The organism is Vibrio sp. CCUG 15886, from assembly GCF_028570825.1.
GTDB lineage: Bacteria > Pseudomonadota > Gammaproteobacteria > Enterobacterales > Vibrionaceae > Vibrio > Vibrio vulnificus_B.
In genome coordinates, this window is the sequence record NZ_JAQQBT010000002.1 from 115,343 (window position 1) to 230,685 (window position 115,343).

Annotated in this window: 95 protein-coding genes (1 of these 95 cut by a window edge); 60 read left to right on the forward strand and 35 right to left on the reverse strand. The window is 47.7% G+C overall.

Annotation, left to right across the window (positions count from 1 at the left end):
* The 8 genes from PQQ36_RS07270 to PQQ36_RS07305 all read left to right on the forward strand — a co-directional run.
* Positions 1–1,505: the final stretch of a toxin VasX gene (locus PQQ36_RS07270; RefSeq protein ID WP_238814362.1), read on the forward strand. The gene continues 1,933 nt to the left of window position 1, outside the view; only the last 1,505 of its 3,438 coding nucleotides appear in the window; its start codon lies off the left edge, out of view; it ends in the stop codon at positions 1,503–1,505.
* Positions 1,505–2,248, forward strand: a complete 744-nt coding sequence (locus PQQ36_RS07275) for a hypothetical protein (protein ID WP_039554555.1) — start codon at positions 1,505–1,507, stop codon at positions 2,246–2,248. Before PQQ36_RS07270 ends, PQQ36_RS07275 begins: the two co-directional genes overlap by 1 nt.
* Before the next feature lie 27 nt (positions 2,249–2,275).
* The gene (locus tag PQQ36_RS07280) at positions 2,276–2,992 is read left to right on the forward strand and encodes a hypothetical protein (protein ID WP_225470440.1); all 717 of its coding nucleotides are present in this window, start codon (positions 2,276–2,278) and stop codon (positions 2,990–2,992) included.
* Positions 2,993–3,053: 61 nt separating this feature from the next.
* Positions 3,054–3,758, forward strand: coding sequence for a hypothetical protein (locus PQQ36_RS07285; protein WP_225470441.1), 705 nt, complete (start codon positions 3,054–3,056; stop codon positions 3,756–3,758).
* Between the two features lie 362 nt (positions 3,759–4,120).
* Positions 4,121–6,247, forward strand: coding sequence for a polyribonucleotide nucleotidyltransferase (gene pnp / locus PQQ36_RS07290; RefSeq protein WP_011079626.1), 2,127 nt, complete (start codon positions 4,121–4,123; stop codon positions 6,245–6,247).
* A gap of 120 nt (positions 6,248–6,367) precedes the next feature.
* Positions 6,368–7,276: a lipoprotein NlpI gene (gene nlpI, locus PQQ36_RS07295; RefSeq protein ID WP_065090120.1), complete on the forward strand. Its 909-nt coding sequence runs from the start codon at positions 6,368–6,370 to the stop codon at positions 7,274–7,276.
* A gap of 175 nt (positions 7,277–7,451) precedes the next feature.
* Entirely contained in the window at positions 7,452–7,865 is a 414-nt protein-coding gene (locus PQQ36_RS07300) for a MarR family winged helix-turn-helix transcriptional regulator (RefSeq protein WP_011079628.1), read from the forward strand.
* A 30-nt stretch (positions 7,866–7,895) separates the two neighbouring features.
* On the forward strand, positions 7,896–9,227 hold the full coding sequence (locus tag PQQ36_RS07305) for an MATE family efflux transporter (RefSeq protein ID WP_225470442.1): 1,332 nt from the start codon (positions 7,896–7,898) through the stop codon (positions 9,225–9,227).
* Positions 9,228–9,317: 90 nt separating this feature from the next.
* Here the strand turns inward: PQQ36_RS07305 and PQQ36_RS07310 are convergent, their stop codons facing one another.
* From PQQ36_RS07310 to PQQ36_RS07320, 3 genes are all read right to left on the reverse strand, one after another.
* A complete protein-coding gene (locus tag PQQ36_RS07310; protein WP_419836164.1) occupies positions 9,318–10,196 on the reverse strand; it encodes a U32 family peptidase in 879 nt (292 codons plus the stop codon).
* A 17-nt stretch (positions 10,197–10,213) separates the two neighbouring features.
* Positions 10,214–11,227 carry a ubiquinone anaerobic biosynthesis protein UbiU gene (gene ubiU, locus PQQ36_RS07315; RefSeq protein ID WP_011151067.1) on the reverse strand — a complete coding sequence of 338 codons (1,014 nt, stop codon included), beginning with the start codon at positions 11,225–11,227 and terminating at the stop codon, positions 10,214–10,216.
* Positions 11,228–11,353: 126 nt separating this feature from the next.
* Entirely contained in the window at positions 11,354–13,393 is a 2,040-nt protein-coding gene (locus PQQ36_RS07320; protein ID WP_011079632.1) for an EAL domain-containing protein, read from the reverse strand.
* A 267-nt stretch (positions 13,394–13,660) separates the two neighbouring features.
* Here PQQ36_RS07320 and ubiT point away from each other — a divergent pair, with 267 nt between their 5' ends.
* From ubiT to rimI, 4 genes are all read left to right on the forward strand, one after another.
* Positions 13,661–14,188: a ubiquinone anaerobic biosynthesis accessory factor UbiT gene (gene ubiT / locus PQQ36_RS07325; RefSeq protein WP_011079633.1), complete on the forward strand. Its 528-nt coding sequence runs from the start codon at positions 13,661–13,663 to the stop codon at positions 14,186–14,188.
* Positions 14,172–14,675 (forward strand): GNAT family N-acetyltransferase, encoded by a 504-nt coding sequence (locus PQQ36_RS07330; RefSeq protein WP_011079634.1) that lies wholly within the window; start codon positions 14,172–14,174, stop codon positions 14,673–14,675. Before ubiT ends, PQQ36_RS07330 begins: the two co-directional genes overlap by 17 nt.
* A gap of 141 nt (positions 14,676–14,816) precedes the next feature.
* Positions 14,817–15,218: a DNA polymerase III subunit psi gene (locus PQQ36_RS07335; RefSeq protein ID WP_011079635.1), complete on the forward strand. Its 402-nt coding sequence runs from the start codon at positions 14,817–14,819 to the stop codon at positions 15,216–15,218.
* 6 nt (positions 15,219–15,224) lie between these two features.
* On the forward strand, positions 15,225–15,677 hold the full coding sequence (gene rimI / locus PQQ36_RS07340; protein WP_039554550.1) for a ribosomal protein S18-alanine N-acetyltransferase: 453 nt from the start codon (positions 15,225–15,227) through the stop codon (positions 15,675–15,677).
* Here the strand turns inward: rimI and PQQ36_RS07345 are convergent.
* Positions 15,649–17,712, reverse strand: coding sequence for a putative bifunctional diguanylate cyclase/phosphodiesterase (locus tag PQQ36_RS07345; RefSeq protein ID WP_011079637.1), 2,064 nt, complete (start codon positions 17,710–17,712; stop codon positions 15,649–15,651). The two genes, rimI and PQQ36_RS07345, sit on opposite strands and share 29 nt — an antisense overlap.
* 286 nt (positions 17,713–17,998) lie before the next feature.
* Here PQQ36_RS07345 and PQQ36_RS07350 point away from each other — a divergent pair, with 286 nt between their 5' ends.
* The 9 genes from PQQ36_RS07350 (at position 17,999) to deoD (ending at position 28,156) form a co-directional block, all read left to right on the forward strand.
* Positions 17,999–19,087: a GGDEF domain-containing protein gene (locus tag PQQ36_RS07350; protein ID WP_039554549.1), complete on the forward strand. Its 1,089-nt coding sequence runs from the start codon at positions 17,999–18,001 to the stop codon at positions 19,085–19,087.
* A 132-nt stretch (positions 19,088–19,219) separates the two neighbouring features.
* Positions 19,220–20,809, forward strand: coding sequence for a peptide chain release factor 3 (prfC, locus tag PQQ36_RS07355; protein ID WP_011079639.1), 1,590 nt, complete (start codon positions 19,220–19,222; stop codon positions 20,807–20,809).
* Between the two features lie 130 nt (positions 20,810–20,939).
* The gene (locus PQQ36_RS07360) at positions 20,940–21,077 is read left to right on the forward strand and encodes a DUF5363 family protein (protein ID WP_013571192.1); all 138 of its coding nucleotides are present in this window, start codon (positions 20,940–20,942) and stop codon (positions 21,075–21,077) included.
* Positions 21,064–21,861 carry a TatD family hydrolase gene (locus PQQ36_RS07365; RefSeq protein ID WP_039554548.1) on the forward strand — a complete coding sequence of 266 codons (798 nt, stop codon included), beginning with the start codon at positions 21,064–21,066 and terminating at the stop codon, positions 21,859–21,861. The genes PQQ36_RS07360 and PQQ36_RS07365 overlap by 14 nt, the downstream gene beginning before the upstream one ends.
* 205 nt (positions 21,862–22,066) lie before the next feature.
* Positions 22,067–23,329: a NupC/NupG family nucleoside CNT transporter gene (locus PQQ36_RS07370; RefSeq protein ID WP_039554547.1), complete on the forward strand. Its 1,263-nt coding sequence runs from the start codon at positions 22,067–22,069 to the stop codon at positions 23,327–23,329.
* Between the two features lie 558 nt (positions 23,330–23,887).
* Entirely contained in the window at positions 23,888–24,664 is a 777-nt protein-coding gene (gene deoC, locus PQQ36_RS07375; protein ID WP_011151059.1) for a deoxyribose-phosphate aldolase, read from the forward strand.
* A gap of 88 nt (positions 24,665–24,752) precedes the next feature.
* Positions 24,753–26,081: a thymidine phosphorylase gene (deoA, locus tag PQQ36_RS07380; protein ID WP_011079643.1), complete on the forward strand. Its 1,329-nt coding sequence runs from the start codon at positions 24,753–24,755 to the stop codon at positions 26,079–26,081.
* 54 nt (positions 26,082–26,135) lie between these two features.
* Complete coding sequence (locus PQQ36_RS07385) at positions 26,136–27,356, forward strand: phosphopentomutase (RefSeq protein ID WP_011079644.1); 1,221 nt, start codon at positions 26,136–26,138, stop codon at positions 27,354–27,356.
* An 80-nt stretch (positions 27,357–27,436) separates the two neighbouring features.
* On the forward strand, positions 27,437–28,156 hold the full coding sequence (gene deoD, locus PQQ36_RS07390) for a purine-nucleoside phosphorylase (protein ID WP_011079645.1): 720 nt from the start codon (positions 27,437–27,439) through the stop codon (positions 28,154–28,156).
* A 104-nt stretch (positions 28,157–28,260) separates the two neighbouring features.
* Here deoD and PQQ36_RS07395 read toward each other — a convergent pair whose 3' ends face one another.
* Positions 28,261–28,872: a YtjB family periplasmic protein gene (locus tag PQQ36_RS07395; RefSeq protein WP_011079646.1), complete on the reverse strand. Its 612-nt coding sequence runs from the start codon at positions 28,870–28,872 to the stop codon at positions 28,261–28,263.
* 106 nt (positions 28,873–28,978) lie between these two features.
* On the opposite strand from PQQ36_RS07395, the gene serB reads away from it, so the two are divergent.
* Complete coding sequence (gene serB, locus PQQ36_RS07400) at positions 28,979–29,959, forward strand: phosphoserine phosphatase (RefSeq protein WP_039554546.1); 981 nt, start codon at positions 28,979–28,981, stop codon at positions 29,957–29,959.
* Between the two features lie 92 nt (positions 29,960–30,051).
* On the opposite strand, the gene PQQ36_RS07405 is transcribed toward serB, so the two are convergent.
* The gene (locus PQQ36_RS07405; protein ID WP_011079648.1) at positions 30,052–32,400 is read right to left on the reverse strand and encodes a PilZ domain-containing protein; all 2,349 of its coding nucleotides are present in this window, start codon (positions 32,398–32,400) and stop codon (positions 30,052–30,054) included.
* A gap of 134 nt (positions 32,401–32,534) precedes the next feature.
* On the opposite strand from PQQ36_RS07405, the gene radA reads away from it, so the two are divergent.
* The 5 genes from radA (at position 32,535) to fusA (ending at position 39,964) form a co-directional block, all read left to right on the forward strand.
* Positions 32,535–33,914, forward strand: coding sequence for a DNA repair protein RadA (radA, locus tag PQQ36_RS07410; protein WP_072611336.1), 1,380 nt, complete (start codon positions 32,535–32,537; stop codon positions 33,912–33,914).
* 177 nt (positions 33,915–34,091) lie between these two features.
* A complete protein-coding gene (locus tag PQQ36_RS07415) occupies positions 34,092–35,627 on the forward strand; it encodes a diguanylate cyclase (RefSeq protein ID WP_206623800.1) in 1,536 nt (511 codons plus the stop codon).
* Positions 35,617–36,828: a mechanosensitive ion channel protein MscS gene (locus PQQ36_RS07420; protein WP_225470445.1), complete on the forward strand. Its 1,212-nt coding sequence runs from the start codon at positions 35,617–35,619 to the stop codon at positions 36,826–36,828. The genes PQQ36_RS07415 and PQQ36_RS07420 overlap by 11 nt, the downstream gene beginning before the upstream one ends.
* Complete coding sequence (locus PQQ36_RS07425) at positions 36,829–37,752, forward strand: haloacid dehalogenase-like hydrolase (protein ID WP_225463666.1); 924 nt, start codon at positions 36,829–36,831, stop codon at positions 37,750–37,752.
* A 124-nt stretch (positions 37,753–37,876) separates the two neighbouring features.
* Positions 37,877–39,964, forward strand: a complete 2,088-nt coding sequence (gene fusA, locus PQQ36_RS07430) for an elongation factor G (RefSeq protein ID WP_225454424.1) — start codon at positions 37,877–37,879, stop codon at positions 39,962–39,964.
* A 154-nt stretch (positions 39,965–40,118) separates the two neighbouring features.
* On the opposite strand, the gene PQQ36_RS07435 is transcribed toward fusA, so the two are convergent.
* Entirely contained in the window at positions 40,119–41,042 is a 924-nt protein-coding gene (locus PQQ36_RS07435; protein ID WP_172571905.1) for a LysR substrate-binding domain-containing protein, read from the reverse strand.
* A 99-nt stretch (positions 41,043–41,141) separates the two neighbouring features.
* Here PQQ36_RS07435 and PQQ36_RS07440 point away from each other — a divergent pair, with 99 nt between their 5' ends.
* The gene (locus tag PQQ36_RS07440; protein WP_172571904.1) at positions 41,142–41,345 is read left to right on the forward strand and encodes a DUF1127 domain-containing protein; all 204 of its coding nucleotides are present in this window, start codon (positions 41,142–41,144) and stop codon (positions 41,343–41,345) included.
* 76 nt (positions 41,346–41,421) lie between these two features.
* Here PQQ36_RS07440 and PQQ36_RS07445 read toward each other — a convergent pair whose 3' ends face one another.
* The gene (locus tag PQQ36_RS07445) at positions 41,422–43,107 is read right to left on the reverse strand and encodes an AMP-binding protein (RefSeq protein ID WP_011151051.1); all 1,686 of its coding nucleotides are present in this window, start codon (positions 43,105–43,107) and stop codon (positions 41,422–41,424) included.
* Between the two features lie 119 nt (positions 43,108–43,226).
* Positions 43,227–43,955, reverse strand: a complete 729-nt coding sequence (locus PQQ36_RS07450; RefSeq protein WP_038969688.1) for a helix-turn-helix transcriptional regulator — start codon at positions 43,953–43,955, stop codon at positions 43,227–43,229.
* A 444-nt stretch (positions 43,956–44,399) separates the two neighbouring features.
* Between PQQ36_RS07450 and PQQ36_RS07455 the strand changes: the two genes are divergently transcribed.
* Genes PQQ36_RS07455 through PQQ36_RS07525 form a run of 15 tightly spaced genes read left to right on the forward strand, consistent with a single transcriptional unit; the run spans position 44,400 to position 57,084 of the window.
* On the forward strand, positions 44,400–44,573 hold the full coding sequence (locus PQQ36_RS07455) for a Flp family type IVb pilin (protein WP_011151050.1): 174 nt from the start codon (positions 44,400–44,402) through the stop codon (positions 44,571–44,573).
* 11 nt (positions 44,574–44,584) lie between these two features.
* The gene (locus tag PQQ36_RS07460; RefSeq protein WP_011151049.1) at positions 44,585–44,752 is read left to right on the forward strand and encodes a Flp family type IVb pilin; all 168 of its coding nucleotides are present in this window, start codon (positions 44,585–44,587) and stop codon (positions 44,750–44,752) included.
* Between the two features lie 34 nt (positions 44,753–44,786).
* Positions 44,787–45,305, forward strand: a complete 519-nt coding sequence (locus PQQ36_RS07465; RefSeq protein ID WP_273660619.1) for a prepilin peptidase — start codon at positions 44,787–44,789, stop codon at positions 45,303–45,305.
* A 27-nt stretch (positions 45,306–45,332) separates the two neighbouring features.
* Positions 45,333–46,679 (forward strand): AAA family ATPase, encoded by a 1,347-nt coding sequence (locus PQQ36_RS07470; RefSeq protein ID WP_273660620.1) that lies wholly within the window; start codon positions 45,333–45,335, stop codon positions 46,677–46,679.
* Positions 46,676–47,422, forward strand: a complete 747-nt coding sequence (gene cpaB, locus PQQ36_RS07475; RefSeq protein WP_273660621.1) for a Flp pilus assembly protein CpaB — start codon at positions 46,676–46,678, stop codon at positions 47,420–47,422. Before PQQ36_RS07470 ends, cpaB begins: the two co-directional genes overlap by 4 nt.
* A gap of 10 nt (positions 47,423–47,432) precedes the next feature.
* The gene (locus PQQ36_RS07480) at positions 47,433–48,899 is read left to right on the forward strand and encodes a type II and III secretion system protein family protein (RefSeq protein ID WP_047108736.1); all 1,467 of its coding nucleotides are present in this window, start codon (positions 47,433–47,435) and stop codon (positions 48,897–48,899) included.
* 10 nt (positions 48,900–48,909) lie between these two features.
* Complete coding sequence (locus PQQ36_RS07485) at positions 48,910–49,164, forward strand: hypothetical protein (RefSeq protein ID WP_011151044.1); 255 nt, start codon at positions 48,910–48,912, stop codon at positions 49,162–49,164.
* A 19-nt stretch (positions 49,165–49,183) separates the two neighbouring features.
* Entirely contained in the window at positions 49,184–50,404 is a 1,221-nt protein-coding gene (locus PQQ36_RS07490; protein WP_013571203.1) for a pilus assembly protein TadG-related protein, read from the forward strand.
* The gene (locus PQQ36_RS07495) at positions 50,391–50,843 is read left to right on the forward strand and encodes a TadE/TadG family type IV pilus assembly protein (RefSeq protein WP_337249689.1); all 453 of its coding nucleotides are present in this window, start codon (positions 50,391–50,393) and stop codon (positions 50,841–50,843) included. Before PQQ36_RS07490 ends, PQQ36_RS07495 begins: the two co-directional genes overlap by 14 nt.
* Positions 50,843–51,358, forward strand: a complete 516-nt coding sequence (locus tag PQQ36_RS07500) for a TadE family protein (protein ID WP_013571205.1) — start codon at positions 50,843–50,845, stop codon at positions 51,356–51,358. The genes PQQ36_RS07495 and PQQ36_RS07500 overlap by 1 nt, the downstream gene beginning before the upstream one ends.
* The gene (locus PQQ36_RS07505; protein ID WP_011079666.1) at positions 51,336–52,586 is read left to right on the forward strand and encodes an AAA family ATPase; all 1,251 of its coding nucleotides are present in this window, start codon (positions 51,336–51,338) and stop codon (positions 52,584–52,586) included. The genes PQQ36_RS07500 and PQQ36_RS07505 overlap by 23 nt, the downstream gene beginning before the upstream one ends.
* Before the next feature lie 35 nt (positions 52,587–52,621).
* The gene (locus PQQ36_RS07510) at positions 52,622–54,109 is read left to right on the forward strand and encodes a CpaF family protein (protein ID WP_011079667.1); all 1,488 of its coding nucleotides are present in this window, start codon (positions 52,622–52,624) and stop codon (positions 54,107–54,109) included.
* A 12-nt stretch (positions 54,110–54,121) separates the two neighbouring features.
* On the forward strand, positions 54,122–55,087 hold the full coding sequence (locus PQQ36_RS07515; protein ID WP_011079668.1) for a type II secretion system F family protein: 966 nt from the start codon (positions 54,122–54,124) through the stop codon (positions 55,085–55,087).
* 1 nt (position 55,088) lies between these two features.
* Complete coding sequence (locus PQQ36_RS07520) at positions 55,089–56,033, forward strand: type II secretion system F family protein (protein WP_165386672.1); 945 nt, start codon at positions 55,089–55,091, stop codon at positions 56,031–56,033.
* Between the two features lie 10 nt (positions 56,034–56,043).
* Entirely contained in the window at positions 56,044–57,084 is a 1,041-nt protein-coding gene (locus PQQ36_RS07525; RefSeq protein ID WP_072615507.1) for a tetratricopeptide repeat protein, read from the forward strand.
* Between the two features lie 164 nt (positions 57,085–57,248).
* Here PQQ36_RS07525 and chrA read toward each other — a convergent pair whose 3' ends face one another.
* Positions 57,249–58,391 (reverse strand): chromate efflux transporter, encoded by a 1,143-nt coding sequence (gene chrA, locus PQQ36_RS07530; RefSeq protein ID WP_144243221.1) that lies wholly within the window; start codon positions 58,389–58,391, stop codon positions 57,249–57,251.
* A 101-nt stretch (positions 58,392–58,492) separates the two neighbouring features.
* Between chrA and PQQ36_RS07535 the strand changes: the two genes are divergently transcribed.
* On the forward strand, positions 58,493–59,398 hold the full coding sequence (locus tag PQQ36_RS07535; protein ID WP_130349401.1) for a LysR family transcriptional regulator: 906 nt from the start codon (positions 58,493–58,495) through the stop codon (positions 59,396–59,398).
* On the opposite strand, the gene PQQ36_RS07540 is transcribed toward PQQ36_RS07535, so the two are convergent.
* The 8 genes from PQQ36_RS07540 to ebgR form a co-directional block, all read right to left on the reverse strand.
* The gene (locus tag PQQ36_RS07540) at positions 59,395–60,726 is read right to left on the reverse strand and encodes an O-antigen ligase family protein (RefSeq protein WP_224638580.1); all 1,332 of its coding nucleotides are present in this window, start codon (positions 60,724–60,726) and stop codon (positions 59,395–59,397) included. The two genes, PQQ36_RS07535 and PQQ36_RS07540, sit on opposite strands and share 4 nt — an antisense overlap.
* A gap of 202 nt (positions 60,727–60,928) precedes the next feature.
* Positions 60,929–63,295 carry an alpha-glucosidase gene (gene ygjK, locus PQQ36_RS07545; protein ID WP_101957297.1) on the reverse strand — a complete coding sequence of 789 codons (2,367 nt, stop codon included), beginning with the start codon at positions 63,293–63,295 and terminating at the stop codon, positions 60,929–60,931.
* A 65-nt stretch (positions 63,296–63,360) separates the two neighbouring features.
* Positions 63,361–64,797: an amino acid permease gene (locus PQQ36_RS07550; RefSeq protein WP_011079675.1), complete on the reverse strand. Its 1,437-nt coding sequence runs from the start codon at positions 64,795–64,797 to the stop codon at positions 63,361–63,363.
* Positions 64,798–64,957: 160 nt separating this feature from the next.
* Positions 64,958–66,391, reverse strand: a complete 1,434-nt coding sequence (locus PQQ36_RS07555; RefSeq protein ID WP_011079676.1) for an amino acid permease — start codon at positions 66,389–66,391, stop codon at positions 64,958–64,960.
* Positions 66,392–66,498: 107 nt separating this feature from the next.
* Positions 66,499–66,951 (reverse strand): beta-galactosidase subunit beta, encoded by a 453-nt coding sequence (locus PQQ36_RS07560; RefSeq protein ID WP_101957296.1) that lies wholly within the window; start codon positions 66,949–66,951, stop codon positions 66,499–66,501.
* Positions 66,952–66,954: 3 nt separating this feature from the next.
* Positions 66,955–70,053: a beta-galactosidase subunit alpha gene (ebgA, locus tag PQQ36_RS07565; RefSeq protein ID WP_101957295.1), complete on the reverse strand. Its 3,099-nt coding sequence runs from the start codon at positions 70,051–70,053 to the stop codon at positions 66,955–66,957.
* Positions 70,054–70,400: 347 nt separating this feature from the next.
* Positions 70,401–71,276, reverse strand: a complete 876-nt coding sequence (locus PQQ36_RS07570; RefSeq protein WP_273660626.1) for an SGNH/GDSL hydrolase family protein — start codon at positions 71,274–71,276, stop codon at positions 70,401–70,403.
* Positions 71,273–72,271 carry a transcriptional regulator EbgR gene (gene ebgR / locus PQQ36_RS07575; RefSeq protein WP_273660627.1) on the reverse strand — a complete coding sequence of 333 codons (999 nt, stop codon included), beginning with the start codon at positions 72,269–72,271 and terminating at the stop codon, positions 71,273–71,275. The genes PQQ36_RS07570 and ebgR overlap by 4 nt, the downstream gene beginning before the upstream one ends.
* A 306-nt stretch (positions 72,272–72,577) precedes the next feature.
* On the opposite strand from ebgR, the gene galE reads away from it, so the two are divergent.
* From galE to PQQ36_RS07600, 5 genes are all read left to right on the forward strand, one after another.
* Positions 72,578–73,597, forward strand: a complete 1,020-nt coding sequence (gene galE / locus PQQ36_RS07580; protein WP_011079681.1) for a UDP-glucose 4-epimerase GalE — start codon at positions 72,578–72,580, stop codon at positions 73,595–73,597.
* Between the two features lie 83 nt (positions 73,598–73,680).
* Entirely contained in the window at positions 73,681–74,733 is a 1,053-nt protein-coding gene (locus PQQ36_RS07585) for a UDP-glucose--hexose-1-phosphate uridylyltransferase (RefSeq protein WP_108677475.1), read from the forward strand.
* A 110-nt stretch (positions 74,734–74,843) separates the two neighbouring features.
* Positions 74,844–76,004, forward strand: a complete 1,161-nt coding sequence (gene galK / locus PQQ36_RS07590; protein ID WP_045611132.1) for a galactokinase — start codon at positions 74,844–74,846, stop codon at positions 76,002–76,004.
* A 9-nt stretch (positions 76,005–76,013) separates the two neighbouring features.
* Complete coding sequence (gene galM, locus PQQ36_RS07595) at positions 76,014–77,072, forward strand: galactose-1-epimerase (protein WP_101957290.1); 1,059 nt, start codon at positions 76,014–76,016, stop codon at positions 77,070–77,072.
* A gap of 222 nt (positions 77,073–77,294) precedes the next feature.
* Positions 77,295–78,896 carry a methyl-accepting chemotaxis protein gene (locus PQQ36_RS07600; RefSeq protein ID WP_011079685.1) on the forward strand — a complete coding sequence of 534 codons (1,602 nt, stop codon included), beginning with the start codon at positions 77,295–77,297 and terminating at the stop codon, positions 78,894–78,896.
* A gap of 13 nt (positions 78,897–78,909) precedes the next feature.
* Here PQQ36_RS07600 and PQQ36_RS07605 read toward each other — a convergent pair whose 3' ends face one another.
* A complete protein-coding gene (locus tag PQQ36_RS07605) occupies positions 78,910–79,911 on the reverse strand; it encodes a substrate-binding domain-containing protein (RefSeq protein WP_011151022.1) in 1,002 nt (333 codons plus the stop codon).
* A gap of 167 nt (positions 79,912–80,078) precedes the next feature.
* Between PQQ36_RS07605 and PQQ36_RS07610 the strand changes: the two genes are divergently transcribed.
* Positions 80,079–80,411, forward strand: a complete 333-nt coding sequence (locus PQQ36_RS07610) for a tRNA-binding protein (protein ID WP_011151020.1) — start codon at positions 80,079–80,081, stop codon at positions 80,409–80,411.
* A gap of 14 nt (positions 80,412–80,425) precedes the next feature.
* Here PQQ36_RS07610 and PQQ36_RS07615 read toward each other — a convergent pair whose 3' ends face one another.
* Positions 80,426–80,980 (reverse strand): gamma-glutamylcyclotransferase family protein, encoded by a 555-nt coding sequence (locus PQQ36_RS07615; protein WP_026060787.1) that lies wholly within the window; start codon positions 80,978–80,980, stop codon positions 80,426–80,428.
* A 134-nt stretch (positions 80,981–81,114) separates the two neighbouring features.
* Between PQQ36_RS07615 and PQQ36_RS07620 the strand changes: the two genes are divergently transcribed.
* Positions 81,115–82,299, forward strand: a complete 1,185-nt coding sequence (locus PQQ36_RS07620; RefSeq protein WP_013571224.1) for an NnrS family protein — start codon at positions 81,115–81,117, stop codon at positions 82,297–82,299.
* A 76-nt stretch (positions 82,300–82,375) separates the two neighbouring features.
* Here PQQ36_RS07620 and PQQ36_RS07625 read toward each other — a convergent pair whose 3' ends face one another.
* Entirely contained in the window at positions 82,376–83,827 is a 1,452-nt protein-coding gene (locus PQQ36_RS07625; RefSeq protein ID WP_273660630.1) for a RimK family protein, read from the reverse strand.
* 66 nt (positions 83,828–83,893) lie between these two features.
* Between PQQ36_RS07625 and PQQ36_RS07630 the strand changes: the two genes are divergently transcribed.
* Positions 83,894–84,994 (forward strand): GNAT family N-acetyltransferase/peptidase C39 family protein, encoded by a 1,101-nt coding sequence (locus PQQ36_RS07630; RefSeq protein WP_108654508.1) that lies wholly within the window; start codon positions 83,894–83,896, stop codon positions 84,992–84,994.
* A 3-nt stretch (positions 84,995–84,997) separates the two neighbouring features.
* Here the strand turns inward: PQQ36_RS07630 and PQQ36_RS07635 are convergent, their stop codons facing one another.
* The 8 genes from PQQ36_RS07635 to PQQ36_RS07670 form a co-directional block, all read right to left on the reverse strand.
* On the reverse strand, positions 84,998–85,927 hold the full coding sequence (locus PQQ36_RS07635) for a zinc transporter ZntB (protein ID WP_045618693.1): 930 nt from the start codon (positions 85,925–85,927) through the stop codon (positions 84,998–85,000).
* Between the two features lie 97 nt (positions 85,928–86,024).
* Positions 86,025–87,566: a glycerol-3-phosphate dehydrogenase gene (gene glpD / locus PQQ36_RS07640; protein WP_273660631.1), complete on the reverse strand. Its 1,542-nt coding sequence runs from the start codon at positions 87,564–87,566 to the stop codon at positions 86,025–86,027.
* A 172-nt stretch (positions 87,567–87,738) separates the two neighbouring features.
* A complete protein-coding gene (locus PQQ36_RS07645; protein ID WP_011079695.1) occupies positions 87,739–88,506 on the reverse strand; it encodes a DeoR/GlpR family transcriptional regulator in 768 nt (255 codons plus the stop codon).
* Positions 88,507–88,686: 180 nt separating this feature from the next.
* A complete protein-coding gene (gene glpK / locus PQQ36_RS07650) occupies positions 88,687–90,204 on the reverse strand; it encodes a glycerol kinase GlpK (protein WP_011079696.1) in 1,518 nt (505 codons plus the stop codon).
* 67 nt (positions 90,205–90,271) lie between these two features.
* Positions 90,272–91,123: an MIP/aquaporin family protein gene (locus PQQ36_RS07655; protein ID WP_011079697.1), complete on the reverse strand. Its 852-nt coding sequence runs from the start codon at positions 91,121–91,123 to the stop codon at positions 90,272–90,274.
* 495 nt (positions 91,124–91,618) lie between these two features.
* Entirely contained in the window at positions 91,619–92,650 is a 1,032-nt protein-coding gene (dapD, locus tag PQQ36_RS07660; protein ID WP_225454438.1) for a 2,3,4,5-tetrahydropyridine-2,6-dicarboxylate N-succinyltransferase, read from the reverse strand.
* 241 nt (positions 92,651–92,891) lie between these two features.
* Positions 92,892–93,206, reverse strand: coding sequence for a YebG family protein (locus PQQ36_RS07665; RefSeq protein ID WP_011151010.1), 315 nt, complete (start codon positions 93,204–93,206; stop codon positions 92,892–92,894).
* Positions 93,207–93,310: 104 nt separating this feature from the next.
* Positions 93,311–94,207: a LysR substrate-binding domain-containing protein gene (locus PQQ36_RS07670; RefSeq protein WP_011079700.1), complete on the reverse strand. Its 897-nt coding sequence runs from the start codon at positions 94,205–94,207 to the stop codon at positions 93,311–93,313.
* Positions 94,208–94,315: 108 nt separating this feature from the next.
* Here PQQ36_RS07670 and PQQ36_RS07675 point away from each other — a divergent pair, with 108 nt between their 5' ends.
* Complete coding sequence (locus PQQ36_RS07675; RefSeq protein ID WP_273660633.1) at positions 94,316–95,293, forward strand: TDT family transporter; 978 nt, start codon at positions 94,316–94,318, stop codon at positions 95,291–95,293.
* Between the two features lie 81 nt (positions 95,294–95,374).
* Here PQQ36_RS07675 and PQQ36_RS07680 read toward each other — a convergent pair whose 3' ends face one another.
* Positions 95,375–97,198 (reverse strand): DUF3413 domain-containing protein, encoded by a 1,824-nt coding sequence (locus PQQ36_RS07680; protein ID WP_026130656.1) that lies wholly within the window; start codon positions 97,196–97,198, stop codon positions 95,375–95,377.
* A 265-nt stretch (positions 97,199–97,463) separates the two neighbouring features.
* Between PQQ36_RS07680 and recC the strand changes: the two genes are divergently transcribed.
* The 3 genes from recC to recD all read left to right on the forward strand — a co-directional run bounded on the left by recC (position 97,464) and on the right by recD (position 106,993).
* Positions 97,464–100,952, forward strand: a complete 3,489-nt coding sequence (gene recC / locus PQQ36_RS07685; protein WP_182290759.1) for an exodeoxyribonuclease V subunit gamma — start codon at positions 97,464–97,466, stop codon at positions 100,950–100,952.
* A gap of 309 nt (positions 100,953–101,261) precedes the next feature.
* Positions 101,262–104,882, forward strand: coding sequence for an exodeoxyribonuclease V subunit beta (recB, locus tag PQQ36_RS07690; protein ID WP_045623290.1), 3,621 nt, complete (start codon positions 101,262–101,264; stop codon positions 104,880–104,882).
* Positions 104,879–106,993: an exodeoxyribonuclease V subunit alpha gene (gene recD / locus PQQ36_RS07695; protein ID WP_045623292.1), complete on the forward strand. Its 2,115-nt coding sequence runs from the start codon at positions 104,879–104,881 to the stop codon at positions 106,991–106,993. Before recB ends, recD begins: the two co-directional genes overlap by 4 nt.
* 72 nt (positions 106,994–107,065) lie before the next feature.
* Here recD and PQQ36_RS07700 read toward each other — a convergent pair whose 3' ends face one another.
* A complete protein-coding gene (locus tag PQQ36_RS07700; RefSeq protein WP_011079706.1) occupies positions 107,066–107,248 on the reverse strand; it encodes a hypothetical protein in 183 nt (60 codons plus the stop codon).
* Between the two features lie 224 nt (positions 107,249–107,472).
* Entirely contained in the window at positions 107,473–108,810 is a 1,338-nt protein-coding gene (argA, locus tag PQQ36_RS07705; protein WP_011079707.1) for an amino-acid N-acetyltransferase, read from the reverse strand.
* Between the two features lie 144 nt (positions 108,811–108,954).
* On the opposite strand from argA, the gene PQQ36_RS07710 reads away from it, so the two are divergent.
* From PQQ36_RS07710 to csdE, 4 genes are all read left to right on the forward strand, one after another.
* A complete protein-coding gene (locus tag PQQ36_RS07710) occupies positions 108,955–109,422 on the forward strand; it encodes a DUF2850 domain-containing protein (protein ID WP_011079708.1) in 468 nt (155 codons plus the stop codon).
* Between the two features lie 146 nt (positions 109,423–109,568).
* Positions 109,569–110,672 (forward strand): murein transglycosylase A, encoded by a 1,104-nt coding sequence (gene mltA / locus PQQ36_RS07715; RefSeq protein ID WP_011151002.1) that lies wholly within the window; start codon positions 109,569–109,571, stop codon positions 110,670–110,672.
* 81 nt (positions 110,673–110,753) lie between these two features.
* Positions 110,754–111,563 (forward strand): tRNA cyclic N6-threonylcarbamoyladenosine(37) synthase TcdA, encoded by an 810-nt coding sequence (gene tcdA, locus PQQ36_RS07720; protein WP_011079710.1) that lies wholly within the window; start codon positions 110,754–110,756, stop codon positions 111,561–111,563.
* An 80-nt stretch (positions 111,564–111,643) separates the two neighbouring features.
* Positions 111,644–112,072 carry a cysteine desulfurase sulfur acceptor subunit CsdE gene (csdE, locus tag PQQ36_RS07725; RefSeq protein WP_039554476.1) on the forward strand — a complete coding sequence of 143 codons (429 nt, stop codon included), beginning with the start codon at positions 111,644–111,646 and terminating at the stop codon, positions 112,070–112,072.
* A 502-nt stretch (positions 112,073–112,574) separates the two neighbouring features.
* Here csdE and csdA read toward each other — a convergent pair.
* The 3 genes from csdA to panE are packed head-to-tail and all read right to left on the reverse strand — an operon-like array spanning position 112,575 to position 115,272.
* A complete protein-coding gene (gene csdA / locus PQQ36_RS07730) occupies positions 112,575–113,786 on the reverse strand; it encodes a cysteine desulfurase CsdA (RefSeq protein ID WP_225470454.1) in 1,212 nt (403 codons plus the stop codon).
* Positions 113,786–114,385, reverse strand: coding sequence for a DJ-1 family glyoxalase III (locus PQQ36_RS07735; RefSeq protein WP_192928165.1), 600 nt, complete (start codon positions 114,383–114,385; stop codon positions 113,786–113,788). Before PQQ36_RS07735 ends, csdA begins: the two co-directional genes overlap by 1 nt.
* Positions 114,382–115,272 carry a 2-dehydropantoate 2-reductase gene (gene panE / locus PQQ36_RS07740; protein WP_192928166.1) on the reverse strand — a complete coding sequence of 297 codons (891 nt, stop codon included), beginning with the start codon at positions 115,270–115,272 and terminating at the stop codon, positions 114,382–114,384. The genes PQQ36_RS07735 and panE overlap by 4 nt, the downstream gene beginning before the upstream one ends.
* Between the last annotated feature and the right edge of the window lie 71 nt (positions 115,273–115,343).

Consider the following 115,343-nt stretch of genomic DNA (forward strand, 5'->3'; position numbering starts at 1 on the left):
ACTATTTGAACCATTTGTTGCTCTATATCTATCCTGATCGTTTATCGAGTCCTCCCCTGCTGTTTGAAATAAAAAGGGCCATTTGGTGGTGTCGGATCAAACAGGAAGTACCGAGATTTAATGATGACTATATCAATGGAACGCAACGATTTCGGAAAGAGTTTAAGCAGTTGATTAAAGAACTATCTGATGAATATTACAAACTCGACAAGAACACAATATGGCCGGTCCGAAAATACAGCCAGCATAAAAAACTGAGAACATCGTTACTTGAAAAATTGGTGGAACATCCGGACTTGATCTCTATTCGTGCCGACGAAAGTTTTCGCCAAAGTCGCAAGGCCTTACACGCGCGTTATATGCAGTTGGTGGGAGGAAAGTTTACACAAGCGAGTACTGCTTATAGCTCATTTGGTGGTAATGCGGCATTAACGGTACTGCTCAATAGTATTAACTTAAATATGCTTAGTGGAACGCTAGGTGATACTGGCAAAGGCTCTGATGTACATAGCAAAGCACTTCAAGATGTTGGAATTGGACTGATGTGGTTAATTTCCGCTTCTGGAGATCTCACAAAAAATCTTGTTGGATCGTATTTACATAAGTCAATACCAGATATGAAAAAAATGAATTTGAAATTTATACTGCGTGAGAGAAGTGTAAATTTTAAAGGAATAAACGCTAATCGGATTTTTGTTTCTGCTCTTGTTATAGGCTCGGTGTTTGGTGCCATGGCTTCTGTCTGGGAGGCATTTAAAAATTATCGCTTATTTAAGCAATCAAATAATATATATGAGAAGGGACTTTTACTACTTCTTGTGTTTTCATTTGGAACTCAATCTGGCATTTATACAACAGTTTTTATTCGCGCTTTTATTTTAAAAAAAGCTGTTGGAAATTTACTTTTACCGTGGATGGTGACAGTCGGGGGGTGGGTCGCAATGATCACGGTATTTCTCTCGATCCTGTATGAATTTAGCAAGAAAAATGAGCTTGAAAAGTGGTTGTCGGAATCTATTTGGGGAAATAATAACGCGAACTGGAGCAAAGAGAAAGAGCTATTGGAGTACGAAAAAATAGCGTTGAAGCCAAAAGTGGAAATCAAAGAACAAGCTGGTGTGTACCCTTATGGAATGGAAAAAACAACGCCGAGTAGTGAAGGCTATTATCATGCCTCAACTACCAAAATGGCTGTTAATAGCCCGTTGTGTCGTTATGTATGCCGATTTTACGTTCCAGACCCAGAGCAAGGTTTTGTTCTGACCATATTAAATAATGCGACCATTAATCCAACAAGTGGAAAGTGGGAGCAGGAAGAAGGCCAGTATTTCTATGAGATAGTGATGGAAAGTCGCACTGGTTTACGAGTAAATGTGACTTATGTGAGTGACGAGAGTGATATATGTTATCTAGTCTCAGGAAAGGGGGTGGGGTACTGTTCAGTTTCTTTCAATGATGGACGAGAAGTGAATGGTGAAACATATCAAATTATAGGATGCAAATAATGTCGGATTTTTACTCATTGGATGAGCAGGCGATAAAGCAAGAGATTGCTTATAAAAAAGAAAATCTTCCTACAGAAGATATATTATTTTCTTGGGTTTGTACGCCTAAGAGATTGTTTGGTGAGGAAGTTCTAGTTTTTGGTATGATGATCATACCTTCGCTAATCGTTGCCTTATTAGTGCCACCAACTATTGAAGATTTTGTAGTTTGGTTTGGTATTACTGTAGTTATGGTTTTACTTGGCCTCTATTTGAGGTTTACTGAGTTTCAACCAAAAACGTATTGTTACGAACTCACTAAAGTCGGCATTCGGTATACCATAGAAGAGAATGTGCATGAGAGCTTTTACAAGTTTTCTCGCGCTGGCGGTAAATTTGCGGCTGGCATTAGTGTTATTGCTGTTATATTTTTGGGACCACTTGCATTAGCAGGTGCAGGAGCGGGATTACTTCACGCGAGAGCTATGTCTAATCATAGGAAAAGAAAAGAATACGAAAGACATATCATGCCAGATAGTTTTCGGGTTAGATACCTTCGTGAACGTCAACAGATTGCTTTTAATCCAAGATTTGAGAGAGAAATGCGTTCAATTGGTATATGGGAGTACTCATCACCACTGGATATTTATATAGATGAATCATTTTTATATAAACTGTTTTATTATCTTAAAAAGGACTTTAATGTTATTGATATTAAAGATGCTACTGATTATATCGAACTAAAAGCAGATTTTTTAGACTAATTATATATTTAAAAGGAAATTTTCCAGATGGATTTTTACTCATTGGATGAACGGGCCATTAAGCGAGAGATTGATTATAAGAATGAAGAGATATCAAAAGCTGATGTGGTTTTTTCTTGGAGTTGTACAACTAAAAGATCGTTTGAAGACAAGTTTTTTGAGATTTTCATACTAGCTTTTATGCCATTGTTGTTAGTGTTTTTGGGCTCTGATATCTATTTATTCTCTTTTGTTTTGGTTATGTCGATATTGATGGCTTTATATTTTAGATTTACACTTCATCAACCAAGGTCATTCTATTACGAACTGACAAAAGTAGGTGTTCGTTATACGGTAGAAGAAAATGTACATGAGTTTTTTTACAAGTTCTCTCGTGCTGGTGGGGGGGTAATTATAGCTGTTAGTATGTTAGCAATGATATTTGTTGGCCCGACCGCATTAGCTGGCGTGGGTGCTTGGCTTCTTCATGCAAAACTTATGTCGAATCATCGTAAATTGAAAGAATATAAAAAACATATTCTCCCTAATAGTTTTCATATTCGTTATCATCGTGCTCGACAGGAGATAGCTTTTAATCCTAAGTACGAAAAAGAAATGATGAGTATTGGTATATATGACTTTTTAACTATAGGAGATGTCTATATATCGCCAAATAAATTACATCAGTTGCTTTTTTACGTTAAAAAGGAGTTTAATGTAATAGATGTTAAAGAGGTTAAGAGTTGTAAATGGTTTAATTCTTAACGTTTGAGTTGTATATTTAATTGAATGTATATAAATCATAATTATTTATTTTGGTGCTTGGATGAATTTTCTTTCATTGGATGAACAAGATATAAAGAACGAAATTTCGGATAAGAATGAAAAGATATTTGAATTGGAATCGATTTTATATTGGAATTTTACGCCAAGGAGAACAATGTTAGAAGAGTCTTCTGTTGCTTTTGTTGTCTTTGGTATACCATCTTTATTTTCCTTAAGTGGAACTAGTTCTGAATCACATTATCTTATCTTATTTGTGTCTTTCTTTTCTCTTTTGGCTGGTCTATTGGTTAGGGCTACAGGATTTAAACCAAAAACTTACTATTATGAACTTACTAGTGCAGGTATTAGATATACTTCGGTAAGTAATGTGCATAAGTATATTGACCAATATCATAGGGCTGTAAGTATAACGGTTGTTTTAATTGGTATTATTTTTATTATAATGTTTAATGAATATGGATTGATGTTTTTTATTTTTATTGTCCCATTTTTCATTTCGTATGATAAAGCTGAAGATGAAATTAGTGAAGTTCATATTCTACCAAATTCTTTTGTTATCAAATATGATGTATCAGTCAATAGGATTTATTTTATAAGTAAATATAGCGATGAAATGAGAAGTTTGGAGATATATGATTTTGAAAGAATTGGTAGTATTTATATTTCTCGCTCACAATTGTATCAACTGATTTTTCATTTAAAAAACAAATTTGATGTTACTGATGTGGTATTGGTGAAAAACTGAATTGATAAAGATGTATTATCGCTGCTATCAAAGCAGGGAGGAGCCAAACATCTATGGTTAGCTAAGTTTATCTGTGGTTACAGGGTTAAAAAGGATTGCCTGATTTTTAATCATAGTGTGGCGATGATTTAGAATCTTGACCTACCGAATAGCGTGTAGGTATGAAGTGGTTTATACTACCCCGCGTCTCAACCTTTGTTGTTGAGCATTTACACCTCAATGCATTGCCGTCAGTCTGTCGACCAATAGGTCGCGACTATTCCAAATAGCTTGCTGTCAGGCTCTTTGCACTAGTCGCGATATGCAATGTTTTGAGACCTAATACCAACGTCCGAATTTATTTTCGGCAACAAGGAATAACAATGTTCGAAAAACCAGTTGTTAAAACGTTCCAGTACGGTAACCACACGGTTACTCTAGAAACTGGCGTTATCGCACGTCAAGCAACCGCTGCTGTTATGGTTACTATGGATGACACTGCAGTATTTGTTTCTGTTGTCGGTAAGAAAGAAGCTGTTCCAGGTCAGGACTTCTTTCCTCTAACCGTAAACTACCAAGAGCGTACTTACGCTGCAGGTAAAATCCCTGGTGGTTTCTTCAAGCGTGAAGGCCGTCCTTCTGAAGGTGAAACGCTGACTGCTCGTCTAATCGACCGCCCAATTCGTCCTCTATTCCCTGAGGGTTTTAATAACGAAGTACAAGTTATCGCAACGGTAGTGTCTGTTAACCCAGACGTACAGCCAGATATCCCAACAATGATTGGTACCTCTGCAGCGCTTGCTATTTCTGGTATCCCATTCAACGGTCCTATCGGCGCGGCACGTGTTGGTCACATTGACGGTCAACTTGTACTAAACCCAAGCAACACTGAACTAAACGCATCTCGTCTAGATCTTGTTGTTGCGGGTACTGAATCTGCAGTGCTAATGGTTGAGTCAGAAGCTGACAACCTAACTGAAGAAGAAATGCTATCTGCAGTGGTATTTGGTCACGACCAACAACAAGCAGTGATCAAAGCGATCAACGAATTTGCAGCAGAAGTTGCGACGCCATCTTGGAACTGGGTTGCTCCTGAAGCGAACACAGCTCTTAACGAGAAAGTGGCGGATCTAGCAGAAGCGAAACTTGTTGAAGCTTACAAAATTACTGAAAAGATGGCTCGTTACGACCGTATCCATGAGATTGCGGCAGAAGTTAATGCAGTTATCCTTGCTGAAGATCCAGAAGCAGATGCAAAAGAAATTCACACTATCTTCCACGATCTTGAGAAGACGGTTGTGCGTCGTAGCATCATTGCTGGCAACCCACGTATCGATGGCCGTGAAAAAGACATGGTTCGTGCACTAGATGTACGTACTGGCGTTCTTCCACGTACTCACGGTTCTTCACTATTCACTCGTGGTGAGACTCAGGCGCTAGTAACGGCGACACTAGGTACTCAACGTGATGCGCAAATCATCGACGAGCTAACGGGTGAGAAGAAAGATTACTTCCTACTACACTACAACTTCCCTCCATACTGTGTAGGCGAAACGGGTTTTGTAGGTTCTCCGAAGCGTCGTGAAATCGGTCACGGTAAACTTGCGAAGCGTGGTATTGCTGCAGTAATGCCATCAATCGATGAGTTCCCATACACAGTACGTGTTGTTTCAGAAATCACAGAATCTAACGGTTCATCTTCAATGGCTTCTGTATGTGGTACTTCTCTAGCGCTTATGGACGCTGGTGTGCCAATCAAGGCTTCTGTTGCTGGTATCGCAATGGGTCTGGTTAAAGAAGGCGACGATTTTGTTGTTCTTTCAGATATCCTTGGTGACGAAGACCACCTAGGTGACATGGACTTTAAAGTTGCAGGTACTTCTACTGGTATCACTGCACTTCAAATGGACATCAAGATCGAAGGTATCACGAAAGAGATCATGCAAATTGCGCTTAACCAAGCTCAAGGCGCGCGTAAGCACATCCTATCTGTAATGGATCAAGCTATCTCTGGTGCTCGTGACGATATCTCTGAGTTCGCTCCTCGCATCCACACGATGAAGATCAGCGCAGACAAGATCAAAGACGTTATCGGTAAAGGTGGCGCAGTGATCCGTGCTCTAACTGAAGAGACAGGCACAACCATCGAAATCGAAGATGACGGTACTATCAAGATTGCAGCAACAGAAGGTGCGGCAGCGAAAGAAGCAATCCGTCGTATTCAAGAGATCACCGCTGAAGTTGAAGTGGGCGTAATCTACACAGGTAAAGTAGCTCGCCTAGCTGATTTTGGTGCGTTCGTAACGATTCTTCCAGGTAAAGATGGTCTTGTTCACATTTCTCAAATCGCTGACAAGCGTGTAGAGAAAGTGTCTGACTACCTAACTGAAGGTCAAGAAGTTCAAGTTAAAGTACTTGAAATCGACCGCCAAGGCCGCGTTCGTCTAAGCATGAAAGAAGCGGTAGAAAAGCCAGTTGAAGCAGAAGCGCCAGCGGCAGAGGAAGAGTAATCTTCACGTTGACACATACTTGTCTAGGGCTTTTCTCGCTTAAAAGCCTGAAAGCATGTTATAAAGGGGAGCATTGAGCTCCCCTTTTTATTTTCGCAGTCTTCACAGGAGTGCCTTTTAGTGAAATGGTTTCAAACCGTTAGTCTGTGTATCGCGTTGGCGACAACAGGCTGTGCATCAACCACCAGTGGCAACAAGAGTCAGTGGGTGTATCCGCCAATGGCAGTGCCATTGCAGGCGAGTGTTCAGCAAGAGGTGCAAATTGCGCGTTTGTCACAATTGCTGCAACGTACCGATCTCAGTGATGAAGTTCGTGCGAAAATGCATTACGAACGTGGTAACTACTATGACAGTGTCGGTTTGCGTGATTTAGCCAGACTCGATTTTAATCAGTCTCTGCAGTTAAACCCTGCACAGCCAGATATTTTTAATTTATTGGGCGTCTATTTCACACAAGTTGGTGAATATGATGCCGCTTACGAAGCATTCGACTCAACGTTAGAGCTAGATCCAAGCAATAGTTATGCGGAGCGCAATCGTGCTATCGCACTCTATTACGGTGGCCGTTTGGATCTGGCGAAAGAAGAGATGCAGAAGCATTATCAAGATGATCCGCAAGATCCGTTTCGTGTGCTTTGGCTGTACATCATTGAATCGGATCTCGATCCTGCTCAAGCCAAGGCGGATTTACTGAGTCGCTATCAACAGCGCAGTGAAGAGTGGGGATGGGTGCTGGTTGCGTTAATGGGTGAGCAAGTGTCTGAGGAACAAGCGTTCAAAGCGATCATTGATGCATCTCGTGAAAATGTGCTATTGGCGCAGCGTTTAACCGAAGTCTATTTCTATCTTGCCAAGCGCTACCAGCAGAAAGGCGACTTTGCCAATGCGATCTCATTGTATAAGTTAGCGATCTCTTTCAATGTTTATGAGTACGTTGAGCATCGCTACGCGTTTTTAGAACTTGGGCATATATATCAGCAACTTCAGTCGGAGCGACTGGCTAAGGCACAAGCGAAAAGTACGCCATAGGCGAACAAAAAAACTCACCATTCAAAGCCCTCGACATCGATGATGATCGAGGGTTTCTTTTCTTTCCCGCTTATTCACGGTGGATAAAAATGTCCTCGGCTTGTTTTAGTTGATTGCTAATTTCAATAACAAGATTAAAATGGTTAGCCTTGCTAACTATTTTAATGGTTGAATAATGAGCCTCAGCACCCATCTCGAAAAAATGGAGCGCTTTGCGGCAAAAGTGTGGCGAAAGCACAGCAAAGACGATCCTATCTTGCAGTTGAGTTTTAGTGAATATGACTACCTGAAAGTGATTCAAAATGCGCAAGAACCGATACGCATCACGGATCTTGCGTTGGAAATGGAAGTTTCTAAACCTTCTGCGACCAATATGGTGACTCGTTTAGAGCGAAAAGGATTGGTGAGTCGAACTCATTGTCTGCATGATGCAAGAGTGAAGCGCGTGGCGCTGACAGAGAAAGCACTGCACTATTTAGCACAGGAAGCGATGGTTTACCGCATATTGGCTGAGCAGGTCGCAGGGCAGTTGAGTGATGAAGAGCAGCAACAACTCGTCTCATTGCTCAGTAAAGCACTTACGTTTTAGTTTCTTAGAATCGATGTCGAGCTTTCATTGATGAATACGTCTATTTATCGCCAATTTTGGCGCTATACCATACCGACCATTGCCGCCATGCTTGTGAACGGCTTATATCAAGTGGTGGATGGTATTTTTATTGGCCATTACGTTGGTGCCGCAGGGCTTGCGGGGATTAATGTGGCGTGGCCACTGATTGGCTCTATTTTGGGTATCGGTTTAATGGTGGGAGTAGGAACAGGCGCGCTGGCTTCTATCCGACTTGGTGAGAAGCTGCCGCAAAAAGCGCAAGCCGTGTTGTCGACGGGCTTGGTACTGTTGCTGCTGATGAGCCCTGTTGTGTCGATTTTGCTCTGGTGTTTTGCGGATGACTTTCTGCTTTTGCAAGGCGCGCAAGGAGAGGTGTTCCAACTTGGCTTACAGTATCTCGACGTATTGGTGTTTTCTTGCTTGTTCACCTTGGGCTCGATCGCCATGCCGATTTTGCTGCGCAATGATGGTAGTCCCAATTTGGCGACGATGCTGATGGTGTTGGGGGCGATCACCAATATCGTTCTCGACTACCTGTTTATCGGTCTATTGCAGTGGCAGTTAACGGGGGCGGCAATCGCCACAGCATTGGCTCAAATGGTGGTACTACTGGGGGGGCTCAGTTACTTTTTTTCACGCAAAGCCAAACTGCGTTTGTCGAAGCACAATTTCTCGTTTCAGTGGCGTTGGTTGCCACAGATTTTCGCTATTGGAACATCAAGCTTCTTTATGTACGCCTATGGCTCCATGATGGTGGCGCTGCACAATAGCTTGTTGTTGAGCTATGGTAGCCCAGTGTTGGTGGGGGCTTATGCGATCCTTGGTTACATCATCGTTGTCTATTATTTGATTGCAGAAGGAATTGCCAATGGTATGCAGCCGTTGGCGAGTTTCTATCATGGGGCTGGCCACAGTGACAATATCAAAAAGTTACTCAAAATTGCGATGAGCTCTGCGGTGCTGACGGGCATGGTGTTTATTGGTTTATTGAATCTATTCCCTGAGCAAGTGGTGGCGGTGTTTAATGCGAACGACGCTGAACTGACTCAGCACACCATTACGGGGATACGACTCCATATGTTTGCCATGTTCTTAGATGGCTTTCTGGTGGTGACAGCGGCCTACTATCAATCGGTGAACCGTGGTGGAAAGGCGTTATTCGTCAGTATTGGCAATATGATGGTGCAACTGCCGTTTCTCTTCATTATGCCTAAATTGCTCGGTATTACTGGGGTTTGGCTGGCTTTCCCATTGTCAAATATTGCACTGACCTTAGTGGTGGCGGTTATGCTATGGCGCGATATCAAGCGAATGCCTAAAAATCAGTGGGTTGAAGCGTAGGTATATGGAAGAACATCGAAGAGTAGGAAAATAGAACGGTAAGATAACAAAGAGGGTGCAAGCCCTCTTTGTTGTTTTAACGGGATAAAGCTAGAGATTTTTCACCTCTAGGCCTGCAATTTGGTGCCAGTAGCCATTGCATTGACGGTCTTCGATTTGACGCGGCTGTGCGCCTTGTTCGTTAGCGCGAAACTGATCGACAGTCGTAAATGTCTCTAACCCTAATGGGCTGACACGCACCACATCCACCAATCCTTGCATGGCAGGGAGATCGTTAATCAGGTTGTAGCAGTAACCGGATTGCGTCTGTATGCCATTGAGATTGAATACCGCTTGGCCTTCTTGGCTGTGCACTTGAATGCCCGTTGGGTATTTGATGCAGCAGGTTTCACAGTCGTCTTTGGCTTTGTTTTCTGCACGGGCGGTAAAGCAGCGTGCGGAATAGGCGAGCGGCAAATAGCCATGGCTAAAGACTTCTACTTCAAATTGGTTGCGAATGCCCACTTCATCGCATTGGGTTAATACGTTTTGCAGCCATTCACGAGACAGCTCGACAGGCATGCACCAACGAATCATCCCTTGTTTAAGGAACAATTTAAGCGTGTGCGCATTGTATGTATTGACTGCTGGGCCAACAACAAAGGGAGCACGTTTTTCAAACGCCAGTTGAATAGCCGATACGTCGTTCGCTTCAATGGCAAAGTCACCGTTATCGATGTACTTTTTCATCACGTTGACTTCGCTTGGGGCTTCGAGCAGTGCCATGGTAGAAAGCACCACTTGCTTGCCTGCACTGGAAAGCTCTTTCGCCAACTCAAACCAGTGCGCGGGTTTCATTTCACGGCGTTTAGAGCAGACCGATTCCCCCAAATAGATGATGTCGGCAGAGCTGTTTTTCGCTTGATGGTAAAAGTCTTCAACGTTCTGTTTGGGCCAGAAGTAAAGTAGCGGACCGAGTGAGTATTTCATCTTGTTTCCTTGAATCCTTATTGCCATTGACGATGATAAGCACCGAGCGTGGTTTGTGTCCCTTCGGAGACATTCGCCAGTGCGGCATTCCAAGCCTCTTCCACTTGATAGGCTTGTGGATTCGCTTGGTAACGATCAATCGCCGCGCGCCAAGTTCGAGTCACTTGCTCGACATAGGCAGGGCTACGCTGACGGCCTTCGATTTTTACCGAGGCGACATTGGCAGCAAACAGTTCCGGCAGCAACGACAGCGTGTTGAGACTGGTTGGCTCTTCTAGTGCGTGGTAGCGTTTGGATTCTCCCTCTATGTGGGCATCAAAGCGGCCTTTACAGAGAGTCGGATAGCCTGCGTTTTCACCATGACCGTACTTGTCGATCAAAATGTTGTTGAGACGTGACTCTAACCCCGTTGGTGTTTCTTGCCAGCGCACATATTTGGCGGGTGAGCAAGCGCCGACGGTATTGGGAGACTCTCCCGTTAAATAGGAAGACAAGTAGCAGCGGCCTTCTGACATGATGCACAAGCTACCAAAGGCAAAAACCTCCAACTCTACCCCTTGTGGGATATTACGTGACAGTTGCTTCACTTGATGAATCGACAATACGCGCGGTAGTACAACGCGTTTAACATTGAAATTCTGCTGATAAAACTCGACCGCTGCGACATTGGTCGCCGAGGCTTGAACCGATAAATGCAGTTCAAGGTGAGGGTATTTTCGTGCTGCATACTCTAACACAGCGATGTCGGCAACGATCAGAGCATCGATACCCAATGCCGCCGCCATATCGACCGCATTTGTCCAACGCTCAAAGCCATCTGGATGCGCAAACGTGTTCAAGGCGACGTGAATTTTTTTCTGGTGATCGTGGACGTATTGAACCGCTTTCTCGAGTTTTTTCCCGCTGAAGTTCAGTCCAGCGAAATGACGGGCATTTGTATCATCTTTAAAGCCGATATACACCGCATCGGCACCGCAGTCGATGGCGGTTTTCAGAGCAGGAAGATTACCTGCTGGACAAAGGAGTTCCATATGCTCACTACAAATTGAGACGAAAAGGGTGTGGGCATTTTATGAAGGAATATGAATAGCAGAATTGATGTAAGTTAGGTTTGACGCAATAAATTGAGATTTACCTCTTTTGGAGAGGGGAGATGGTCAGTTTTTATGGCGACGATTTTGTGCAAACAGTTCTTCTATCTCATGTTTAGGCTGAGGGCGATGGAAATGGAACCCCTGGATCGAGTGACAGCGCAAATTCGACAGGAGTGCCGCTTGCTGATGAGTTTCTACCCCTTCGGCCACCACGGTGAGATTGAGAGATTTGCCGAGATTAATGATGTTTTCAATCACCGTGACCTGCTTCGGTAAAACGTCAATGTCATTGATAAACGCGCGGTCGATCTTCAGCTCATCAATCGGGAAGCGGGCTAAATACGCCAGTGAGGAATAACCGGTACCAAAGTCATCGATGGAGAGTGAGAAGCCCAGTTTCTTAATCGCGTTGAGCATCTGAATAGTGTGGTCACTGTCACTCATTACCGCACTTTCAGTCAGCTCGAAAGTGATGCAGTTAGGGTCTAACTCCGTGGTTCTCAGGAGCTTTTCCATAAAGTCGATCAACTGAGGGTTGCCAAATTGCTCTGGCGATAAGTTAATCGCAACGCGACCAGGCAGAATTCCTTGGAGTTTCCAGCGTTTGACCGTGTTGAAGACATCACGCATGACCACACGACCTAAGTGCTCAATCAGGCCTGCTTTTTCAGCGACAGGAATGAAGGCCGCAGGGCTAATGTATCCTTCGACAGGGTGCTTCCAGCGTACTAACGCTTCGGCGCCATTAATGCTGAAGTCACGCGCATTGACTTTCGGTTGATACCACACTTCAAGGCCATTTTGCTGTAGCGCTTTTTGCAGTTCGATCTCCAACCAGAGGCGCATACGCGCTTCTTTGTTCATCTGGTCATTAAACTTGATGAGACGGTTACGGCCGCGATCTTTGGCTTCGTACATCGCGGTATCGGCATTTTGCAGCAGCACACGTGCATCTTGGCCATCTTCAGGATAACGAACACTGCCGATAGAACAGGCAAGGCGCTTGCTGAAATGGTGTAAATCAAATGGCTGATTAATTAAGGAGATGATGCGCTCAGAGAGCAACTCGGCCATGCGGTTGTTTTCCGGCTCAGGCAAGATGACGCCAAACTCATCGCCCCCGAGATGACCAATCACCGAGTGTTGTGGCAACAGTCGTTTCAGACGAGCTGCCACTTCAAGAATCACTTTGTCACCAATGTGGTGGCCTAGTGAGTCATTGATGTTTTTGAAGTTATCGATATCGAGATAAAACAACAACAAGGGGGTTTGGCTCTTAATCAACTGCTCCAGACGTTTGGTAAAACCGAAGCGGTTGTAGAGCTTCGTCAGGGAATCGATATGAATATCATCGCTGTTTTTCACCGAAAGATGTTTTGGCGTTTCATCAGCGTCTTGGATCAAGATGATTTGAGATTGGTTGCCCAGCACGGTGGTGAAATCTGCATGCAACTGAACGCGGCGCTCAAAGCCACAACGTGCACTGGTCATACAGACAAACGCTTTTTCGGAAAGCAGTGAGCAGAGTTTATGGCTAAACACCATCTTGCTCTTCTCATCCATAAATAATCGACTGAGCTCTTCACCAAGCAAGTCATGCTGCGAATTGAAACCAAGCAGCCTTGCCGCAGCAGGGTTTGCTGAGAGAATGGTGTCTTCTTCGACCAGCAGTAAACCATCGGGCAGTAGTTGCGTTAAACGAGAAAACTTGGTTTCTGACTCTTCTAGGGATTTGACGAGAATGTGTTTTTCAGAGGTATCAATCGCTTGAAAAAGGAGGTGAGAAATCTGTTCACCGTCTTCCACAGGGGACAAACTAAAATGCAAACTGGTTTCAAGATCGGTTTCATCGAGGGTGATTTCGGCCTCAATACTTTCACCGAGCAGAGCTCGGTCGTAGTAAGGCTTTAGCTTTTGGTAAAAGTTGTCACCTAAAATTTGTGCATCATTCATCCCTATTAGCTCTTCCTGAGCTAACCCCGCAACGTCGCAATAACGTTCATTCACCAAGCAATAGTTATGTTGCTTATCAAGAATAGCGAAGAAAAAAGGGCTATTAGAAGTCAGTTTATTAAACCAATGGTGCATTTGCTTGGAAGGCATCAAAGTACTACCCGTCTCCAGAGAGCGTAATTAATCGTCCATGTCATGAAATCGCTGAAACGCAATCACTATAACTGTGATAATAGCGTTATTAAAGGCTTTATCAGTACAAGTGTGACAATATTTCATTCAAGGTCAAAAAAACGTCGCTGATTGTTATTATTTTAAACAACGCGATATGAAATCGTTTTTTGACGCACAACAGTAATTCATCACATGCTATCAACTAAGATAGTCGCATTTATGACAAAGTAACGGAAAATAAGCGTGATAAACAAGATTCGCAGTCAACTAGTTCAAAATGCCGCATCAATTTTGCGATCTCCAGTCCAGTTATTGCCTCAAATTGTACATAAAAAAGTCTTGCTTGAAGGGCTCAAATTGGTCTTCAAAGAAGCTTTAGAAGATGGCGATTTTGAATTTTTGGAAGATAAGTGGTTGAAGGTAGAGGTGAAAGATCTCAAGCTGCATTGGTTCATAAGTTATCAAAATGATCAACTTGTTATTGCCGAACAACCCGTTTCGGAAGATGTGTGCTTCTCAGGCAATTTAAATGACTTAGTGCTGATTGCTGGCAGAAAAGAAGATCCGGATACGCTATTTTTCCAACGTCGTTTGACGATTGAAGGCGACACCGAGCTTGGCCTAGAGGTTAAAAACCTAATGGACAGCGTTGATTTGGAGCAATTGCCAAAAGCCATGCAGTTGGCGCTAAATCAGTTAGCAGATTTTGTTCATAAAGGAGTACAATCGCCTCAAACACAAATTGGGGTAACAAATGCTTATTCGAACTGAAGCACCGGCCGATATATTGGTTATCGATAGTCTGCTAAAACAGGTATTTCCAACAGACGCGGAAGCCAACTTGGTCATGACACTAAGAGAGAATGGTCGTCTGACACTGTCGTTGGTGGCTTGTACTGACGAAGGGGAAGTGGTTGGCCATGTCATGTTTACGCCGATGACGTTGAATGGCGAAGAAAATGGCTGGCAGGGGCTTGCGCCACTGGCGGTCAAAGCGGAATATCAAAAGCAAGGCATCGCCGCATCGTTAGTCAAAGAAGGCTTAACTTCGCTGTTGGAGTTTGGCTATCCAGCGTGTTTTGTCTTGGGTGACCCTCAGTACTATCAGCGTTTTGGTTTTACTGCCGCCAGCGAGATGGGCTTTGAGTGTCAATGGCCAGTGCCAGAAGGTGCGTTTCAAGCGTTTGCCATGGCGGCGGGTGAGTTTGATGCCAAACAAGGGCGAGTGGAATACGCGCCAGAGTTCGCAGCTCTTTGATGGAATCGGCTTCGTTGCTGATTCAATGAATGATCCTTAACTTAGGTGCTCTATCCTAAGTTGAGGTGAATTCCCCAATCTCGTTATTACTTTCTTGGGCTTTTTTGTTAGTATGCCGCGGTATCTTTGAGTAACGAAACGATGACTGAAAACGAAAAGTTGTATTTACAGGAAATGGGTATTTCGCTTTGGCAATTGCATCATCCAGAACGGATGATGGGCTATGAAATGCCAACCTTTTCCCTGCCTGAAGAGTGCCAGTTACTGTTGATCGCACCGAGTTGCCCCATTTCGCAAACGGCACTATTTTTTGAAAAAGTGCTCAAAAGCATGCAATTGGAATTGTCTCAAGCAAGGCACATTACCCCAGAGCAATTAAGCACGCTCGAACCACATTCTTTGCAATGGGTTTGGTTTGCGGGCTGCCCTGTTCAACCTCTTCCTATGGTAGCCAAAGTGCTCCAATCGCCAGAGTTGGCTCAAATTGATGGTCATAATGAGCATCGTCGTGCGCTGTGGCAACAGATCCGTTCTTATGAGTAATCCAATATGAGTTGTATGATCGTTCCTATGTCTCAGGAGCACCTTGAGGCTGTTTACCATATTGAAGGTCGTGCACATTCGCACCCTTGGGCAGAGAGCCTGGTGAAGGATCTCTCCAGTCGCGGTGCGATGCATCGTGTATTGCTGGTGGATGGGGAAGTGGTCGGCTATTTCTATGCGCAAAACATCGTTGGCGAGCTCACCTTACTTAACATCGCAGTGTGTCCCAAACAACAAGGCAAAGGCTATGGCCGCCAGTTGTTAGACGCATTTATTGATGAAGGTGAAACGGCAAACGCGGAAAGTGCGTGGTTAGAAGTGCGTGAGAGCAATGTGAACGCCATTCATCTCTATCAAGAGATGGGTTTTAACGAAGTGGATCGTCGCCGCAATTACTATCCTACGCAGTCAGGGAAGGAAGACGCGATCATTATGAGTTACTTATTTGGTTGCTTTTAACTTTGCTTGAATGACTCTCTTGGTGCTGACGACTTTCACGTAATTTCTGCGTGATCATCTCCACTGGGAGCGGCTTGCCAAAGAGATACCCCTGAAATTGCTCACAACCGAGTTCGACCAGCGTGTTGAACTCTTCTTCTGTTTCTACCCCTTCGGCAATGACTTCTAAACTTAAGCGCTCAGCAATCATAATGATCGTTGAAACAATGGCTTGGTCGCTTTGATCAAGATGCAACTGAGTGACAAAGGAGCGGTCAATTTTCAGTACGTCCACCGCTAGATGTTTGAGGTAGCGGAGTGAGGAATAACCGGTGCCAAAGTCATCGATCGAGATTTTGAGATCCAGTTCTTTCAGCTCTGCCATTTTATTGATCGCGCTTTCGACGTTTTCCAATAGCAGGCTCTCAGTGATCTCCAATTCAATATGCTCACCCGTGATATTGGCTTGTTTTAATGCATGAGTGATGTGTTCGACAAAGGCATTTTTAGAGAACTGCAATGGGCTAATGTTGATGGCAAGTCGATGGAACGTTTCAGGCAAAACTTGTTCTTTTTTCCACTGAGCGTATTGAAAACACGCTTGCTCAATAATCCAATCACCAATTTGCAGAATTTGCCCCGTTTCCTCCGCTATGGGCATAAAGACTCCGGGAGGAAGCACGCCTTTTTCTGGATGGTTCCAACGGATGAGGGCTTCCACTCCGATAATTTGTTGCTGCGCGTTGACCTGAGGTTGGTAGTAAAGCTCAAGTTGCCCTTTGTGCAGTGCTTCATGCAGGCCTTTCTCTATCTCCAAAAAAGACTCCACTTGCGCCTGCATTTCTGGTTCATAAAACATGTATTTATTGCGTCCGGCGACTTTGGCGCGATAGAGCGCCGTATCGGCCTGACGGAGCACATCAATGCTCGAGATGCCTTTGTCGGCAAACGTGGAAATACCAATGCTGACTGTGCAATAAAGCTGGTGATCGTCAATGGAATAAGGGTTTGAGATCAAGGTGAGCAACTGCTTCGCTTTGTTGGCGGCATCTTCTTTATTGAGTTTCGGGATCAAAATGGCGAACTCATCCCCACCAATGCGTGCGGCAATTTCTCCGGGTTGTAGCCATGCTTCTAGGCGTTTCGCAATGGTGCGCATTAAGTTGTCACCAATGGTATGCCCTAGGGAGTCGTTAATGGTTTTGAAACGGTCGAGGTCGAGATAAAACAGTACTCCTGGGTATTGCTCGCTTTGTGACTCTTTAAGGGTTTCATTGAGGCTTTTTAGCAGCAAGCTGCGGTTGGCTAAGCCTGTTAGGGTATCGAAGTAAGCCAATTGGTTGAGCTGGCTTTCTGCTGCCGCGCGCGCTTGCCAGAGATTGTGAAATGAAAGCGCGAGTCGACCCAGTTCATCATTGTTGTTACCGGGAGGCAGCTCCAAGGCATTTTTTCGATTTTGCAGCGAATTCACCCAATTAATCAGCGTGATAATGGGCTTTGATAGCTTAAAGTAAAAGAAAAACAACAAGATAGAGGTAAGTAATATATTGCGAAACAGATCGAACAAGACAATTCGAGTCGATTTCTTAATAAAGGCATCGGCGATGCTAGAGCCATCAACCGAGAAACTCAATTCACCAACAATTGCATTGGCGTTGGGTTGATGCAGTTCTGTTTTGTAAAACGGTTGAGCGGGGGTCAGTATTTTAGACAACAGCTGAGTCGTTAGGCTCTGAGAATCAATTTCACGGTGCTTTTGGGTCAGCACGTCTCCAAAATCGTCGACGATTTTTACTCGGTAGATGGCATTGTCCATCATTAGGGTCGAGGCAACCTGCTCGGCGAGCAGATGATTCAGATGATATGCGGCTTGGCTGGCATTGGAATAGTTTTGCAGCAGCTTAAACTGGTAGTGCTCTTCAATACGGCGTTGCTCTTGGTGCAGATCAGCCAAAATGTGGTACAAGCTGAAACACAGTCCCAATACAACGGAAACCAGAAAAACGGTTCTGGCTTGCTTGAAAGCTAATGAATGCACTTTTTTGTTTCTAAGCATACTGATGACCGCAGTGAATTACTCTTTTAGTTATAGACGATATTTACCGTTTGGTTAATTCTCAACCTGAAATTAAGAATCAGTGCTGTTTCTCTAAGTTTGTGTCGAGTGTGCTGTATTATCATTGAGACAGAATGCAAACATCTCGGCTTTTTCGACGAGGAAATGGGATCACTTTGTATGCTTAATGATACTCGAGTAAATATTTATTGAGACGTAATGCGAAATCTTGAAAGGAATTCGAGAGCATTACAACGTCAGTAGTGGGGATGTAGGATGGTGAACCATGATGAACTTGAACGAAAAACCTTTCAACGCTCCCAACGCTTTGCTGGATCCAAACAGCGCACAAAAAGTACTTCAGTTAGTGGTGGTGTTAACGCTACTGACCTTTATTCCTCTCGCAATAAAGAATTTCTACATTGGTCATTGGTATCTTGCGCTGCTGATGGTGGCCTTTGAGATCGGTTTTATTATCGAAGTCGTCGGGATTTGTTGCTTAAAACGAAGTGTGATTGGCCATCGTATCCCCCTTGGCTTTTTGTTGGCTTCGATTGTTTGCAGTGTGGCCATTTTTGGCACATTGGCGACCTATTGGGTATTTCCGATCATCATCGCTTTGGTGTTTATCATTCCTCACCATGACGCCATTGTGACTAATGTGCTGATGATTATTGGCTGCACTTGGGCTGCGGCGATGAAGCAAGACCTCGAGATTATGTATCGTTTTGCCATTGCCTTGGCATTTTGCGCTGTCATTGCCCATTTTGCCGTGTGGTTGATTGTTCGGTTACAGAGCAAGCTGCGTTACCTCTCGACACGCGATGTGATGACAGGGGCACTGAATCGACATCAATTGGATCTGTTTTTGCAGCGAGCACTTGATGGTCACAAGCGATACACTGCCTCATCCATTGCAATCATCGATATTGATTTTTTTAAGCAGGTCAATGACCGTTATGGCCATGATGTCGGTGATGAGGTGATCAATTTAGTTGTCGAGACGATTCAGCACAATACGCGGGAAGTGGATCTGCTGTTTCGCTTAGGAGGCGATGAATTTCTGTTGCTGTTTGAAAACACTTCGGCCTCGTCTGCATTGTTGATTGTCAGCCACCTTTGTCAAAAAGTACGTAAGCAAGCCTACCCAAAGCACGCCAGTGTGACGTTGAGTGCAGGTATTGCGGAATGTCTGGAGGGGGATGATGTTGAGTCGTGGTTGAAGCGAGCTGATGTTGCGCTGTATCAGAGCAAAGAGAATGGTCGGGATAGGGTGACGCTTTCTGAGCCGCACAGCCTGCATCGTCACACAAAAGAGGAGGGTGATTGGCCCTCGTTTAGGCAAACGACAACCGGTGATCATGTCAGTCGTTAGGATCAAAGTTGCCGATTGGTCGAGAATAAGCGAGAATACCGCGCAAAATTGAATCTACTCAGGAATCTGGTTAGTCACCTCACATGACGTGCACCGATTTCCGGCTCAGATAAAACACAGAAGACCAGTTTCATGTCAAATGCTCCTTTTTTAAGCGAAGTGTCTAAACGTAGAACGTTCGCGATCATCTCGCACCCAGATGCGGGTAAAACAACTATCACAGAAAAAGTCCTGCTTTTCGGACGTGCGATTCAAACCGCCGGTACAGTAAAAGGTCGTGGTTCTAGCCAGCACGCTAAGTCTGACTGGATGGAAATGGAAAAAGAACGTGGTATCTCGGTGACGACATCGGTGATGCAGTTCCCATACAACGATTGCTTAGTGAACCTACTCGATACTCCGGGGCACGAAGACTTCTCGGAAGATACTTACCGCACACTAACGGCGGTTGACTCGTGTTTGATGGTGATCGACGCCGCGAAAGGTGTTGAGGATCGTACTCGCAAGCTTATGGAAGTTACCCGTCTGCGTGATACGCCGATCGTGACCTTTATGAACAAATTGGACCGTGATATTCGCGATCCGATGGAACTGCTTGATGAAGTCGAGAGCGAGCTGAATATTGCTTGCGCACCGGTTTCTTGGCCAATCGGTTGTGGTAAAGAGTTCAAAGGTGTTTATCACATCCATCGTGATGAGACCATTTTGTACTCAACGGGTCAGGGACACACGATTCAAGAGCAGCGTATCATCAAAGGTCTTGATAACCCTGATTTGGATGCTGAGGTTGGTGCGGATCTCGCTGAGCAACTGCGTGAAGAGTTGGAACTGGTTCTTGGTGCGTCTCACGAGTTTGATCAAGAGATGTTCCTAAAAGGTGAATTGACTCCGGTATTCTTTGGTACTGCATTAGGTAACTTTGGTGTTGACCACATGCTTGATGGTCTGACGGACTGGGCGCCAGCGCCGCTACCGCGTCAAGCCAATGAACGTGCAGTGGAAGCCACTGAAGACAAGTTCACTGGTTTCGTCTTTAAGATTCAGGCGAACATGGATCCTAAGCACCGCGACCGTATCGCGTTTATGCGTATTGTGTCGGGCACGTATACTCAAGGCATGAAGATGAATCACGTTCGCTTGGGTAAACAAGTGAACATTTCTGATGCCGTGACCTTCATGGCGGGCGATCGTTCTCGCGCGGAAGCTGCGTATGCTGGTGACATCATTGGTTTGCATAACCATGGCACTATCCAGATTGGTGACACCTTTACCCAAGGTGAATCGCTGAAGTTCTCTGGTATTCCAAACTTTGCGCCTGAGCTATTCCGTCGTATTCGTCTGCGCGATCCTCTGAAGCAAAAACAACTACTAAAAGGCCTTGTTCAGCTTTCAGAAGAAGGTGCAGTACAGGTATTCCGTCCTCTGCAGAACAACGATTTGATCGTGGGCGCAGTTGGTGTGCTTCAGTTTGATGTTGTTGTGGCGCGTTTGAAATCTGAATACAACGTAGAAGCGATTTACGAGAGTGTGAACGTAGCGACGGCACGTTGGGTTGAATGTGGTGATGCGAAGAAGCTAGACGAGTTCCAGCGTAAGAACCAAACTAACCTAGCACTGGATGGTGGCGATAACTTAACGTACATTGCCCCAACCATGGTAAACCTCAATCTTGCCAAAGAGCGTTTCCCTGAAGTGGAATTCCGAGCGACTCGTGAACACTAATCACGCGAATGTGTGCGTTTGGTTCGCATAACCTGTTTGCTAAGAGCCCTAAGTTTGTCGCTTAGGGCTCTTTTTTATCTGCGGTAAAAGACGATAATGAAAGGGCAATCATCACAGTAAGGAAGTGCACATGCAATGGTGGCGAAAGTGGTTAAAACGTTATGATAATTGGTGTAAAGAGATGGGATTAACGCCTGAACAAAAGCGCAGTTGTGTTCCGTACAAAAAAGATCCAGCGCGAGAAAAGAAAAGCGATGAAACTGTTTGATACGCATTGCCATCTCGATTTTGACGTTTTCGAACCAGCGCGCTCACAGCATCTTCAAAGAGGGCTTGAGGTCGGTGTAGAACGTTTGTTACTGCCATCCGTTGGCCCCGATAACTGGCAAAAAGTAAAAACACTGGCGCAATGGTCTGCAATGCCATCTGAACAGACTCGGCCAGCAATCTTTTATGCGTTGGGCTTTCATCCCTATTTTTTGACGTTGGATTATCAGCAAAAACAAAGTGCTCTTCTGGCTTTGTTGGACGAGCGTGACACTCGCTGCGTAGCCATTGGGGAATGCGGTTTGGATGATGGGGTTGAACAAGACACGGCATTGCAAGAGCAGGCGTTGAACTACCAGCTCGATTTGGCCAAGCAGTATCAACTGCCGGTTATTTTGCACAATCGACGATGTCACAATCGACTCATTCAATTAGTCAAAGCGGCTCGGCTGCCAAAAGGCGGCGTTATCCATGCGTTTTCTGGTAGCTATGAACAGGGAATGGAGTGGGTACGTTTGGGTTTTTATCTTGGGGTCGGCGGAACCATTACCTACCCCAGAGCGAACAAAACGCGCCAAGCGATCAGTCGACTCCCTTTAGAAAAACTGCTGCTTGAAACCGATGCGCCAGATATGCCGATATTTGGCTTTCAAGGAAAGCTCAATACACCCGCTCAGATTATTCACCCACTAAATGAGTTGGGTTTGTTGCATAATCAAACAAGGCAAACGATTGCCTCTCAAATCTGGAAAAATAGCAATTCTCTGTTCTCTATCTGTGAATGAAATCTAAAAAACTTGTTTAAAGAAAATCTCGTTCGGTATGTTATTGTGAGTTTACTCACAAATGAAGGTGAATTAGCGATGAATCTTATGGGAAAGTGTGAAGGTGGCATTACTTTAATTATTGGGGCATGAGTATAATGGCCCCCGCTTAATAGCTCCATTTTGTAACACGCCAATAAATAACTTAATAAGGAAGTCATAAACTATGAGCCTGTTTATGAGCCTAGTCGGTATGGCAGTATTGCTAGGAATTGCATTACTACTGTCAGATAACCGTAAAGCTATCAATCTTAGAACTGTGGCTGGCGCTTTTGCTATCCAATTCATCATCGGTGGTTTCGTTCTTTACGTACCATGGGGTCGTGATCTACTAGCGGGTTTCTCTGCTGGTGTTCAAAACGTGATCGACTATGGTAAAGACGGTACTGGTTTCTTGTTCGGCAGCCTAGTTAACTTCTCAGTTGACGGTATCGGCTTCATCTTTGCTTTCCAAGTACTACCAACACTGATTTTCTTCTCAGCACTTATCTCTGTACTTTACTACATTGGTGTGATGCAGTGGGTTATCAAGATCCTAGGTGGCGGCCTTCAGAAAGCACTAGGTACTTCTCGTGCCGAGTCAATGTCTGCAGCAGCTAACATCTTCGTTGGTCAAACTGAAGCGCCACTAGTGGTTCGTCCGTTTGTACCAAAAATGACTCAATCTGAGCTATTTGCAGTAATGTGTGGTGGTCTAGCGTCTGTTGCTGGTGGTGTACTAGCAGGTTACGCATCTATGGGTGTACCTCTAGAGTACCTTGTAGCGGCATCATTCATGGCAGCACCTGGTGGTCTATTGTTCGCTAAAATCATCAAACCTGAAGTCGATACGCCTAAAGAAGATCTAGGCTCAGACATCGACGGCGGTGATGACAAGCCAGCGAACGTTATCGATGCAGCAGCAGGCGGTGCATCAGTTGGTCTACAACTAGCACTAAACGTTGGTGCAATGCTACTAGCGTTCATTGGTCTAATTGCAATGATCAACGGCCTGTTAGGCTGGGCTGGTGGTTGGTTCGGTATGGAAAACCTAACGCTCGAACTGATCCTAGGTTGGGTATTTGCTCCACTTGCGTTCCTAATCGGTGTGCCATGGGAAGAAGCAACATTTGCAGGTTCTTTCATCGGCCAAAAACTGGTTGTGAACGAATTTGTTGCTTACCTAAACTTCGTACCTTACGTGGGTGAAAATGCTCAGGTTATTCCAGCAACTGGTGCTGTAATGTCTGAGAAAACTCAAGCAATCATCGCTTTCGCACTATGTGGTTTCGCAAACCTTTCTTCTATTGCGATTCTACTAGGTGGTCTAGGTGGTCTAGCGCCAAACCGTCGTCACGACATCGCTCGTATGGGTGTTAAAGCGGTTGCAGCGGGTACGCTATCTAACCTAATGGCAGCGACCATTGCTGGCTTCTTCCTGTCTTTCTAATTTAGTTAAGAGAAAGCATTTATAGACGCCGTTTAAATCCGCCCCGTAGCAAGAGATTGCTGCGGGGCGTTTTCAGTTTTTAGCGCCAGTGAAGGTGATACATTGAGCAAACGTTCACTTGTGCGAGAGGCTGAGTTTTTTTGAGATACAAACCGTTTGCGCTCTATTTGGCACTACAGTTTTGCGATGAATATCTATAATGTAGTAATCAGACCAGAGGGATTAGGCTTGCTGAGCCAATCACCTGCTGAATAGATGAGTTTGTAAGGGCAATGAAATGCCCAAACATAACAGAGTTGAATAACAAGGTAGGATGCCTTGCTTAACTTCTGATATGCAAGACACCGCAATCATAGATTGTTGTGCCATAGGCCAAATTGGTACTGTGCGGTGACAGGGATAGCAATTGGTAGTTGTAATGATTACCGAGTCTTCAAGGAACCAAGTCCGTTCATCAATGACTGTTTAGCAAAGACCTTTTTTGCTGTTTTATCGTTGTGATGTGAACAGAAAAAGGGGCTGAGTAGTAAAATTTTTGAATATTGATCGGAGATAGAAATGAGCGATTTGAAAGCAGCAGCGCTACGTGCACTGAAACTTATGGACCTAACAACGCTAAATGACGACGACACTGATGCAAAAGTGATCGCACTTTGTCACGACGCCAAAACGCCTGTAGGTAACACGGCAGCGATTTGTATTTACCCTCGCTTTATTCCTATTGCTAAGAAGACACTTCGTGAGCAAGGTACACCAGAAGTTCGCATTGCAACGGTAACGAACTTCCCACACGGCAATGACGACATCGAAATTGCAGTCGCTGAAACCAAAGCGGCGGTCGCTTACGGTGCCGATGAAGTTGACGTGGTTTTCCCATACCGCGCATTGATGGCTGGTGATGAGAAAGTGGGCTTCGAATTGGTTAAGCAATGTAAAGAAGCATGTGGCGACATTCTTTTGAAAGTCATCATCGAAACCGGCGAACTGAAAGAAGAAGCGTTGATCAAGAAAGCATCGCAAATCTGTATTGAAGCGGGTGCAGACTTTATCAAAACATCAACAGGTAAAGTGCCAGTCAACGCAACGCCAGAATACGCACGCATGATGCTTGAAGTGATTCGTGACATGGGCGTGGCTGAGAAAGTTGGCTTTAAACCTGCTGGTGGTGTACGCACTGCAGAAGACGCAGCGGCTTACCTAGCAATGGCAGATGACATCCTAGGTTCTGAGTGGGCGGATAATATGCACTACCGTTTTGGTGCGTCTAGCTTGCTAACCAACCTACTAAATACATTAGAAGTAACAGACCAAGTCGCTGATCCTGCAGCGTACTAATTCTAATAACGTCTGAACGTGGTGTGAAAGCACCACGTTACCTTCTTATCCTACTTTTACCATGGCCCATTGGGCTTGGGAGGCTCTAATGTATTTACCTCAAGAAATTATTCGTAAAAAACGCGACGGCGAAGCGCTGACTGCCGACGAAATTAACTTTTTTATCCAAGGTGTGGCGAACAATACGGTCTCTGAAGGTCAGATTGCCGCGTTCGCGATGACCATCTTTTTCAATGAAATGACGATGCCTGAACGTATTGCCCTCACGTGTGCAATGCGAGATTCTGGCATGGTGATTGATTGGAGCCACATGAACTTTGGTGGCCCAATCGTTGATAAACACTCTACAGGCGGTGTGGGCGATGTGACCTCTTTAATGCTTGGCCCTATGGTGGCAGCATGTGGTGGTTTCGTGCCGATGATCTCAGGCCGTGGCTTGGGCCATACAGGCGGTACGTTAGACAAACTGGAAGCGATTCCGGGCTACAACATCACACCAAGTAACGACGTATTCGGTCAAGTGACCAAAGAAGCGGGTGTGGCGATCATCGGACAAACGGGCGACCTTGCACCAGCAGACAAACGAGTTTATGCCACTCGTGATATTACGGCGACGGTGGACAACATCTCACTGATCACCGCTTCCATTCTGTCTAAGAAATTGGCGGCAGGCCTTGAATCTTTAGTGATGGATGTGAAAGTCGGTTCGGGCGCCTTTATGCCGACTTACGAAGCTTCAGAAGAATTGGCGAAATCCATTGTGGCGGTGGCGAATGGCGCGGGCACTAAGACGACGGCGATTTTGACCGACATGAACCAAGTATTGGCTTCTTCTGCGGGTAACGCTGTTGAAGTTCGTGAAGCGGTTCGTTTCCTCAAAGGTGAATATCGTAACCCTCGTTTGCTTGAAGTCACGATGGCGTCATGTGCTGAAATGTTGGTACTTGGTAAATTGGCTGAGAATACCGAAGACGCACGTGCGAAATTGATGGAAGTACTGGATAACGGTAAAGCGGCAGAATGCTTTGGTAAGATGGTGGCAGGTTTGGGTGGTCCGGTTGACTTTATGGACAACTACGACAACTACCTCGATAAAGCTGAAATCATTAAGCCTGTTTACGCCAAAGAGACCGGCGTGGTGTCTGCAATGGATACTCGCGCTATTGGTATGGCTGTGGTGGCGATGGGCGGTGGACGCCGCGTTGCAACGGACAGCATCGATTACGCGGTAGGTTTTGATCAGTTTATCCGTTTGGGCGAAATCGCAAGCAGCGAAAAACCACTGGCAATGATTCACGCTCGTAACGAAGCGCAGTGGCAAGAAGCTGCGAATGCACTACAAGCAGCGATTAAGGTGGGTGGTGAGTACACACCAACACCAGACGTATATCGTCAAATTCGCCAAGAAGATATTTAATGACTATTGGGCCTATTACTGCCATGGGGCGGTAATAGGCCTGAGGAAGAAGCAATGAAAAGAGCATTTATTTTAGTACTAGACTCCTTTGGTATTGGCGCAACCGCAGATGCGAAAGAGTTTGGTGATGTCGGTTCAGATACCCTAGGCCATATTGCTGACCAATGTGAGCAGGGTTTGGCAAACAATGATCAACGCCAAGGGGCTCTTCGTCTGCCAAATCTGTCCAAACTCGGTCTGGCGATGGCGCACAAAGAGTCAACGGGGCGTTTTGCACCAGGATTAGATGCGGATGCAGAAATCATCGGTGCCTACGGCCATGCTGCGGAGCTTTCTTCTGGTAAAGACACACCGTCTGGTCACTGGGAAATTGCTGGCGTCCCTGTTTTGTTTGAATGGGGTTACTTCACTGACAAAGCCAACAGCTTCCCGAAAGAGTTAACGGATCGCATTCTTGCTCGAGCAGGTATTGATGGATTCCTAGGTAACTGCCACGCCTCTGGTACGCAAGTTCTGGATGACCTAGGCGAAGAGCACATGAAGACTGGTCAGCCAATTTTCTACACCTCTGCGGACTCTGTATTCCAAATCGCTTGTCACGAAGAGACATTCGGCCTTGACCGTCTACTTGAGCTTTGCCAAATCGCTCGTGAAGAGCTAGCAGACTACAACATTGGTCGTGTCATTGCGCGCCCGTTCATTGGTCCGGGTAAAGGGCAGTTTGAGCGTACCGGTAACCGTCGAGATCTTTCTGTTGAGCCGCCATCAGCGACCGTCCTACAGAAATTGGCTGAGGAAAAGCAAGGCCAAGTGGTGTCTATTGGTAAGATTGCGGATATCTACGCAAACTGCGGTATCACCAAGAAAGTGAAAGCAACAGGCATTCCTGCGCTGTTTGAAGCGACACTTGAGCAAATTAAACAAGCGGGTGACAACACCATCGTGTTCACCAACTTTGTCGATTTTGACTCTGCTTACGGCCACCGTCGTGATGTTGCGGGTTACGCAGCGGCACTGGAGTACTTCGATGGTCGTATCCATGAAGTGATGGAACTGATGCAAGAAGATGACATCCTGATCCTGACGGCTGACCACGGTTGTGACCCAACGTGGCCAGGTACGGACCACACTCGCGAGCACATTCCGGTGCTAGTCTACGGTCAAAAAGTCCCTGCTGGTTCACTTGGCCGTCGTGAAACGTTCGCCGATATCGGCCAAACTCTGGCAAGCTACTTTGGCACATCGCCAATGGATTACGGCAAAAACTTTTTGTAATCCAGAACTATAATTGAACTTATCGAATAGAGAGCGTGCCTCTCTATTCTTTTGTGATTGAAATACAAGGAAACGAAAACATGGCAACTCCACATATTAATGCTGAAATGGGTGATTTTGCAGATGTTGTACTGATGCCGGGTGACCCGCTACGTGCAAAATACATTGCAGAAACCTTCCTGGAAGACGTGGTTCAGGTTTGTGATGTACGTAATATGTATGGTTTCACTGGTACTTACAAAGGTCGTAAAGTATCGGTAATGGGTCATGGTATGGGTATCCCATCGTGCTCAATTTACGCCACTGAGCTTATCAAAGACTACGGTGTGAAGAAGATCATCCGTGTGGGTAGCTGTGGTGCTGTAAGCACGGACATCAAAGTACGCGATGTTGTGATCGGCATGGGTGCATGTACCGATTCCAAAGTAAACCGCATCCGTTTTAAAGGTCATGACTTTGCGGCGATTGCTGACTACAAAATGGTCAAAGCAGCAGAAGAAGCGGCGAAAGCGCGTGGTATCGATGTGAAAGTGGGTAACCTATTTTCTGCTGAACTGTTCTACACGCCAGATCCAGAAATGTTCGACGTGATGGACAAATACGGCATTGTCGGCGTAGAAATGGAAGCGGCGGGCATCTACGGTGTTGCTGCGGAATACGGCGCAAAAGCGCTGACGATTTGTACGGTTTCTGACCACATCAAGACAGGTGAGCAAACCACATCAGAAGAGCGTCAGAATACCTTCAATGACATGATGATTGTTGCGTTGGATTCTGTATTGCTTGGCGATGCAGAATAATTCACTTCAAGAAAAGACATAAAAAGAAAGCCTGCACTCGTTGTGCAGGCTTTTTTATGAGGCTTTGGTCGATAAAAACCTTGGTCCATAAAAACCGTGGTCCATTAAGAAGGTTCTTTATGACTAAGCAGTAAGTTTTCGACTTTAGTTTGCGGTTTTTTACGCAAAATCAGAATAAACAGCATGCCACTGACAAAGCTCATCAAAATCATCAAAAACATATAACGGTCAATTTTGCGGTAGTGATGGTCAGAAAATGCGGTGACTTTACCGGTTTCAAACGTGATCCGAATGAAACCCACAATGCTGTTATCGGCAAAAACGGGTTCAACGAGCTGTTGGCGCCCAATGCCTGCTGTGGCAAGGGGAGTATCCAAACCCAGTACTTCTCTCGCAGTGAGTGCTTTGTCACTCGATGCTAAACGCACGCCTTCAGAATCATACACCGTCGCATCAAAAACCAAACGTTCTTTGGCCAGTTGATTCGTTAGCTTGAGCAGCTTCTCTTGGTCTTTTTGCACAATCATTTCGCTGGCAGATAACGCCGCTTGAGAGCTGAGCACTTTGGTTAAGGTTTCCAACTGCTGTGCTTGAATTTTTTCGTTACCTTTACTGATCACTACGCTGTTTTTAATGGTGACAAAAAACATGACACCTAGCAGCAGTAAAGCGATGACTCTTAGGGCATTTCGCAGTGAAAACAGAGACTCTTTCATATCGCGACATGAACTCTTTTAATATCTGAATAAATACAAGTTTGGGGCTTGCCTTTTTAAATTGCAATAGGGTAACGTTTGTGAAGGTTCATAAAGGATTAATACCATGGAAGCGTTAAAAACCTTGCCATTTAGAAGGCACACACAACTGTTAACTCGTTTGCCAGAAACTCGTTTTGCCACGCAATGGGACAAAAGTAAAGCTAACTGGATTGTTTATGCTGAGTATTTAGCGCCCGGACACTTTGAAGATATCGATTTTTTTACGGGGGGCTACAACCCGATTATTGATACTTGGAAAGTGGGCTACTACGAAGTGGCGCTTATGGCAGGAGAACTGACTCCTGAGCATGAAAAGATTCTTCAAGCGCTCCAACTTGATTACGCTTGCTTGACCGATGTGCCCGACCTCTCTAAGCCAGGGCTAATTGTGTTAGACATGGATTCCACAGCAATACAAATAGAGTGTATTGATGAGATCGCCAAACTGGCGGGAGTCGGTGAAGAGGTGGCGGAAGTGACAGAGCGCGCGATGCAAGGTGAGCTCGATTTTGAGCAGAGTCTGCGTCAGCGAGTAGGCAAATTAAAAGGAGCGGACGAGTCCATTCTCGACACTGTTCGTCAGACATTGCCTTTCATGCCTGATTTGGTGGCATTAATTCACACCTTAAAAGGCTTTGGTTGGAAAACAGCCATTGCGTCAGGTGGCTTTACTTATTTTTCAGACTATTTGAAAGAGACACTGCAACTGGATCATGCGCAATCGAATCAGTTGGAAATTGTTCAAGGTAAGTTGACTGGAAACGTCTTGGGTGAAGTGGTCTCTGCGCAAACCAAAGCGGATATTTTAATCGAGTTGGCGGAGCAGTTTGAGGTGGAGATGCACAACACCATTGCTGTCGGTGACGGGGCGAATGACTTGGTGATGATGAATGCGGCAGGGCTGGGTATCGCTTATCACGCCAAACCGAAAGTCGAGCAGCAAGCACAAACGGCAGTGCGTTTTGCCGGGCTCGGCGGAATTTTGTGTATTCTTTCCGGTATTCTCGCCAAGCAACAAAAAATCAGTTGGCAAAGCAAACCGTAACTGAAGAATGTTAAATACAAACATGGGCAGAATCGTTCTGCCCATGATTATCCCGAAAGAAAAACCGTCTCAAAGCAGTGCCACTGAGTAGCTTAATTTGTCAGTTCAAGTCGTACCAAAATCTCTTCTGTCACTTCCTCTATTTCACAATAGCCAACCAATGTTGCCAGTTCTTTTTCCAGTTTGCTGGCTTGATGCATGCTGAGTTGAGAAAGTTCATTCAGATCTTTTTGTAACAGGGAAGTCATCGGGCTGAAAATCGGTGAGGTGGATAGCCTCAGCACATAAAACTCGCCCGACATCTGTGCTTTTTTAATAAATAGGATGCGTTCTTTGACACTATCAAACTCGTTCGTCAGCTTTGTTTGTACGGCTTTGATTTTGTCGCCAAATTTTGCCACTGCGATGTAAATGTCGTGATGGTGTGGTTCTGCCCCTTCAATCCGTTTCGTCGGATTGGCGATTAAGGTATTTGAACGGCCTTTATAGATGGGTTCTAAAGAGAAATTCTCTTTGTGCCCTAGCTTTGCCAATACCATTAAATGCTTTTCTAGGGGGAAGTTAACCCCGATGGCCTTGGTTCTGTAGCCCGATTGCATCTTGCTGATGAACACTGGCGTGCTGACCATTTTGGACAGCAAAATGCCGTGCAACGATTCGAGCAGCTCATTACTTGGTAGGATCTCGTTTTGTGGTTTGAGCTTGTCTTGGTTGTGTTCGATGATGCTATTGAAAAACGCAATGGTTTTCATCGTTTGGCTGTTTTCATCAATCACCAGTTGCACTTGCTTGTTGTCTGGGCTGACACGAACCACACGATAAGGAATTTTGTCCAATGGCAGCTTTTTATCGTAGAGCTGCAGCTCATGTAGGTTGATCTCGATCTCTTCAGACGACACCAACTCAAGTGGCGCATCCAAGGTGAGACTCAAGCCTCGCTTGGATAGATCGATCGTCTTGCCTCTCATCGCCAAACCGTCTGCTTTGGTCAGCGTAAGCGGTGATTGAAAACGATAGCGAGGTTCTTTTCTACGAGACTGGGCATCAAAGAAAATTCCTTTTGGGGAGCCGATGATTTTCCGCGTATGACGAAAAGCATTTAAGGTGCTTGATGGCAGTCGAGGCTTTTCGGTAAAGAGATAGTCTGCGCCATTCGAGTTGTCCGCAATTTCTTGCAAAATCCCACAATGCGTTAACCCTGAAGAGGCTTCGGCTAACTCTTGCGAGAAGCTGCCGAGTTGTTGGCGTTCGTTTTCACTGAGTTCAAAAATGGAAATACGGAATGCCCGCCAACTGGCTCGTTTGGCGCCAAGATGCCAAAACAGCTGTCTTTGTTCACGTGTGGCCTCGGGCATGAGCATGGAGTAGAAAAAGTTTTTCCCTTCATGTTCGTGAGTAAACGCATAAATAACGTTACTGGCACCTTTGAGCCCCGGTCGCATTAGCATCGACATTCGCTGTGAGTTAAACAGTGAACCAAACACCTGTTGATTTCGTTCATCATGCCAGTATTGCCAAATCGGCATATTGTTTGGCGTGAGCATGGCGAGCTTGAGCTCATCGCCTTGGAAAAACAGCGGTAAGTTACAAGTGTGCTTTAGATAAATATGCTCGTAGCCCCGCGTTCTTGCTCGAATGATTTTGTCTTGGTTATCGTGTCGGGCACGTTTGGCTGAGCTATTTAAAGACTCATCGATCACTCTTGAGACAACATTGGTGTCGGTCAGGCGTAAGCAACGAAGAAACTTAACCGCATCGTTTTCATAAGAATCTTCAACAGCCAAAACACGGTATTCAATCGGCTTATCAACGTGAGCAATTTGGGAGGTTTTGGCCAGTTCACTAAAGGTAATTTGAATCACTTCGCCAAGGCTGTAGTTAAATGCACTCGGTACTTTGAACTTCGCACCAGAAGCGGAAAGATCAACGCTGACGCCGTGCAGTAATTGCCCTTTTGATAACGTAATGTCGACTTGAGAGTGCACTCTGAGCCGCTTTTCTTGGCGTTTGAGATCGTAACCAAGATGGACTGCCTCGGCCTCAAATGGACTGCTGGCATCACTCAGCCCTTGGCTGCTGGCCGGTTGACCGCCTTTGCCTAAGGCGCGGAAACTGTTGCGTGTGTTAATTAACGCTTCCCAAACGCCTTCGGTATAGCCACCAAATTTGCGCGTGTTTTTGTAGTAAGCATTAAAGGCGACATCATCAAACCAATGTTTGATACCGTCAATTTCGTATTCTCGACAATCACCCTGTACTCGGCCTCGCAAGTCGATGCTCTTTTTGCAAGGCGCCATGACACGATTTAATTCCATTTTTACCAGTAATTTAGCGGAAGGAGGGTAGCCTTCGGTCAATTGACCAAGGACAAAATCAAAGTCTTCCGCGTGATAAACCGGGATAAGCCTTTCTGCGATTGAGAGAATTTCAGCTTGTTCCATTTTTTCTGTTAAAGTAGCTGCTTATTAAAAGAGTATCGGCAAAGTGTTAATAAACTTAAGTATAACAGCACATTGTTTGAGGTTTAACGGATCAGTGGTCTAACTAGGTCACAAGCTTGAGAATTTGAGGCAGCATGTCGAAAGCAAAACGCGCTTATGTATGTAATGACTGTGGAGCGGATTTTCCGCGTTGGCAAGGGCAATGTAATGCCTGTGGCTCATGGAATACCATTACCGAAGTGAGATTGGCCGCATCGCCAAGCGCTGCGAGAAACGAGCGTTTATCTGGTTATGCAGGCTCTGCAACAGAATCAAAGGTTCAGGTGTTGTCTGAGATTGATTTGCAAGAAGTACCCCGTTTTTCCAGTGGCTTCAAAGAGCTTGATCGCGTCTTGGGGGGCGGCATTGTCCCCGGTGCGGCGATCTTGATCGGTGGTAACCCTGGTGCGGGTAAATCGACGCTGCTGTTGCAAACTATGTGTCAACTTTCCGCCAACATGAACGCACTCTATGTCACAGGGGAAGAGTCGTTGCAACAAGTTGCGATGCGTGCTTCTCGACTGGGCCTACCAAAAGAGCATTTAAAAATGCTGTCAGAAACCAATGTCGATAAAATTTGCCAAGTGGCTGAGCAAATTCAGCCTAAGATCATGGTTATTGACTCGATTCAGGTGATGCATGTCTCTGATGTTCAATCTTCTCCGGGAAGTGTGGCGCAAGTTCGCGAGTCTGCCACCGCGCTCACTCGTTATGCGAAGCAAAACAATGTGGCGGTATTTATTGTTGGCCACGTGACAAAAGATGGCACTTTGGCGGGGCCGAAAGTGTTGGAGCACATTATTGACTGTTCTGTGCTGCTGGATGGTGATGCGGATAGTCGTTTTCGTACCCTTCGCAGCCATAAAAACCGTTTTGGCGCGGTCAATGAGCTCGGGGTGTTTGCCATGACAGGGCAGGGATTACGTGAGGTGAGTAACCCTTCGGCGATTTTCTTGTCTCGTGGTGAAGAAGAAACGTCAGGCAGTTCTGTGATGGTGATTTGGGAAGGCACCCGACCTTTGTTAGTGGAGATCCAAGCACTGGTCGATTACTCACAACTCGCCAACCCAAGACGTGTTGCCGTGGGCCTTGAGCAAAACCGTTTGTCGCTCCTGCTGGCGGTGCTGCATAAGCATGGTGGTTTACAAATGGCCGACCAAGACGTGTTTGTCAACGTTGTTGGTGGTGTGAAAGTAACGGAAACCAGTGCGGATCTAGCGCTTATTATGGCGCTACTGTCCAGCTTTCGAGATAGAGCCTTACCAAAAGATGTGGTGATATTTGGTGAAGTGGGCTTGGCTGGCGAAATTCGCCCTGTCCCCAGTGGCCAAGAACGTTTAAATGAAGCTTTCAAGCATGGCTTTAAGAAAGCCATCGTGCCGTTGGCGAATATGCCTAAAGGTGGGATTCCCGGAATGCAGATCCATGGGGTTAAAAAATTAGCCGATGCTATATCAGCCTTCGATGAATTATGATTTTTGTGAATTGAAGCATGAATTGCGTTGCTTTCTTTGCTGTGTGAAATTAGTCAGTTCTATTGAGATATTGCATAATGTATTTGGAGAATGACGTTTTTATGGATAGAAATGTTACTAAGATATCTTGGACTGTTTTTTTGTTTGTGCTTTTCAACTGTTTCGGCTGCAAAGGAGATGGCTGCCGTCGAGTTGCAGGCTATCCAGTGGTTTCAGGGGCCGCTTAATACCAGCCAGCCTACACCACTTTGGGTATCGCAATCATTGACCCCTGTTGAGGCTTTCAGCCTAACGGGGGGCGATCATGTCAGCTTACTTAACTTTGATGTCAACAAGCTGGGCTTGTATGTCATTGATTTCAGAAATTCCACGTTAATCGGTCGCTATCAACATTATCTTTATGATGCCAATAACCAGTTGGTGGCGTCTTCTCGAGGTGGGATTGACTCTCTTGAATCAGCACATTTCTTTTTGCGTCATGGGCAGGAAGTTCAATTGGCGCCCGGTCGATACTCTCTTGTCACGGCACAACGTTCACAGTTTAATATCGCGCCGCCCACCACATTTGTCATGGAAAAAAGCCTTTATCTCGAGGATATTCGTATTGGGAATGCGATTACTCTCACTGGCATAGGCATCCTCCTTTCGCTGTTTTTCTATTATCTGGTTTTGTCGATTGCGCGAAAAAACTTGGTCGATTTTAGCTATGCGATGTTTATTCTCGGCAATTTATTGTTTAACAGCACTTCGTTATTGGTTGCTCATCATCTATTAGGTATTCAGTGGTTTGGTGGGGCTAGCTGGCCAATTTTATGTTCAAACATGGCTTACCTGGTGTTTGTCATGCAGTTGCTAGAGGTGAAATCGAAAGAAACGCCGATGGTTTACTACGTTGGTTGTGGGTTGCTCGTTCTGTTTGCGATGTTCTTTAGTGCCTCTTTCTTCTTACCGAATTGGCAAAATGAATTTAATCGCCACGCCGTTGGTTTGTTTATTTCCTTCGGCATGTTTGCCGGTATTCGCATGATTTTCAAAGGGAGCAAAGTTGCTCGTTGGTATGTATTGGCTAACTTAGGCTTCTTTGTCTTGGCGGCGGTTGCTATTTCCCAAGAGCAGATTGCCGGTTTACAAACCATTTATATGTCTCATATCGGCCTTATTGCGGTTGTGGTTGAGGTGATGTTGCTTTCCTGCGTGGTTGCGTATCAAATGACCAGAGTGGAAGAGGAGCGCAATGCCGCTCTTGTTCATGCTCAACAAATGCTAGAGCTGGCAAGTACCGACACCCTGACAGGCCTACCTAATCGGTATGCTTTAGAAAATCGACTGCCTAAAACCAACAAAAATGAAGCGTTTATCTATCTCGACTTAGATGGCTTGAAAATCTGTAACGATCAGTATGGCCATGACATGGGGGACAAGCTGTTGCTGGTCTTCAGCGAGAAAATGAGAAAAATGCTTCCTTCCAACTGCGAGTTATTTAGGATTTCTGGCGATGAGTTTGGCGTTATTTTACCGAATTCTCACTTACAAGAGCTGGTCGATATGGTTCATTTTATTGATAAACAACTTCGTGAAGAGGTGGCGCTGTTTGTTGGTGTCAGCTTTGGCGTGGCCTATTTTAAAGATCATAAGAACTATCGCAAAACGATAGAGGAAGCCGATCACAACATGTATTTGTATAAAAGGAATAAACAATCACATGCGACTTAAACTGATTTTACCAATCCTAGCCACGATGTTAGTACCACTGGCTGCCGCTTTCTTCAAATATCCCGACACACATATTCCCCCTGGTTTTCTTGTTTTTCCCCCTCAATTTATCGTTGAAGAACCGAGCTTTAACCTGATTTATTTCTTGTTGATGCTCGTTGCTGTTGTTTGGGCACTATTAGTGCTGTTTTGGCCAGAGAAGGTGGGATTCAAACGCAATACACAACCGATGCCTTCACCGACTAGAGCCAATTTACCATGGTGGTTTTACATTGGACTGGGTGGTACGGTTTTATTTTGGTGGTTAATGTGGAGCAGAAGTGAAGCGATGTTACCTTGGGTGTACTATGCTTTCACGCCACTTTGGTGGAGCTTTATCATTCTGTTGGATGGTATCGTCTATCGATTTAATGGCGGCCGTTCACTTTGTGCAACCAAACCGGGTCTTCTCCTATTTATGGCTGGCGTGTCGTTTTTTGGTTGGATGTATTTTGAGTACTACGATTATTTTGTATTAGAAAACTGGTACTACCCAAATGCAGAAAAAACGTTATTGAGCCGAGAAATGATCTTGCTACTCTTTTGTTTCTCTTATACCACTGTGACGCCCGCTATTATGCAGTGGTACACCTTACTTTGTTCCTTTCCTTCCATCAGAAAGCGTTATCGTTTTGGGCCTGTTTGGCATCTCAAGCCGAATTGGCTTATCTACGGTGGATTGGCGTCGATCTTTCTCATGGTGTTCTTCCCGAAATTACTGTTCTGGGCTGTTTGGATTGGTCCGATGGCCGTCATGACCGGGGTACTCGAGCGATATGGCATTTGGAATCCCTTCCACGGCATTTTGGCATCGGGTAATTGGACGGCAGCAGCCTTGGTTGGTATGGCTTCATTGATCAATGGCTTCTTCTGGGAAATGTGGAACTTTGGCAGTGCTCACCCAGACACGCAGTTGATCACCAATCCGAACTACTGGGTTTATGACATTCCTTTCGTAAACTTAACTTGGCTCCCTCTACCAACAGAAATGCCTTTGTTGGGCTACATGGGCTATGTGCCTTTTGGCATTCTTGTTTGGCAAGTGCTCATTTGGAGCGGAAAAATTATGGGGATTAATACTGATTTGCGAGAGGTGACTGATTGGTATTTGATTTCGGAGCAGAAGGCTCAATTTGACACTCCTTGTCGAGCGGAGGTCTAGATGAATCCGTTTAATCATGGTTGGACTCCTGACTCTGTTTGGCCTCGCATTCAGCAACAAGTCGAGAGTTGGTGCGACCCAAGCCTGCCTGATTTTGTTCCTCAAGACAAAAGAGTCGCTGTATTTGATTTGGATGGCACGCTTTGGTGCGAAAAACCCGGTATTAATGAACTGGCGTTTTGGCGCTCGGAGTTAACCAATGCTCTGACGCTGCCACAACATCAACAGTATCACCCCAGCATCAGCTCACTAGTAAATAGTGTGCAGCCAGCAAGTCAACATGACAACCCAGTATTATTGGCTGAGCAATATGCCTCTTTATTTCGTCGAGTTTTCTCGGATATCACCGTCGAAGCCTATCAGCAGAAGGTGAAAACATGGCTCAGTGAGACGCGGCATCCAAGATTCCAAGTGAGCTATCAACAGCTCTTTTATACCCCAATGCTTGCGTTAATGGATTACTTACGGCGGCATAACTTTCGTTGCGTGATTAATTCCGGCAGTACAACAGCGTTTGTTCAAGCTTGGTGTCAGCCTTGGTTAGCTATTAATGAAGAAGATGTCATCGGTTCACAAATAGGCTTGTTTGATGAACCGTATTCGTTCGTTATTAATATTGGGCCGGAAAAGGTCAAACAGTTGAAAGCAAAATTTGCTATCAAACCATTAATGGCATTTGGCAATACGCTGGGTGATGCGGAACAGCTTCACTATGTATTGGAAGGGGATGATAGAGCGATCGCGTGCTGCATTCATCATGATGACTCAAACCGAGAGTATTCATATGCGTTTGACCCCCTATTTAAACTGGAGCTAAAAACGCGTTTACAGCGAGTGGATATTGTCTCTATTCGAGACCACTGGTGTGAGATTTTTGCGTTTGAAAATCCAGTGAAAAAAGAGAGAATCCCTTTTGCAATCTAGGTCTTGATGGGCTTTACTGAGGTGGAAGAAAATTTTTCTCACCTAATTGCACGCAAGGGTATCAGTCTTGACAGATTGTGATATACTCTGCGCGCACTTTATACCTTATTAACAGAGTAAGACAATGGCAGATTTATCAAAATACAGAAACATTGGTATTTTCGCGCACGTTGACGCGGGTAAAACCACTACCACTGAGCGTATCTTGAAGCTTACTGGTAAAATCCACCGTCTAGGCGAAGTACACGACGGCGCATCAACCATGGACTTCATGGATCAGGAAGCAGAGCGCGGTATCACTATCCAGTCTGCTGCGACTACTTGTTTCTGGAAAGACCACCGTTTTAACGTAATCGACACCCCGGGACACGTTGACTTCACTGTTGAAGTTTACCGTTCTCTTAAAGTTCTTGATGGTGGTATCGGTGTATTCTGTGGTTCTGGCGGCGTTGAGCCTCAGTCAGAAACTAACTGGCGTTACGCGAACGAATCAGAAGTATCTCGTCTGATCTTCGTAAACAAACTAGACCGTATGGGTGCAGACTTCTTCCGCGTTGTTGAGCAAGTGAAGAAAGTACTAGGCGCTAACCCTCTAGTTATGACTCTACCTATCGGCCGTGAAGACGAGTTCGTAGGTGTAGTTGACGTATTGACTCGTCAAGCATTCGTATGGGATGACTCAGGTCTTCCAGAAAACTACGAAATCAAAGAAATCCCAGCAGACATGGTAGATCAAGTTGAAGAATACCGTGAGATGATGATCGAATCTGCTGTTGAGCAAGACGATGAGCTAATGATGGCTTACATGGAAGGCGAAGAGCCATCTATCGAGCAAATCAAAGCTTGTATCCGTAAAGGTACTCGTGATCTAGCGTTCTTCCCAACGTACTGTGGTTCTGCATTCAAAAACAAAGGTATGCAACTTGTACTAGACGCAGTTGTCGATTACCTACCGTCTCCAACAGAAGTTGAGCCTCAACCACTGACTAACCCAGAAACGGGTGAACCAACTGGTGAAGTTGCAACAGTATCTGTTGACGCGCCTCTAAAAGCGCTAGCGTTCAAGATCATGGACGACCGTTTCGGTGCTCTAACCTTCATCCGTATCTACTCAGGTCGTCTGAAGAAAGGTGACACAGTTCTTAACAGTGCAACTGGTAAGACTGAGCGTATCGGCCGTATGGTGGAAATGCACGCAAACGACCGTAACGAACTTGAAGCAGCTCAAGCGGGTGACATCATCGCTGTTGTTGGTATGAAGAACGTTCAAACTGGTCACACTCTATGTGATCCTAAGCATGAATGTACTCTTGAGCCAATGATCTTCCCAGACCCAGTAATCTCTATCGCTGTTAAGCCTAAAGATAAAAACGGTTCTGAGAAAATGGGTATCGCGATCGGTAAAATGGTTGCAGAAGATCCATCATTCCAAGTTGAAACTGACGAAGATTCTGGCGAAACCATCCTTAAAGGTATGGGCGAACTTCACCTAGACATCAAAGTTGACATCCTGAAGCGTACTTACGGCGTTGAGCTAGAAGTAGGTGCTCCACAGGTAGCTTACCGTGAAACTATCACGAAAGCAGTTGAAGACAGCTACACGCACAAGAAGCAGTCTGGTGGTTCTGGTCAGTTCGGTAAGATCGACTACCGCATCAAACCAGGTGAGCCAAACTCTGGCTTCACGTTCAAGTCAACCGTTGTTGGTGGTAACGTACCTAAAGAATTCTGGCCTGCAGTAGAGAAAGGCTTCGAAGGCATGATGCAGAACGGTGTTCTAGCTGGCTTCCCAACGCTAGACGTTGAAGTTGAGCTATTCGACGGTGGCTTCCACGCAGTTGACTCATCTGCAATCGCATTTGAAATCGCAGCGAAAGGCGCATTCCGTCAATCAATGCCTAAAGCAGGTCCTCAGCTTCTTGAGCCAATCATGAAAGTTGACGTGTTCACTCCAGAAGACCACGTTGGTGACGTAATCGGTGACTTGAACCGTCGTCGCGGCATGATCAAGAACCAAGAAATGGGTGCAACTGGCGTTCGCGTTAAAGCAGACGTACCACTTTCAGAAATGTTCGGCTACATCGGTACTCTACGTACAATGACTTCTGGTCGTGGTCAGTTCTCTATGGAGTTCTCTCACTACTCAGCTTGTCCAAGCAACGTAGCAGAGCAAGTAATTGCTGAAGTTAAAGAGCGTAACGCTAAGAAGTAATTCTTAAGTTAACTCAATAACAATAAAACCCGCAGCGTGCTGCGGGTTTTTCTTTTTCTGTCTTTTATAACTATCAACCGTTAGCAACTGTGTGTCTTTAGTGACTCTCAGTTTCTAGTAACGATCAGCGAGTGACCATTAATCTGAACGGTCTCTATTGCTCTTCAACCAGTTCACCAGTAACGGGATAGGTGTTTTGAAAACCTTCAATTTCCATAAGTAGCCACTGATGAAAGAGCTTTACTTTCTTGCGTTGGAAGTAACTCGAAGGGGCACAGATGTAGTAGCTATAGCGGGTTTTCATCGCAATATCTCCGATGCGGACCAGTTTACCTTCTTGGATATAGCGTGCAGCCAATGAATGTTTGACGAGCGCCACGCCCTGAACGGCAAGAGCGCCTTCCAACACAAAATGAGATCCGTCATATTGAATGGTGGAATGGCCGCCCGTTAAACCTACACTTCTCATAAACGTTTCCCAGTCCATATCAGGCCAAGTATCTTCAATTAAATCCGCTCTAGTAATGTCACCTAAATCGTGCAAGTGATGCTGTTGTGCGTAGATTGGGTGACAGACTGGGTACACGAGATCGTCCATTAACCACTTTGTTTCTATATTGGGGTATTTTCCGCGCCCGTATCGAATACTTAAATCGATCTTGGAGTCTTCAAAGGTGACGAGTTGATTCGTGGGTTCTAGTAGCAGCGAAATCTCATTTTGCTGTTTCTTAAATGCAGTCAGCCTAGGGACTAACCAGTGTTGAGCGAAAGAAGGTAGGGTGGAGACGGAAAGTTGGTTGGGATTAGCATCCGAGCTGATCAAACGGACGCCTTCTTGAAGATGAGCAAAGCCTTTTTGAGCTTGTTCGAAAAGCACTTTTCCTTCTGGAGTGAGGGTGACTTTTCGATGTTGTCGGATAAAAAGGGGAATGTTCAATGATTCTTCTAGCTGTCTTATTTGCTGGCTCACTGCCGCCGCAGACACAAATAGTTGTTCAGCTGCGAGTTTAAAACTCCCTGTTTGACATGCAACGTAAAAGTAATAAAGACCTTGCAAAGGTGGCATACGCTCTTTCACTTAAGTTTTCCTTAACTCAATGTCAATTTGTATCGTTTGAGGCTTTGTATTGATAGAGAGATTATTAGCCTTGAAAGACAAACAAAGCAAGGTGAAGTTATGGAATCCAATATCAATCATCACGCATTAACTAAAACATCAGAGTTGAGTTTGATTAAGAAATTATTGAATGAAATCGAGCGTTGGAGGCGCAATCATTCGACGAGATCTCATTTATCTCATCTCTCAGATCATTTGTATAAAGATGTGGGTCTAACAAAAGAGCAGGTACGTGATGAAGTCAAACGGAGCTTTTGGGATTGAGTATTAAGTCGAGGCTGACTCACAGCTTGGTGAGTCAGCTCGATATCAACGAAGCTTAGGTGTGAATTAGTACAGGTTATTCTTCCCACACCACGAGCTTATCTTTTGGCCAGTTTTGCCCCACTTCGTGGTATTTCTGTTCCAAGACATGTCGTTTGATTTTTAACGTTGGCGTTAGGATGCCATTGTCGATACTCCAAGGGTCTTTGATCATCAACACCCCTTTGATCTGCTCGTGCGATTCGAGTTCCGCGTTCATTTTGGCAATCACACGTTTAGTTGTGCGTTCATAGCGATCGCGATCGAAGTTCGGGAAGTTATGCGGAACCACCAATAAGATTGGCGCTGGCAAGCCGAGGCCAATCAAACACATCATTTCTACTCGGCTATATTCAAAGAGTTTATTCTCAATAGGGACAGGTGAAACAAACTTGCCTTTGGCCGTTTTAAAGGTGTCTTTCTTACGACCTTGAATGGTGAGATACCCTTCGGCATCCAGTCGACCAATATCGCCAGTGTGTAGCCAGCCTTCTTTATCAAAAGCTTCTTGAGTGGCAATGTCGTTTTTGTAGTATCCAGAAAATAGCCCCTTGCCACGAACCATGATCTCATCATCAGCTGCAATTTTGAGCTCAATACCGGGTCCTGCGTTGCCAACCGAGCCTATTTTGTCGGCTCTAAATGGGTAGTTTAAGGTGCTATAAGCGAACGATTCTGTCATCCCCCAAGCTTCGGTAATGTTCAAGCCAACACTGTGATACCACGCGAGTAAGGCTGGAGAGACTGGAGCGGAGCCACAACCCAGCACTCGGGCTTGATCCAGGCCAAGGCCATCGGCCAACTTCTTCTTAATCAAACCGCTGACAAATGGGATTTTGAGTAGGAAGTTGAGGCGTTTTTGGGGCAGTTTGTCTTGAATACGTTGCTGGAATAAGGTCCATAAGCGTGGCACAGAAATAAACAATGTTGGACGCTGCATTTTTACGTCTTCGATAAAGGTATCCAAAGATTCAGGGAAGGCGGTAGGTACCCCTCCCATAATGGAAGAACCGAAGATATAGACGCGTTCTGTGATATGTGCCAGTGGCAAATAAGAGAACAATCGATCGTTGGGCTGAATACCAATATGGTTAATTAACTGCTGAACAGACCATGAAAACGCGCCGTACGTGAGCATTGCCCCTTTCGGTAGACCGGACGTTCCCGAGGTGTAAACCAGTGACATCAATTTATCGTCGTAGTGCTGAGGCCTGTCGCTGCTCGGCTCCGATTGCAAAATGAGCGTGGTAAATTGGTATTGGCAATGCGGGGCGCTATCGTATGGGAGAGCAATGCTTTTCACGTCCACCAGATCATCGATCACTTTCTGAGTCGCGGCGGCATCATCTAGTTTACCGGCAATGAGGATTTTACTTTCACTGTGTGTGATGCAGTATTCAATCGTATCCGCTCCGGCGGTTGGGAAAATCGGTACGCTCACATAGTCACCTAGCATCATGGCTAAGTCACAAATAAACCACTCCGCGCAGTTTTTAGAGATCAGCGCGATTCTATCGCCAGGTTCCGCTCCCAGTTCTTTGAGTGCAGTGACTAAGCGAAGGGCTTTGTCGGCTACTTCTGAATAGGTGAATTCAACAAACTGTCGGTTGATGATCTGTTTTAGATATACCTCATGTGGGCGTTCCTTTGCCCATTTCAGGATCATATCGCTTGGGGTAGGGAGAGCAAGTTGCGGTTTGCTTAACTCGTTAGGTTGAATCATTCTCTAACTCCATGTTATTGGCAAAACAAGTATTATTGTTATGTTAATTTATTGTTAACCATAGCATGCTTTATGCTCATCAGAAATAAAAAAAAACGGATGTGAGACAAGAATTTGAGCTAGTTAGAAAGTCGATATTTCCCTGGGCTTACTCCGGTTTTCTTTTTGAATATGCGCGAAAAATACGACACGTCTCGATAACCACATTGATAAGCGATAAAGGCGATTTTCGCATGGCGATCTTCGAGCAACAGTTGTTTGGCAAGATTGATGCGTTTGTTGGACAAGTAATCTCGGAAGCTGAGTCCAATCTCTTTGTGAAATACTTTAGAAAAATAGGTAACGGAGTAGTGGCAAAATGAGGCGGCATCTTCTTCGCGAATGACATTGCTGATGTTGTTGTCGATGTGATTTAGCAAAGATTGTAACGCTTGGCTAATCATAGGAGCGGCTGCTTGTGTAGAAGTGTTGCCACCGAGCTCAACATACCATCGTAGATTCATTCTTGAGATAAGCTGTTTCAACCATTCTTGGGTGTTTTGTAAAGAAAGATTGAGATGGTCGAAAACGGCAGAGTGATAGTAAGAGCCCAACTCAATCGGCCGAGAGTGGATTAAAATCAACTTCTTATTGAGATTGATACTGAGTTTTAGCGCTGTCAGCAGTAGCGGGTACTGCTCTTCTGAATGGATGAAAAAAAAGGCAAACTGGGTACTCGGCTCACTGAGAATAGAGACGTCTGTGTCATGTTCAATCAGAGTGAACGTATTGAGAATAAGATCTTTTTCGGTTTTCTCAAGCAGGCGGACTGAGCTTCCCAGCCAATGAGCGGTACGTCTCACTTCCATGCTGATTCCCCCTCAAACTGAAATATGAATATCAAGCAGCTATTGTTTGCCTTTCAAAGGGCGAAGAGTGTGTTGTCCCAAATTATCCCTTTGTGCCTCAGTGTGGTCACCTTGGTGGTGCTTTGCAGATTCTGCTCTCATACAAAAAGGTTAGTGCTGCCACAAAAAAGTGCCAACAAAAAAAGTGATCCTTTTGGTTTGTGCAGTGATAGGTGATTCAAAGAAACGCGCACGAACAGTATTTGCCTTTTATTTCATTTACTTTTAGTGATTAGACTTTAGTAGTGGTTGAGCGCTTTCTGCTCTCTAGTGATAGAAGGACAATGAAGAATTTGCGTAAAGTCGTAAAAAAGTACTAGTAAAAGACAAAAAAGTCCTAACGTCTTTATTTAGCGACCTCTAACTTTAAAGGGCAAGTTCGTTGCTTATGGAAGGAGAGACACAATGAGCAATCTATTACACAAAGCGAAAGCGTTTATGCAAGATGAAGAAGGTTTGTCGGTTGTTGAATACGTTGTGGGTGCAGCGCTACTGGTTGTTGCTCTAGGGCTCGTGTTTAACAATTTGGGTGATAACCTTCAGAGCAAACTGGATGGAGCTGTAGGTAGCGGTTCTTAGAGAGGCTTAAGATGTTGCTTAGACATATGAAAGCTAGCGTCGATTTTCTTCTCGATGAAGAAGGATTAAGTGTTGTGGAATACGTTGTTGGGGCGGCGCTACTGGTGTTAGCCATAGGGACTCTCTTTTCTGGATACGACACTAAGCTAAATAACAAGATCGATGGTGCTCTTAGCTAGTCGCTGACATTCCACTCTATGGAAGGAGAGGCAGGTGGTCATAAACAGTTTGATATGGTTTTGCTTGCTGGTGGTTGCCGTTTACGACGCCAGAGATAACCGAATACCAAATGCGTGGCTTTTGCCCCTGACTCTTCTTGCTTGCTTACATTGGGTGGGCAAGGGGGATTCCAGTCAGCTGTTTTTAGCGATAGGTGCAGGCGTAATCTATTTTAGCAGTGGCTTGGTCCTTTTTTTCCTTAGGGCGATGTCTCCGGGTGATGTAAAGCTTCTTGGCGTAGTTGGTGTAGTGATCGGCTGGGATGCCATGGGCGAAGTAGCCTACTGGATTACACTTTCTGCCGGGCTCGTTGCGCTGTTTTTCATGATGCTTCACTACGCTCAATATCCTGATTCTTTGCAGAAATTGGTTGGTCGATATTCGTTTCAAGCAATGTCAGGTCAGGTTCCTTTACTTTCTGTTTATCCATCAGAAGTGGTTGTTCAAGGAAAACTTACCATGCCGTTTGCACCCGCCGTTGTAATTGGGTTAGCGCTGTTTCATTACTTTTAGTATGAGCATAATAAGTAGGGGGCTTTCATGGCAGAACCCACAGCGAAACACAGAGATAAACTGACGCCTCAAGCCGCTCCACCGAAGGTGCCAACCTCATTAAATCAATTGAAAATTCCACCTGTCGTGGTTGAGAATTTGCTGATCAAGCAATTGGCGGCATACCCCAAATCGGACCTACTGACGTTGACGCGTTTGATGGGGCTCAACAGCCACATTGTTGATGAAGTGCTGGCTGTTTTGCGTAAAAAATCCCTTGTCGAAGTTTTTCAATCGGATCCCGCAGCATTTGGAGAGGCTAACCAAGGCACGAGAATTCTTTATGCTCTATCGGAATCAGGTATGGAAGAGGCGGACGATGCGTTTATTAAAGATGCTTACTTAGGCCCGTGCCCTGTTTCGGTGGTGGAATACTCTGAGATGGTTAAAGCGCAAGATGTCCGGGCAAAAATCGTCAATCGAGCCGATGTGGAATACGCGTTTAAAGATGTGCTTGGTGCGCATCGTATGGTCGCGGTATTGGGCCCAGCGATTAATTCAGGTCGAGCATTGCTCCTCTATGGTGATGCTGGTACAGGAAAAACTTTTGTGGCCACTCGGTTACTTAACTCTTTGAATACATCTGTGTTTATTCCTTACTCCGTCTATGCCGCAGGTAACATTATCAAGGTGTTTACCCCTCAGCATCATAAAAAAGTGGAAGAAGAGAGTAGCCAGCAATCGTTGGTGTTTAAGGATCAGTTTGATAAGCGCTGGGCGCTATGTGAGCGACCCAGTATTCAGGTGGGTGGGGAGCTCACCATGGAAATGCTGGAAGTGAACCACTCTCAACACAATCGAGTCTGGATGGCACCCCTGCAAATGATGGCTAATAACGGCATCTTCATTATCGATGACTTGGGCCGTCAACCCATGCCGGTGGCGACACTGCTCAACCGCTGGATTGTGCCGATGGAGTATTTCTACGATTACCTCTCTTTGCCGAATGGCCAACAAATAACCATTCCTTTTATTCTCACGTTGGCGTTTTCAACCAACTTAGATCCAGAAAAAATCAGTGACCCCGCTTTCTTGCGCCGTTTAGGTTACAAGATCCAGTTCCAGCCGCTTATGAAAGATGAGTACCAAGAGCTATGGCAAATCATGGCATGCGGAAAATCGCTATCACTTGAGCCGGGGTTGTTTGACCGATTAACCGAACTGCATGAGCAACATAGTGTTGGCTATTATCCTTGTTTGCCAAAAGACATTGCGGGTATCAGCCGCGATATTGTTGCTTTTGAAGAGTCAGAGCCCGTGATCACTCGGCAAGTACTAGAAAGGGCTTGGGAAGTTTACTTTACCGCGGATGGTAAAGGCGGAGGTGCACGATGAGTCGTAACCAAATTATTTTACTGTTTTTACTCTCAATTTTATTTGGTTTGGCGGCCGTATTTTTTGCCAAGCAGTGGATGGATAAGCAGCTGACGCCTCAACAAGATGTTGAAGTGGTTGAGCGAGAACCTGTGGTGATTGCGGCCATAGAAATTCCGGCTGGCAGTGTGATTGAGCCGCAGCACCTCACCACAAAACTGTTGGAAAAATCGTGGCGTGAGCTCTCGCAATATACCGATCCTAAAGAGCTGGTGGGGCAAATCGTTGCGGGAGCAATTTACCCTGGTGAAATCATCATAGAGCAGCGTTTAACCGTGCCTAGTGAGGGCTCGACGCTTGCTGCGTTAATTCCAGAGAACAAACGAGCCATTACCATTCGCGTGAATGATGTGATTGGCGTGGCGGGTTTCTTGCTGCCGGGAAACCGTGTTGATGTACTCAATACCATCTCTTACAGCAAAGGTTCAGCGGTCACTAAAACCGTGCTGAAAGACATCAAGGTATTGGCGGTGGACCAAACGGCCAGAACCAAAGAGAACAAGCCGATCATCGTTCGAGCGGTGACATTGGAAGTCACACCGGATCAGGCGGAAAAACTGTTGAGTGCCAAGAGCAAAGGTGAAATCCAACTCACCTTGCGTAATCCACACGAGCCTGAGGAAAAAGTGGTTCGTCGTTATGTCGCCCCTAGTGTCACCATAATCAAAGGGACGGAGTCATCGAAGATTCAGGTAAAAGAATAAGGTGTGACGCATGAAAATTTTGATTTTAGTCTTTACGTTAGGCGTGCTGAGTGTCTTTACCGCTTACGGAGCGACACAAACGGGGAAAGTGGTCACGGTACCGCATCACAAATCGACGTTTGTTGCGTTGTCAGGTAAAGCAAAACGCGTCTCGCTTGGCGATCCTGAAGTGTTAGACATCGTGATGTTGAAATCCGATGAACTGTTCTTGATCGGTCGTAAGTTAGGCTCAACGAACCTAATGGCATGGGACAGCCGCGGGAACTTAATTGAATCGATCAACATTGAAGTCACACACGATCTCAATAGCCTCAAGCAAAAGCTTTATGAGTTTCTGCCAGAGGAACCGATTCAAGTCCACAGTGCACAAAATCGCTTAATTTTAAGTGGTATGGTCAGCACTCAAGAAAAAATGAACATCGCTTTGCGTGTGGCAGAAACCTATGCGGCGGGGCAACAAGCGGATGAAGCCACTGCCTCGTTAAACAGTCAGGTGGAAAAAAGTGGTGTGATCAACTTAATGACGATCGGCGGTGCCCAGCAGGTGATGCTAGAAGTGACCGTGGCAGAAGTGCAGCGCAGCTTGGTCAGACGTTTTGACTCTAACTTCCACTTTTTCGAAAACAACGGCAGCTTCTCATGGGGGGCAACTTCCGCTGGCGGCATCATTGATGACATCGGTGGCGGTGTAGGCCCTATCTTCAACGTGCCAGGGATCGACAGCACCGGGCTATTGAGTACCTTCATTGATGGCGACACCCTGTTTACTTTTGCGTTAGACATTGCCAAAGAAAATGGCGTGGCCAAAGTATTGGCAGAGCCGAATTTGACGGCGTTAAGTGGCGCGAAAGCGGAGTTTCTCGCTGGTGGGGAGTTCCCGATTCCAGTACCAGACAGCGATGGCGTCACCATTGAATACAAAGAGTATGGGGTGGGATTGAAGTTTGTTCCGACCATCTTGAGTGACAAACGCATCAATCTTAACTTGGCGGTGGACGTGAGTGAAATCGCGGCTTCCAATACGCTGACCTTAAGCCCGGGTGGCACCAATGCCAGCTATTTTATTCCCCCCATCACACGTCGCTCAGCGTCTTCAACCTTAGAGCTTGCGGATGGTCAAACCATCGGTATTGCGGGTCTCTTGAGTGAAAATGTACGCGATGTCAGTAGCAAAATGCCCGGCTTTGGCGATATTCCAGTCTTGGGACAACTCTTTAGTAGCCAAGATTATATTTCCGGTGAAACCGAACTGGTGATTTTGGTGACGCCAAGGCTCGCGAAGCCAATCGACCGTAGCAAAATTACTCTGCCGACCGATGCCTTTGTCGAACCGAGCGATCTGAAATATTACTTACTTGGTGTCGGCGCTTATATCGCAGAATCGCCCACCAACGCGAATGCGGCTATGCAACCTGAGCCCGAGTTTTTACAAAATGGGCAGGGTGGCACTGAAGGCGAATTTGGCCACAGCCTGTAAGGAGAGAGAGATGAAAACCTATTTTGCACTACTTTTTATGGCTGTCTCTTTTTTAAGTGGCTGTGCAAATGATGCGCCTTTGGGCCAACATGTGGCTAAACTTAAAGCAGAGCAAACCTATAATCCAGACGCAACCCAGGAAAACCTGGACCTTATTCCTTACGGCAGTGGCGATAAAATGGACAGTGCTTATCAGCTTTACCTCGGTAAGAAAACTGAAAGCATGTCGAGTAGTAGTAGCCAAGTTATCAACGGTTTTAAATAACGGCCGTTAAGGATGCATTATGGACATGACCAGACACTGCAAGGGAAAACGTAAGCAACAAGGCTTAGTGCTGGTCTTGGTGACGGTAGCGATGTTGAGTTTTGTCATCATGGCGGCATTGGCGATTGACGTCACTCATCAAGTGGTGAATCGCACCAAATTGCAAAATGCCGTTGATGCGGCGGCCTTAGCTGCGGCCATGGTGGCAGACGCCACTCACGATACTCCCACCGCAACGGCGGCCGCCAAAACAACACTTAACTCCATGCATAGCGCCTCAGGAAACAGTGAGCTGGATATCGACTCGGCCACCTTCAGTATTGATTATTCCAACGACCCTTTGACTTTCCCCGATAGCAGTTTCAACAGTGATGAGGACATTTATGTCCGAATTTCGATTGATGATCTGAGCCTCAGTGAATTTTTTATGCAGGCGCTGGGGTTGAGTAAAACCGTCTCAGCTTCTGCAGTCGCAGGGCCAAGCTCAAGCATTAACACCATTAGTAACGTCGTGCCCATTGGCGTGTGCAAAGGCGATGAGAGTGGTGGTATTTACGGTTATAACCCTGCTGAAGTTTATGTGCTTAAAGTGGGGGACTCGACCATGACCACCATGGGATCGGGTAATTACCACTTGCTCGACTTTGGCTCGGGGGCGGACACCGTGAGAGAGGCTTTAGGTGGTGGCTATGAGGGTACCGTACAAATCGGTGGCGATATTGGCACCCAGACTGGTGTGGCAGCAGGTCCGGTGGGGCAAGGCGCGAATACTCGCTTGGGGATCTACCAAGGTGGCGTTTCGAGCAGTGATTACCCACCCGATTTTATTACCGAACAACCTGATACACCCGCGACGGTCGATACCGATGGTAATGTGGTTTATGACTATGCAACGGATTTGACCTATGCTGAATATAAGCTCAAAACCGAAGCGTGCATTGAAGACAGTAGCTCTGGAGATTGTGAGTCGGGTGGTCAGCCTTGGCGACGCATCCTGCCTATCCCAATGGTGGACTGTACGGGAAAAAGTGGCGGCTCGACGACCTATTCTGTTGTAGAGGTGGGCTGTTTTTTCTTGCTTCAGCAGGTCCCAACAAACAACTCAGGTTTAGGGCAATTGGTGTTTGGTGAGTTTGTTGACTCTTGTGTGGTGGAAAACGGCTCAATTGGCAACACACCGGGAAACCAAGGTGCTTATAAGATCGTCATCTATGAAGATCCAAACAATGGAGATTCGTGAGATGAAAAGAAAGATGAACAACCAAAAAGTGCGTGGGTTTGCCGCGGTCGAAATGGTCGCCACTCTGCCAGTGATTTTGTTGGTTCTAGTGGGCGTGGTGGAAGTCGGGCATATGTTTACCCAGTACAACACCCTCGCCAAAGGAGTACAAAATGGTGCTCGTTTTGCTGTCAATGATGTCTATGGAACCATTACCTATGACCAGATTGCCAACGAAGCTGACATTAAAAACATGGTGCTACATGGCCAAGTCTCTGGCGGCAGCTACACCATTTTAGACAACTTAACCGCAGACGATATTACGGTGACCCATAATAGCGGCTATGTCACGGTGACGGCCTCTTACACTTACGTACCATCGTTTAGCAAAATTCCGTACACCAACACGGAATTAGGCATCACGTTCACAGCGTCTTCTGTGATGAGGAGCGGCTTGTGATGCGAGGTAAGGAATGGAAGAGAAAAAATAACCAAGGACTGGCAGTGATTGAACTGACCATTGTCTCAACTGTGTTGATGTTGATACTGCTGTCAATCTTCTCCGTTGGTTACTACATGTTTTCGATGCAGATGATCAATGAGGCGACACGCAAAGCGGCACGCTTAGCAACGGTTTGCTATGTCACCTCAAGCGCGCACCAAAACATCAAAGACGCCGTCATTGATAGCAGTTTGCCCGGCAATTTCAGTGATCAGCATTTGCTGATTGAGTATCTCGACGCCAATGGCGATGTGGTCAGCGGGGACTTAACCGATAATGATGTTTTTATAACCATAAAATACGTTAGAGCTAGAGTGAGTAACTATCAATTTCAATTTGTTTCAGTTCTTAATTTTTTAGGAAACAACGGCTTAGTGACCATTCCGCAATTTGAAACCACGCTACCTGTCGAGAGTTTAGGGGTGGTGAGACCAACTAAAAACGATTCGGATGGTTCCACAACTGACTGCTAGGGGACGGTATATGGGAGAAGCTGTGAAGCTAAATAGGAACAATGATGAAAGTTTTGCTCGCTTAAAGACCAGTCTACATATCTGGGTGTTGTACAGTAGCGACCGATTTCAGCTTCATATGGGGGCGCAACTCAAGTTGTGCAAAAACCTCAGTTTTGATCTGATTTCAATGCACAACTTCAATGTCTCTGGGCTCACGCACGTGACGCCACCCGATCTTATTTTTGTTGAAACTGGGCCCAATTGGGCACAAAAAGTGCTCTCATTGCAAGAATATGAAGCTCCCAGTGACGATTTCGAAGCCTCGTTGATTGTGTTTGGTGACGAAAGTGACAATGGCGCATTGAAAATTGCTTTGCGTCTGGGCGCGGCTGACTTTGTTTCTGATAAAGCCTTAGTGGGGGACTTCTTCCACCTACTCAAAAATGTTTCCGATGAGAAGTTTTCCAGCCGAGAGCTTGGAGAATTGCACTTATTTATTAACACCAAAGGCGGCTGCGGTGCCTCGACACTGGCCTTGAATACAGCCTTAGAAATAGCCGGTTCGCATCCGGAGAAAGTGCTTCTGCTGGATGTGGACATTCCCTTTGGCGTCATCTCTGAATACCTCAACATTTCACCGCAATACAGCTTAACGGATGTCATCGAGCACTCTAAGGATCTTGACCACGATTCGCTCACCGCCATGGTGACCAAGATGGAGAGTGGTTTGCACGTGTTGGGTTTTTTCCACGAAAACACCGCAGAAGATTTTGATAAAGCGAAGGAAATTGGCCGGTTACTGCCTGTTCTTCGCGAAATTTATCCTTACGTCATTATCGATCTGTCCCGTGGGGTGGATCGGATTTTCTCGGCGGTGGTCGCGCCCGCGACCAAGGTTTTCTTGATTACGCAGCAAAACCTGGCCGCGATTAAGAACACCTCGCGCATCCTGCGCATGTTGACCTTTGAGTATGGTGTTACCCGAGAGCAGATCGAGTTGATTGTTAATCGATACGAGAAACGAGCATCAATCAAATTAAAAGACATTGAGCACACCATCACAGGCATTCCGGTTTTCATGATCCCGAATGATTACCGTGTTGCGATTGAAAGTGCCAATTTAGGGCGACCTTTTGTTGAGAACAAGAAAAACAGTGCGATTACCCGTTCCATTGTCGAGTTTTCTCATCACATCGCGAAACCTGAGGAAGAGAAAAAAAGTTGGCTCAAGAAAATATTTTCTTAGAGAGTGCGAAAATTTAGAAACGAAAGGACAAGGTTATGTTTTTTAAAAGAAAAAATATCAACCCAGAGTTTCAGGAAAAAGCAGCGGCACTAGAAGCGCAACCCAGTTCAACGATCAGTGATGAGGTTATTTCTGACATTGAGTCCAATGTGCAGCCAATAGACTCAAACAGAGTCGAGCCGATGCAACAAGACAAAAAACTGCTGGAGCGTCAGGCGAAAGATAAAGCGGTTGAAGAGGCACGTAAACAACTCGAACAAGAGTTGGCGATCAAGCACTACTATCATCAGCGTTTGTTGGAAACATTGGATTTGGGTTTGTTGTCGAGTTTGGAAAAAGAGCGTGCGAAGAAAGATTTGCACGATGCCATCGTCCAGCTCATGGCGGAAGACCAAACCCACCCAATGAGCTCAGAAGGGCGTAAGCGGGTGATCAAGCAGATTGAAGATGAAGTGTTTGGCCTCGGGCCTCTAGAGCCATTACTGCATGACAAAACCGTGTCGGATATCTTGGTCAATGGCCCGAAAAACATCTTTGTCGAGCGTCGTGGTAAGTTGGAAAAAACGCCCTATACCTTTTTGGATGATCGCCATTTACGCAACATCATCGACCGCATTGTTAGCCAGGTAGGACGTCGTATTGATGAAGCCTCGCCCATGGTGGATGCACGTTTGCTGGATGGTTCGCGAGTCAACGCCATCATTCCACCCTTGGCCCTCGACGGAGCCTCGGTATCGATTCGTCGTTTTGCGGTCGACAAGCTCACCATGGACAACATGCTTGGTTATAACTCGCTATCGCCACAAATGGCTAAGTTTGTCGAAGCGGCGGTAAAAGGGGAGCTGAACATTCTGATTGCGGGTGGTACGGGTTCTGGGAAAACCACCACTCTCAATATCTTCTCCGGTTTTATCCCTTCTGATGATCGCATTATCACCATTGAAGACTCGGCAGAGCTGCAACTGCAACAACCGCACGTGGTGAGATTGGAAACGCGCCCGCCCAACTTGGAAGGCAAAGGCGAAATTACTCAGCGTGATTTGGTGAAAAATGCGCTGCGGATGCGCCCTGATCGCATTGTGCTGGGGGAGGTGCGTGGTGCCGAAGCGGTGGATATGTTGGCGGCGATGAACACTGGTCACGATGGCTCTCTGGCAACCATCCACGCCAATACCCCGCGCGATGCGTTGAGCCGGGTGGAAAACATGTTTGCCATGGCGGGCTGGAATATCTCGACCAAAAACTTGCGTGCGCAGATCGCCTCCGCGATTCACTTAGTGGTGCAAATGGAGCGCCAAGAAGACGGCAAGCGTCGCATGGTGAGTATTCAAGAGATCAACGGCATGGAGGGGGAAATCATCACCATGTCGGAGATTTTCCACTTTAAACGTCAAGGGCTCGATGCCGATGGCAATATCCTTGGTTTTTACACCGCAACGGGAGTGGTGCCGGCTTGCCATGATCAATTAACGAAGCGTGGATTAGATTTGCCCTTCGAACTGTTTAACGAAAGCTTTTCATAGCGGGAGGCAAGCATGGATGACATTACCTATTTCTTCGTCCTGCTCTTTTTTGCTGTTGTCTTTATTTCGCAAGCCCTGATCCTGCCAGCGGCAGGCAGTAAGGCAAAACATAAAGAGCTCTCTCAGCGTTTGAAAGAGACGCAGATGAACTTGGATGAAGAGGCGCGCTCTTTACTTCAAGAGCATTACTTAAAAAGCTTATCTCCTTTAGATCGCAGTTTGGTCAAAGTGGCGGCCTTTGCTTCGCTGAAAAAATCGATCGAACTCTCAGGGCTGGACTGGTCTTTGGCGCAGACATTGATGGTCTGTTCCATCATCAGTTTGACCACCATTGTCACTATGGTGATTCTGGCTCAACCTTGGTATCTCGCCGTTGCGGGCGGCTCTGCAATTTGGTTTGCCTTGCAATTCTTCCTGCAAAAACGCATTACCGATCGCCTCAATCGTTTTGAAGAACAATTGCCTGATGCGCTCGATATTATTCGCCGTATGTTGCAAGCCGGTCAGCCTGTGACTCAAGCGTTCAATGAAGTGGGCAACGAGATGGCACCGCCGATCGGCATTGAGTTCAAAAACACCTTCAACCTGCTTAATTACGGCTACGACATGCGTTTGGCCATTATGCAGATGGCGGAACGTACGCCGACGGTGTCGATGCTGGCGTTTTCCAGCGCGGTGTTATTGCAAAAAGAGACGGGTGGGAATCTCTCTGAAAACCTAGAAAAAGTGGGGAAAGTGCTGCGTCAACGCTTCAAATTAACGCGAAAAATCAAAACCATCTCCGCGGAAAGTCGTCTTTCTGCGTGGATTTTGGTGCTCTCTCCCTTTGTACTGTTTGTGGGGTTGATGTTCATTAACCCCGAGTACGTGAAGCCCTTGTACCAAGATGAACGGGGAATGGAGCTGGTCACCATGGGGATCGTGAGCTTGTTCTTTGGCGCAATTTGGATTCGCAATATCATCAACTTCGAGGTGTGATATGGACGAGTTATTGGCTTCTTTTGGGGATATCCAGTTGAACGAACAGTGGGTGTTGTTGGCACTGATTCTGATCTCCACCAGCTTGTTGGTGGTGACGGTTGCCGTGGTCTTTTCTGGCAACCGAGCGCCAGTGAAGAAAAAACTAGAACAGATCCACAAAGAAGTGTCGGGTAAGGCGCTGAAGAAAAAAAGCCGCAAAGTGGAAAACACTTTGGAGTCGTTAGCGCCGATTGTGGTCGGTAAGGACTCAAAAGAGAAAGAGAGCATCCGTAGCCAGTTGATGCACGCCGGTTTTCACAATCGCGATGCGTTGACGGTGTTCTACGCAATCAAAATCTTTTTTGCGGTGCTGGGTTTTGGCGGTGCAGCGGCGGTGTTCTTTTTATTGCCCGATATGGATAACAGCACGTTGGTGATGGTGGTTGCCGTTGCGGGGGGCTTATACATCCCCAACATCGGTTTGAATCATTTTGTGAAAAAGCGTCAACGTATGATCCGGGCAGGTGTGCCAGATGCACTGGATTTATTGGTGGTGTGTACGGAATCTGGTTTGGGTTTTAATGCTGCGCTGAGAAAGGTGGCCGATGAGCTGGCCATTTCTCATCCGGAATTTGCCGATGAGTTAGATACGGTTTGCGCCAAAATCAAAGCCGGGGTTGAGATGTCGACGGCGTTTGAAGAGTTGGTAACGCGAACCGGTCTGTCGGAGATCAACGGCTTGGTCAATATGCTCTCTCATGCCTCCAAAATTGGTGGCAGTTTGTCGCAAACATTGCGTGATTACACAGAAGATTTTCGCGATAAACGCAATCAGGAAGTGGAAGAAATTGCAGCAAAAATCCCGACAAAAATGATTTTTCCACTACTGTTATTTATATGGCCTTGTTTCTTTATTGTTGCCGTTGGGCCTGCGTTGCTATCGCTATCGGATGCGCTAGGGTAAGGGGGAAGGAATGAAAATGACAAAAACGCTATTGGGTTTGCTGGTGGCCATAACACTTTATGGTTGTGCGAGCCAGGAGCCGCAAGGTCCACAGTATGACCTCAGTTTGTACGATGGCCGGCCGATTGATACGTTGACCTCTGACGTGATGCCTGTGTCTGAAAAAGAGGCGATCACACGCGGTGACGTGGCTCTGCGCAACAATAATAACGACTTAGCGCTGTATGAATACATTCGAGCGCTGTCGTTCCCCGATGCACAATATCAAGACAAAACCTTGTACAACATCGGCCGTATTCATGAATCACGCGGCAACATCGCCTTGGCAGAGAAAGCCTACACCATGGCGGTGGAATACAACCCAGACAATGTAAAAGCGCTGGAGCAATTGGGGGCAATTTACAGCAAACAGGGACGAGTGGATGAAGGAAAAAGCTATTTCTTACGTGCCTTGAATGCTGACCAAGTGCGCTTGAAAAACAGCAAAACCTTGGCGGGTGGTTTGATCATGGTGCAAGACATCAACCAATTAAAAGTGGACAAAGCCTCGCCCGCCATGGCTTACATGGGACTTGGCGTGTTATCCGACGTTGATTCACAACATAAGCTCGCCGAAGCCTATTACCTCAAAGCGCTAGAGATCAAACCCAACTCGATGAAAGGGATGATGAATCTCGGCTATTCCTATTACATGAGTGGCCAGTATGACAAAGCAGAGCGCTACACCTTAGCGGCGCTGGAAAAAGATCCCAATAACCAAAAAGGGCAAAACAACTTAGCTCTGATCTATCTTGGCAAGAACGAAGTGAAGAAAGCGATCAACATTTTCATGCGCAGCATGGGGGCCCCAGAAGCGCTGAATAATGTTGGTTACTTCTTGATTCTGCAAGGCAAGCCGGACAAAGCGATTCCCTACTTGCAACAAGCGATTGATAAAAAACCGTCCTATTACAAGCTGGCGAATGAAAACTTAGAGCGTGCTTTGGCCATGGTTCGTGAAGAGCAAGAAAAAGCGCAAGGTGAGGTCTCGACAACCATGGTGAAGCCTTAGCAAGATGATGTGAGGTTTCACTTCACGCCATAGTGGCTATCGTAAAGCAACAAAGCGAGCTCAGGCTCGCTTTGTGTTATCTAGAATGCTTGTACCGAGAAACAGCAGTATTTAGAAACAGTAGTCTCTAAAAACGTGGCATTCGAAGGAGCCGCATGCCGCAATCACAGCATGCCCAGCGTGGCTCCTGAGAGCATGAAAAATAGCACTAGAGTCAAGATAGGCACTTTGATCTGCTTTTGCAGATAAAAGCCAATGAGAATCAAGCCCACATCCAGCCCGCTACTCACCGCGCTACTAAAGACAGGTTGATACAACGCGGCTACCAGTAAGCCAACCACCGCAGCATTGACCCCTTGCAATGCTCCCGAAACGCGAGGATTAGCGGCTAACAGCTGCCAGTTTTTCAGCACGCCGAGCATCAACAAGAATCCGGGTAAAAACACCGCCAAAGTCGCAACAATCGCGCCAAGAATGGGCGAACTTGGATGCAGTACATAACCAATATAAGTGGCGAAGGTAAACATCGGCCCCGGAACCGCTTGCGCGGCAGCGTAACCAGTTAGAAACGCATCTTGGCTGATTTGCTCTCCCACGATGTTTTGCAGCAAAGGCAGCACCACATGTCCGCCACCAAACACCAAGCTGCCCGCTTGGTAGAATTCGTTGAACAGTCGTACCAACGGTTGAGTAGTAGTCAGCAGCGGCAACAGCAGCAACAGAGCAGCAAAGATCACCAGCGGGGTCAGTGATGGTGTAAAGCTGTGCTCAGTAGCTTTATTTTCACCTTTGAGCGCAATCACCCCAATCAGCGCCGCGAGGATCAGCACGGCCATTTGCGTGGCGATGCCTGAGAACACCAACAAGGCGACAGCGGTGGCCACGCAGATGCCAACGGTCAGCGGCGAGCGGCAAAAGTTTTTATACATCCCCCAAGCGGCGTCGGCCACGACCACCACGGCGAGCAGTTTTAAGCCGTGTACGACATTTTGAAACAGTGCGGTGTCGGTCACTTGGCTGCTAACCAGCGCCAGTAGCAACATGATCACTACTGAAGGCAGGGTGAAGCCTAAAAATGCCGCGCAAGCGCCGGGCAGGCCGCCTTTCTTATAGCCCAAACCAAAGCCGACTTGGCTTGAGCCAGGGCCCGGCAGAAACTGGCTCAGTGCAACCAACTGAGCGTATTCTTCGTCGCTAATCCATTTCAATTTTTCAACAAAGGTGTGGCGGAAATAGCCAATGTGCGCGGCAGGGCCGCCAAAGCTGATCCAGCCGAGCCAGAAAAAAGTCTTAAAAATTTGCAGCATGTTGTACATCTCAACAAAAAGGTGAGCTCACTCTACGAAAGAACCTATAATGATTCAAATTGATAGTTTTCATGATTTGTATGAATTGTATGGGATGAAGTGTGGACGAGATTAATTGGAAGAATATCGACCTCAATTTGCTGGTGGTGTTCTCTTATCTATACCGTTATCGCAGTGTCAGCGTGGCGGCGGAAAAAAGCTTTGTCAGCCAATCGGCGATGAGCCACAGTCTCAATCGTCTGCGCGGTTTGTTTGATGATGTGCTGTTTGTCCGTAAGGGCCACAAGATGGAGCCCAGTGAGCGAGCGCATCAGGTTGCGCCACAAATTCACCAGCTGCTCAGCGTGATTTCGGGTGAGTTGTTGGCAAAGCCGCCTTTTTCACCTCAGGCGTTTGACGGTGTGTGCCGCATTGGGATGACGGACTACGCCGAGTTTATTTTCGCCCCCAAGCTGTATGATGCGATTCGGCAGCAAGCCCCCAAAGCGCAGGTCAGCTTTATCAACGTCAATCGTAATAACTACGTCAGTTTGATTGAACAGGAAAAGCTCGATGTGGTGATCGGCTCGATTCCTGTACTGGAAGAGCCATTTGAGGCGCAGCGCTTATACACCGAAAAGCACGTGTGTTTGTGCGATCCCCAGAAAGTGGATGTGACGCGGATGAACATCGAACAGTTTGCCGCTATTGAGCAGGCGTTAGTGAGCCCAGATGGTCAGCTCTCCACGCAAGTGGATAAGCTGCTCGCCAGCCAAGGTTTAAGCCGACGAGTCACGGTGGCCTCGCGCAACTTTCTTACCATCCGCAGCTTGTTGTCTCATCGCGCTTTGATTGCCATCGTGCCGGAGAGAATGGCGTTGGCACAAGGCTTTGATGATCGTCTAACCTCGTTTGAACCGCCGATTGAGGTGGCGGATTTTGATATCTCGTTGGTGTGGCATAGCGCCACTGGCAACAGCGAAAAGGGCATGTGGTTACGTGAGGTGATTCGCCAGCAAATCCATTAAGGCTGCCAAGGTTTCGCTAAGCAGTTATACCCCAACCAGAATTGCGTTTTGATGATCACCTCGCTGCGGTAAACCGGATAATTGTCCAATCGCTCCAAGGCGCGATAACCGACCGACACACTGCAACCGATAGCGATAATCAGTATCACGCCGTGCGCCCACCATCGGCGTGGTTTGTTGGCTGGCAATGGTAATGAAGCAGACGCAAGCGAGCAACGTGACCAAAACAGTGCGCAAGCGACAACCGCCATCAGTTGACTTAAAGGTGAATCGAGCACCCCAGACACCAAGCTGTACGCGATGCCGCTGAGCAGGCTGACGCCAAGCAACTTAGTACGTAACGAGCGCTGCCTGATGGTGAGGTGCAACAGTGAGGCGATCAACGCTAGGTAGCACAGAGCGGACACCACGCCCCAATGCACCAACACGTTGAGAACAGAGTTGTGTGGCCGACCGTGGTTGACCTCTTCACAGACAAACGCATCCCCGCCCAATCCGGTAAAGGTGAAGATTTGCCAAGAGTGTCGCCACAGCGCTAAGCGTCCAGGGCTGTCTGTTCGAATGTTGAGCCACTCAATCGGCCCACCAAAAATCATGCTGGGAAGTGGGGAAAGCAGCGCGAGTTTCACCAATGCGCCAACCACAGCGCTTTGCCACAACAGTTTCCACCAAATAGAGCGCAGATCTCTGGCGCAAAGCATCAGCAGCGTGAATCCACCCAGTATGGCCACCAGTGGCCCTCGCGCATCGGTTGAAAAACAAATGGCGAAATCGATCGCGAGGATCGTTCTTGGCACCACGCCACGTTTGCCGCGTTTCATCGCTATCGCGGCAAGATAAACGACTGGGAAGATGAGCCAAATATGGATCTGGTTGAGAAAACGGGGGTTAGCAAAGCCAAACAGAGTGAAGTTGTTGACGTTCAACTGGTGCACAATGCGGATCCAAAACGCCAGCGCAATGCTCAAAAACAGAAACGCACTGAGCCAAAGAGTGTATTCAAACCATCGGGCTTGCTGCTTTTTCACCACATCACGCAGTACAAACAGCATCAAGACCAATCCTGCCAAATAAAACCATTGCAAAACAGCGGCCAGCGGATAGCGAGCAAGCCATGTGGCCAGTAAGCTCGAAGCAATAAAAAGACTCAGTAAACCTCGGTGGAGGTGCGTGAGTGAGCACCAATGATCGATGATACGCTGCCGCTGTTGAGTGGAAAACAGCACGATAAGCGTGGTGATCTGCAACAGAAACAGCACAAACAGGCGTTTGCTGTCGTAAAGCGGCAGCAGATCGTTGCGATCGAGAAACGGATTAAAACTAAACACCACCAATCCTAACAGGAGCAGTGTCAATAAGGCGCGCGTGTAAAATGGCGAAGGTGGCGTCACTCCATAGAGCCCTTTAAAACGATCAGCGATATTTAGAGTCTAGTCTTAGTGACTGGTTTTGCTTGGTTTTTATAAAAAATGCCCTTAGCTTGGCAGCTAAGGGCATTGTCGCTGGTTGGTTTTAACTGAGCTGTAAGGCTTATTCAGCAGCAAAGAAATCGTTGTACAGCATGTATAAGTGCGCCGCACTCCAAGAGAAGTTTGGTGCGCCTTGCTGTTCACCCGTGAGCGGGTTGTAGTTCTCGCGAATTGGGCCGTCTTGCACTAAGCCGTCAGCATGGTTGAAGAAGGCGCTGGCCATCTCCACCGCATCTTGGCGATAGCCGTATCGTTCCATGCCTTTTAAGCCAAAGTAGAATTGGTCGACCCAAACGCGTCCACGCCAGTATATATCTGGGCCAAATGCCGGGCTGGAAAGTGCTGCCGTGCCTAATGGCACATAGCTGTTGAACTCTTGCGGATCTTTCATCACTTTCACCACCGCATCGGCGTGCGCTTGGGTTGCAGCGCCATTAAAGAGCGGTGACCAACCTTCCGGCCCTTTGCCACGCTCGACAATGGGTTGGCCTGCACAGCCGTTAGCCAGTGGTTGGTCTTCAATGCGAATGTCGTAAAAGAATCCCGTGCTCTCATCAAACATACAAGTGTTGATGTAGTCAGCAAGCTTGTCTGCTTTGGCGCGAAACGTTTTTGCTTGCTCTGGCTTGCCAAGAAGATCGGCCATTTCCGCCAGATATTGGTTGTCACTGTACATGTAGCTGGCTTGGTCTACCGATTCTTGCAGTAGCGAGTAACCCAGTAAGGTGCCATCTTCCGCGCGGTTTTGCGCGAACTTCACCACCCAATCTGAGCGCTGGCCGCCATTGGCAAGGTAGGTTTCGAGCTGATCTTGGTCGATGAAGCCAAATACCGCCGCATCGTCTCGACCCGACTCCCAAGAGGCCGCCGTTTGTGCTGGGCTTTCAATACGATCGTAATCGCCTTGCTTGAGCACTTTTTCATACGCCGCTTGGCCAGTGATGGTGGTGGTGCGATCGCCTTTGATGACCTCAAAGTACATCTCTCCAGCCGCGTTATTGTGGGCTTTGTCGCGCGCCGCGCCATACTCAGGTACGCCATTGCCATTGTGGTCTCGATTACGTAGCCACCAATCGTGGTAAGCGACCAGTTTCGGGTACATCTCCTCAAGCCACGCTTTGTCTTGGGTCGTCTTGTACACTTCCATCACCGCCCATGCTGCAAGGCTGGGTTTGGTGTTGCGTTCATTCCAGTTGCCGCCATCGCCGCCGCGTTCTGGGCTGAGGTTATACGCCAGCAAATCGGGCACATAGCCAACATCCCAAGGACGAACTGCATCATCAGCTTGTATCTGGTAAGCGAACATCGCGCGGATGTTGTTCTTCGCCACATCAGGGTTGAAATGCGCCATCGCATAAGCTTGCTTCCAACTGTCCCAAGGCCAAGTTTGGTTGCCAGAGAACCAACGTGCGGTCACCGATGGCGTCACCGAGTCAAACTTCATCGCCCCAGCGACACCACGCCAGTTGCCGTTCAATGTTTCCATTGCTTTCACCGCTACGCGTTCTTGCTCTGATGTGGCGTGCGAGTTGGTTAAGCCTTTGGTGAGATACCCTTCCCAACGTTGCTCAGATGCCGAAAGGTACACTTGTGGATTGGCCAAAATATCTTGAATCTTCGCTTGTTCAGCTTGATTTTCTTTGGCCGTCAGCACATGAGAGTAGGTGGTGTAAATCTTGGTAGAAGCGTTGATTTTCGCTGTCGAGGTAAATTGGTGGCCATTTACTTGAGTGTTCATCTTCACGGACTTGTGGATTTGGTACTCAGACTCACCAGAGGTCAGCAGATCCCAGGTTGAGCGCACTTTGCCAAATGTCACGGTCAATCCGTCATCGGTGGCAACGAGAGTGCGGTTGTAATCTGGGTATTGCTCGTCGATGGTTTTATCGGATTGCGATTTGCCCTCTTTGGCATGGTATTGCTCCAACAACTGACCATCCCAAACCAGTTCGAGCGGCGAATCCGTGATGATGTGGGTTTCTAGCAATGAGGTGCGATTTGAGACAAAACGCAGCGTCATTTCGACGGTTACCTCATCGGCTGTCAGTTTTTGCACTAACGCGCCCGGAAGGCTGTAGGCTTCCATCGTAAATTCAACTCGCTTGCCATCTTTAAACACACTCAGGCGGTCAAAGTTATTGGCCATAAAGTTGATGTATTCTTCCGTCAAAAGTGCTGTACCGGGGAAGCCGCCCATGCCTTCTGCATTGTCAGGCAATAGGTGGCCGTGCCATGCGCCCATATCGAAAAATGGATTAAAGCGTTGGTGATCATCAAAGTCGTAATCGCGCATGTATTCAGGAGAACCACTGCGGTCGATCACATTTTTAAACTGCGAAGCACGCAGTGGTGCGTCGGTGGTGGTGGTTGAGCAGCCGGCAGTTAGCATCGCCAGAGTCATAGCAGCAATAAGGGGGTTCATCTTCATAGAAAAGTCTCTGATAGGAGAAAATGGTTAAGCGCCAAAGGGGATTGGCGCTTTTGTTATTTGCGTTATTGAGTTTGCGAGACGGTGTGCTCGGTCTCTTGTTGACGGGTGTTCATCATCTGCTTCTTCTCAAAGCGAGAGATCCACCACCAAGCGAGACCAGAGAACACCGCGGTCATAAAGACGTTGATAAAGAAGGCTCTGACTAAGTCAACCCCGGTTGGGAAGGCCGATGCCGTCATGCTGACAACAAAGATGGCAATCAGTACGGATACGATGCTCATCCCCACTTTGCGCGAACCCATACGGAAATCTCGTGGGGTATCGTCGAACTTCAATCGGAAGACAAAGTACGCCACCATGATGAAGATCGGCGGAAGCATCGCGGTACCCGCAGTGAGGTTGATCGCTTGATTCATCATGTCTTGCACCGATTCCGAACCAAAGCCATTCACCACCAGCATCACGAACACAAAGGCAAACTGCCACCACGCCGCGCGTACAGGAACGCCGTGTTCGTTCAGCTCGGTGGTTTTCTCGCCGTACACGCCTTTTGGAATTTCTGAGAAGTGGATTTTCACCGGAGCGGCGGTCCACATCATCATTGAGCCAAACATCGCGATGAACAAAATGATGCCAACGAAACGGCCAACCAAAGTTGGCGAGATGCCAAAGTAATTTGCCATGCCGGTGAAAATTTCCACCATGCCGCCAGCGTAAGTGAGGTCTTCACGCGCAACAAACACGTTGACCAAGAGCGAGCCGATGGCGTACATCGCACCGATTACTACACCGGCGATGATGATCACTTTGATAAAGGATTTATGGCCGCCTTTGACGTCGTTAAGGTAAGCGGCTGCGGTTTCCGCACCACCTGCGGCTTGGAAAATCCAACACATGATGCCAAGGGTTGCCCAGTTGATGGTTGGGGTCATCGCTTGTAACGTGATGGGCTCGGCGGGTGTGTGGTCACCACCAAGGGCCATCAGCGCGCCCAATACATAAATGGCAAACAAAGCAAACACGCCATAAGCAACCATTTCAGAGATCTTACCCAGCCAACTCGCGCCTTTGGTAGAGATGTGAGTGGCGAAGGCAAACAACACAATCGAGATGAGTGACGTCACCATGGGTGAGAAGCTGTATTCGTAACCCAACATGGCGTAAGACGCATAGGCAATGACGTTAGGCAGTAAGGAAACAAACCAGAACAGGTTCACAAACCAGTAGAGAAACGAGCCCAAATAAGCGGCTTTGCTGCCTAAAGGCTTTTTCAACCAGTCATACATGCCTGATTCTGAGTTCTTATTGGCGGAAACAAATTCGGCAATAATGAACACGAATGGAATGAAATAGACCACGGTTGCTAAGAGAAAAATGGGGGCGGAGCTGAGCCCCAGTTCGATGTTGTTGTTGACGATATTGCGCACGTTGAAAACCGCGGCAAAGGTCATCGACAGCAAGGCAAATTTGCCTATGGTGCCACGCAGTGATTCAGACATAGTTCCTCCCGTATCCGTCTGCAGTAAAACAAAAAAATGGATCAGTGAATGAAAATAATCTGCCAGCCATTAGAGTTGTTATGGGGGCGGGCAGGGTGAAGGGCAGAGTGTTTTTCTCTGCCCAAGTTTTCGGTCATCAACCAGACTGGTTGAGTGTCATTTATGGAAGGACGGCGCTTGGGCTGGCCTCTTTCGCGCGTTCTTCACTGTTGAGTGACTTTTCGTACTGGCTGTATTTCCACCAAGCAAAGCCAAGGAAAATCACAATGCCGCCAACGTTGTAGAAAATGATGGTCATGATGTCGGCCCCGGTTGGGAAGGTGGACGCCAAGAATCCAACCGTGAAGATGCCAATCAGAATCGAGACTGCGACGATACCCGTCATACGAGAACCCATTTTGAAATCGCGCTCGAGATGGTCGAGTTTGAGACGCAGATTCAGATACGCCAGCATGATGAACAGCGGTGGCAGCATCGACGCAGCGGCAGTCATGTTGATCACGGTGTTCATCAGATCTTGCGCAGTGTCCGAGCCCAATGTTGGGATCACCATGAGCGGTAGAACGATGGCGTATTGAATCCAAGCGGCACGCGCTGGCACGCCGTTTTCATTCAGTTCCACCGTTTTCTTACCAAAGATGCCCTCTGGAATCTCAGAGAAGAAGATCTTCACTGGGGTTGCGGTCCACATCAGTAGCGAGCCAAACATCGCGGTGAACGAAACCAAACCGACAAAGCGATTCATCATAATTTCAGGTAAGCCAAAGTAGCTCGCTAACCCTTCAAACACTTGCACTGAGCCGCCAGTGAATTTCAGCTCGCTGCTGGAAACAAATACGTTAATCAACACGGAAGCAACCGAGTAAAGCACACCGATGAAGATGCCAGCCACGATGATCACTTTGACGAACGATTTTGAGCCGCCTTTCACATCGTTGACGTAGACCGCGACCGATTCCGCGCCGCCGGCAGCCATGAAGATCCACGTGGTAATGCCGAGGAAGGCCCAGCTAAATTCTGGCACCATCGCTTCCACTGTGATTGGGTCTGCCGGTTGCACGCCACCTAGCAGAGCAGCGCCGGAGAGCAAGATGTAAGAGAGCGTTAGGAGCAGCATCAGTGAAGAGGTTACTGAAGTGATGGGACCCAACATTTTCGCGCCATTGGTGGAGACGTAAGTGGCAAAAGCGAACAACAGCATGCTCAATGCGGTGGTGGCAAACGGGGTAAGAATGTACTCGTAGCCTAAAAACGCGTAAGACGCATAGGCGATGACGCGCGGCAGCAACGAGGTAAAGAAAAACAGGTTAACAAACCAGTAGGTGTAAGCGGAGATGAAAGCCCAACGGCCGCCCAATGAACTTTTCACCCAAGCGTAAACTCCCGCTTCGGAGTTTTTATTGAGCGAAACGAATTCCGCGATGATCAAACAGAAAGGGATGAAGTAAAAAATGGTCGCTAAGAAGAACATCGGTGCTGACGCCAGCCCGATCTCGATGTTGTTGTTAATGACGTTATTGAAGCTAAACACAGCGGCAAATGTCAGGGACAAGAGGCCGAATTTACCTATGGTGTTCCGTTTAGTATCAGACATGTTTTTTCTCCGAAGAGGCACGTTATTTTGTAGGGTGGAGCGACAGTTCATGCTGTCGCTCTCGTCTTTATTTATCTTTATTGGTCTATTTTCTGCCGTGGCAGAGTTTATTTATTGAGGAAGTAGCCATCCTCGATCGTCACTTTCAGCACCACCTTTTTCACCGCTTGGTTGCCGCAAAAACGGTAGGCTTTGTCGTTTTCAAAAATGGCCATTTGACCTTGTTGTAGCTGGCGCGTTTCTCCTTGGCCTTGCAGTTGTTCGCGATCGGTTTCATCACGATAAGGGGTCACGGTATCGAGTTCGGATTTGGCGGCAAACTCTACGGTTTCAGTGCCTTCGAGGTAGTAATGCACATCAAAATAACGACGGTTTCCGGTAAAGGTTTCACAGCTTTGAGAGCTGCCTTCCACCAGCATATAAACCAAGGAATCACCAATCGAATGCATCACCCCCGGTTTGATATGGTTGAGGTTATTAATCGCTTCCACACAGCGGTTCCATTTACGACCGTTGCGATATACCTGTTTGAATTGCTCTAAGCTGTCTAACACGATCATGGGTTACGCCTCGTTAACGATTTTGCTATCGGTTGAAGTGAAAAATGCGTTGTCGAAATCATGGTTTGCCATGACTTGCGCGCTGCAATCGCCTGCTTGCAATGGCATCAGAGTGAGGCCGTAGCGGAACGCATCCATATACACGCGGTAAGAGTCGAGCACTTCACTGCCCCAAGAGTTTGAACCCAAGCCCATCACTTGATGGTCAAGGTTAAGGGTGATGTAGCCACTCTTTTCTAGCTCAATCGTATGTTGTGCTTGATGCAGGTTTTGGTTGGTGTAGAACCACGCGCTCAAGTTGATCTCTTGCTGAGGTTTCACCAATAACCCTGTGCCATGACGGTTGGTGAGCGATGCCCAACGCACGTGCTGGCGGTTGCCGTTGTTTTGCGGGAACGGGTAGTTCTCGAACATGTCCGCCACGTTGGTGTGGTACAGATCGATGATGTTGGCTTGGCGGCTGTCTTGATAGTTCTCTTCAGGGCCGCGACCGTAGTAACTCACTTGATCAAAGCTGCCGTTAATGCCCAAATCCAAACCAATCACCGGAATCACGTGAGGGTAGTCGCCGTAGCGCTCGCCACTCAGTTCTACGTTCAAATGGCCTTGCGCGTTGATTTGGTAGCGATAGGTACAACGCATGCCAAAATCAAACACGGGCGGTGCAACAATGCTGGTGGTGGTGATCAGGATGGCATCTTCGCTCGCGTCCACGCTCAGCGTACGGAAGTGCTCTTGCATGATTTGCAGATGCGCAGGGTGCCACAACCCTTCGTACTCTTGTTTGTGGTTATCAATCATTGGCTTAAAGAAGTTCAATCTTGGCTCTGATTGAATCAACTCTTCACCATTCACACGCCATGAGGTCAGTTTACCGTTTACTTTCGAGAAAGTGAGCGTGAAGTTATGACCTGTGATCACGTGCTCTAGGCGGCTTTCTTCAAGCGCCAATGGTTGAACATTGTGGTTGACCAACGCAGGTAACGTGGCGGTGTTTTCTTTCAGTTGGAACTGGTACACCGCAATGTCGTGGTTGGCCTCGCTATACAAGGTGCGGCTGTCTTTACGTACCGTAAAGTTAATGAAGGCTTCGCGCTCATCCAATTCTGGCAAGTCGATGCTCACTTCACAAGCGCTGTTTGCGGCCAGTGCTTCGACTTTAAACGGCACGCTACGCAAGGTGTCGCCTTCGGCGCGAATTTCAGCAGTGATGGTGTAGTCATCGAGGTTGGTGAACCACAGTTTGTTTTCAACGATGAAGCGGTCATGGCACCCCTCAACGGCGCGGATTTTCACTGGCGCAATCACTTGCTTGTATTCTTTCAGGCCAGGGCCCGGGGTTTGATCTGGGTAAATCAGCCCATCCATACAGAAGTTGTAGTTGTTTGGGTAATCGCCGTAATCGCCGCCGTATTTGTAGAACTCTTGACCGTGTTCATCACGCGCTAGAATGCCGTGATCACACCATTCCCACACGTAGTGGCCTTGAATGTGGTCATGCGCGTAGAACACGTTTTGGTATTCAGTGAGACCACCCGGCCCGTTACCCATCGCGTGGGCGTATTCGCAGATGATGCGCGGTTTTTCGTGTGGATGCTCACCAAAGTAGTTCATCAGTTGCGCGCGCGAGTACATAGTGGAAATCACATCCACCACTTCGGCATCGCGGTCTTCTTCGTAGTGCACCAAACGGGTGTCATCAAGGGCTTTGGTTGCGGCGTACATGGCGCGGATGTTACAGCCATAACCCGATTCGTTACCGAGTGACCACATGATGATCGATGGGTGGTTTTTCTGTGCATGCACATGGCGCACTGCGCGATCGACAAACACCGCTTCCCATGCTGGATCGTTGGTGATGCGGCTGAGGTCGCCAACGTTGGCAAAGCCGTGGGTTTCCACATCGGTTTCTGCCATCACAAACAGGCCGTAAATATCACACAACTCGTAGAAGCGTGGGTCGTTCGGGTAGTGTGCGGTGCGAACCGAGTTGATGTTGTGTTGCTTCATCAAAATCAGATCTTTTTCCACGCGGTCCATGCCCACTGCACGACCTTTTAGGTGGTCGTTGTCATGACGGTTTACACCATGCAGCATCACGTATTGATTGTTGATGTAAAACAGGCCATCGCGAACTTTGATGTCACGGAAACCCACGCGTTGTGGGATCACTTCCACGACCTTGCCTTGGTGATCTTTTAAGGTGATGAACAAGTGGTAAAGGTAAGGGTTTTCTGCTGTCCAATGCGTTGGGTTCACCATATCAATGGCGAAGCTGGCTGAATGGCGGTTTTGGATAGTCAGTGAATCGCATTGACCGCTGGCTACGACAGTGCCTTTATCATGCAGCGCGTATTCCAGCGTGTAGCCAGACGCGATAGCGGTAGAAAGATTTTCCAATTCGACCTGAGCGCTGAGCGTCGCACTTTGGTAATCGTCGGCGAAATCGGTGCGAATGGTGAGATCTTGGACGTGAACCGGCTCTTTGCCTACAAGGTAAACATCACGGAAGATCCCCGCTGTCCACCACATGTCTTGGTCTTCAATGTAAGTCGAATCGGCCCATTGCATCACGCGCACAGAGAGTAAGTTTTCACCTAGTTGTGCGTAGGAAGAAATGTCGAACTCTGCAGTAAGACGGCTGCCTTTACTAAAACCGACATAGTGGCCGTTGACGTACACCTCGAAGTAGGTTTCCACGCCATCGAACTTGATGATGGTTTGTTTGTCGTCCCATTGAGGACCCAAAGTGAAAGTGCGCTGATAAGCACCCGTTGGGTTGTCGGTGGGTACAAAAGGCACATCAATTGGGAATGGGAAACCTTCGTCGGTGTATTGAAGATCGCCGTGGCCTTCCATTTGCCACATGTTGGGTACGGTAATGTGCCCCCAATCGCTCATGGTTTGTGAGTAAAACTCATCAGGCACCAGCATTGGGTTGCTGAAGTAATGAAATTGCCACTGACCACTTAGCAGCATAAAGCGGCTGCTCAACTCACGCTGAAAGGTTTGAGCTTGTTGAACGGTATCATAGGAGAAGAAGTACGCACGCGGCGCCATTCTGTTCTCATGTAAATGGAGGAAGTTTTCCCAGTTGTTCACGTTTTTTCTCCCCTCGGCGACTTCGATCAAAGGATCCGCCGACGTTCTGTTAAATAGAGATTTGGATATCTGGGAAATATATTAGTAAAACTTTTACTAAATAGAATTGGTGAAAACGTTTTACTTTAACCTGATCACGAATTCTAAGTGGGGAAGAGTGAAAGGTGTGATCCGAGTTAAAGAATAATGTTTAACCAGATTGAGCGGCTTTCGCGTGGCTGATGGGGGTGTTAGGTGAAGAGGAAAAACAGCAGTGAATGAGAAAGTATTTGAACTTTAGCTATTGAAAAATAGAGATAAAAAGAAAGCACGCTCTGCGTGCTTTGGATAAAAATGGTGTCACTGCTTTATGCCGCAGTGAAACGAGCGTCCAGCATTGGCGTGAGCACCGAAAGCCATTGCGCGTAAGCGTGCGAGTTGAGGTGTAAGTCATCGCAACTGCAATCAAGAGGCAGTGTCTGCTCTGGGCAGAGCGTGGCGTTGAGATCGATAAAACGCAGTGATTGCGCCTGACATATTTGCCCCAATTGACGATTTAACTCGCTGACCAGTGGGTTCAATGATGACATTCGCTCGCCCACATACAGCGTGGACTGCACCCACACTTCAATGCCCTGTTCTTGCCAAATGGCCAGCATTCGACAGTAATTTTCCACGACTTGCTGCACCGAGTAGCCCTGCGCTAAATCGTTAATCCCCGCCATGATACACACCAGTTTCGGCTGACACACCAACGTGGTGTCAATGCGTTCAAGCATGCCTGCGGTGGTGTCCCCTGCGAGCCCGCGATTCGCGACTTGAAAACCAGAAAAAGCATCGTGCCAAGGGCCCCACTCGGTGATGGAATCGCCGTACATCACCAGCTCAACCGGTTTACTAAACGTTTTGTGGTTATCTTTGGTTAAAATAAAACGACTCATGCGGTGGGCCCTTTGGTTAAAGTCGAGCGTTTCAACTAAGTGGTCAAACTGCTCTGGTGTCACGGTGTGACCCTTTTGCTCATCGGTGAGACTTCGTTCTATGGTCAGACTGAGCGCTTTGGTCAGAGATTCAATTTCCGTGACGTAAGGAGATAAACGTGTTGTCAGCCCATGTTGTTTGCGTAACTGGTAAAGCTCCGCCAGCAGAGCATAAAAGCGCTTGTCTGGGTTGGCGTAATAGAGTTTATGCAGATCAAGGCAGGCGTTTTCTTCCAGCTCGTTAAGCAGTTGCTCGTGGTTCATGCTTGGCTCCTCTCCAGCGTCGTTCCTCTTAGCTTGAGCTTGCTTGGCACATACACTTTAAGCGGCAGTGCTCGGCCGTCACGCGCTTTTTCCACCAATAAGTTAACGCCTTGAATGCCCATCATTTCTGAGTGAATTCTCACCGTCGAGAGAGGAGGGAAAGTGAATCTGGCATTGGGAATGTCGTTGACACTGATCAGTGAAACGTCGCGAGGAATGTTGAGCCCATGTTCGAGCAAAGCGCGCAGCACGCCAATCGCGATGGAATCGGAAGCGATAAACAGCGCCTTCGGATAGTTGCCCTTTTCCAACATCGCTTGCGCCAGTTTGTAACCAGAAGCGCTAGAAAAATCACCGCGATAAATGTCTGACTCGTTGACCACGCCTTTGAGTTGCCCATACTCGGCAAACGCCATTTCGCGAATGTCGGCTTGGCCGGGTTCGTCTTGACCGCCAATAAAACCAATGCGATCAAAACCTTGACTGATAAAGAAATCGGTTACTTCTTTACTGATTTTTACCAGATCAATATCCACGCTGTCGAAGTCGCCGTTGTCATCGCTAAAATCGAGATAGCAGATGTTGTCGGTCATCTTGCTGGCGCGCAACATCGCGGCAGGCGTGGTTTTGCCAACCATAAGGACACCGGTGATCTTTTTCACGTCGGGGTCGATTTTGCTGTCGTAGCAATTGGTTAAATTGATGCCGAGTTTTTCACACTGGGTTTCAATGCCATGGCGAATAGAGAGATAGTAAGGATCATTAATCTCAGCTTCTGGCTTGTAGTTGTACAATGCCAGGAAATGATGGGCCGGCACGGCGGCAACGCTGTTCTTTTTCGCGCTGCTGGTTCGGTATTCCAATTTCTCCGCAATTTCTAAGATGCGGCGTTTGGTCTCTTCTTTGACACTCAGAGTCGGGTCTTCATTGAGCACTCGCGACACCGTGGCCAGGGAAACGCCCGCTTCCGTGGCAATATCTTTTAACGTAGCCATTCTTCTTCCTGTTGGCACAGCGCACTGTGCTGAGTGAATTCATCTGTTCTCTATTGTAATCAAGAGGCTGCGTGATGCATCCGTTTTTTTAGTAAAAATCGAGCCGTGAGTGTTTTTATGATACTGGCACGCGAGGTGTGTGGTGGAATGTCTTTCACTAAATCTCAGTGTAAAAAGGATTGTTTATGAAAATTAGTGAAAACGTTTACACTTTGCGAATTGGATCACGGAACCCGATCCAACATGCTTGGTAAGCTTTTAAATAAGCAAGGCCATTGAGCAAATTTGAGATCAGGAGAGGCAAGGGTGAACGTTTTAGTGACAGGTGGCATGGGTTACATCGGTAGCCATACATGTGTGCAGATGATGGCAGCCGGTATGGAACCGATCATCGTCGACAACTTATGCAATGCGAAAGTGGACGTGTTAAGCCGTATTGAAGCGCTCACGGGTAAGCAACCGACCTTCTACCAAGGTGACATTCGTGACGAAGCCTTTTTAGACTCCGTGTTCGCCCAGCATGATATTCAAGCGGTGATTCACTTTGCTGGCCTCAAAGCGGTTGGCGAATCGGTGGCAAAACCACTCGAGTACTACGACAACAACGTCAATGGTTCGTTGGTATTGGCGCGCTGCATGCGCAAAGCCGGGGTGAAAAGCATTGTCTTCAGTTCATCGGCAACGGTTTACGGTGACCCAGAAATCGTTCCGATTACGGAAGATTCACCAACAGGCGCCACCACCAACCCATACGGACGCAGTAAATACATGGTGGAGCAGTGTCTAAGCGATTTGTTCCACGCAGAAAATGACTGGAGCATCACCTTATTGCGTTACTTCAACCCGGTTGGTGCGCACCCATCAGGCAGCATGGGGGAAGACCCACAAGGCATTCCCAATAACCTGATGCCGTTTATCGCCCAAGTGGCCGTTGGTCGCCGTGAAAAACTCTCGGTATTTGGCAACGACTATCCAACCCCTGACGGCACCGGCGTGCGCGATTACATCCATGTGATGGATCTGGCCGATGGCCACATCGCCGCATTGAAATCGGTGGGGAAAACCTCGGGTTTGCACATTTACAACTTAGGCACAGGCAAAGGCTCGAGCGTGCTTGAGATGGTGGAGGCGTTCGCGGCCGCATGCGGTAAACCGGTACCGTACGAGTTATGTCCACGTCGCCCAGGGGACATTGCCGAATGCTGGGCAAGCACAGAAAAAGCCGAGCGTGAACTTGGCTGGAAGGCAACACGCTCGGTGGCGGAAATGACTGCCGATACGTGGAACTGGCAGTCAAACAATCCTAATGGCTATTCCCCAGCGTAATGGCAGTCACCGCGTTGTCATCTGCGCTTCTCACAGTGTTGGGAAGCTGAGTTTGAAGATTTTTGAAGAGTTGAGTAAGTCATATGTCGAATGTTGAGTTTAACCCTGTGGATCACCCACACCGTCGTTTTAATCCTCTCACGGGCCAGTGGGTTTTGGTTTCCCCTCATCGTGCAAAACGCCCTTGGAGCGGTGCCGATGAAAAACCGGCCATTGATGAACTGCCAAGTTATGATGAGAAATGTTTCTTGTGTCCGACCAACGAACGCGTCTCTGGCGATGTCAATCCAGATTACCAAGGCACTTACGTGTTTAAGAACGATTTTGCTGCCTTGATGGTGGACTCACCGGATGCGCCAGAGTCAGAGAATCCGCTCTTCAAAACCCAAGGTGTGCGTGGTTTGAGCCGAGTGATTTGCTTCTCGCCAGATCACAGCAAAACCTTACCTGAGCTACCAGTGGAAAAAATCCGCGGCGTGATTGAGACCTGGAACGAACAAATTGAAGAGCTCGGCAAGGAATACGTTTGGGTTCAAGCGTTCGAGAACAAAGGTGAAACCATGGGCTGTTCTCAGCCGCACCCACATGGTCAAATCTGGGCGAACAGCTTCTTACCCAATGAAATTGAGCGCAAAGAGCACAACCTAAAAGCGTATTACCAAGAACACGGCAGCAACTTGCTGGTGGATTACGTGCAAGCGGAACTCAAAGATGGCTCGCGCATCGTGGTGGAAACCGAGCACTGGTTGGCGGTGGTGCCTTACTGGGCAGCGTGGCCGTTTGAAACCATGCTGCTGCCGAAAACGCACATTCGCCGCATGAGCGAACTCAGCGATGAGCAACGAGATGATTTAGCACTAGCGATTAAGAAGCTGACCAGCCGTTACGACAACTTATTCCAGTGCTCATTCCCATACTCAATGGGCTGGCACTACGCGCCGTTTTTTGACCAAGGCACTGACATCGACCATTGGCAGCTTCATGCACTTTTCTATCCGCCACTCCTGCGCAGTGCGACGATTCGCAAGTTTATGGTCGGTTACGAAATGCTGGCAGAAAGCCAACGCGATCTCACCGCAGAGCAAGCCGCGCAGCGTCTGCGTGATGTGAGTGATGTCCATTACAAAGAATGCTAAGTCTTTAAATTGGACTGATTACGAATAACGGGATAGCGCGGCTTTACAGAGAGAAAGTTAGGCTCAACGCGCTATCCCACATCAAATTACTATTTTAAGAGAACGTCCCTATGTCTGAACTTATCCAAAATGTGAAAACCTCTTTTGAACAAGTGCTGGGTTACGCGCCAAGCCACATCATTCAAGCGCCTGGTCGTGTGAACCTGATTGGTGAGCACACCGACTACAACGATGGTTTTGTGTTGCCATGTGCCATTAACTACCAAACCGTGGTGGCAGCAGCAAAGCGTGAAGACAATATCGTGCGTGTGGTTTCAGTCGATTACGGCAACGCAGTGGACGAGTTCGATATCACGCAAGCCATAACCTTCCAGCAAGACAAAATGTGGGCAAACTACATTCGCGGCGTAGTGAAGTGCCTTCTTGCACGCGGTTACGCGTTCACGGGAGCGGATATTTCAGTCAGCGGCAACGTGCCTCAAGGTGCGGGTTTGAGCTCATCGGCGGCGTTGGAAGTGGTGATTGGCCAGACGTTCAAAGTGCTGTTCAATCTTGAGATCAGCCAAGCGGAAATCGCCTTAAACGGTCAGCAAGCCGAGAACGAATTCGTTGGTTGTAACTGCGGCATCATGGACCAAATGATTTCAGCGGAAGGGCGTGAAAATCACGCGATGTTATTGGACTGCCGTAGCCTAGAAACAGAATCGGTTTCGATGCCAGAAGAGATGGCTGTCGTGATCATCAACTCGAATAAAAAACGTGGTTTGGTCGACAGTGAATACAACACTCGCCGTCAGCAATGTGAAGAAGCGGCGCGCATTTTCGGTGTGAAAGCGCTGCGCGATGTGACGATTGAGCAGTTCAACGAGAAAGTTGCTGAGCTCGATGAAATGGTGGCAAAACGTGCCCGTCACGTCATCACAGAAAACGATCGTACTGTGGAAGCGGCGCAAGCGCTGCGAGCGCACGACATGAAGCGCATGGGTGAGCTGATGGCCGAGTCTCATGCCTCAATGCGCGATGATTTCGAAATCACGGTAAAAGAGATCGATACGCTGGTGGAGATCGTCAAAGAGGTGATTGGCGACCAAGGCGGTGTGCGCATGACTGGCGGTGGCTTTGGTGGCTGTATCGTGGCACTTGTACCACCAGCGCTGGTTGATGACGTGAAAGCCACCGTTGCAGCGAAATACCAAGCGGCCACAGGCTTAAAAGAATCCATCTACGTGTGCCAAGCCAAAGATGGCGCAGGTTTGGTTGAAATGCTGTAGGACGGCGGGATGATTGCTCAATTGAACCAAACTATGACTGAGCAGGCAGCCTTTGATGGCCAGTCTGCCCAATTAGTGGAACTGTCAAATCGTGCGGGTATGTCTGTGACCTTAATGGACATTGGCGCGACTTGGCTAAGTTGCCAATTACCGTTGGCGAGCGGGGAGCGAAGAGAAGTTCTGTTAGGCGTGGGGACGATGCAGAACTTCGAGCGTCAGGCAAGTTACATGGGGGTAACCGTCGGGCGTTATGCAAATCGCATCGCCAATGGGCTTTTTTCGATTGATGATGTGGCGTACAAAGTTTCGGTAAACCAAGCGGGGAACTGTTTGCATGGTGGAGCGCAAGGTTTTGATAAACGACGTTGGCATATTGAATCGCAATCAAGTAGCGAAGTGACCTTTTCACTCGAATCTCCAAATGGCGATCAGGGGTTTCCCGGCCATCTTAGCGTTAACGTGCAGTATCAGTTGACCGACGAGAATCAACTGACTATTCGTTACTGGGCAACAACCGATGCCGTGACGCCAGTGAATCTCACTAACCATGCGTATTTCAATCTAATGGGGGCGGAATCGGGGCATGATTGCTTGCAGCATAAGTTGGTATTAAATGCCCCGTGCTATTTGCCGACCAATGACGTTGGCATTCCATTGGGTACGCTGCGAAGGGTTTCTGGCACCAGTTTTGATTTCAATACTGAAAAAGCCATTGGTGAAGTTTTGCTACAAGATGAGCAGCAACAATGTGCCAAAGGGTATGATCACAGCTATTTGTTTGAACGAGAGCGCGATGTGTCTCTGCCCGTTGTGTGTGTGACCTCGCCTGATGAGTTGATTCGTTTGTCTGTTTGTACCAACAAACCCGCCATTCAGCTCTACACGGGTAATTGGCTGGCAGGCACACCAAACCGCAGTGGTAGTGAATATCGAGACTACGCAGGATTGGCGCTGGAGACCCAATTTTTGCCTGATTCGCCGAACCATCCGGATTGGCCACAACCCAGTTGCCTGCTTTATCCTGGAGAAGAGTATCGTTACTTTACCTCCTATCATTTTGATTTTTAGTCGTTTAAATAAAAGGCTCTGCATGTTGGAGCCTTTTTCATTCTTTCCTCAAAAACAATTAATGCTCTTGGTTGCATATTTTTTAGTGATCCAGTTAACAAACTCAGTGTTGCCAGTGGCAAAGCGTTTCCCCTCTACCATTCTATAAAGAGCAATTATAAAAATAACAAATCTATCAGCCTTGAAAATCTGAGTCAGAATCTCTGTCGGGATGGGTACGTCATGTTGAAGCTAAGAAATATGAAAGTCAGCTATAAGCTGGCAATGATTGTTGCTGTCGGAATTTTAGGATTCCTACTCCTACTGTTTATCTCTGTTAATACTCTCAAAACGAACTTGATTGCTGAGCGTCACGCGCGGTTGAACGCCGTGATCCATACGGTGTTGTCACAAGTGGAATCACTCAGCCAAACATACGCCAAATCAGAGGCGCAAAATCTGGCCAAGGCGTTGATCTCAGCCACGCGTTTTGATGAAAACAACTATCTATTTGTCATTGATGAAAATCGCAATACCGTGGTTCATCCGATCAAACCTGAGTTGGTTGGCCAGCAGATGGGCAATGGCAGCGATGGTCAGTTTTGGTTCACTATGGTGGATTTAGGCCGGGCGGGAGGCACAGGCTCACTCACCTATCTGTGGCAAAACAGTCGCGGTCAACCCGCCGACAAACTCTCCGTGGTGCACGGTTTTGCTCCTTGGGGCTGGATCATTGGCTCTGGGATGCTATTGGACGATATCGAAGCGGCGGTGAATCAACAAATTTTGAAAATGGGCATGGCCACTCTTGCGATTGCCTTGGTCATGAGTGCGCTGGGGATGCTGATTAGCCGCGCGGTGATTGAGCCGTTAAACGCCATTCGCCAGAGTATGAAGCAAGTCGCGGCAGGAAATCTAACCGCTCAAGTGGCGGTGTTGGGTAAAGATGAATTTGGCCGCTTGGCACAGGACATCAATCAAAGTATCGGCTCAGTCAGAGAGGCGCTGTTTGAATCGGTTCAATCTGCTTCCGAGGTGGCTGATGCCGCGGTGCGCATTGCATCATCAGCGGAAGAGACCAGCCAAGCGGTGTTGAGTCAGCGAGACCAGTTGAATCAGTTAGCCACGGCAATGAATGAGATGAGTGCGACGGTGGCTGATGTAGCTGGCCACGCAGAAGACACCGCCAGAGATACGCTGGATGCGACCAAAGAAGCTAACTTGGGCGATAAAGACGTGCATTCCAGTGTGGACAGCATTAAGTCGCTGTCTGTTGAACTCGAAGTGGCCAATGATCAGGTCGCCAAGCTCAAAGAAGGGGTGATGCAGATCAGCGAATTCACCAATGTGATCAGCAGTATCTCAGAGCAGACCAATTTGCTTGCGCTCAATGCCGCGATAGAAGCCGCAAGGGCAGGAGAACAAGGGCGGGGTTTTGCGGTGGTGGCTGATGAAGTGCGAAATCTGGCTGGGCGCACCCATCAATCGACCGATGAAATACAAACCACCATCAATAAACTGCAGCAGTTAGCCGTCTCTGCCGTGGAGGCGATGGAGAAAAGCCAATCACTGGCACAAAGCAGTGTCGCTCGAGCGGAACACGCGGGAGAGGATTTGCAGTTGATCGTTGATCACATTCGTCACGTGAGCGATAAAGCAACGCAGATCGCCACTGCAGCGGAAGAACAAAGTGCGGTGGCGGAGGAGATGAATCGCAACGTCAGTGGTATCAATGACGCGGCGATGGAGATGTCGCAAGCGGCCAACTTCTTAGCTGAAGAGAGTGAAACCTTGGCCGATTTGTCGCGCCAGCTTGATCAGAAGATGACGCGATTTAAGCTTTGATGAGGCAAAGGCGCTAAGAGAGCTTGGCCACAGAATCTCTTCTTACCAAAGTGGGTGAGAAGATCATGGTGCTGTGGTCGGCTTCTTGCTGGCGAGCCAAATCGATCGCCAGTCTCGCGGCTTTCTCTGCCATCATCTGTATTGGATAGCGTACGGTGGTGAGACGAGGGCTGACATAGCGAGCAATCAAACCATCATCGAATCCTATCATTGACACTTGCTCTGGCACTTTTAAGCCATTTTCATCCAATACCGATAGCGCACCCGCCGCCATGTAGTCGTTGTAAGCCACCACGCCGGTGATCGGCAGAGATTTTGTCAGCAAGTTAGTCATTGCCGTTTCCCCGCCATCACTATTGGGCTCGCCTTGTTCGATGTACGCACTGGAGAGCTCGATGTGATTGTCTCTTAATGCGGCAAGGTACCCAGCGATGCGCGCGTCGGCGTCTTCAATTTTGTGGCTCGATGAAATGCAGGCAATGTGTTGGTGGCCATGGCGAATCAAATATTCTGTAGCCAAATAGGCCCCTTTGTAGTTATCGAGGGAAATGCAGCGTTGCGCGATTTGTGGAATATGACGATTGATGATCACTAAGCTTGGCACTTCTTGCGCGTATGACAGCAACTCTTCATCGCTCAAGCCTTTCGAATGAATCACTAGTGCATCGCAACGGCTATTGATCAGCAGTTCAATGGCTCTGCGCTCTTCCTCGGCATTGTGATAGCCATTGCCAATCAGTAGATGCTTGCCATTTTCATGGGCCACTTCATCGACGGCTTTAATCAGCGTGCCGAAGAAGGGATCCGATACATCACCAACCAATACGCCCATGGTGTTGGTGCTTTGACTCACCAACGCTTTGGCGGCGGCGTTGGGGCGGTAGCCCAGTTTGGCCATTGCTTGAGTGACGGATTCAATCGACGCTTTACTGGCTTTGGGCGATTTATTAATCACTCGTGAGACGGTGGCGATGGAAACGCCAGCCTCGCGAGCAACATCTTTAATTGTGGCCATGTGTTACCTCATTTCTATGCTGCCCTCATTAAACCTCTGAACTGTAAATTAGGCAAATAACTGCGAGTTTTCATTTTAAAAATGCGATCTTTACCACTTGTAATATCAGGCTCTAATGATAGTGTAAACGTTATCTTTTTAGTAAAACTTTACTGAGGTTATCTTACATGGAAACGATCGCTTACGCTGATTTCGCCAAGCTGGAAATTCGTACTGGGAAAATTATTGAAGTTGCCCGTCATGCGAATGCAGACAAACTCTATATCGTACAAATTGATGTCGGCGAGAAAACACTGCAAACCGTCACTAGCCTCGTGCCGTACTACAGCGAAGAAGAGCTGATGGGCAAACAAGTGGTGGTGTTGTGCAACCTTGCCAAAGCGAAAATGCGTGGAGAAACCTCAGAATGCATGCTGTTGTGCGCAGAAACGGACGATGAAAGCGAAAGTGTTCTCTTAACGCCAGAAAGAGCGATGCCGACGGGAGTGAGAATTGTGTAGTTGATAAGGGAGCGTCATGCTCCCTTTTGTATTATGAGCGCGTCAATCAATGGATAGTGATGTGGTTCCACTCCTGCCAAATTGCCATATTTTGGCGCGTGGCGATCGTCTTCTTTAGGAAAATGCCAGCCTACGGTGTATTGCACAAAATGTTGGGCAAATGCTTCGGAGATCTCTAAGCATCCCGCGAGTACTGTATCGACATACGTTTGCATGATCGGGCTAAGAGGGCAGGGTGGTTGCGGATCGTCTTTTACATACACCCAAATTGGATGAGCACGATTGAATGCGTGGTCGGTTTCTATCTGATCTGGCGTAATCTCAATGCGATGGTAGCCTCTCTCTCGGCGATCGAACTCAGCGAGTGCACGATCATCAATTTCCAGTAGCACACCATTCACTTGGCTCTCGCCACGGTTTACAACCAACGGTGAGAGGATGTAGCTGTCGTCGACTTTGCCCCAATAGCGCACCAAGCCGTGAGCAATCACTGGGATAGCCTCACCCGTTTGACCCGTCAATTGACGCGACGCAGCATTGATTAAGCTGCCATAACCAAAAATGTACATCTGTATTCCTTGAACCATATTCCTAATGACCGTTATACCTAAGAGGTAAAATTTTTAAAGTTGTATTTTTAATGCATCTTAAGTGCTACACTGCATTTGTTGTGAATTTGCTCAGCATGTGGAGGGGGCGAAACGTGCTAAATATTACTGACAAAAAAGTGGAAGAAAAAATTCCCGCTTGGCTGAGATTGGGTTTTCGACCTTTCTTTTTATTAGGCTCGGTGTACGCCATTATCGCTATTGCGGTGTGGGTATGGATTTTTCAAACCGGTCAGCCAACACAACTCCAAGTGCCAGGACTTTGGTGGCATGTGCATGAAATGCTGTTTGGTTTTGCGATGGCGATTGTGGCTGGGTTCCTTTTAACCGCGGTACAAAACTGGACGGGTATCAACGGCACCAAACATTATCGTTTAGCACTGCTGGTGGCGCTATGGCTGTTGCCGAGGATTTTGCTTTGGACGCCAACGCCGCTGTGGTTAACCTCCAGCATTGAAGCGCTGTTTCTTGCTTTGGTAGCCTTTGAAATCGGTAGCCGAGTGGTGCAGGCCAAAGGTTGGCGTAATCTCTTTTTCGTCCCACTGTTTTTATTGGCGATTGGTGCTAATTTTGCCAGCTACGCGACAATAAAAGGCATGCCGCCATTTACCTCTTCGGCGGTTTGGCAAGCGATGCTCTGGTGGTTCACCTTGCTGCTGTCGGTAATGGGGGCACGCGTGATCCCATTCTTTACCGCACGTCGCTTTAACTTTGAAAAAGCCAATCCGATTGTTTGGCTCGATTGGGCGGCAAACTTACCTTTGGTGATGCTGTTTTTGCTCAGCTTTTTCCCAGTGACCATGGCACAACTTGGCCAGCCGTTGATGGTGATCGCGGGGGGCGCGCAACTGGTGCGCTTTATCCGTTGGAAACCTTGGCTGACCCTAAGTGAGCCGTTGGTTTGGTCGTTGCATGCCGCTTATCTGTGTTTACCGTTGAGTCTGCTGTTGCGCGGTTTGCTGGATAATCCGTTTGCGTCACACAACCTGATCCACTTATTTGCGATTGGGGCTTTAGCTGGGCTTATTCTGGCGATGATTGCACGTGTCACCATGGGGCACACCGGACGAATGATCTACCAAGGGCCGAATATGAGTCTGGCGTTTGGCGCACTCTTCCTCGCGGCTTTGGTGCGCAGTTTTGGCGTCATTTTTGCGCCAGCACAACTGTTTATCTGGATCGACATCAGTGCCGCGCTGTGGGTATTCGCGTTTACACTGTTTGTCTGGAAGTTTGGTTATATGCTCGTGACGCCGCGAGCCGATGGTCACCCGGGCTAAGCTCTGCATGATATAAACAGCAAAGCCACTCACGAGGAGTGGCTTTGTGTTATTAAAAGCGTATTGACGTTGGATGTTAGAACCCGCGCATTTGAATGCGACGCAAGAACTCGGTCATCACGCGGTCATAGAGTAAATCGCCAAGGAAAGCATCTTCAACATGATGATCAATACTTGGGTTGTCGTTCACTTCAATGACATACACTTGGCCATCCACTTCCTTAAGATCGACACCATACAGCCCATTACCAATCAAGTTGGCGGCTTTTAGCGCCACATCAACCACGTTTTTTGGCACTTGTTTCAAATCTAAGGTTTCAAAACCACCGGACGACACTCGGCCACTATTGTGGTGTTGGTAGATCTGCCAATGGCCGCGGCTCATCATGTATTTACAGCTGAAAATCGCTTGGCGGTTCAAAATACCAATGCGCCAGTCAAAGTCAGTTGGCATAAAGGTTTGCGCCAAAATCAGCTCACTTTTTTCAAACAGCGCTGTGGCTTCTTTTTCTAACTCTTCTTCGTTACGTACTTTCACCACGCCACGTGAGAATGCGCCGTCTGGAATCTTCAATACCATTGGGAAATCCAGCTCATTGAGCAGGTCACTTTTCCATTCTGGGTCGAAGTTTTTCAAAATAACGCTCGCTGGCGCGGGCACTTTGTTGTTTTTCAGCAACTCAGTAAGAAAGACTTTGTTGGTGCATTTCATGATCGACTCAGAGTCGTCCATCACGATTAGGCCCAGTTTTTCCGCTGTTTTAGCAAAACGGTAGGTGAAGTTACTGATGTTGGTGGTGCTGCGAATAAACAAACCGTCAAATTCACCCAAACGAGAAATCTCATCTTTGGAGATGGTTTCTAAGTTCATTCCCAAACGCGATGCCGCGCGTTTAAAGCGTTTCAACGCTTGTGGGCATGAAGGGGGCATTTTTTCTTCTTCATCGATCAGCATCGCGATGTCATAGCGATACTTTTTCTCTTGTTTGGGTTTACGCCAAACCTTGTTGGAGAACATCTCCAACGACTCAATAAAGAAGTTTTCTTCCGCGTCGCTGAGCTCTTGGAATGGAAAAGGCGCGACGGAGTCGATTTGCCAATGGTGCTGATTTTTGGTCATCTTTAATTCAATGACGGGCACCATAAATTGTTCAAACAGACGACGGGCGAGCTTCTCTAAACCTTTGTGTTCAGTACGGCCAAAGTAGATCTTACAGCGGATGCTGTCTTGCTCTTTCGCCAACTTGTTGAGCTTGAGGAATCCAGATGAAATCAGCAGAGGTTGAGTGATGTCATTAATGGCCGTCACCGTCGGGATGACGCGGTGGCCGCGAGCCCCCGCCATTAGCGAACAATAGTAACCGCTGCTCATGTAACCATAATCGCGACACAGGTTCACCACCTGCACGCTACGCTGATTGTGTTGCCAGTCACTGTTGAGATATTGGGCAACATCAACCACTTGTTCAGATGGGAAATACTGCTGCCAATCGCTAGCTTGGTCAGTCACAATTAAAAGATTTGCCATCTATTTCTTTCCTTAATAAACGAGCTATGATGAGGGTGCTTTCTCACTTATTCCTGAAGGTGTTACATGGATTTTCGTGTTGCGAAAATTGCCGATCTTGACGCGTTAAACCGATTGGAAAGGGAACTTTTCGTTGGTGATAGAATTGCACCAAGACAAATGAAGCGTTTCATCCAATCTGAACATGCCGTTTTGTTGGTGGCAGATAGTGGCCAACAGCTCGCGGGTTATGCACTGTTACTTTTTCATCAAGGAACACAACTCTCAAGATTGTATTCGATTGCCGTTAGACCTGAATTTCGGGGGCAGAAGATTGCTCAGTCGCTGATTGAACTCTGTGAGCAGTCAGCCATCGAACAGGGTTTCACTACATTACGCCTAGAAGTTCGTGAAGACAATAGTGCCGCAATAAATTTGTACAAAAAGCTGGGTTATCAAAAGCTTAAAATCCTTATTCACTATTATGATGACTTGAGTGATGGGATACGAATGCAGAAACGTTTGGCGCATTATGGGCCCAAAACTTTGCTGCCTGTGCCGCTCTATGTGCAGACCACCCCTTTTACTTGTGGCGCGGCTTGTTTGTTGATGGCGTTTGCCCATCACGACGCAAGTTTTCAGCCATCACGTAAGCAGGAGTTGCAGCTTTGGCGCGAAGCAACCACCATTTTTATGGCCGCCGGACATGGCGGGTGCAGTGGGCATGGTTTGGCGTTAGCGGCTGCACGCCGAGGTTACACGGTAGAGCTGTGGAGTCATGCGAAATCGACGCCGTTTATTGACAGCGTGCGCGATGAAAATAAGAAGCAAGTGATTGAAATTGTGCATCAGGATTTCTGTCAGCAGTTAGAAGAATACCCTGTGAGCACCATTGAAGCGCCGCCATCGCAAAGCCAGTTGGAAGAATGGATCAGCATGGGCGCGAGCGTGTTGCTGCTGATCAGCACCTATCGATTTAATGGCAGCAAAGAGCCGCACTGGGTGCTGCTAAGTGGCATGAGTGAGCGTTTTTTCTTTATTCACGATCCCCACGCAGAATCGGAAGAAGAAGCGATGGCATCTGCGCACGTGACGGTGAGTAAAAAAGCGTTAGCGCAGATCATCGGCTTTGGTAAACAGAAACACACGGCCTGTGTGGTTATCCACCCAGACCGCGTAAAAGTGTAAGCATCACCAGAATTTGAGCCGCTTGAGTAGTAACACTTCGGCGGCAAAAATGACCACCAACCCAATACAGAACCATAAGAAGGCGAGTGGCGATTCCACACCGGGTATGCCGCCAATGTTGATACCGAGTAGGCCGGTGAGAAAACTGGTGGGCAAGAAAATACTGGCGATTAATGTAAACAGATAGCTGTTGCGGCTGATTTTGTCTTCGCGCAACTGCTGAATTTGTTCTTTGAGCAGCGCCAATTCACCCAGAAAGAAATCAATGGTTTCGTTAATGCGGGTAATGTTACTCAACGCGTAATTGAGCATCAGCTGCTTTTTCTCCAACAAACCCAGTTCGGCCATAGCGAAATCTGCAATGGCGTATTGCTGCGGGCGAATAAAGCGTTTTATCCTCAACAGCGCTTTTTGCACTTCAATGATGTCACCAATCTGATCGGTATCGAGTTCGAACTGCTCAATCTGTTCCTCAATATCCAACAGATAGTGCTGCATTTTGCCGGTTAAACCATCGACAATCGCCAGCAAAAGATCGGCAATCGCCGCGGGACCTTTTTGCTCAACCAGCGCTTCGCGAATTTCAGAAATGGCTTTGGAGGATGTTTTGCGTGTGGAGATCAGGGTGCCATTGAAATAGAGAATCCGGATACTGAGCATATCTTCCGGCACAGCGTTTTCATTCATATTGACGCCACGCAAGATCAGCATAAAGCTGTCGTCGTCATAACGATGGAAAGAAGGGCGCGTTTCATCAGCCAATAGATGGTTCACGGTACTAAGTGGCACTTGGTTTTCGAGTAACCAAGTGCGAATGTCTGGATGATGGCGTTCACAGTGGTACCAGTGATTCGCTTTTATCGTTTGAAAGTTGTTATCTGGCTGGTTGGCAGGTGTGGTGGAAAAATCCCAGTGATCGATCAAAAATCCCATAACAAAGAGTCGCTTTGGTGATTGAAACTCACCCCAAGTTACGCGACTTGGGGGAGTTTGGCTACTCTAATCATTGTGCAAATATCTTAGGGAAAGATCAGCTCGCCTGTTGCAATTGAGGCGACTGAGCGGCGGCATGCTTTTTTGCGATGTAGTTGTCCACACTTTGCACTTGCTCTGGAGTGAGGTAGAGGCCCAGTTTGGTTCGACGCCATAAAATATCTTCACTGCATTGCGCAAATTCATGCGCCATCAGGTAATCCAATTCTCGCTGGTAAACCTCTGGGGCAAGTTCGATGCCCATTGCTGATACCTCTTCTGCCCCCGCGAGCAATTGGCGTGCATCGCTGCCGTATTGACAGACATAACGGTAGGCTAAGGTTGTACTCAACCAAGGGTATTGTTGGCGCAACGCGTGGGCGAGCTGCTCTCGTGTACAGCTAAAATCTCCGCCGGGGAGCGTTTGTTGCGCCGTCCACGGTGTGCCCATATGGTCGAAATAGGGCGCGAGTTTACGCATGGCAGACTCCGCCAACTTACGATATGTCGTCAGTTTGCCACCGAAAATAGAGAGCAGCGGTGCTTGGTCAAGTTCTTGCTCCAGCTCGATGGTGTAATCTCGCGTGATGGCTTGGGGGGAATCGGATTCATCATCGCACAGCGGGCGAACGCCGCTGTAAGTCCACACCACATCTTGTTTGCTCAGTTGATGGACAAAATGCTGATTAACAATATCAATTAAGTAGTCAACTTCCTGTTCTGAAATCGCCACGTGGCGAGGGTCACCGGTGTATTCGACATCCGTTGTGCCGACAATTGAGAACTTATCCAGATAAGGAATCACAAACACAATCCGCCCATCGTTGTTTTGCAGGATGTAAGCTTGCGGATCGGGATGTACGCGTGGCACGACAATGTGAGAGCCTTTGATCAAACGAATGTTGCGTGGTGATGGGCCATCTAAACTGTCATCGTAAAATTGTTTCACCCAAGGGCCCGCTGCGTTGACCAAGGCTTTGGCGTAACGCACAAACTGTTCACCATTTTGCTGATCTTCAATGGTGACTTTCCAAAGGCCGTCAACACGCTCAGCTTTGCTCACTTTGCAGTAATTACGTACTTCGGCACCATTGCGTTTGGCACTGATGGCATTCAGTAACGTGAGGCGAGCATCGTCGACCCAACAATCGGAATACTCAAAGCCAATTTTCATTTCCTCTTTCAGCAGCCCAGTTTCGGCAAGGTTCACCTTGTGGCTGCTAGGCAGTGTGGTGCGCTTACCTAAGTGATCATACAAAAACAGCCCGCAACGAATCATCCACGCAGGGCGAAGATAGGAGCGGTGAGGCAGGCGAAAACGCATTGGAAAGGCAATGTGCGGCGCTTTTTTGATCAGCACTTCGCGTTCCGCCAGAGCTTCGGAGACCAAACGAAACTCATAATGTTCCAAATAGCGCAAACCACCATGGATCAGTTTCGAGCTGGCTGAAGAGGTCGCCGAGGCAAAATCTTTGGCTTCAAAAAGCGCGACACTAAGGCCACGTCCTGCCGCATCTGCTGCGATGCCTGCGCCATTGATACCACCCCCGACAACCAAGATGTCGAGTGTTGATGTAGGTGTGGAGGAGTTGTTCTTCATTTGAGCTGACCTAATGTTATTTTTGTTCGAACGAGCATTTTTGAAACTTAAATGAGCATAACTTAAGTTTCGAATGAGATCAGCTATTATTTTCGTTTGTGCTCGTTTGTGTGATTTGAACACAAAAAAAGCCCCGACACTCAGTGACGGGGCTTGGAAACACGTGTTAAGTTTATTCGCCTGCGACAACGCAAGGGATCTGCTGCTCTTTCAAAATCGCCGTGATCTCTTCTGGTGGCTGTTCATTGGTGATCAGCATATTGATTTGCGAAATATTCCCCAGCTTAACCATCGCATTGCGGCCAAATTTACTGTGGTCAACGGCCAGATACACGCTGCGACTGTTTTCGATGATAGCTTGTTTCACGCGCACTTCATGGTAGTCGAAATCGAGCAGTGAGCCATCGTAATCGATTCCACTAATGCCTAGAATGCCGAAGTCCAAACGGAACTGCTTGATGAAATCGAGTGTTGCTTCACCGACGATACCGCCATCACGGTTGCGAACTTCGCCGCCGGCAAGAATCACTTTAATCTCAGGATTGCTCAGCAAAATACTGGCAACGTTGATGTTGTTGGTGACAACGCGCAGCTGCTTGTGGTTTTTATTCAGAGCTTTGGCCACCGCTTCTGGTGTAGTGCCGATATCAATAAACAGCGTTGCGCCATCGGGAATGTGCTGCACCAACTCTTCGGCAATCAAATCTTTTTCGGTGAAATGTTCTTTTTTGCGCGTGGAGTAAGAGGTGTTCTCTGAACTCAGTGGGATGGTCGCACCACCATGGTAGCGGCGAATTTTGTTTGCATCGGCAAGCTCATTCAGATCGCGGCGAATCGTTTGTGGGCTGACATTGAACTTCTCGACTAGCTCGTCGGTGCTCACGTAGCCTTGTTTTTTCACCATCTCGATAATTTGTTGGTGTCTTGGAATCTGTTTCACTTTGTCTCCCTGATGCCTCTGCCTCAATGATCCTTTTGGCAGAAATGCTGGCATTCGAAAATAATCACTCAGGCTATTGTGCGCTAAATGATGAGTTCATAGAAGTTGTCGAGGTCAAGAATTCGTGTGAAACAACAAAAAAGGGCGTCAAAAGACGCCCAAAATTGGGGGGAGGTGATTTTAATCTTCGAGATCGCGCAATTCAGACCAAGTTTGCGCACATTTGACTGCGCGTTTCCAGCCTTTATAGCGTCGGCTGCGTTTCTCTTCATCTTGATGAGGAAGGAAGCTGCGGTCGATCTCTGCTTTGCCTTGAAGTTCATCAATGCTGTTCCAGTACCCCACGGCCAAGCCCGCTAGGTACGCAGCGCCCAGTGCGGTCACTTCAGTGACTTTTGGACGATGCACTTCGGTATCAAGCACATCAGATTGGAACTGCATGAGGAAGTTGTTGGCGACAGCGCCGCCATCAACGCGTAGGGCTGAGAGCTTAATGCCAGAGTCTGCTTGCATGGCGTCCAGTACATCACGGGTTTGGTAGGCAATGCCTTCTAACGTTGCACGGATGATGTGGTTTGAGTTAACGCCACGAGTGAGGCCAACAATGGTACCACGAGCATAGGCATCCCAGTACGGTGCGCCTAAGCCCGTAAAGGCTGGCACCACATACACGCCGTTTGAGGTGTCCACTTTTGTGGCGAAGTATTCGGAATCGTGCGCATCGGAAATCAGTTTCAGCTCATCACGCAGCCACTGAATCGAAGCACCGCCCATAAAGACCGCACCTTCCAGTGCGTAGGCTGGCTCGCCTTTTGGTCCACACGCGAGTGTGGTCAACAAACCGTTGCGTGAGGTCACTTTCTCTTGTCCGGTGTTCATCAGCAAGAAGCAACCCGTTCCGTAGGTATTTTTCGCTTGGCCAGCTTCGACACACATTTGGCCGTACAGCGCTGCTTGTTGGTCACCCGCAATGCCTGAGATAGGAATACGCGTACCGCCTTTACCACCGATGTTGGTTTGGCCGTAAATTTCTGATGAGCGTTTTACTTCCGGCATCATTGACGCTGGAATGCCCATTTCTTCGAGCAGTTTGCTATCCCAACATAGGTCATTGATGTTGAACAGCATGGTGCGGGAGGCGTTGGTGTAGTCAGTGACGTGCACGCGGCCTTGGGTCATCTTCCAGACCAGCCAAGTATCAACGGTACCAAACAGCAGTTTGCCCGCTTCGGCGTCTTCACGTGCCCCTTCAACATTGTCGAGAATCCATTTTACTTTGGTGCCCGAGAAGTAAGGGTCAAGTACAAGGCCGGTGTTTTCGCGAATGTAAGATTCCAATCCGCGAGCTTTTAGGTCCTCACAGATGTCGGCAGTACGACGGCACTGCCAAACAATGGCGTTGTAAACAGGTTTGCCTGTTTCTTTGTTCCAAACGATGGTGGTTTCACGTTGGTTGGTGATACCGATGGCAGCCACTTGGTCACTGCGGATGCCCTTTTTACCCAGTGCTTCAACGAGTGTAGAGCTCTGAGTGGCGTAAATTTCCATTGGATCATGTTCTACCCAGCCTGCTTGTGGGTAAATCTGAGTGAATTCGCGCTGGGAGACAGAAACGATGTTCGCGTCGTGATCTAAAACCACAGCACGAGAGCTGGTGGTGCCTTGGTCCAGTGCAACGATGTACTTCTGCTCAGTCATGGTAGGATCCTTTTGTTTCGTTATTACTATTTTAGTTAATTCTGTGTTGTTCAGTGCAAGCGGCTAATTATGCGCGTGCTTCTTTGGCTTCTTCTTCCGTTTCACATTGGTTCGGAATGGTGCAACCTGAGCCTACTTTCGGTAAGTATGCCGCAATCGCTTTTGGATAGAGCCAACCACCAAAACACGCACCTGCAATCGGCGCCAAAATCGGTACGATGAAGTAAGGAATGTCTCGACCACCGCTTAGGGCATAATCCCAACCTGCGAAGTAAGCGAACAGTTTTGGTCCGAAGTCACGTGCTGGGTTCATAGCGAAGCCCGTTAGTGGACCTAATGAACCACCGATCACCGCAATCAAGATACCAATCAACAGTGGGTTCATCGCGCCACGCGGTGCACCATTATGTTCGTCACCTAAGGCGAGGATGGCAAACATCAACACTGCAGTAATGACAAATTCCACCGCAAACGCACCAAAGAAGGAGAGTGAAGCGTGTGGGTAGGTGGAGAAGATGCCTGCTGTAGCAAGGGCTTCTTGGCTGCTGCGAACAAAGTTATGCGCGATCTCGTAGTCAGTAAACAAGTTGCTGTAGAGGGTATAAACCAGAGCCGCAGAGCAGAATGCGCCCAGTAACTGCGCGATGATGTAAGGGACCACTTTCGCTTTATCGAAGCCGTGGAATGCCGCTAAGGCAATGGTGACCGCGGGGTTGATGTGCGCGCCGGATACCCCAGCCGTACAGTAAATCGCGATCGAGACACCAAAGCCCCACACGATACTGATTTCCCATTGGCCGAACTGAGCACCAGCAAGCACCAGTGCTGCCACGCAGCCAACACCGAAAAAGATAAGTAGCCCTGTGCCGATGAATTCGGCCAGGCACTCTCCGAAAAGAGTGTGTTTTTTGTTAGTCATGGTAAGCGTCCTTTAAGTTCACGTTATTTGTGCTTTTTATTATCTACTGCATGCACACAAGCTATTTTGCACATTTAAACGATTGCGAAAATAAACAAACACTCAAAATGCGCGTTCGAGCATAAATTCATTAATGAAAGGTAGGTTTTTTGTTAATTAAGTCATCATTTGAACTTTTTCACTCTTACGGATAAGAAGGCAGCAATAAATCAGCTTCCGTAAGCAATGTTAAAGGAGGTATAGGTGTGATGAATGAGTGTAAGTGGCTGTGAATATTACATTTAATTAACGTAAGCGTCTGAAGCTTGTTGTGGAAATGTGATATGAATTTCGTTGTCTATTGCTGTTTGGATACGATCTCAGCAGATTGATACAGTTCTGGTCGTACCAATTGGAGTGAAAAGGAAAGCAAAGTGGTTGAGGGCAAATTTTCGAAAAAGAAAAGCCCTTCAGTGATGAAGGGCTCGAACTAACACTATCTCAGAATGCTCGAGATTAGTTGTTTTTGTGCAGCTCGCTGTTGAGCTCTACCGCAGTTTTGTTCGCCAAGCATTCAATTTGGCCAGTCACTGAGTTGCGACGGAACAGTAGGTCAGATACGCCTGCTAAATCGCGCGCTTTAACCATTTCAACTTCTTGGCCTGTGGAATCAAGCATGCGCACTTTAGATCCAGCGGTGACGTAAAGGCCAGATTCTACCGTACAGCGATCACCCAGTGGGAAACCAAGACCTGCGTTTGCACCAAGTAGTGAATTTTCACCAATAGACACGACCACTTTACCGCCGCCAGATAGGGTACCCATGATCGATGCACCACCACCAATGTCAGAGCCGTTACCGACAACAACACCCGCAGAGATACGGCCTTCAACCATGCTTACGCCAGTGGTACCCGCGTTGAAGTTGATGAAGCCTTCGTGCATGACAGTTGTGCCTTCACCAACGTGAGCGCCAAGACGCACGCGAGACGTGTCGGCGATACGCACGCCTGTTGGTACCACGTAATCCACCATTTTAGGGAACTTGTCGACGCAATCGACAGTGAGTACACGGCCAGCTAAACGCGCTTCGATTTGGCGTTCTGCCAGTTCAGGCAGATCGATTGGACCTTCGTTGGTCCATGCGATGTTGTGCAATAGACCGAAAATGCCGTCCAGTACAGTACCGTGTGGTTGAACTAGGCGGTTAGAGATGAGTTGCAGTTTTAGGAAACCTTCAGCAACGGTTTGTGGTTGCTCGTCAGTAGCAAGAATAACCAGTACCAGTGGTTGTGTTGACTCTGCCGCTTTTGCTGCGAAAGAGGCGTTTGCTGCATCACCATTTGCTTGGAACGCTGCTGCCAGTTCTGCACTTTGCGCCGCAAAGATCTCGATAGCTTGGTTGCCTTGCTCGTAGCCCGCAACGGCTGCTAGAGCGTTGACTAACGCCTCGCTTGGGTTAAGAACTGGGTTTGGAAAAAACGCTTCGATGATTTTGCCGTCGCGGTTTTTGGTTGCCGTACCAAAGGCGAGAGAAAAGAAAGCCATAGTTGATCTCCATGTGTTGAGTCTTTGTCACGCGCCATTCACTGGCAAGCGCTGGAATTAAGTTATAGCCATCATAAAGAGACAAAAAAAGACTTTAAACCCCTCAAAGGGAGAAAGTCTGTAGATGGATACCCTTTGTCTTTTTAACGATATATTTCTTCGTATGGCTATTTTGTATTTTGTCGCCAAAATCAAAACCGCCGCACAGGGCGACGGTTTTATTCGACATGGGTTGCGAAGATTAAGCGGCGTCTTCTGCTGATTCGTCTTCGTCGGCTGCGTCATCCGCAACCGCGGCTAGTTTCTTTTCTTTCTTCGGCGTTGGGCGGCGTTTTGCGCCTAGCGCGTAAAGAAGCTCTTCTTTGTTCTGAGCGAGGAACATCGCCAAGTCTTCTTGTTTGCCTTCATCTTCAAGAAGATCGCTTTTACCTAGTAAGTCGAAAAGCTCATCTGCCATATCCAGCATTTTGTCGTATGCGTCAGCTTCCGCTTTAGAGGTAAAAGTCATTTTCTCTTCTCCGTTGCGTTCTACCACGTACTTGACGATAACAGCCATGGTTAATCCTCTAAGTTAAATAGTCCAGAATTTGTACTGTGTGTTTATACAGCTTTTCATCAGTAATGTCCATTGACTCGCGTAAAAATGAGAGCTGAATTCCGCTATCGTTCGGGATGCCAATGGTGGCAAAAATCGATAAAGGCTTTAAGTAACGGACTTTGATACTTTTCTTTGTGCACCAGTAGCCAAAAGCGGCGCTTCATATCGAGCGGCATCGGGATCATTTTGACGCGACCATCTCGCACGGCATGGTCAGCCGAGAGACGGGATAAGCAACCAAGCCCAAGTCCTGCGGAAACCGAATTGATCAACGCTTCGGTGGTGTTGAGCTGAAAGGCTTCATGCCAATGTTCAATGCGTGGCGCGATGACTCGATGGAAAAACTCACGCGAGCCAGAGCCGGCTTCGCGCAAAATCCACTGACTGTTCTCCAGCTCAGTGAGTGAAATTGAGCCATTCAGTTCAAGGGGAAAATCGGGCGGACAAATCACACACATTTCGTCCTCGCTAAACTGGGTCGCATTCAGCTCGGGATGCAGTGTTTTGCCTTCAATCAGGGCGATATCAAGCTCGTAATCCACCAACATATCGCAGATCTGCGCCGAATTAGAAATGAACAGGCTCTGTGCTTGATGCTGGGTGTGGCGGCGAAAATCGCTGAGTAAATAAGGCGCAACTTGGTTGCCGATGGTGTCGCTGGCGCCAATACGAAGTTGGCCTGACAGTGTCATATCTTGATCAAACAGCGACTCAATCGCGCTGGCTCGGCTCAACAGCTCATCGGCCAATGGCAACAGTTTTTGCCCTTCTTGATTGAGAATCAAACGGTTATTAACGCGATCAAACAGATGATGACCAATTTGCTTCTCCAACTCGGACAGCGCCATGCTCACTGCCGCTTTGGAAAGAAAGAGACTTTCCGAAGCGGCGGTGAGCGTGTTGTGCTGAGTGATGGTGGTAAACACTTTGAGTTGTTTCAGAGAAATGTGACTTGCCATGCTCTCTCGTTAAATAATTTTGAACGTTGGTTCTAAATAATTAGATATCTTCAAACATTAAGCAAGCATAAAATAGCGCCATACAAAGATAGCCTTGTTGAGGTCGTGATGATTCAAAGAACAAAAGCAAAAGTAATGGGCGCTCCAACACCGATGGCAGGTTTGGCGCTTGGTATTGCGAGCTTAGGCTGGAGTTGGGAAAACTTGGCAACATTAAACGGCTATGGACAGTGGATAAGTGCGGCAATTGCCAGCGGTTTGCTGGTTATCTTGGCGGTGAAATTTCTCTTTCATCACCACTTATTGAGACAAGATTTAGCCCATCCAGTGGTGGGCAGTGTGGTGCCGACATTCGCCATGGCGACCATGGTGGTTTCCAATTCGATTGGCCACTTTTCCCCGTTGTTGGGGGATACGATCTGGTCAGTGGCGGTGGCATTGCACATCGTATTTTTACTTAGCTTTGTCTATCACCGTGCGAAAGATTTCGAACTTCATCACATGGTGCCAAGTTGGTTTGTGCCCCCGGTCGGTATTATCGTTGCTGACGTTTCTTTCTCAGGCAACCCAGTGCTTGCTCCCGTAGCGCACGGTGCTTTGGTGTTTGGTATGGTGGCCTACGCGGTGATGTTACCGATCATGATCTACCGCTTTATGTTTACTCATGAAGTCCCTGATGCGGCTAAACCAACGATGGCGATCATGGCCGCACCAGCAAGCCTTTCATTGGCCGGTTATTTAACTGTGACGGCTCAACCTTCGCCAGTGATTATTGCGTTGCTATTTGGTATTGCCGTGCTGATGACGGCGATTATTTATCTCGCGTTTGCTAAGTTGCTTCGTTTGCCTTTTAGCCCTGGCTATGCGGCGTTTACTTTCCCAATGGTAATTGGTGCCACTGCGCTGTTTAAAATGGCTAACTGGATGCAACACGCAGGTTTGGGCAGCCACTATGTTGAACAAGTGAGAATGCTGGCTGGCGTCGAGCTATTGGTGGCCACGGTTGTGGTGGGATACGTCGCGGTGCAATACTTCTACAATTTAGTGGTGTTGCCAAAACGCAACGTGCTTGGAAAATTCGCCTAGTGTCGAATGGTGTAGAAGAGAAAAAACGCCTCGCAGTTCATCATGCGAGGCGTTTTTGTTTAGCGGCGAGAAAAACGGTCGTTAGCCCTTGTGATAGAAGCGCGACATTAGTTCCAGTGACTGCTGAATCACATTAACAGGCACTTTGTGGTCTTTAACAATTTTCAATTGGTTGTTGAGCTGTTTTGAGTTCCCAGCTGGGTTAACCACCATCATCATCTCTTGGCCGACGAGTGCATAGTTGTAGTAGCTCCCCGCGATAAACCAATCTCGAGATTTGGTCGCGTCGAACAAGTTGTCGCCGACGCTGAAATCTGCGGTATTAATTTTATTATCAAAGAGCATTTCCATCAGCGTGGGCACCACATCAAAGTGGGTGGTGCGATAATCGTAAGTCTTGGCGGTTTGGCCAGGTGCATAGATGTACAACGGTACGTGGATTTGCGCTTGGCTGTAATTGCCAGAATGCCCCCAATAGTTCATGCGATTATCGTTAAACTCTTCACCATGATCCGAGGTGATGACCACGATGGTGTTCTCCAAATCAATCTTGCTCAGTACTTTGCCGATTAAGCCATCAATGTAGTAGAGCGAATTCTTATAGCGATTATGGTAGAGCTCGGCATCAAAATCGTTGTTGAGCAAGATATGATCCACGCGTTCCCAATACGGTGTGAATTTCGCACCTTCTGGTTCAGGAAATTCGGTGCCATGGGCAGAGTCGTAGAACAGAAAACCGAAATAGGGCTGATCACTTGGCTGCGCTTCAAAGGCGATAAAATCTTCAGTAATACGCGCGTCGCGTTCAACTTGTGTTGTTCCTGGCGTCTTCAAGCGCAGATCTTTGACGTTTTTAAAGACAGTGCGTGACAAAGGAGGGCTGGTCAGCGACGCTGAACCGAAGATCCCCATGCGATATCCGGCGCTTTGCAGGCTATCCATAAACACTGGAGCGGTTTGACTGGCGTAAAAACTGTCCCAATAGGTGGCAGGTAGGCTATAGAACAGGCTAAACATGCCCGCTTGGGTAGAATTGCCGCCACTCATGTGCTGCGAAAAGTTGGCCGTCTTTTGTGCAAATTGGCTGACGTTAGGCATAATTTCTGCCGTGGCGTCGCTGTGTCGCCAAGCGTCCACTAAGATAAACAGCACGTTGGGCTGTTTTGTTTGTGTCGGTAAGCTGACGGGCTCAAGTGGGTAGTCCAGTTGACTGCCCTCGACGTTTTTCAACTCAACGCGATTTTGCGCCGCAATCTTTTCATCGACAAAGCCGTTTTTGTACATGAAAGAGCGGGCGGTGAGTGGGTAATAAAGCGGCCAGTTATTGGTAAATTGGCTGACTTCATTGTCGTACAACGCATTTTTATACGCATGCACCATTTGGCTGCTCAGCAACATCACAAACCATAATGCGACAAAAGCGAATTTGAGTTTGCTGTTGGCTAAGAGTTTGCTGAGCCATACCGCGATGGCGAGGCCAATGAACATCACCGCAATCTCCGAGATGAAAATCAACCAACTCAACCAAGAGATATTGAAGACTTCGTTCCCGCCATCAAAAAACATGCGGATCAGCAAGCCATTGATATGAAATTTGTAGTGTTGGAAAACCGTGATATCGATCTTCAGCGCAATCACTAACAGAGCGGCAAGTGTGATGACGATGCCTTTGAACAGTCGAGTTGGCAACAGTGTCAGTGGAAGACTGAGCAGCATGATGGGTAAGCTGAGTAAACCGAGCCAGCCCAACTGGGTTGCAATAAGATAGAAGCTTTGTAGTCCCGACAGATCTTGAGAGGGATCAGACGAGAGTACAAACGGGTAACAGGCGATGGACAGATAAACCGTGAAGCAAGCAAAAAAAGCAATCAGCCACGCGCTATTGGAGGAGAGTTTTCGCAACATCTTTTTGAATCCCATAGCGAGTTATAAATAATTTTGATAAAAACGAGCGGAAGTATAAAACAGTGTTTTTTAACTTTAAAGACGTGAAGCGTGTCACATTTGGTACGGAAGTGTAATTTTCTCCTGACAATGTCTTTTGCTGACAAACTGACCAAGAATCGCTACCGATATAACCTTTCTGGAAATCAGTGAGTTAGAACTATGTGGCCACTCAGCGAGCTGTGCTAAGCTAACGCTTAGTGATTGTCTTTCCGGAAGCTAACTCGTGTTTACTGTCTATCACTCTAATCAAGTGGATGTGCTCAAATCTCTATTGGTGGAACTGATTCGCCTCAATCCTTTGCAAAATCCCTTCGACAAAGAGCAGATCTTGGTGCAAAGCCCAGGCATGTCTCAATGGTTGAAAATGGAACTGGCGAAAGAGTTTGGCGTGGCAGCAAACATCGAATTTCCGCTACCCGCGACATTTATCTGGGATATGTTTACCCACGTTTTGGCGGATGTGCCAAAACGCAGTGCTTTTAACAAAGAAGCGATGACGTGGAAGCTGATGCATTTGTTGCCGCAGCAACTTGCACTGGCGGAGTTCTCGCCCTTAGCTCGCTATCTTCAAGACGATGAAGAAGGTGCCAAGCTTTACCAGCTGTCGGAAAAAATTGCTGATATTTTTGATGGTTATTTGGTGTATCGCCCTGAATGGATACGTGATTGGGAAGCGGGGAAGGCCGTGGCTGAGATTGGTGATGAGCATCCTTGGCAGCCCATGTTGTGGCAAGCACTGTATGACCATACCGTCGCGCTTGGGCAATCGCCGTACCATCGCGCCAACTTATACGAACACTTCATTGATAGCTTAGAAAACTACACTGGCCAGTTTGAACGCTTGCCGCAGCGCTTGTTTGTTTTTGGCATTACCTCATTGCCGCCACGCTACATGGACGCGCTTAAAGCGCTCGGTCAGCATATTGACGTGCATCTGATGTTTACCAACCCGTGTCGATACTATTGGGGTGAAGTGCGCGATCGAAAATTTCTTGCTCGTTTGGCGGCGAAACAGCGTCAGCATCTCGTGTGGCAACAAGATCATTCGCAGCTTCAGGGCCAAAGTGAGCAATTGAAAGGCAGTATTGAAGACAATCTTGCCGATGAACTGCACACCGAGGTGGTGGGCAACAGCTTGCTGGCTTCGATGGGCAAACTTGGCCGTGACAACATGTACTTGTTGTCACAATTGGAATCGCATGAGATTGAAGCGTTTGTCGATATTGAACCAGACTCGCTATTGCATCAACTGCAAGCCGACATCCTCAACTTGGAAGAGCACCAAGATGACGACCATATCGAGAGCAGCCATCATAAACCGCTCATCGAGGCGAATGATCGCTCTTTGAGCCTGCACGTCTGCCACAGCCCAATGCGTGAAGTGGAAGTGCTGCACGATCAATTGCTGGCGATGTTCGATGCCGACCCAACCCTCAAGCCGCGCGATATTATTGTGATGGTGGCGGACATCAATGCCTACAGCCCAGCGATTCAAGCGGTGTTTGGCAACGCGCCGGGTGAACGATTCATCCCCTATTCCATTTCAGATCGAACCGCCGATCAAGAAAGCCCGATTCTCAACGCGTTTTTGACGTTGGTGAATCTACCACAAATGCGCTGTTTGGCGTCAGAGCTGTTGGAACTGCTAGAAACCCCTGCGATTTTGCAGAAATTTTCCTTGAGTGAAACGGAATTCCTGCAAGCAAAACAATGGGTGGAAGCGTCAGGTATCCGTTGGGGGCTCGATGAGCAAACTGGATGTGAGTTTGAGCTACCGCAGACAAGACAAAACACCTGGCAGTTTGGTATTCAACGCATGTTACTTGGCTACGCCATGCCAGAATCGGCTGGTTTGTTCCAAAGCGGTGAGGAATGGCTTGCTCCTTACAACGAAGTTCAGGGAATGGGAGCGGAGCTGGCGGGCAAACTGAGCTACTTCATTGAAAAGGTGCGCTGCTATCGCCACGCCTTAGCTCAAGCGCAAAACATTGACGCATGGCGACAACAATTACACGGTGTCTTGGCGGATTTCTTCGCCGTCGACTTAGAAGGCGAAGTGGCATTGAAATCGATTCGCGATACGTTGGGTCAGTTAAAAGAACAGTTGAGTGATGCGGCATTTGAGGCGGAATTGTCACCGAGTGTGATTCGTCAATATCTGCTCAATAAACTGTCCGGTAGCCGTGTAAGCCAGCGTTTTCTTGCCGGACAAGTGAATTTTTGTACCTTGATGCCGATGCGTTCGATTCCATTTCGCACCGTCTGTTTATTAGGGATGAACGATGGCGTCTATCCACGCAGTGTGGCACCGGAAGGATTCGATTTAATTCATGGCCGCGCCAGAGCGGGTGACCGCTCTCGCCGCGACGATGACCGCTACTTGTTCCTTGAAGCACTGTTGTCTGCGCAGCAAAGTGTTTACATCAGCTATGTCGGACGTTCCGTGCAAGACAACACAGAGAAAGTGCCGTCGGTGCTGGTGGCTGAGTTGATGGAGTATTGTCAGCAAAACTACTGTTTAGCGGGGGATGAGCATCTGGGTGTGGATGAATCCGGTGCGCATCTATTAAAGGCGATCACCTGCGAGCATCCCATGGTGCCATTTAGTCCCAAAGCTTTTTTAGGTGAACCTCCGAGCAACGCGAAAAGCTATGCCAAAGAGTGGATTCCAGCGGCCCAGCAGCAGAGCGAAGGCCAAGTGCCATCGCAGCCAAGTGCGCCATTTTATCAAGCCCTTGACGATTATTTACTGGGTGCTACGTTCCCGCTTGAACTGGATTTGGTTGAACTGCAACGTTTCTGGCGACTGCCAGTGCAGTACTTCTTCAATCGCCGTTTGAAAGTCGTTTTCGAGCCGCCAATGGCCGTGATGGCAGATGAAGAACCGTTTGTGTTGGATGGGCTCAACAGCTTCCAATTGCGTGAACAGTTGTTGCATCGTCTCTTATCGGATGAAAACTGCACGCCTGACATGGTACAGCCGCTGATTGAGGGCGTACGCAGTGAAATGCGTGCTCAGGGCAAGTTGCCGATCGGCGCCTTTGGTGAGTTGGAATTTGACACCAACCGCGTGCAAGCTGAAGCGTTAATGGAAAAACTAACCGGGCTATCTCACGCTTGTTTGGATGATCTCGAAGTGGATCTGACTTTTACGCCATTTGGTGAAGGCAAAACGATTCATTTGAGCGGCTGGTTAACGCAGCACTATCAATCGGGTCTATTGCGTTATCGCAGTGGCAAAATTCGCTCACAAGATTACTTAGCAGGTTGGATTGATCATCTTTCGATGTCGGCCATGGGCGTTGCCAAAGTGACGCATTTGATTGGCTACGACAAGAAAGAGGGGGTTGTGCACCTCAAATACCCAGCGATGGCGGATGCTGGCCAAGCCAAATCGTTGCTTAACGAATTGATCCGCCTGTATATCGAAGGCATGACTCAGCCTTTGGCATATTTCCCTAAAACCGCGTTGGCGGCCATCGAAGCTGGCATAAGCCGCGGGCAATGGAACGATGATGAAGAGAAAGCGTTGAAAAAAATGGCGGATACCTTCAATGATGGTTTCTTGGGTGCAGGGGAAGGCGCTGACAGCTACATCAGTCGTATTTGGCCAAAATGGAATGAACAACTGGCCCATCAAGTACGTTTGATGAGTAGTTTGGTGCTGCAAGGGGCAAGATTGTCTGTTGTGGATGCGTCAGAGGAAGCATAAACGATGCCGCTCAACGTCAACAATGGGATAAAAGCGCTGCAATGGAGAGGAAGTAGGGTGGCCGCCAGAAAATCATTATCGTGTAGGGCGTTTGCTGTACGGCCACAAGGTCAGAGGGACCATGATTCGGTTGAGTGGTTCGTGTCGAACCCTTTGATCTCGTGAGGCGCATACTACCCAGTGCGGCAAGGATGTTCCGTGAGTAAGATCCCACAACATCCTAATATTTAGAGAGTTAAGACAAATTCATAGCGTTTTTAAGGTTTGATCACAGATCAAACAGCAGATGATCCGGAGACAGTGAGTAAGATGACGCACAAGCCCGAGCCAACCCCGTTACAAACCATGACCTTTCCATTGCATGGCGCAAGGTTAATTGAAGCGTCGGCGGGGACAGGTAAAACTTTCACCATTGCTGGATTGTATTTACGCTTACTGCTTGGTCATGGCAGTGAAGAGACGCGTCATCAAGTCCCACTGACTGTGGATCAAATCTTGGTCGTGACCTTTACCGAAGCCGCAACGGGTGAGCTGCGTGATCGCATTCGCGCGCGTATTCACGATGCGCGTTTGGCGTTTGCTCGAGGAGACAGCCAAGATCCCGTCATTGAGCCGCTGCTGCGTGACTTTCCCGATCACAAGCAGGCTGCCGCCATTTTGCTGCAAGCCGAAAGACAGATGGACGAAGCGGCGGTGTTCACCATTCACGGTTTTTGCCAACGGATGCTCACGCAAAATGCGTTTGAGTCGGGCAGCCGTTTTAACAATGAATTTGTCACCGATGAAAGTCAGTTAAAAGCACAAGTGGTGGCCGATTATTGGCGACGCAATTTCTATCCCTTGCCCACCGCATTGGCAGGTGAGGTGCGCCAGATTTGGGGCTCACCCGCAGCGTTGTTGAGCGACATTGGCCGCTATCTCACTGGCGCGCCATTGGCGCTGAGCGTCAACGCGATGAGTGGCGATCTTGCGGCGTTGCATCAAGACAACCTGCAAAAAATTACGCAACTAAAAAGTGCTTGGCGAACGGCGCAGCCTGAATTGCAAACGCTCATAGAACAATCCGATATCAACAAACGCAGTTACACCAAAAAATCCCTACCGGATTGGTTGGAAACGGTTAACCGGTGGGCAGAGAGCGAAACCTTTGATTATCACTATCCTGATAAGTTGGAAAAATTTGCACAAAATGAACTGATTGCCAAAACTGCCAAAGGCACTGCGCCAACGCATCCACTATTTGAGCAAATTGACGCGTTTTTGGCCAATCCGGCCAGCTTAAAAGCCCCATTGTTGGCACACGCGATTGAGCAATGTCGCGCATGGCTGGCCAAAGCCAAAGAGCAGAAACAGCGTTTGTCGTTTGACGATTTGTTAACGCGTTTATCCGCGGCGATCGATCAAGATGAAGCACAGTTATTGGCAAGTCGAATTCGTACGCTTTACCCCGTTGCCATGATTGACGAGTTCCAAGATACCGACCCTTTGCAATACAGTATCTTTAGCCGTATTTATTTGGATCACCCACAAACTGGGCTATTTATGATCGGCGACCCGAAGCAGGCGATTTACGGCTTCCGTGGGGCGGATATCTTCACTTACATCAAAGCGCGTAACCAAGTGAGTGCCCACTACACCTTGGGAACAAACTGGCGCTCCAGTGCTGAGATGGTTGCAGCGGTGAACCAAATATTTCAGCAGCCTGATAGTCCGTTTATTTATGATCAAGACATCCCTTTCTTACCTGTCAACGCTAGCCCCAAAGCGGATCAGCGCATTTGGAACATGGCAGGCCAAAAGCAGCCAGCCCTGACCTACTGGTTACAAGAGTGCGAAGAAAAACCCGTGGCGAAAGGGGAGTATCAGCAAGCGATGGCCGAGGCGACCGCCAGTCAGATTCAGCGGATTCTGACGCTTTCGCAGCAAGGTCAAGCGTCATTCCAGCAAGGTGAGCAACAGCACGCTATTCAAGCGGGTGACATTGCGGTGTTGGTACGAACCGGCAGCGAAGGGCGATTGATCAAGCAAACTCTCGCTAAGCAAGGCATTGCCAGTGTCTATCTTTCGAACCGCGACAGCGTTTTTCTCAGCCCCGTCGCGCAAGATGTTCAGCGCATATTGCAAGCGGTGCTCACCAGCGAAGACGATCGCGCATTGCGGGCGGCGTTGGCTTGTGAGCTGTTTGCCCTTGATGCCGCCAGTCTGGATAAATTGAATAACGATGAAAATGCGTGGGAAAAAGCGCTCAGTGAGTTTAAAGAATACCGCAAGCTGTGGCTTTCTCGTGGTGTGATGCCGATGCTGCGAGCGGTGATGGCCAAACGCCATATTGCGGAGCGACTGCTGACTCAGCAAGAAGGTGAGCGCACACTCACTGACCTGATGCATTTGGCGGAACTGCTCCAGCAAGCAAGCAATGAGATCGACAGCGACCACGGTTTGTTGCGTTGGTTTGCTCAAGCCATCAGCGATGCGCACAATGGTATTGGCGGCAGCGATGAGCAGATCCAACGTCTCGAATCGGAACGGAACTTGGTGCAGATCGTCACCATCCACAAATCAAAAGGGCTTGAGTACGATCTGGTTTTTCTCCCGTTTGTCTTTGCTCATCGCGAAGCCAGCGAAGCGAAGTTTTACGATGCGCAAACCGATCGCACCGTGTTAGATATCACCGCCAGCGATGCCGCGTTGCAACAAGCGGACAAAGAACGATTAGCCGAAGACTTACGCCTTATTTATGTGGCGCTCACTCGCGCCGTTTATGGCTGTTTCATTGGCGCGGCGCCATTGCGCAACGGTCGCTCCACTAAAGAACCCACGGGCGTGCATCGCAGTGCCATGGGGTATTTGGTGCAAAATGGTCAAGAAGGGGGAATTGCCACGCTGCAACAAGCGTTGGCAGGACAGCAAACGCAGTCAGACAGCATTGTCGTTATCTCACCGCCAACCTTGCCGGATGAGCGATATCAACCTATCGCAACGCCCGCGTTGTCGCTCTCTGCGCAAGAGCTGGCCACGCCGCTCGATCGTTTATGGCGCATAACCAGTTACTCCGGCTTGGTCAAGCAAGGGAGCCATCAAAGCGACTACGATGCCAGTTTAGAGGTGGTGGGGTTTGATATCGACTCTTCCGCCGAAGATCCGCAAGCGCCAGTTCAAGAAGTGGAGAAATCGATTTTTACCTTCCCCCGTGGTGCCAGTGCCGGTACGTTTTTGCACTCGCTGTTTGAAGAGGTGGAGTTTACTCAAGCGGCGGACTCTGAACAGAATCGTCAAGTGATCAGCGAGCTGATGGAAAAAAACTTGATCGACTTAGAATGGTTGCCCGTTTTGCAGCAGCTGGTGGATACCGTGTTGTCGACGCCACTTGATGGCAAACATCTGTACCTTAATCAGAAAACGCCTTCACAGCGTCTGGTGGAAATGGAGTTCTTATTGCCGATAGAAGTGCTCAGCGCCGCCAGTTTAAACCAAGTCATTCAGCGCCATGATCCCCTCTCGGCTCGCGCGGGGGATCTCGGTTTCCAAACGGTGCAAGGCATGCTCAAAGGCTTTATTGATTTAGTGTTTGAACACCAAGGCAAATATTACGTGCTGGACTGGAAGTCCAACCATTTGGGTGACGCGGTGCATTTTTATCATGGTGAGGCATTGCAAGGGGCGATGGTGGATCATCGCTACGATTTGCAATACCAAATCTATGCGTTGGCGCTCCACCGTTTTCTACGCAGCCGTTTGGCGAACTATGACTACCAGCATCATTTTGGTGGCGTCTATTATCTGTTTCTTCGTGGTATGGATGGCGAAAGTGAACACGGTATTTTTTCTGCCAAACCCTCGTTGGATTTATTAACGGAAATGGATCGTTTGATTGACGGTCTTGAGCCTCAACCTAGATCGACCCAAGGTGGTCAGATGGAGTTACTATGATGTTGAATGGGTCACTCCAAGCGACGCTGTCGATGCTGGAACAGCAAGCCCAACAAGGCTACCTGCGCTTATTGGATTATCAATTTGCGCGCTTTATTGGTGAACAGAGTCAGCACAGCGGATTGGCGCTGTTGGCCGCTGCGGTCAGTGCCGAGTTAGGCAAAGGGCATATTTGCTTGCCTCTGTTTGATGAACTTGGCCAAGTCTGTGAATTGGCCAGTAAAATTGGCCTGTTTGGTGAGGCAGCAACCGAGCTGAACGCCCAGCTTCAGCTGATCGACTGGCGAGGGTTGCTGCAAACCAGTCGCTTGGTCGGCACGCAAGGGGAAGCGGTGCCCTTGATGTTCGATGGTGAACGAGTTTATCTGCATCGCTATTGGCACTATGAAGTCGTATTGGCGCAAAAACTTAATCAATTAAGCCACGGTATTGAGCTTAATGCCAGCTCGGCGGCATCGTTGTCAGCGCTGCTGGATCGATTGTTCGCGCGAGATTACCGCTTTTTGTTTGAAACGCTGATTGCCGCGCAAGCGAGCGGCAGTACCCAAGTGCAGCGACAGCAATGGGTGTGTGATTTTCTCGACGTGGTTGAAGAGCACCGTTTGGATTGGGCGGCGATTGAACAAGTGCTGAGCCAAGTAAGCAAAGTCTCGGATCTCAACGCGCTGGATCATCTCGTGCCTCATGCGGCCTGCATTAATTGGCAAAAGGTAGCTGCCGCGGTGGCGTTGACGCGTCGTTTTGCCGTGATCTCTGGGGGGCCGGGAACAGGCAAAACCACCACCGTCACGAAATTGTTGGCGGCGCTGATTGAGCAAGCCGGAGCACAAACGCCCACCATTCGTTTGGTGGCGCCAACGGGTAAAGCGGCTGCGCGTTTGACCGAATCCATCGGTAAAGCGGTGCAATCTTTGGCTGTGGAGCCGAGTTTAAAGGCGTTGATTCCCACAGAAGCCTCAACATTACATCGCTTGTTAGGCGCGGTCCCCGGCAGTGCCGAGTTTCGTCATCACAGTCAAAACCCGCTGCATTTGGATGTGCTGGTGGTGGATGAAGCCTCAATGGTCGATCTTTCGATGATGTATAAAGTGATTGACGCGCTGCCTAAACATGCTCGTTTGATTTTACTCGGTGATAAAGATCAGTTGGCCTCCGTTGAAGCGGGGGCGGTGCTGGGGGATATCTGCGCATTTTCTGCTTCCGGATACAGCGCAGAGCAAGCAGCAACGCTCGCGAAGTTAACGGGTTATCAAGCGCTGCCAAAGAGTGCCAGCCGTTTGGCACCAGTTGCAGATAGCTTGTGTATGTTGCAAAAGAGCTATCGTTTTGATGCTCGCTCAGGAATTGGCCAATTGGCAAAAGCGATCAATGCAGGTTCAGTGGCGGCGTTAGAGAGTGTATGGCAGCGAGAGTTTAGCGATATCGCACATCATCCATTGGATGCCAGCCATTACAACCATATGTTGCAAACACTAGTGAGTGAGTACTCACATTATCTTGCTCGCATTGCCTTAACTCAGCAGCATCTTGAACCCAAAGAGAGAGAAAGCAGCGCGGAACGAGCCAAAGCGGGACTGAATTTGTTTCATCGTTGCCGGTTACTTTGCGCCGTGCGTGAAGGGAATTTTGGTGTGGCCGGGCTTAACCTTCGCATTGAAAGAGCCTTAGCTGCGCGGAATTTGATTAAAGTGAAGGACGAGATTTGGTATCACGGCAGGCCTGTGATGGTGACGCGTAATGACTACGCGCTTGGGCTTTACAACGGCGACATTGGCATCTGCATGTGGGATGACGCTGATGAAGACCCGCGTCTAAAAGTCTATTTTGAGTTGGCTGACGGCAGCGTTAAAGCGGTATTACCAAGCCGAGTACCAGAACATGAAACAGCCTATGCGATGACAATACATAAATCGCAAGGCAGCGAATTTGATTTTACCTTGATGATTTTGCCAGCCGATTTCAGCCCAATACTGACGCGAGAGCTGATCTACACGGGCATTACTCGAGCGAAAAAGCGTTTAGCGCTGTATGCCGATCTCCAAGTCCTGAAACGTGGTATGAAGATAAAAACACAGCGAGCGAGCGGCCTGCCACACCGTTTGGGCCAGTAAGGATCATGAGAGCAGTCTAAGTCGATAAGGAAAAAGGCCAGAAGTGGAAACTTCTGGCCTTTGAAATTCGAACTAGCGTTGAAATGCTTGAGTAAAAGTGATGCTGCGAATGTGGTATTGCTCTTTGTAGTTCAAGATGAACTCTCTTAGCGCTTCTGTCACTGGGAAGACGCAATGAACGTCAAGTCCCTCTAGAAACTGGTTGTCGGCCATATCCCAAAAGCTTTGCAGCGAGTTACAAATAATGGTTCTCATAGTAATGCTCTTTGATTGCTTAATCCCAACTGACTGGGTAAGTAATGAATCGAGCAGTCCGTGCGGTGTCTCGTCACCAAGTTCCTTGGCTCGGGTTAACCCCGATTTGCGCGGATTATAGACGAGTCACCGAACGAAAAAAAGCACAAACTTTGAACAGACAAGATGTAAAGCATTGCATATGGTGTTAACCCTGTTCATCAGCAGGAAATACTAATCTTAGGTCAAAGTGGCAGTGCCAAAATTTTTGAACGACGCTGATAGTTGTACAAACTTTTCTTCGCCATTGGCAGTGAGTCGACGCCAATTTCGTAGAAACCTTGCTCTCTAAACCAATGAACGCTGTGCGTGGTGAGAACAAAAATTTGCTCAATGCCGATGGATTTCGAGCGATGCTTCATGTAATTGAGCAGCAACAGGCCACGGTTGCCATCGCGATAATCAGGATGAATGGCCACACATGCCATCTCCGCCATATGCTCATCGATATAAGGATACAAGGCGGCGCAGCCAATGATCAGGCCATCTTTCTCAATGATGGTAAAGCGTTCGACCTCTTGCTCAAGTTGCTCGCGAGAGCGTCTTACTAGAATGCCTTGCTCTTCCAGAGGGCGAATCAGTTCAAGAATGCCACCAATATCATCAATGCAAGCCTGACGAACTTGTTCAGCACTGGCCATGACCACTTGCGTGCCGATACCGTCAAATGAAAACAGTTCTTGGATTAAAGCCCCATCAATTTTGTAACTGATTAAATGGCTACGGGGAACGCCAGCGCGGCAAGCTGCCACTGCCCCTTTGAGAAAACGCAGTGTGCCGGAATGGAAGTCGCTATCGGGATCGACATCGACCGAGAGCTTTTGAATGAATTTCTCCGCATCGCTTGGAAACAACTCGGCGACGGCATTGCCCTCTTCATCAATCACGCCTTGCTCAGAACAAAAGCCAATCAGTTTGTCGGCTTTGAGTTTGATCGCCACTTGTGTCGCGACTTCTTCAGAAAGCAAGTTAAAGCATTCACCAGTCACCGAGCTGGCAATCGGCCCTAGTAGTACGATGGAACCTTGATCCAAGGAGCGATTGATGGCCTCGGTATCAATGCGACGAATGCGACCACTGTGGCAGTAATCGACACCTTCATCTATACCTAATGGTTGAGCGATGACAAAATTTCCACTGACCACATTGAGGTGCGTTCCTGCCATCGGCGTATTATTCAAGCTCATGGAGAGGCTGGCTGTGATCGCCAATTGCAACTGTCCGGCGGCTTGCATAACTATCGAAAGTGAGTTTTCGTCAGTCACACGAATGTGTTTGTGATAAGGGGTTTGGCTTGATTGCTTGTCAAGTAATTGATTGATTTGCGGTCTGGCACCATAGACCAGAACCACTTTAACGCCAAGGCTGTGCATTAGAGCTATATCATTAATAATATTGCTGAAGTTTTTGTCAGCGATCGCTTCACCACCAAGGAGAATAACCATGGTTTTGCCGCGGTGCGCGTTGACATACGGAGTGGATTGTCTGAAACCTTTAACTAATGCAGTACTGCGAATTTTCACAATATGACTTCCTTGTGACTATTTATGCTGAAATATTGTCTTTTTATTCTCTTGTTGGCAAGCGGTTTTTTATTAATTTAACCACGTTTGATCTGAGTGAGTTGTTTGCTTTGACCAGCGGTGTAACATAGGCGGCTTGTAAACATGAACGAGAAAAAAATGTCTTCTGCCAGTAAAAAGTCAACCGCCGTCAACGGACAGCTACTCACTGAAGAGCTACGTCGTAAAAAACGCAAATTATTAGAGCGAATCCTAATGGGCGTGGCCCTTATTGGAACCGTGATTGTGTTGTTGATGTATGGCGATTTGATTACTCGATTGATCAATCCACCAATGCCGAAAAGCATGATTTACGGTAAATGGGTTGAGCAGGATGTGGCTCCCTATGCTCGTGAGGTGCTGATCCTCAATGAAAGTGGTGTCACCGTTAACGGTTCTTTGGTGACGACCAATTTTGATTTTGATGGCAAGTATTTTGAGTATCGTGTCGGTGGTGAAACTCGTCGCTTTCGATTCATTGGTCAGCAGTACATAGAGATGAAGTTGGATAGTGACGCGCACTACCTTCCCGTTTTTCAATTAGAAGGGAAGCAGAATCTCTCGCTGAGATAAGCAGTGATGCTGCTGCCAAATTGATGTTTTCTCATTCAATATCCGTCATTTTTTTGTAAGGGACTGCAATCGCGTCCCTTTTTCATTTGCACTTAAAATTCGACTTTGTCATGCTGCATCAAATTCTATTTGATGGGTAGTAACCAGTGATTAAAGCTTATTTTCCGCTCTTTGCATCGGTCTTGTTGTTTGGCTGTGCTCAGCCAACCGATCGTGCACAGCAGTATCTCGACAATGAATTCAGTGATGTGCTCAATCGAGTCGATGTAGTGAGCTCGGACAAACCTCGCGACTTCACCGAATTTCAACGTCAATCTGAAGCGGTGATCAGCAATTCACCTAGTCTGGCCAACTTGTATCAACCGCTTTATGAGCGTTTAAATGAGTGGGTACTGCAAAGTGGTGACCCGAGCGAGCTCGGTGCTTATGGTATTGAAACCGCCCAGCTAGGCGGGGGAGATAAGCAAGGTAACGTCCTTTTTACTGGCTATTTTTCACCGGTAATGGAGCTGCGTCATCAAGCCGATGAGCGTTTCAAATACCCAGTTTACGCGAAACCCGATTGCAGTGAAGATTGCCCGACACGAGCTCAGATCTACGATGGGGCACTCGATGGTTTAGGGCTCGAACTGGGCTACGCAGAGAACATGATTGACCCGTTTATCATGGAAGTGCAGGGCAGCGGTTTTGTCCATTTTGAAGATGACGACACGTTGGAATACTTCGCCTACGCGGGAAAAAATAACAAAGCCTATGTGAGCATTGGCCGCGTGTTGATTGAACGTGATCAAGTCGCAAGAGAGAAGATGTCGTTGAAAGCGATCAAAGACTGGGTGCTTGCAAACGATGAGGCCACCGTTCAAGAGCTGCTCGAACAAAATCCCTCTTTTGTTTTCTTTGAGCCGAGAGCGGCGGCGCCTGTGACAGGTTCTGCAGGCATCCCGCTATTACCTATGGCCTCTGTGGCGGGCGATCGCACAATTTTCCCAATGGGGACACCGATCTTGGCGGAAGTGCCATTGCTGAATGCGGACGGTACTTGGAGTGGTGCGCATCAACTGCGTTTGTTGATCGTGCTCGATACTGGTGGCGCGGTAAAACAGAATCATCTCGACCTCTACCACGGAATGGGCCCACGAGCGGGCACCGAAGCGGGCCATTACAAACACTTTGGCCGCGTGTGGAAATTGGGCTTGGAAAACTCTCCAACGCAAGCGCCTTGGGCTTTGCCACCAGAAAAGCTACAATAGCGTTTCTCTATCTGGACATTTTGTTGAAGAGTGCGTATAAATCGCACTCTTTGTTTTTCTGGCGACTTTGGAATCATCACTATGCGCGAACTTGATACTCCTGCTTCTGATAGCTACAACCAACGTTTTGGTGGTACGCGCCGTCTATACGGCAACAGCGAAGTCGAGATTCTTCGTGCAGCCCATGTCTGTGTGATTGGCATTGGTGGTGTTGGCTCTTGGGCGGTAGAAGCCCTTGCCCGCACAGGTATCGGCGAACTGACGCTCATCGATATGGATGACGTGTGTGTGACCAATATTAACCGTCAAATTCATGCGATGACGGGAACGGTCGGTCAAAGCAAGATTGAAGTGATGGCAGAGCGCGTCAAACTCATTAACCCAGAGTGCAAAGTGAATCTGATTGACGATTTCATCACACCTGACAATCAACACGAATACCTCAGCAAAGAGTTTGATTACGTACTAGATGCCATTGACAGCGTCAAAGCGAAAGCTTCTTTGCTGGCTTATTGTCGCAGTAACAAAATCAAAGTGATTACCGTTGGTGGTGCAGGGGGCCAAGTGGACCCGACACAAATCCAAGTGACGGATTTGACCAAAACAATCCAAGATCCACTGGCGAAGAAGATCAAGGATACCTTGCGTCGACATCATAACTTTCCAAAAAATCCCGCACGAAAGTTTGGTATTGACTGTGTCTTTTCCACTGAGCAGCTAAAATACCCGCAAGCGGATGGTTCCGTTTGTAACGTAAAATCAACGGCAGAAGGTCCAAAACGCATGGATTGTGCCAGTGGTTTTGGTGCCGCGACGGTAGTGACTGCGACCTTTGGTTTTGTCGCGGTGGCACGTATCGTTGAAAAGCTGATCCAAAAGCATAAAAACTAACAGCCTCTAATACCAAGCGGTTTTCTGACGCCGCTTTATGTCATCATCACTTTTAATCCCTATTGTGTAGGAGCCTAGCCATGTCGAATTTGCCAGCCTCGCCATTTGGTAACGAGATTACCAGTGCGGACATCGTCGCCACCATGCAGCAATTCAAAGGTTGGGAAGACCGCTATCGCCAGGTGATTCAATGGGGTAAAAAATTGCCAGTGATGCCTGATGCGTTGAAATCTGAGCAGGTTATGGTTGCAGGTTGCGAAAGCCAAGTTTGGTTAGTGGCAGAACAAGATGACAGAATGTGGATGTTCTGTGCCGACTCAGACGCGAGAATCGTTCGTGGCTTAATTGCTTTAGTCTTAGCTGCCTACAACGGTAAAACGGCAGAGCAGATCCAAGCCTTTGATATTGAAGCCTACTTTGAGCAGTTAGGCTTAATTGCCCACTTGAGTCCATCACGCGGCAATGGCCTTAAAGCAATTGTTGAGCAGATTAAGAATATAGCGAGCTAGTTTACGTCCCTGAGGGCGTAGCGAGCATCTATGTCGGTTTTCGCACGCCTGCTCTGTTCTGTTATTTCTTATTTTCCCCTCATTTTCTATCTCTATTCTTTCTCATCACTTTCGCTTTTGTGACGGCTTTCATTTGGCCTGTCATTCCCGCCTGCGCGGGAATGACGGATATAGAAAATGGCGAAATTTCTTACTGCCCTCACTTTTGCTCGTCATCCTCGCGAACGCGGGGACCCATTTAAAGCGAGAGGACATTTGTGAGTCGATTAAACCGACAAAAAGCGTGGGCTCAGCGCTTGCTGAGGTATGGATTCCCGCCTGCGCGGGAATGACGGATACAGAAAGTAACGAGATTTCTTATCGCCCTTGCTTCTGCTTGTCATCCTCGCGAACGCGGGGACCCATTTTAAAGCGAATGGCGGCGGTGGAGAGTATCAACATGAGTTGAAATACTTCGGTGAATAAAGATGGGCTAAGACGCTGAAGACCTCAGCCCACTTTTTTAAAGCATATCCACCGCTTTCTCTAACGCTGCAATCAATTTCTCAACGTCTTGCATGGTGTTATAAATGGCGAAAGAGACTCGGACGGTGCCTTTGACACCTAACGCATCCATGAGCGGATGAGCACAGTGATGGCCAGCTCGCACGGCGATACCTTGCTGATCGAGCAGCGTTGCAATGTCTTGATGGTGAACGCCATCCATGACAAAAGTAATCACCGATGCATTGTTTTGATATCCGATCACACGGATATCCTCCATCTCACGCAGTGCACGGTATGTTGCCGATTGCAATTGGTGCAGGTGAGATTCCACTTTGTCTCGAGCAAAACCTTGATACCACTCTATTGCCTTAGCAAGCGCAATGGCACCAGCGACATTGGGTGTTCCAGCTTCGAATTTCCCTGGCAGAGCCGAAAAGGTGGTTTTCTCAAACGACACTTTTTCCACCATCTTACCGCCTCCATGCCATGGCGGCATGGCTTCGAGCAGCGCCAGTTTGCCGTAAAGCACGCCAATTCCTGCCGGCGCATAGAGCTTGTGGCCGGAGAACACATAGAAATCGGCGTCCAGTGTGCGCATGTCGACAGGTTCGTGAACGATGCCTTGAGCGCCATCCACCACCACAATGGCACCGTGTTGATGGGCCAACTCGATGATGGACTCTATGGGTTGACGAGTGGCCGTGACGTTGGTGGTTTGAGCGACCGCAACAATCTTAACTCGCTCATTCATCAATGTTTTAAACGATTCGATGTCCAACTGACAGTCGGCGGTCATGGGGATTTTGACCACTTTGGCGCCCGTCTGCTCTGCCACCATTTGCCAAGGTACAATATTGGCGTGATGCTCCATTTCACCAACGAGAATTTCATCGCCAACTTGAAGGGTGCTTCGGGCGTAAGTTTGAGCAATCAAATTGAGCGCTTCGGTTGCGCCACGTGTCCAAATAATCTCTTTACTGCTTTGTGCGCCAATAAAATGAGCGACACAGTCGCGTGCGGCCTCAAATTGGCTGGTCGCACTGGCGGTCAAACTGTGGCTTCCACGGTGAACGTTTGCATTTTGGCTGCTGTAATACTGGGTGATTGCGTCAATCACGCACTGCGGCTTTTGTGTTGTCGCCGCACTATCTAGATAAACCAGTTCGTTTTGATTGACTTGCTGCGCCAAGGCGGGAAATTGTTGGCGAATGGCTTGAACGTCAAACATTACTCTTCACCCAGTTTGTGGTAGTTGAGTACAGGTACCGTCACCATAGGCTCTGCTACTTGGCGCGCGTGCTGTTTGCCAGACAGTAAAATAATCATTTCCATTGCAAATTCCAGCGCGGTGCCTGGCCCTTGGCTGGTAAGGAGATTGTGGTTCACATCGTAAGTAACGCGCTTAGGACGCCAGTTTTGCTCGGCGATATGAGACATAAAGTTTGGATGGCAAGTCATGATGGCTTGAGGGTAGAGATTGTGATGTTGCAAAACCAGTGCAGGGGCGGCGCAAATGGCAGCGACCAGTTTTCCTTCATACATATGCTGTTTTAGCATCTCAATCAGGATCGGGCTATCGCGGAAGGTTTCTGCCCCCGCAACACCACCAGAGAGCACAATGACGTCGAACTGTTCGTCGGCCACATCCACCAAACGACATTGTGCGCCGAGGATGACGCCACGAGAGGCTGTTAGGGTCAGCTTACCATCAAAATCGGCACTGGCGACCGTGACGTCGTAGCCAGCACGAGCCATCATATCGATGACCGTCACCGCTTCCATTTCCTCGGTACCGCAAGCAATAGGCACTAAGATTTTTTTATTCATTGTTCTGTCCAGCTTTGTTCAATCTGTTTGATGTGTTGATAAAGTTTAGCGTTTTCCGCTGCATCAATCTGGTGTTTATGCGCCGCTTGCAACAAATATCCAGTGATATAATCGATTTCAGTGCGGCGTTGATGGAAAACATCTTGTCGCATCGAGGAGTAGTTTTCCGCTGTTGCATGAATCACGTTCATGATCGTTTTCTGCAAGGTATCGAAAGTAACCTCGATCCCTTCTTTGACCATAACGTCGACCAACTCTTGAGTGATGCGTTCAAGCTGTTGATGAAACCTCTCATCAGCCAGCTCGCCATTTTTACATTGATGAATTGCTGTTAATGGGTTGATTGCGCAGTTGATGGCCAGTTTGGTCCAAAGCGCCTGTTGGATATTGGGATTCCATGTGACAGACGGTAAGGCGTGATCGAGCACCGCTTGCAGGAACTCACATTGTGCACCTTGTGTATTAAAGCCCCCCAACTGTGTGATGCCTTGCCCAGTGTGCAAGACCTGCTGCGAATGGGGCTTATACGCGCCATGTGTGGTGGTTGCGACAACGATTGGGTTGTGCGTGAGCTGTTCTTCAACCTGCGATGCGGTTCCCATGCCGTTGTGCATCAGCAGGATGATGGTATCTGAGTGGATGTGTGGCAATAAAGGCTCAATCGCCGCCATCACCTGCCATGCTTTCACTGTGACCAAAATGAGATCAGCGCTTTGCAAAGAGGGTAGGTGACGATGTTTAAACGTCATGGCTGATGAGTCATCAAGTTGCAAGGGGTGCTCAGATGCATCGCTTCTTCCCCACAATGCGACATTGTGCCCTGCGAGTTTGAGTTTTGTCGCCCAAAGTGAGCCAACGGCCCCCGGGCCTAAAATGAGGATATTCACCAAACACTCTCAGTAAAAAGGTTTGCTGCAAGGATAATGAGGGAAATAAGGAAAGCAAATAAAAATGGCGC

Bases quoted from the DNA above. Each gene is read 5' to 3' on its own strand.
- PQQ36_RS07275 (WP_039554555.1), top strand. From the start codon at position 1,505: ATGTCGGATTTTTACTCATTGGATGAGCAGGCGATAAAGCAAGAGATT.
- PQQ36_RS07280 (WP_225470440.1), top strand. From the start codon at position 2,276: ATGGATTTTTACTCATTGGATGAACGGGCCATTAAGCGAGAGATTGAT.
- PQQ36_RS07285 (WP_225470441.1), top strand. From the start codon at position 3,054: ATGAATTTTCTTTCATTGGATGAACAAGATATAAAGAACGAAATTTCG.
- pnp (WP_011079626.1), top strand. From the start codon at position 4,121: ATGTTCGAAAAACCAGTTGTTAAAACGTTCCAGTACGGTAACCACACG.
- PQQ36_RS07300 (WP_011079628.1), top strand. From the start codon at position 7,452: ATGAGCCTCAGCACCCATCTCGAAAAAATGGAGCGCTTTGCGGCAAAA.
- PQQ36_RS07305 (WP_225470442.1), top strand. From the start codon at position 7,896: ATGAATACGTCTATTTATCGCCAATTTTGGCGCTATACCATACCGACC.
- PQQ36_RS07310 (WP_419836164.1), bottom strand. From the start codon at position 10,196: ATGAAATACTCACTCGGTCCGCTACTTTACTTCTGGCCCAAACAGAAC.
- ubiU (WP_011151067.1), bottom strand. From the start codon at position 11,227: ATGGAACTCCTTTGTCCAGCAGGTAATCTTCCTGCTCTGAAAACCGCC.
- PQQ36_RS07320 (WP_011079632.1), bottom strand. From the start codon at position 13,393: ATGCCTTCCAAGCAAATGCACCATTGGTTTAATAAACTGACTTCTAAT.
- PQQ36_RS07330 (WP_011079634.1), top strand. From the start codon at position 14,172: ATGCTTATTCGAACTGAAGCACCGGCCGATATATTGGTTATCGATAGT.
- PQQ36_RS07335 (WP_011079635.1), top strand. From the start codon at position 14,817: ATGACTGAAAACGAAAAGTTGTATTTACAGGAAATGGGTATTTCGCTT.
- rimI (WP_039554550.1), top strand. From the start codon at position 15,225: ATGAGTTGTATGATCGTTCCTATGTCTCAGGAGCACCTTGAGGCTGTT.
- PQQ36_RS07345 (WP_011079637.1), bottom strand. From the start codon at position 17,712: ATGCTTAGAAACAAAAAAGTGCATTCATTAGCTTTCAAGCAAGCCAGA.
- PQQ36_RS07350 (WP_039554549.1), top strand. From the start codon at position 17,999: ATGATGAACTTGAACGAAAAACCTTTCAACGCTCCCAACGCTTTGCTG.
- prfC (WP_011079639.1), top strand. From the start codon at position 19,220: ATGTCAAATGCTCCTTTTTTAAGCGAAGTGTCTAAACGTAGAACGTTC.
- PQQ36_RS07360 (WP_013571192.1), top strand. From the start codon at position 20,940: ATGCAATGGTGGCGAAAGTGGTTAAAACGTTATGATAATTGGTGTAAA.
- PQQ36_RS07365 (WP_039554548.1), top strand. From the start codon at position 21,064: ATGAAACTGTTTGATACGCATTGCCATCTCGATTTTGACGTTTTCGAA.
- PQQ36_RS07370 (WP_039554547.1), top strand. From the start codon at position 22,067: ATGAGCCTGTTTATGAGCCTAGTCGGTATGGCAGTATTGCTAGGAATT.
- deoC (WP_011151059.1), top strand. From the start codon at position 23,888: ATGAGCGATTTGAAAGCAGCAGCGCTACGTGCACTGAAACTTATGGAC.
- deoA (WP_011079643.1), top strand. From the start codon at position 24,753: ATGTATTTACCTCAAGAAATTATTCGTAAAAAACGCGACGGCGAAGCG.
- PQQ36_RS07385 (WP_011079644.1), top strand. From the start codon at position 26,136: ATGAAAAGAGCATTTATTTTAGTACTAGACTCCTTTGGTATTGGCGCA.
- deoD (WP_011079645.1), top strand. From the start codon at position 27,437: ATGGCAACTCCACATATTAATGCTGAAATGGGTGATTTTGCAGATGTT.
- PQQ36_RS07395 (WP_011079646.1), bottom strand. From the start codon at position 28,872: ATGAAAGAGTCTCTGTTTTCACTGCGAAATGCCCTAAGAGTCATCGCT.
- serB (WP_039554546.1), top strand. From the start codon at position 28,979: ATGGAAGCGTTAAAAACCTTGCCATTTAGAAGGCACACACAACTGTTA.
- PQQ36_RS07405 (WP_011079648.1), bottom strand. From the start codon at position 32,400: ATGGAACAAGCTGAAATTCTCTCAATCGCAGAAAGGCTTATCCCGGTT.
- radA (WP_072611336.1), top strand. From the start codon at position 32,535: ATGTCGAAAGCAAAACGCGCTTATGTATGTAATGACTGTGGAGCGGAT.
- PQQ36_RS07415 (WP_206623800.1), top strand. From the start codon at position 34,092: ATGGCTGCCGTCGAGTTGCAGGCTATCCAGTGGTTTCAGGGGCCGCTT.
- PQQ36_RS07420 (WP_225470445.1), top strand. From the start codon at position 35,617: ATGCGACTTAAACTGATTTTACCAATCCTAGCCACGATGTTAGTACCA.
- PQQ36_RS07425 (WP_225463666.1), top strand. From the start codon at position 36,829: ATGAATCCGTTTAATCATGGTTGGACTCCTGACTCTGTTTGGCCTCGC.
- fusA (WP_225454424.1), top strand. From the start codon at position 37,877: ATGGCAGATTTATCAAAATACAGAAACATTGGTATTTTCGCGCACGTT.
- PQQ36_RS07440 (WP_172571904.1), top strand. From the start codon at position 41,142: ATGGAATCCAATATCAATCATCACGCATTAACTAAAACATCAGAGTTG.
- PQQ36_RS07445 (WP_011151051.1), bottom strand. From the start codon at position 43,107: ATGATTCAACCTAACGAGTTAAGCAAACCGCAACTTGCTCTCCCTACC.
- PQQ36_RS07450 (WP_038969688.1), bottom strand. From the start codon at position 43,955: ATGGAAGTGAGACGTACCGCTCATTGGCTGGGAAGCTCAGTCCGCCTG.
- PQQ36_RS07455 (WP_011151050.1), top strand. From the start codon at position 44,400: ATGAGCAATCTATTACACAAAGCGAAAGCGTTTATGCAAGATGAAGAA.
- PQQ36_RS07460 (WP_011151049.1), top strand. From the start codon at position 44,585: ATGTTGCTTAGACATATGAAAGCTAGCGTCGATTTTCTTCTCGATGAA.
- PQQ36_RS07470 (WP_273660620.1), top strand. From the start codon at position 45,333: ATGGCAGAACCCACAGCGAAACACAGAGATAAACTGACGCCTCAAGCC.
- cpaB (WP_273660621.1), top strand. From the start codon at position 46,676: ATGAGTCGTAACCAAATTATTTTACTGTTTTTACTCTCAATTTTATTT.
- PQQ36_RS07480 (WP_047108736.1), top strand. From the start codon at position 47,433: ATGAAAATTTTGATTTTAGTCTTTACGTTAGGCGTGCTGAGTGTCTTT.
- PQQ36_RS07485 (WP_011151044.1), top strand. From the start codon at position 48,910: ATGAAAACCTATTTTGCACTACTTTTTATGGCTGTCTCTTTTTTAAGT.
- PQQ36_RS07490 (WP_013571203.1), top strand. From the start codon at position 49,184: ATGGACATGACCAGACACTGCAAGGGAAAACGTAAGCAACAAGGCTTA.
- PQQ36_RS07495 (WP_337249689.1), top strand. From the start codon at position 50,391: ATGGAGATTCGTGAGATGAAAAGAAAGATGAACAACCAAAAAGTGCGT.
- PQQ36_RS07500 (WP_013571205.1), top strand. From the start codon at position 50,843: ATGCGAGGTAAGGAATGGAAGAGAAAAAATAACCAAGGACTGGCAGTG.
- PQQ36_RS07505 (WP_011079666.1), top strand. From the start codon at position 51,336: ATGGTTCCACAACTGACTGCTAGGGGACGGTATATGGGAGAAGCTGTG.
- PQQ36_RS07510 (WP_011079667.1), top strand. From the start codon at position 52,622: ATGTTTTTTAAAAGAAAAAATATCAACCCAGAGTTTCAGGAAAAAGCA.
- PQQ36_RS07515 (WP_011079668.1), top strand. From the start codon at position 54,122: ATGGATGACATTACCTATTTCTTCGTCCTGCTCTTTTTTGCTGTTGTC.
- PQQ36_RS07520 (WP_165386672.1), top strand. From the start codon at position 55,089: ATGGACGAGTTATTGGCTTCTTTTGGGGATATCCAGTTGAACGAACAG.
- PQQ36_RS07525 (WP_072615507.1), top strand. From the start codon at position 56,044: ATGAAAATGACAAAAACGCTATTGGGTTTGCTGGTGGCCATAACACTT.
- chrA (WP_144243221.1), bottom strand. From the start codon at position 58,391: ATGCTGCAAATTTTTAAGACTTTTTTCTGGCTCGGCTGGATCAGCTTT.
- ygjK (WP_101957297.1), bottom strand. From the start codon at position 63,295: ATGAAGATGAACCCCCTTATTGCTGCTATGACTCTGGCGATGCTAACT.
- PQQ36_RS07550 (WP_011079675.1), bottom strand. From the start codon at position 64,797: ATGTCTGAATCACTGCGTGGCACCATAGGCAAATTTGCCTTGCTGTCG.
- PQQ36_RS07555 (WP_011079676.1), bottom strand. From the start codon at position 66,391: ATGTCTGATACTAAACGGAACACCATAGGTAAATTCGGCCTCTTGTCC.
- PQQ36_RS07560 (WP_101957296.1), bottom strand. From the start codon at position 66,951: ATGATCGTGTTAGACAGCTTAGAGCAATTCAAACAGGTATATCGCAAC.
- PQQ36_RS07570 (WP_273660626.1), bottom strand. From the start codon at position 71,276: ATGAACCACGAGCAACTGCTTAACGAGCTGGAAGAAAACGCCTGCCTT.
- ebgR (WP_273660627.1), bottom strand. From the start codon at position 72,271: ATGGCTACGTTAAAAGATATTGCCACGGAAGCGGGCGTTTCCCTGGCC.
- PQQ36_RS07585 (WP_108677475.1), top strand. From the start codon at position 73,681: ATGTCGAATGTTGAGTTTAACCCTGTGGATCACCCACACCGTCGTTTT.
- galK (WP_045611132.1), top strand. From the start codon at position 74,844: ATGTCTGAACTTATCCAAAATGTGAAAACCTCTTTTGAACAAGTGCTG.
- galM (WP_101957290.1), top strand. From the start codon at position 76,014: ATGATTGCTCAATTGAACCAAACTATGACTGAGCAGGCAGCCTTTGAT.
- PQQ36_RS07600 (WP_011079685.1), top strand. From the start codon at position 77,295: ATGTTGAAGCTAAGAAATATGAAAGTCAGCTATAAGCTGGCAATGATT.
- PQQ36_RS07605 (WP_011151022.1), bottom strand. From the start codon at position 79,911: ATGGCCACAATTAAAGATGTTGCTCGCGAGGCTGGCGTTTCCATCGCC.
- PQQ36_RS07610 (WP_011151020.1), top strand. From the start codon at position 80,079: ATGGAAACGATCGCTTACGCTGATTTCGCCAAGCTGGAAATTCGTACT.
- PQQ36_RS07615 (WP_026060787.1), bottom strand. From the start codon at position 80,980: ATGTACATTTTTGGTTATGGCAGCTTAATCAATGCTGCGTCGCGTCAA.
- PQQ36_RS07625 (WP_273660630.1), bottom strand. From the start codon at position 83,827: ATGGCAAATCTTTTAATTGTGACTGACCAAGCTAGCGATTGGCAGCAG.
- PQQ36_RS07630 (WP_108654508.1), top strand. From the start codon at position 83,894: ATGGATTTTCGTGTTGCGAAAATTGCCGATCTTGACGCGTTAAACCGA.
- PQQ36_RS07635 (WP_045618693.1), bottom strand. From the start codon at position 85,927: ATGGGATTTTTGATCGATCACTGGGATTTTTCCACCACACCTGCCAAC.
- glpD (WP_273660631.1), bottom strand. From the start codon at position 87,566: ATGAAGAACAACTCCTCCACACCTACATCAACACTCGACATCTTGGTT.
- glpK (WP_011079696.1), bottom strand. From the start codon at position 90,204: ATGACTGAGCAGAAGTACATCGTTGCACTGGACCAAGGCACCACCAGC.
- PQQ36_RS07655 (WP_011079697.1), bottom strand. From the start codon at position 91,123: ATGACTAACAAAAAACACACTCTTTTCGGAGAGTGCCTGGCCGAATTC.
- dapD (WP_225454438.1), bottom strand. From the start codon at position 92,650: ATGGCTTTCTTTTCTCTCGCCTTTGGTACGGCAACCAAAAACCGCGAC.
- PQQ36_RS07665 (WP_011151010.1), bottom strand. From the start codon at position 93,206: ATGGCTGTTATCGTCAAGTACGTGGTAGAACGCAACGGAGAAGAGAAA.
- PQQ36_RS07670 (WP_011079700.1), bottom strand. From the start codon at position 94,207: ATGGCAAGTCACATTTCTCTGAAACAACTCAAAGTGTTTACCACCATC.
- PQQ36_RS07675 (WP_273660633.1), top strand. From the start codon at position 94,316: ATGATTCAAAGAACAAAAGCAAAAGTAATGGGCGCTCCAACACCGATG.
- PQQ36_RS07680 (WP_026130656.1), bottom strand. From the start codon at position 97,198: ATGTTGCGAAAACTCTCCTCCAATAGCGCGTGGCTGATTGCTTTTTTT.
- recB (WP_045623290.1), top strand. From the start codon at position 101,262: ATGACGCACAAGCCCGAGCCAACCCCGTTACAAACCATGACCTTTCCA.
- recD (WP_045623292.1), top strand. From the start codon at position 104,879: ATGATGTTGAATGGGTCACTCCAAGCGACGCTGTCGATGCTGGAACAG.
- PQQ36_RS07700 (WP_011079706.1), bottom strand. From the start codon at position 107,248: ATGAGAACCATTATTTGTAACTCGCTGCAAAGCTTTTGGGATATGGCC.
- PQQ36_RS07710 (WP_011079708.1), top strand. From the start codon at position 108,955: ATGAACGAGAAAAAAATGTCTTCTGCCAGTAAAAAGTCAACCGCCGTC.
- tcdA (WP_011079710.1), top strand. From the start codon at position 110,754: ATGCGCGAACTTGATACTCCTGCTTCTGATAGCTACAACCAACGTTTT.
- csdE (WP_039554476.1), top strand. From the start codon at position 111,644: ATGTCGAATTTGCCAGCCTCGCCATTTGGTAACGAGATTACCAGTGCG.
- csdA (WP_225470454.1), bottom strand. From the start codon at position 113,786: ATGTTTGACGTTCAAGCCATTCGCCAACAATTTCCCGCCTTGGCGCAG.
- PQQ36_RS07735 (WP_192928165.1), bottom strand. From the start codon at position 114,385: ATGAATAAAAAAATCTTAGTGCCTATTGCTTGCGGTACCGAGGAAATG.